At 38.6% G+C, this 115,343-nt stretch carries 114 protein-coding genes, 2 tRNA genes, 1 other RNA gene and 1 pseudogene (1 of these 118 only partly in view); 31 read left to right on the top strand and 87 right to left on the bottom strand.

Annotation, left to right across the window (positions count from 1 at the left end; all coding sequences use genetic code 11):
* A protein-coding gene (locus tag SanJ4206_RS01985; protein WP_003028416.1) for an S-ribosylhomocysteine lyase crosses the window boundary here: on the top strand, positions 1 to 234 show its end. Its footprint begins 249 nt before the window's first position; the window shows 234 of its 483 coding nt (coding positions 250-483); its start codon lies off the left edge, out of view; its stop codon occupies positions 232 to 234.
* A 48-nt stretch (positions 235 to 282) separates the two neighbouring features.
* Here the strand turns inward: SanJ4206_RS01985 and ahpF are convergent, their stop codons facing one another.
* The 7 genes from ahpF to SanJ4206_RS01950 all read right to left on the bottom strand — a co-directional run bounded on the left by ahpF (position 283) and on the right by SanJ4206_RS01950 (position 6,541).
* Positions 283 to 1,815 carry an alkyl hydroperoxide reductase subunit F gene (gene ahpF, locus SanJ4206_RS01980; protein WP_022525306.1) on the bottom strand — a complete coding sequence of 511 codons (1,533 nt, stop codon included), beginning with the start codon at positions 1,813 to 1,815 and terminating at the stop codon, positions 283 to 285.
* Between the two features lie 10 nt (positions 1,816 to 1,825).
* Entirely contained in the window at positions 1,826 to 2,392 is a 567-nt protein-coding gene (gene ahpC, locus SanJ4206_RS01975; RefSeq protein WP_003028418.1) for an alkyl hydroperoxide reductase subunit C, read from the bottom strand.
* 102 nt (positions 2,393 to 2,494) lie between these two features.
* On the bottom strand, positions 2,495 to 3,997 hold the full coding sequence (locus SanJ4206_RS01970; RefSeq protein WP_003028419.1) for a cell division site-positioning protein MapZ family protein: 1,503 nt from the start codon (positions 3,995 to 3,997) through the stop codon (positions 2,495 to 2,497).
* Between the two features lie 12 nt (positions 3,998 to 4,009).
* Positions 4,010 to 5,164: a THUMP domain-containing class I SAM-dependent RNA methyltransferase gene (locus SanJ4206_RS01965; RefSeq protein WP_022525307.1), complete on the bottom strand. Its 1,155-nt coding sequence runs from the start codon at positions 5,162 to 5,164 to the stop codon at positions 4,010 to 4,012.
* Between the two features lie 55 nt (positions 5,165 to 5,219).
* Positions 5,220 to 5,586: RNase P RNA component class B (gene rnpB / locus SanJ4206_RS01960), an RNA gene on the bottom strand.
* A 13-nt stretch (positions 5,587 to 5,599) separates the two neighbouring features.
* Positions 5,600 to 5,944 carry a cell division regulator GpsB gene (gene gpsB / locus SanJ4206_RS01955; protein ID WP_022525308.1) on the bottom strand — a complete coding sequence of 115 codons (345 nt, stop codon included), beginning with the start codon at positions 5,942 to 5,944 and terminating at the stop codon, positions 5,600 to 5,602.
* A gap of 69 nt (positions 5,945 to 6,013) precedes the next feature.
* On the bottom strand, positions 6,014 to 6,541 hold the full coding sequence (locus SanJ4206_RS01950; protein ID WP_003028423.1) for an SLOG family protein: 528 nt from the start codon (positions 6,539 to 6,541) through the stop codon (positions 6,014 to 6,016).
* Positions 6,542 to 6,610: 69 nt separating this feature from the next.
* On the opposite strand from SanJ4206_RS01950, the gene recU reads away from it, so the two are divergent.
* A complete protein-coding gene (gene recU / locus SanJ4206_RS01945) occupies positions 6,611 to 7,213 on the top strand; it encodes a Holliday junction resolvase RecU (RefSeq protein WP_003028424.1) in 603 nt (200 codons plus the stop codon).
* Positions 7,206 to 9,386, top strand: a complete 2,181-nt coding sequence (gene pbp1a, locus SanJ4206_RS01940; RefSeq protein WP_157622017.1) for a penicillin-binding protein PBP1A — start codon at positions 7,206 to 7,208, stop codon at positions 9,384 to 9,386. Before recU ends, pbp1a begins: the two co-directional genes overlap by 8 nt.
* A 196-nt stretch (positions 9,387 to 9,582) precedes the next feature.
* On the opposite strand, the gene pepC is transcribed toward pbp1a, so the two are convergent.
* The 9 genes from pepC to SanJ4206_RS01895 form a co-directional block, all read right to left on the bottom strand.
* Positions 9,583 to 10,920, bottom strand: a complete 1,338-nt coding sequence (gene pepC, locus SanJ4206_RS01935) for an aminopeptidase C (protein WP_003028426.1) — start codon at positions 10,918 to 10,920, stop codon at positions 9,583 to 9,585.
* A gap of 147 nt (positions 10,921 to 11,067) precedes the next feature.
* Entirely contained in the window at positions 11,068 to 11,892 is an 825-nt protein-coding gene (gene nadE / locus SanJ4206_RS01930; protein WP_003028427.1) for an ammonia-dependent NAD(+) synthetase, read from the bottom strand.
* Entirely contained in the window at positions 11,889 to 13,349 is a 1,461-nt protein-coding gene (locus SanJ4206_RS01925; RefSeq protein WP_003028428.1) for a nicotinate phosphoribosyltransferase, read from the bottom strand. Before SanJ4206_RS01925 ends, nadE begins: the two co-directional genes overlap by 4 nt.
* Positions 13,350 to 13,563: 214 nt before the next feature.
* Positions 13,564 to 14,940: an amino acid permease gene (locus SanJ4206_RS01920; protein ID WP_003028429.1), complete on the bottom strand. Its 1,377-nt coding sequence runs from the start codon at positions 14,938 to 14,940 to the stop codon at positions 13,564 to 13,566.
* A 408-nt stretch (positions 14,941 to 15,348) separates the two neighbouring features.
* Positions 15,349 to 16,260 (bottom strand): thioredoxin-disulfide reductase, encoded by a 912-nt coding sequence (gene trxB / locus SanJ4206_RS01915; protein ID WP_022525420.1) that lies wholly within the window; start codon positions 16,258 to 16,260, stop codon positions 15,349 to 15,351.
* A gap of 63 nt (positions 16,261 to 16,323) precedes the next feature.
* Positions 16,324 to 16,548 carry a DUF4059 family protein gene (locus SanJ4206_RS01910; RefSeq protein WP_003028431.1) on the bottom strand — a complete coding sequence of 75 codons (225 nt, stop codon included), beginning with the start codon at positions 16,546 to 16,548 and terminating at the stop codon, positions 16,324 to 16,326.
* 110 nt (positions 16,549 to 16,658) lie between these two features.
* Positions 16,659 to 17,402: an amino acid ABC transporter ATP-binding protein gene (locus SanJ4206_RS01905; RefSeq protein WP_003028433.1), complete on the bottom strand. Its 744-nt coding sequence runs from the start codon at positions 17,400 to 17,402 to the stop codon at positions 16,659 to 16,661.
* On the bottom strand, positions 17,402 to 18,211 hold the full coding sequence (locus tag SanJ4206_RS01900) for an amino acid ABC transporter permease (protein ID WP_003028435.1): 810 nt from the start codon (positions 18,209 to 18,211) through the stop codon (positions 17,402 to 17,404). The genes SanJ4206_RS01905 and SanJ4206_RS01900 overlap by 1 nt, the downstream gene beginning before the upstream one ends.
* 159 nt (positions 18,212 to 18,370) lie before the next feature.
* Entirely contained in the window at positions 18,371 to 19,714 is a 1,344-nt protein-coding gene (locus tag SanJ4206_RS01895; protein ID WP_003028436.1) for a DEAD/DEAH box helicase, read from the bottom strand.
* A gap of 157 nt (positions 19,715 to 19,871) precedes the next feature.
* Here SanJ4206_RS01895 and pbp3 point away from each other — a divergent pair, with 157 nt between their 5' ends.
* Positions 19,872 to 21,113, top strand: coding sequence for a D-alanyl-D-alanine carboxypeptidase PBP3 (pbp3, locus tag SanJ4206_RS01890; RefSeq protein ID WP_003028437.1), 1,242 nt, complete (start codon positions 19,872 to 19,874; stop codon positions 21,111 to 21,113).
* 441 nt (positions 21,114 to 21,554) lie between these two features.
* On the opposite strand, the gene sufU is transcribed toward pbp3, so the two are convergent.
* From sufU to SanJ4206_RS01850, 8 genes are all read right to left on the bottom strand, one after another.
* Positions 21,555 to 22,010 carry a Fe-S cluster assembly sulfur transfer protein SufU gene (gene sufU, locus SanJ4206_RS01885; protein ID WP_003028438.1) on the bottom strand — a complete coding sequence of 152 codons (456 nt, stop codon included), beginning with the start codon at positions 22,008 to 22,010 and terminating at the stop codon, positions 21,555 to 21,557.
* Complete coding sequence (locus SanJ4206_RS01880) at positions 21,997 to 23,229, bottom strand: cysteine desulfurase (protein WP_003028439.1); 1,233 nt, start codon at positions 23,227 to 23,229, stop codon at positions 21,997 to 21,999. Before SanJ4206_RS01880 ends, sufU begins: the two co-directional genes overlap by 14 nt.
* 15 nt (positions 23,230 to 23,244) lie before the next feature.
* Positions 23,245 to 24,507: a Fe-S cluster assembly protein SufD gene (gene sufD, locus SanJ4206_RS01875; RefSeq protein ID WP_003028440.1), complete on the bottom strand. Its 1,263-nt coding sequence runs from the start codon at positions 24,505 to 24,507 to the stop codon at positions 23,245 to 23,247.
* A 39-nt stretch (positions 24,508 to 24,546) separates the two neighbouring features.
* Positions 24,547 to 25,317 carry a Fe-S cluster assembly ATPase SufC gene (gene sufC, locus SanJ4206_RS01870; RefSeq protein WP_037582607.1) on the bottom strand — a complete coding sequence of 257 codons (771 nt, stop codon included), beginning with the start codon at positions 25,315 to 25,317 and terminating at the stop codon, positions 24,547 to 24,549.
* A gap of 91 nt (positions 25,318 to 25,408) precedes the next feature.
* Complete coding sequence (locus SanJ4206_RS01865) at positions 25,409 to 26,575, bottom strand: glycosyltransferase family 4 protein (protein WP_157622016.1); 1,167 nt, start codon at positions 26,573 to 26,575, stop codon at positions 25,409 to 25,411.
* A complete protein-coding gene (mecA, locus tag SanJ4206_RS01860; protein ID WP_003028444.1) occupies positions 26,566 to 27,321 on the bottom strand; it encodes an adaptor protein MecA in 756 nt (251 codons plus the stop codon). Before mecA ends, SanJ4206_RS01865 begins: the two co-directional genes overlap by 10 nt.
* A 123-nt stretch (positions 27,322 to 27,444) precedes the next feature.
* Positions 27,445 to 28,287 (bottom strand): undecaprenyl-diphosphate phosphatase, encoded by an 843-nt coding sequence (locus SanJ4206_RS01855; protein WP_003028445.1) that lies wholly within the window; start codon positions 28,285 to 28,287, stop codon positions 27,445 to 27,447.
* Positions 28,288 to 28,353: 66 nt separating this feature from the next.
* Complete coding sequence (locus SanJ4206_RS01850) at positions 28,354 to 30,243, bottom strand: DUF2207 domain-containing protein (protein ID WP_003028446.1); 1,890 nt, start codon at positions 30,241 to 30,243, stop codon at positions 28,354 to 28,356.
* 127 nt (positions 30,244 to 30,370) lie between these two features.
* On the opposite strand from SanJ4206_RS01850, the gene SanJ4206_RS01845 reads away from it, so the two are divergent.
* A complete protein-coding gene (locus tag SanJ4206_RS01845) occupies positions 30,371 to 31,936 on the top strand; it encodes an ABC transporter substrate-binding protein/permease (RefSeq protein WP_003028447.1) in 1,566 nt (521 codons plus the stop codon).
* Complete coding sequence (locus SanJ4206_RS01840; RefSeq protein WP_003028448.1) at positions 31,933 to 32,673, top strand: amino acid ABC transporter ATP-binding protein; 741 nt, start codon at positions 31,933 to 31,935, stop codon at positions 32,671 to 32,673. Before SanJ4206_RS01845 ends, SanJ4206_RS01840 begins: the two co-directional genes overlap by 4 nt.
* 382 nt (positions 32,674 to 33,055) lie before the next feature.
* Here the strand turns inward: SanJ4206_RS01840 and SanJ4206_RS01835 are convergent, their stop codons facing one another.
* The 13 genes and pseudogenes from SanJ4206_RS01835 to SanJ4206_RS01775 form a co-directional block, all read right to left on the bottom strand.
* On the bottom strand, positions 33,056 to 33,271 hold the full coding sequence (locus tag SanJ4206_RS01835; protein WP_003025899.1) for a capsule biosynthesis transcriptional regulator: 216 nt from the start codon (positions 33,269 to 33,271) through the stop codon (positions 33,056 to 33,058).
* Between the two features lie 109 nt (positions 33,272 to 33,380).
* Positions 33,381 to 34,268 (bottom strand): SPFH domain-containing protein, encoded by an 888-nt coding sequence (locus SanJ4206_RS01830; RefSeq protein ID WP_003028449.1) that lies wholly within the window; start codon positions 34,266 to 34,268, stop codon positions 33,381 to 33,383.
* A 125-nt stretch (positions 34,269 to 34,393) separates the two neighbouring features.
* Complete coding sequence (locus tag SanJ4206_RS01825) at positions 34,394 to 34,993, bottom strand: response regulator transcription factor (RefSeq protein ID WP_003028450.1); 600 nt, start codon at positions 34,991 to 34,993, stop codon at positions 34,394 to 34,396.
* Entirely contained in the window at positions 34,990 to 36,087 is a 1,098-nt protein-coding gene (locus SanJ4206_RS01820) for a sensor histidine kinase (protein WP_003028451.1), read from the bottom strand. Before SanJ4206_RS01820 ends, SanJ4206_RS01825 begins: the two co-directional genes overlap by 4 nt.
* A gap of 4 nt (positions 36,088 to 36,091) precedes the next feature.
* A complete protein-coding gene (locus SanJ4206_RS01815) occupies positions 36,092 to 36,826 on the bottom strand; it encodes an ABC transporter permease (protein ID WP_003028452.1) in 735 nt (244 codons plus the stop codon).
* A 13-nt stretch (positions 36,827 to 36,839) separates the two neighbouring features.
* Complete coding sequence (locus SanJ4206_RS01810; RefSeq protein WP_022525422.1) at positions 36,840 to 37,715, bottom strand: ABC transporter ATP-binding protein; 876 nt, start codon at positions 37,713 to 37,715, stop codon at positions 36,840 to 36,842.
* Between the two features lie 285 nt (positions 37,716 to 38,000).
* A complete protein-coding gene (locus SanJ4206_RS01805; RefSeq protein ID WP_022525423.1) occupies positions 38,001 to 39,668 on the bottom strand; it encodes a DAK2 domain-containing protein in 1,668 nt (555 codons plus the stop codon).
* A 2-nt stretch (positions 39,669 to 39,670) separates the two neighbouring features.
* On the bottom strand, positions 39,671 to 40,036 hold the full coding sequence (locus SanJ4206_RS01800; protein ID WP_003025907.1) for an Asp23/Gls24 family envelope stress response protein: 366 nt from the start codon (positions 40,034 to 40,036) through the stop codon (positions 39,671 to 39,673).
* A 175-nt stretch (positions 40,037 to 40,211) separates the two neighbouring features.
* Positions 40,212 to 40,400, bottom strand: a complete 189-nt coding sequence (gene rpmB / locus SanJ4206_RS01795; RefSeq protein WP_003025909.1) for a 50S ribosomal protein L28 — start codon at positions 40,398 to 40,400, stop codon at positions 40,212 to 40,214.
* 133 nt (positions 40,401 to 40,533) lie between these two features.
* Positions 40,534 to 41,196 (bottom strand): LiaF transmembrane domain-containing protein, encoded by a 663-nt coding sequence (locus tag SanJ4206_RS01790; protein WP_003028457.1) that lies wholly within the window; start codon positions 41,194 to 41,196, stop codon positions 40,534 to 40,536.
* 5 nt (positions 41,197 to 41,201) lie between these two features.
* Entirely contained in the window at positions 41,202 to 41,648 is a 447-nt protein-coding gene (locus SanJ4206_RS01785) for a LytTR family DNA-binding domain-containing protein (protein ID WP_003028459.1), read from the bottom strand.
* A gap of 476 nt (positions 41,649 to 42,124) precedes the next feature.
* Positions 42,125 to 42,382, bottom strand: a pseudogene (locus SanJ4206_RS01780) (type II toxin-antitoxin system Phd/YefM family antitoxin).
* Between the two features lie 734 nt (positions 42,383 to 43,116).
* Positions 43,117 to 43,449, bottom strand: coding sequence for a helix-turn-helix domain-containing protein (locus tag SanJ4206_RS01775; RefSeq protein WP_106382567.1), 333 nt, complete (start codon positions 43,447 to 43,449; stop codon positions 43,117 to 43,119).
* A gap of 149 nt (positions 43,450 to 43,598) precedes the next feature.
* On the opposite strand from SanJ4206_RS01775, the gene SanJ4206_RS01770 reads away from it, so the two are divergent.
* From SanJ4206_RS01770 to SanJ4206_RS01725, 11 genes are all read left to right on the top strand, one after another.
* Complete coding sequence (locus tag SanJ4206_RS01770; RefSeq protein ID WP_157622015.1) at positions 43,599 to 46,262, top strand: LPXTG cell wall anchor domain-containing protein; 2,664 nt, start codon at positions 43,599 to 43,601, stop codon at positions 46,260 to 46,262.
* 17 nt (positions 46,263 to 46,279) lie between these two features.
* Positions 46,280 to 46,666 carry a hypothetical protein gene (locus SanJ4206_RS01765; RefSeq protein WP_157622014.1) on the top strand — a complete coding sequence of 129 codons (387 nt, stop codon included), beginning with the start codon at positions 46,280 to 46,282 and terminating at the stop codon, positions 46,664 to 46,666.
* Positions 46,667 to 46,696: 30 nt separating this feature from the next.
* On the top strand, positions 46,697 to 46,858 hold the full coding sequence (locus SanJ4206_RS09835) for a hypothetical protein (protein ID WP_187152429.1): 162 nt from the start codon (positions 46,697 to 46,699) through the stop codon (positions 46,856 to 46,858).
* Between the two features lie 41 nt (positions 46,859 to 46,899).
* Positions 46,900 to 48,033 carry a hypothetical protein gene (locus SanJ4206_RS01760; protein WP_157622013.1) on the top strand — a complete coding sequence of 378 codons (1,134 nt, stop codon included), beginning with the start codon at positions 46,900 to 46,902 and terminating at the stop codon, positions 48,031 to 48,033.
* Positions 48,034 to 48,382: 349 nt separating this feature from the next.
* Entirely contained in the window at positions 48,383 to 48,604 is a 222-nt protein-coding gene (locus SanJ4206_RS01755) for a hypothetical protein (RefSeq protein WP_106382563.1), read from the top strand.
* 77 nt (positions 48,605 to 48,681) lie between these two features.
* Positions 48,682 to 48,999 (top strand): hypothetical protein, encoded by a 318-nt coding sequence (locus tag SanJ4206_RS01750; RefSeq protein WP_106382562.1) that lies wholly within the window; start codon positions 48,682 to 48,684, stop codon positions 48,997 to 48,999.
* Between the two features lies 1 nt (position 49,000).
* On the top strand, positions 49,001 to 50,071 hold the full coding sequence (locus tag SanJ4206_RS01745; RefSeq protein WP_157622012.1) for an AAA family ATPase: 1,071 nt from the start codon (positions 49,001 to 49,003) through the stop codon (positions 50,069 to 50,071).
* Between the two features lie 3 nt (positions 50,072 to 50,074).
* Positions 50,075 to 50,614: a hypothetical protein gene (locus SanJ4206_RS01740; protein WP_157622011.1), complete on the top strand. Its 540-nt coding sequence runs from the start codon at positions 50,075 to 50,077 to the stop codon at positions 50,612 to 50,614.
* A 164-nt stretch (positions 50,615 to 50,778) separates the two neighbouring features.
* Entirely contained in the window at positions 50,779 to 51,984 is a 1,206-nt protein-coding gene (locus SanJ4206_RS01735) for a P-loop NTPase family protein (RefSeq protein ID WP_157622010.1), read from the top strand.
* Positions 51,981 to 52,328, top strand: coding sequence for a DUF771 domain-containing protein (locus SanJ4206_RS01730; protein WP_106382556.1), 348 nt, complete (start codon positions 51,981 to 51,983; stop codon positions 52,326 to 52,328). Before SanJ4206_RS01735 ends, SanJ4206_RS01730 begins: the two co-directional genes overlap by 4 nt.
* 59 nt (positions 52,329 to 52,387) lie before the next feature.
* Entirely contained in the window at positions 52,388 to 53,533 is a 1,146-nt protein-coding gene (locus SanJ4206_RS01725; RefSeq protein WP_157622009.1) for a tyrosine-type recombinase/integrase, read from the top strand.
* An 81-nt stretch (positions 53,534 to 53,614) separates the two neighbouring features.
* Here SanJ4206_RS01725 and SanJ4206_RS01720 read toward each other — a convergent pair.
* The 10 genes from SanJ4206_RS01720 to rsmH all read right to left on the bottom strand — a co-directional run bounded on the left by SanJ4206_RS01720 (position 53,615) and on the right by rsmH (position 64,118).
* A tRNA-Thr gene (locus SanJ4206_RS01720) sits at positions 53,615 to 53,687 on the bottom strand.
* A 50-nt stretch (positions 53,688 to 53,737) separates the two neighbouring features.
* Entirely contained in the window at positions 53,738 to 54,199 is a 462-nt protein-coding gene (locus SanJ4206_RS01715; RefSeq protein WP_003028461.1) for a GNAT family N-acetyltransferase, read from the bottom strand.
* Between the two features lie 110 nt (positions 54,200 to 54,309).
* Entirely contained in the window at positions 54,310 to 55,191 is an 882-nt protein-coding gene (locus SanJ4206_RS01710; protein WP_003025917.1) for a class II fructose-bisphosphate aldolase, read from the bottom strand.
* Between the two features lie 203 nt (positions 55,192 to 55,394).
* Positions 55,395 to 55,480: transfer RNA gene (locus tag SanJ4206_RS01705), tRNA-Leu, on the bottom strand.
* Between the two features lie 200 nt (positions 55,481 to 55,680).
* On the bottom strand, positions 55,681 to 57,639 hold the full coding sequence (locus tag SanJ4206_RS01700) for a peptide ABC transporter substrate-binding protein (protein WP_157622008.1): 1,959 nt from the start codon (positions 57,637 to 57,639) through the stop codon (positions 55,681 to 55,683).
* Positions 57,640 to 58,054: 415 nt separating this feature from the next.
* Positions 58,055 to 59,394, bottom strand: a protein-coding gene (locus SanJ4206_RS01695; RefSeq protein WP_115233514.1) for an IS3 family transposase whose coding sequence is annotated in 2 segments (ribosomal slippage) — positions 58,055 to 58,962 and positions 58,962 to 59,394 — 1,341 coding nt in all. Because the reading frame shifts where the segments join, the coding sequence is not laid out codon by codon here.
* A 200-nt stretch (positions 59,395 to 59,594) separates the two neighbouring features.
* Positions 59,595 to 60,578 carry a phospho-N-acetylmuramoyl-pentapeptide-transferase gene (gene mraY / locus SanJ4206_RS01690; RefSeq protein ID WP_004224230.1) on the bottom strand — a complete coding sequence of 328 codons (984 nt, stop codon included), beginning with the start codon at positions 60,576 to 60,578 and terminating at the stop codon, positions 59,595 to 59,597.
* A gap of 1 nt (position 60,579) precedes the next feature.
* The gene (gene pbp2x, locus SanJ4206_RS01685) at positions 60,580 to 62,835 is read right to left on the bottom strand and encodes a penicillin-binding protein PBP2X (protein WP_004224232.1); all 2,256 of its coding nucleotides are present in this window, start codon (positions 62,833 to 62,835) and stop codon (positions 60,580 to 60,582) included.
* Positions 62,836 to 62,838: 3 nt separating this feature from the next.
* The gene (ftsL, locus tag SanJ4206_RS01680) at positions 62,839 to 63,159 is read right to left on the bottom strand and encodes a cell division protein FtsL (protein ID WP_003031041.1); all 321 of its coding nucleotides are present in this window, start codon (positions 63,157 to 63,159) and stop codon (positions 62,839 to 62,841) included.
* Positions 63,160 to 63,167: 8 nt separating this feature from the next.
* Complete coding sequence (gene rsmH, locus SanJ4206_RS01675) at positions 63,168 to 64,118, bottom strand: 16S rRNA (cytosine(1402)-N(4))-methyltransferase RsmH (protein WP_004224235.1); 951 nt, start codon at positions 64,116 to 64,118, stop codon at positions 63,168 to 63,170.
* 149 nt (positions 64,119 to 64,267) lie between these two features.
* Between rsmH and SanJ4206_RS01670 the strand changes: the two genes are divergently transcribed.
* The 4 genes from SanJ4206_RS01670 to SanJ4206_RS01660 all read left to right on the top strand — a co-directional run bounded on the left by SanJ4206_RS01670 (position 64,268) and on the right by SanJ4206_RS01660 (position 66,757).
* Positions 64,268 to 64,456 carry a helix-turn-helix transcriptional regulator gene (locus SanJ4206_RS01670; RefSeq protein WP_004224238.1) on the top strand — a complete coding sequence of 63 codons (189 nt, stop codon included), beginning with the start codon at positions 64,268 to 64,270 and terminating at the stop codon, positions 64,454 to 64,456.
* A gap of 22 nt (positions 64,457 to 64,478) precedes the next feature.
* On the top strand, positions 64,479 to 64,646 hold the full coding sequence (locus SanJ4206_RS09830) for a hypothetical protein (protein WP_003043314.1): 168 nt from the start codon (positions 64,479 to 64,481) through the stop codon (positions 64,644 to 64,646).
* 78 nt (positions 64,647 to 64,724) lie between these two features.
* A complete protein-coding gene (locus SanJ4206_RS01665; protein ID WP_022525351.1) occupies positions 64,725 to 66,080 on the top strand; it encodes a TrkH family potassium uptake protein in 1,356 nt (451 codons plus the stop codon).
* Positions 66,081 to 66,091: 11 nt separating this feature from the next.
* On the top strand, positions 66,092 to 66,757 hold the full coding sequence (locus SanJ4206_RS01660) for a potassium channel family protein (protein WP_003043350.1): 666 nt from the start codon (positions 66,092 to 66,094) through the stop codon (positions 66,755 to 66,757).
* A gap of 48 nt (positions 66,758 to 66,805) precedes the next feature.
* Here the strand turns inward: SanJ4206_RS01660 and SanJ4206_RS01655 are convergent, their stop codons facing one another.
* The 9 genes from SanJ4206_RS01655 to nagA all read right to left on the bottom strand — a co-directional run bounded on the left by SanJ4206_RS01655 (position 66,806) and on the right by nagA (position 76,477).
* Entirely contained in the window at positions 66,806 to 67,063 is a 258-nt protein-coding gene (locus SanJ4206_RS01655) for a DUF896 family protein (RefSeq protein WP_003025937.1), read from the bottom strand.
* A gap of 15 nt (positions 67,064 to 67,078) precedes the next feature.
* The gene (gene glyS / locus SanJ4206_RS01650) at positions 67,079 to 69,118 is read right to left on the bottom strand and encodes a glycine--tRNA ligase subunit beta (RefSeq protein ID WP_003043240.1); all 2,040 of its coding nucleotides are present in this window, start codon (positions 69,116 to 69,118) and stop codon (positions 67,079 to 67,081) included.
* 2 nt (positions 69,119 to 69,120) lie between these two features.
* Positions 69,121 to 70,035, bottom strand: a complete 915-nt coding sequence (glyQ, locus tag SanJ4206_RS01645) for a glycine--tRNA ligase subunit alpha (protein ID WP_003025941.1) — start codon at positions 70,033 to 70,035, stop codon at positions 69,121 to 69,123.
* A gap of 440 nt (positions 70,036 to 70,475) precedes the next feature.
* Complete coding sequence (locus tag SanJ4206_RS01640) at positions 70,476 to 71,231, bottom strand: hypothetical protein (RefSeq protein ID WP_004224253.1); 756 nt, start codon at positions 71,229 to 71,231, stop codon at positions 70,476 to 70,478.
* A 737-nt stretch (positions 71,232 to 71,968) separates the two neighbouring features.
* Entirely contained in the window at positions 71,969 to 72,280 is a 312-nt protein-coding gene (locus tag SanJ4206_RS09905; RefSeq protein ID WP_004224255.1) for a hypothetical protein, read from the bottom strand.
* Between the two features lie 9 nt (positions 72,281 to 72,289).
* Positions 72,290 to 72,682, bottom strand: coding sequence for a hypothetical protein (locus SanJ4206_RS09900; protein ID WP_004224261.1), 393 nt, complete (start codon positions 72,680 to 72,682; stop codon positions 72,290 to 72,292).
* A 180-nt stretch (positions 72,683 to 72,862) separates the two neighbouring features.
* Positions 72,863 to 73,615 carry a DUF6261 family protein gene (locus SanJ4206_RS01630; protein ID WP_003025945.1) on the bottom strand — a complete coding sequence of 251 codons (753 nt, stop codon included), beginning with the start codon at positions 73,613 to 73,615 and terminating at the stop codon, positions 72,863 to 72,865.
* Positions 73,616 to 74,162: 547 nt separating this feature from the next.
* Entirely contained in the window at positions 74,163 to 75,008 is an 846-nt protein-coding gene (locus SanJ4206_RS01625; protein ID WP_004224271.1) for an aldo/keto reductase, read from the bottom strand.
* A gap of 314 nt (positions 75,009 to 75,322) precedes the next feature.
* Positions 75,323 to 76,477, bottom strand: a complete 1,155-nt coding sequence (gene nagA, locus SanJ4206_RS01620; protein ID WP_004224277.1) for an N-acetylglucosamine-6-phosphate deacetylase — start codon at positions 76,475 to 76,477, stop codon at positions 75,323 to 75,325.
* A 679-nt stretch (positions 76,478 to 77,156) separates the two neighbouring features.
* Here nagA and SanJ4206_RS01615 point away from each other — a divergent pair.
* Positions 77,157 to 77,684 carry a hypothetical protein gene (locus SanJ4206_RS01615; RefSeq protein ID WP_004224278.1) on the top strand — a complete coding sequence of 176 codons (528 nt, stop codon included), beginning with the start codon at positions 77,157 to 77,159 and terminating at the stop codon, positions 77,682 to 77,684.
* A 636-nt stretch (positions 77,685 to 78,320) separates the two neighbouring features.
* Here SanJ4206_RS01615 and SanJ4206_RS01610 read toward each other — a convergent pair.
* The 12 genes from SanJ4206_RS01610 to SanJ4206_RS01555 all read right to left on the bottom strand — a co-directional run bounded on the left by SanJ4206_RS01610 (position 78,321) and on the right by SanJ4206_RS01555 (position 90,660).
* Positions 78,321 to 79,952: a Na/Pi cotransporter family protein gene (locus tag SanJ4206_RS01610; RefSeq protein WP_157622007.1), complete on the bottom strand. Its 1,632-nt coding sequence runs from the start codon at positions 79,950 to 79,952 to the stop codon at positions 78,321 to 78,323.
* 158 nt (positions 79,953 to 80,110) lie between these two features.
* The gene (gene rbfA, locus SanJ4206_RS01605) at positions 80,111 to 80,461 is read right to left on the bottom strand and encodes a 30S ribosome-binding factor RbfA (protein ID WP_022525353.1); all 351 of its coding nucleotides are present in this window, start codon (positions 80,459 to 80,461) and stop codon (positions 80,111 to 80,113) included.
* A 78-nt stretch (positions 80,462 to 80,539) separates the two neighbouring features.
* On the bottom strand, positions 80,540 to 83,377 hold the full coding sequence (infB, locus tag SanJ4206_RS01600) for a translation initiation factor IF-2 (protein ID WP_037582622.1): 2,838 nt from the start codon (positions 83,375 to 83,377) through the stop codon (positions 80,540 to 80,542).
* A gap of 16 nt (positions 83,378 to 83,393) precedes the next feature.
* Positions 83,394 to 83,693, bottom strand: coding sequence for a YlxQ-related RNA-binding protein (locus tag SanJ4206_RS01595; protein ID WP_003073828.1), 300 nt, complete (start codon positions 83,691 to 83,693; stop codon positions 83,394 to 83,396).
* On the bottom strand, positions 83,686 to 83,982 hold the full coding sequence (rnpM, locus tag SanJ4206_RS01590) for an RNase P modulator RnpM (protein WP_003033741.1): 297 nt from the start codon (positions 83,980 to 83,982) through the stop codon (positions 83,686 to 83,688). The genes SanJ4206_RS01595 and rnpM overlap by 8 nt, the downstream gene beginning before the upstream one ends.
* A gap of 10 nt (positions 83,983 to 83,992) precedes the next feature.
* Positions 83,993 to 85,186: a transcription termination factor NusA gene (nusA, locus tag SanJ4206_RS01585; protein ID WP_003078357.1), complete on the bottom strand. Its 1,194-nt coding sequence runs from the start codon at positions 85,184 to 85,186 to the stop codon at positions 83,993 to 83,995.
* 53 nt (positions 85,187 to 85,239) lie between these two features.
* Positions 85,240 to 85,728 carry a ribosome maturation factor RimP gene (rimP, locus tag SanJ4206_RS01580; protein ID WP_004224293.1) on the bottom strand — a complete coding sequence of 163 codons (489 nt, stop codon included), beginning with the start codon at positions 85,726 to 85,728 and terminating at the stop codon, positions 85,240 to 85,242.
* Positions 85,729 to 85,975: 247 nt separating this feature from the next.
* Positions 85,976 to 86,665, bottom strand: a complete 690-nt coding sequence (locus tag SanJ4206_RS01575) for a VIT1/CCC1 transporter family protein (RefSeq protein ID WP_037582627.1) — start codon at positions 86,663 to 86,665, stop codon at positions 85,976 to 85,978.
* Between the two features lie 740 nt (positions 86,666 to 87,405).
* Positions 87,406 to 88,041 (bottom strand): tRNA (guanosine(46)-N7)-methyltransferase TrmB, encoded by a 636-nt coding sequence (gene trmB / locus SanJ4206_RS01570; RefSeq protein WP_003033795.1) that lies wholly within the window; start codon positions 88,039 to 88,041, stop codon positions 87,406 to 87,408.
* On the bottom strand, positions 88,038 to 88,835 hold the full coding sequence (gene ccrZ / locus SanJ4206_RS01565; RefSeq protein ID WP_004224303.1) for a cell cycle regulator CcrZ: 798 nt from the start codon (positions 88,833 to 88,835) through the stop codon (positions 88,038 to 88,040). The genes trmB and ccrZ overlap by 4 nt, the downstream gene beginning before the upstream one ends.
* Positions 88,836 to 88,885: 50 nt before the next feature.
* On the bottom strand, positions 88,886 to 89,932 hold the full coding sequence (locus SanJ4206_RS01560) for an ABC transporter permease (protein WP_004224306.1): 1,047 nt from the start codon (positions 89,930 to 89,932) through the stop codon (positions 88,886 to 88,888).
* A complete protein-coding gene (locus SanJ4206_RS01555; RefSeq protein ID WP_004224310.1) occupies positions 89,929 to 90,660 on the bottom strand; it encodes an ABC transporter ATP-binding protein in 732 nt (243 codons plus the stop codon). The genes SanJ4206_RS01560 and SanJ4206_RS01555 overlap by 4 nt, the downstream gene beginning before the upstream one ends.
* 68 nt (positions 90,661 to 90,728) lie before the next feature.
* Between SanJ4206_RS01555 and SanJ4206_RS01550 the strand changes: the two genes are divergently transcribed.
* Both SanJ4206_RS01550 and SanJ4206_RS01545 read left to right on the top strand, forming a co-directional pair.
* Positions 90,729 to 91,139: an HIT family protein gene (locus SanJ4206_RS01550; protein ID WP_004224313.1), complete on the top strand. Its 411-nt coding sequence runs from the start codon at positions 90,729 to 90,731 to the stop codon at positions 91,137 to 91,139.
* Between the two features lie 9 nt (positions 91,140 to 91,148).
* Positions 91,149 to 91,436 carry a hypothetical protein gene (locus SanJ4206_RS01545; RefSeq protein WP_004224316.1) on the top strand — a complete coding sequence of 96 codons (288 nt, stop codon included), beginning with the start codon at positions 91,149 to 91,151 and terminating at the stop codon, positions 91,434 to 91,436.
* A gap of 46 nt (positions 91,437 to 91,482) precedes the next feature.
* On the opposite strand, the gene lytR is transcribed toward SanJ4206_RS01545, so the two are convergent.
* The 5 genes from lytR to SanJ4206_RS01520 form a co-directional block, all read right to left on the bottom strand.
* Positions 91,483 to 92,598, bottom strand: a complete 1,116-nt coding sequence (lytR, locus tag SanJ4206_RS01540; RefSeq protein ID WP_004224318.1) for a glycopolymer--peptidoglycan transferase LytR — start codon at positions 92,596 to 92,598, stop codon at positions 91,483 to 91,485.
* A gap of 6 nt (positions 92,599 to 92,604) precedes the next feature.
* Positions 92,605 to 93,126 carry a GNAT family N-acetyltransferase gene (locus SanJ4206_RS01535; RefSeq protein ID WP_004224322.1) on the bottom strand — a complete coding sequence of 174 codons (522 nt, stop codon included), beginning with the start codon at positions 93,124 to 93,126 and terminating at the stop codon, positions 92,605 to 92,607.
* Positions 93,119 to 93,559, bottom strand: coding sequence for a tRNA (adenosine(37)-N6)-threonylcarbamoyltransferase complex ATPase subunit type 1 TsaE (gene tsaE / locus SanJ4206_RS01530; RefSeq protein ID WP_003033807.1), 441 nt, complete (start codon positions 93,557 to 93,559; stop codon positions 93,119 to 93,121). Before tsaE ends, SanJ4206_RS01535 begins: the two co-directional genes overlap by 8 nt.
* Positions 93,560 to 93,801: 242 nt before the next feature.
* Entirely contained in the window at positions 93,802 to 95,241 is a 1,440-nt protein-coding gene (locus SanJ4206_RS01525; protein ID WP_004224328.1) for an NCS2 family permease, read from the bottom strand.
* 118 nt (positions 95,242 to 95,359) lie between these two features.
* The gene (locus SanJ4206_RS01520) at positions 95,360 to 95,959 is read right to left on the bottom strand and encodes a DUF1361 domain-containing protein (protein ID WP_004224332.1); all 600 of its coding nucleotides are present in this window, start codon (positions 95,957 to 95,959) and stop codon (positions 95,360 to 95,362) included.
* Positions 95,960 to 96,065: 106 nt separating this feature from the next.
* Between SanJ4206_RS01520 and SanJ4206_RS01515 the strand changes: the two genes are divergently transcribed.
* The 6 genes from SanJ4206_RS01515 (at position 96,066) to serS (ending at position 102,047) form a co-directional block, all read left to right on the top strand.
* Positions 96,066 to 96,878, top strand: a complete 813-nt coding sequence (locus tag SanJ4206_RS01515; protein ID WP_004224335.1) for a Cof-type HAD-IIB family hydrolase — start codon at positions 96,066 to 96,068, stop codon at positions 96,876 to 96,878.
* Between the two features lie 478 nt (positions 96,879 to 97,356).
* A complete protein-coding gene (locus tag SanJ4206_RS01510; protein WP_004224338.1) occupies positions 97,357 to 98,346 on the top strand; it encodes a PTS sugar transporter subunit IIB in 990 nt (329 codons plus the stop codon).
* Positions 98,347 to 98,363: 17 nt separating this feature from the next.
* A complete protein-coding gene (locus SanJ4206_RS01505; RefSeq protein WP_003033793.1) occupies positions 98,364 to 99,167 on the top strand; it encodes a PTS mannose/fructose/sorbose transporter subunit IIC in 804 nt (267 codons plus the stop codon).
* Positions 99,168 to 99,186: 19 nt separating this feature from the next.
* Positions 99,187 to 100,098 carry a PTS system mannose/fructose/sorbose family transporter subunit IID gene (locus SanJ4206_RS01500; RefSeq protein ID WP_003033774.1) on the top strand — a complete coding sequence of 304 codons (912 nt, stop codon included), beginning with the start codon at positions 99,187 to 99,189 and terminating at the stop codon, positions 100,096 to 100,098.
* Between the two features lie 86 nt (positions 100,099 to 100,184).
* Positions 100,185 to 100,556 carry a DUF956 family protein gene (locus SanJ4206_RS01495; RefSeq protein WP_004224344.1) on the top strand — a complete coding sequence of 124 codons (372 nt, stop codon included), beginning with the start codon at positions 100,185 to 100,187 and terminating at the stop codon, positions 100,554 to 100,556.
* Between the two features lie 213 nt (positions 100,557 to 100,769).
* A complete protein-coding gene (serS, locus tag SanJ4206_RS01490) occupies positions 100,770 to 102,047 on the top strand; it encodes a serine--tRNA ligase (protein ID WP_004224347.1) in 1,278 nt (425 codons plus the stop codon).
* Positions 102,048 to 102,087: 40 nt separating this feature from the next.
* On the opposite strand, the gene SanJ4206_RS01485 is transcribed toward serS, so the two are convergent.
* The 14 genes from SanJ4206_RS01485 to SanJ4206_RS01420 form a co-directional block, all read right to left on the bottom strand.
* The gene (locus SanJ4206_RS01485) at positions 102,088 to 102,747 is read right to left on the bottom strand and encodes a VTT domain-containing protein (RefSeq protein WP_003025995.1); all 660 of its coding nucleotides are present in this window, start codon (positions 102,745 to 102,747) and stop codon (positions 102,088 to 102,090) included.
* Between the two features lie 112 nt (positions 102,748 to 102,859).
* Entirely contained in the window at positions 102,860 to 103,630 is a 771-nt protein-coding gene (locus tag SanJ4206_RS01480; protein ID WP_003043405.1) for an acetyl-CoA carboxylase carboxyl transferase subunit alpha, read from the bottom strand.
* Positions 103,627 to 104,490, bottom strand: coding sequence for an acetyl-CoA carboxylase, carboxyltransferase subunit beta (gene accD / locus SanJ4206_RS01475; RefSeq protein WP_004224352.1), 864 nt, complete (start codon positions 104,488 to 104,490; stop codon positions 103,627 to 103,629). The genes SanJ4206_RS01480 and accD overlap by 4 nt, the downstream gene beginning before the upstream one ends.
* Positions 104,491 to 104,510: 20 nt before the next feature.
* Positions 104,511 to 105,878 carry an acetyl-CoA carboxylase biotin carboxylase subunit gene (accC, locus tag SanJ4206_RS01470; RefSeq protein ID WP_004224355.1) on the bottom strand — a complete coding sequence of 456 codons (1,368 nt, stop codon included), beginning with the start codon at positions 105,876 to 105,878 and terminating at the stop codon, positions 104,511 to 104,513.
* 16 nt (positions 105,879 to 105,894) lie between these two features.
* A complete protein-coding gene (gene fabZ, locus SanJ4206_RS01465) occupies positions 105,895 to 106,317 on the bottom strand; it encodes a 3-hydroxyacyl-ACP dehydratase FabZ (RefSeq protein ID WP_157622006.1) in 423 nt (140 codons plus the stop codon).
* The gene (accB, locus tag SanJ4206_RS01460) at positions 106,314 to 106,793 is read right to left on the bottom strand and encodes an acetyl-CoA carboxylase biotin carboxyl carrier protein (RefSeq protein ID WP_004224360.1); all 480 of its coding nucleotides are present in this window, start codon (positions 106,791 to 106,793) and stop codon (positions 106,314 to 106,316) included. The genes fabZ and accB overlap by 4 nt, the downstream gene beginning before the upstream one ends.
* Positions 106,794 to 108,026: a beta-ketoacyl-ACP synthase II gene (fabF, locus tag SanJ4206_RS01455; RefSeq protein WP_004224365.1), complete on the bottom strand. Its 1,233-nt coding sequence runs from the start codon at positions 108,024 to 108,026 to the stop codon at positions 106,794 to 106,796. It lies immediately after the preceding gene.
* Positions 108,027 to 108,088: 62 nt separating this feature from the next.
* Positions 108,089 to 108,823: a 3-oxoacyl-[acyl-carrier-protein] reductase gene (gene fabG, locus SanJ4206_RS01450; RefSeq protein ID WP_004224368.1), complete on the bottom strand. Its 735-nt coding sequence runs from the start codon at positions 108,821 to 108,823 to the stop codon at positions 108,089 to 108,091.
* A 2-nt stretch (positions 108,824 to 108,825) separates the two neighbouring features.
* A complete protein-coding gene (gene fabD, locus SanJ4206_RS01445) occupies positions 108,826 to 109,752 on the bottom strand; it encodes an ACP S-malonyltransferase (RefSeq protein ID WP_004224371.1) in 927 nt (308 codons plus the stop codon).
* Complete coding sequence (gene fabK / locus SanJ4206_RS01440; protein WP_004224373.1) at positions 109,745 to 110,719, bottom strand: enoyl-[acyl-carrier-protein] reductase FabK; 975 nt, start codon at positions 110,717 to 110,719, stop codon at positions 109,745 to 109,747. Before fabK ends, fabD begins: the two co-directional genes overlap by 8 nt.
* 212 nt (positions 110,720 to 110,931) lie before the next feature.
* On the bottom strand, positions 110,932 to 111,156 hold the full coding sequence (locus SanJ4206_RS01435) for an acyl carrier protein (RefSeq protein ID WP_003026017.1): 225 nt from the start codon (positions 111,154 to 111,156) through the stop codon (positions 110,932 to 110,934).
* Between the two features lie 53 nt (positions 111,157 to 111,209).
* Positions 111,210 to 112,184 (bottom strand): beta-ketoacyl-ACP synthase III, encoded by a 975-nt coding sequence (locus SanJ4206_RS01430; protein ID WP_157622005.1) that lies wholly within the window; start codon positions 112,182 to 112,184, stop codon positions 111,210 to 111,212.
* The gene (gene fabT, locus SanJ4206_RS01425) at positions 112,184 to 112,618 is read right to left on the bottom strand and encodes a fatty acid biosynthesis transcriptional regulator FabT (protein ID WP_003026022.1); all 435 of its coding nucleotides are present in this window, start codon (positions 112,616 to 112,618) and stop codon (positions 112,184 to 112,186) included. Before fabT ends, SanJ4206_RS01430 begins: the two co-directional genes overlap by 1 nt.
* A 92-nt stretch (positions 112,619 to 112,710) precedes the next feature.
* On the bottom strand, positions 112,711 to 113,502 hold the full coding sequence (locus SanJ4206_RS01420; protein ID WP_003043475.1) for an enoyl-CoA hydratase: 792 nt from the start codon (positions 113,500 to 113,502) through the stop codon (positions 112,711 to 112,713).
* Positions 113,503 to 113,669: 167 nt separating this feature from the next.
* Here SanJ4206_RS01420 and SanJ4206_RS01415 point away from each other — a divergent pair, with 167 nt between their 5' ends.
* A complete protein-coding gene (locus SanJ4206_RS01415) occupies positions 113,670 to 115,019 on the top strand; it encodes an aspartate kinase (protein ID WP_004224388.1) in 1,350 nt (449 codons plus the stop codon).
* Positions 115,020 to 115,343: the final 324 nt, after the last annotated feature.

Genomic DNA, 115,343 nt, shown 5'->3' with positions numbered 1-115,343 from the left:
ACTGGCTTTCACATGATTATGTGGGGACGACATAGTACAACCGAAATTGCCAAAGTCATCAAGGCAGCTTTAGAGGAAATTGCTGGAGAAACCACCTGGACTGATGTTCCCGGAACAAGCATTGAATCCTGTGGAAATTACAAAGACCACAGTCTCTTTTCTGCCAAAGAATGGTGCAAGTTAATTTTAGCTCAAGGGATCTCTGACGATCCTTTTGAGCGGCATCTTGTATAAAATAAAAAAACGGACAGGAAATGCAAATTCTCCTGCTCGTTTTCTTTTTTATTGACGAATTAAGTAATCAAACGCTCCCAAAGCTGCTGTCGCTCCTGACCCCATTGAAATAATGATTTGCTTATAAGCACTATCAGTACAATCACCTGCCGCAAAAATTCCTGGAACATTTGTTGCACCATGTTTGTCAACAATAATTTCACCACGTTCATTGAGAGCAACTGAACTATCTTTGAGCCAGTCTGTATTTGGTAAAAGACCAATTTGAACAAAGACACCGCTGAGTTCGATTTTATGTTCTTCATTGTTCGCACGATTGAGATAAGTAATGGCTTCCACTTGATCAGAACCTTGAATTTCTTTTGTTGCTACATTGGTTAGAACCGTCACGTTTTCAAGTTGGTGTACCCGATCTTGCAATACTTGATCGGCTTTCAAAGTTGGTAGAAATTCTAACACATAAACATGCTCTGCCAGACCAGCCAAGTCAATCGCTGCTTCAATACCAGAATTTCCTCCACCGATAACAGCTACTTTTTTACCTGTAAAAATAGGACCGTCACAATGTGGACAATTGGTTACACCTTTTGTTCGGAATTCTTCTTCACCAGGAACATTAACATTTCTCCAGCGAGCACCAACAGAAAGAACTGCCGTTTTCGCTTTCAGAACAGCTCCATTTTCAAGTTCCACTTCAATCAATTCCTTTTTCTCAATGTTCTTCACACGTTGATTCTTCATGATATCAATTGGATATTTCTTGGCATGTTCTTCTACTTGCGCCATCAGCTTAGGTCCTTCTGTATAGGGAGTTCCAATCATATTTTCAATACCAACGGTCTCCATCACCTGTCCACCGAAAGTTTCAACGACCATACCTGTACGAATTCCCTTACGAGCAGCATAAATAGCTGCGCTATTTCCTGCAGGTCCGCCCCCAACGACCAACACATCAAATGGTTCTTTTTTGTCAAATTCTTCACTTGAAGCAGGTCCAGAAATTTTGTCAAGCAGTTGCTCAATGGTCATACGACCATTCGCAAATTCTTCACCATTTAGAAAAACCGTTGGAACAGCCATAATCTTTTTGTCTTCAACTTCTTGTCTAAACATGCCTCCTTCGACCATTGTGTGGCTGATATTAGGATTCAAAATAGCCATCACATTGAGAGCTTGCACAACGTCTGGGCAATTATGACAGGTTAAGCTGACATAAGTTTCAAAATGAAGTGATTGCTTAATAGCTTGAATTCGGTTTACAACAGCATCTTCTACTTTTGGTGCGCGACCAGAGACTTGTAGCAAAGCAAGCACAAAAGATGTAAATTCATGCCCCAAGGGAAGACCTGCAAATTGAACACGACCTGCTTGACCAACTTGTGTCACGATAAAACTTGGTTTACGGTTAGTTTCTGTATTTTCTAGTGATAAACGTGGAGACATTGCTACAATTTCCTCTAGAAAAGCCCGCACCTGCTCAGAACGCTCATCTTGACCTAAAGACGCTTGAAATACAACATCAGATTCTAAAAGTTCCAAGTATTGCTTCAGTTGTGCTTTAATTGTTTCATCTAAAGCCATATAAGCCTCCTTAAATTTTACCAACTAAATCAAGACTTGGAGTCAGCGTTTCAATTCCTTCTTTCCACTTAGCTGGACACACTTCACCTGGATGGCTACGTACATATTGTGCAGCATGGATTTTGTCAATCAAGACAGAAGCATCACGCCCAACACCGTCTGCATTGATTTCAAGTGCTTGTACAACTCCATCTGGATCGATGATAAAGGTACCACGTTGAGACAGCCCGCTTTCATCTAACACGTCAAAACCAAGTGAAATAGTGTGAGATGGATCTCCAATCATAATGTACTCAAGTTTTCCAATGGCATCTGAATGATCATGCCAAGCTTTATGTGTAAAATGCGTATCTGTTGAAACAGAATAAACTTCCACACCTAGTTCTTTAAGAGCTGCATACTGCTCTTGCAAATCCTCCAACTCAGTCGGACAAACAAATGAAAAATCAGCAGGATAGAAGCAAACGACGCTCCAATGACCTTTTAAATCTTCACTAGAAACTGTGATAAATTTCCCGTTTCCAGCGTGATAAGCATCTGCTGTAAACTCGACAATTTCCTTACCAATAAGTGACATAAGATTACCTCCAAAATTAGTTTTATAATAAAATAAAAATCTTATAAGCCCATTATAGCCTATAAGATTTTTAGTGTCTAATATCTTGCTTGAAAACGTTTCCTAATAATCCAAAGCATCTGCGTAACCCGCGCCATTTCCTACAAAATAACCCGTTTTACAGTTAATACTAAAGAGGTAGGTGCCGTCCGTTCTAAATAAATTGTAATAACCATTTCCGTTGATAATATTCACACGTTCAAGAATATAATTATCTCCTGTGAAATAGCCACGTTCCCGTGAGGTTGCTAAGATTTTTTCTAACACACCAGGATTGAAATTCCAAGCTGGATTATTACTGTCGTTAATTTTAGTTTGGTCGTACGGCACTCGGCTCAACTGACGCTGTAAATTCGTGCCTGACGCTGGTGCTGCTGGAGCAGTTGTTTGCGCTGGTACAGAAGCTGGTTGTTCTGCTACAGGTGGTTGAGCGGAGCTTTGTGACGGTGCAGCGGCAGCCTCAGATTGAGGAGCTGGCGTTGCTACTTGCTGGCTCTTGCCTAAGCTAATCGCAGATTTCAACACCTTATCCAAGTCCGTATTTCCAGTTGTGACATCTGTAAATTTAGCATCAGCCTTAACCTTTGCTTTAGTATCCAAAACACCATCTGTAATAGCTGCTGAAGTGAATTGCGCATTCAAATTTTGAACAGCTTCAACTTGTTTGACCAAGCTATCGTATTTTGCTTTGGCAACATTGTACTCGTTGGTATTTTTTAATTTTTCCAATGCTGCTTTTAGTTTGTTTAAGTTTCCGAAACTGCTGTTTTTCAAAGCCAATTTATTGGCATCTGTAAAGAATGAATCATAAAGGCTATTGAAAGCTTTCAAATCCTTATTTTCAGAGCTAGAAGCGGTAGAAGATTTACTTGTTTGGCTCGTCGAAGTTGTGGTTGTTTTCGCTTGCTTTTTGTTCAAAGACAGATAAGCTGTTCCGCCGATTAAAGCCAGTAAAATAACACTTACTGCTGAATACACGACTTTTTTATTTTTATAAAATGGAACTTTCTCCGTTTCCATTTCTTCATCCAGCGCTGTAAAAGTCGGATAGTTTTCCGTTGACTCAGTTGAACTCACAGGAATATCATCCATTTCAGGCTGAATTGGTTCCATTATTTTTGTCTCAGCCTCTAGCTCCTCTGGAGTTTGTGTACTGTTTTCTTCCGAAGTTTCTTGCGGTTCTGCTTCGCTGGCTGCAAGTGCAGCTACTGTTTCATCAAAGGCAGACTCCTCAGACGCTACCTCTGCAGATTCTAGGTTTTTTTCCTCTTGAACCTCCTCGTGCATCTCTTGGATAAATTCTGCCAAGTCTAACTGGCTCAGTTGTTTTTGATCTTCTGCTTCAGGCATTTCTTCTGCAGATTGAGCCGAAAATTTTCCAGCTTCAATTTCTTGACGATGCTGTTTGATGTATTTATCCAGTACATTGTCCTCTTCCGTCACTCCTGCTTCAAGTTCTTCACTTTTTCGAGCAGCCTGACCAATCGTCATTTCTTTAGCTGTTTCAAAATCAAGAATTGATTCTTTTTCTTCTTGTTCTGGCAAATGTTTTTCGTCTTTACTCACGGCAAATCCTTTCTAATCTATTTGGCGTTTGACTCTCTGACCAAAATATTGGTACAAATCAACTTTTAAAGTCCCGTTATAGAGTTTGCGTTTTTTATCGGCTTGACTGCCAAATTTTGTTTCAAATGCATCATCACTCGTCAAGATAAATTTGCTCCACGTCTTTAGTGGCGCAAAAGTCTGTCCCATTTCTTGATAAAGCTTGGTCACAGCATCATCATCCAACAATCGCTCGCCATAAGGCGGATTGGAAACGATGACACCATTTATCTTGTCGGTGTGCAAATCTTGCAAACGCATTTGCTTGAAAACAATCTGCTCAGAAACACCTGCTTCTTCGGCATTTCGCTTGGCAATCTCCACCATACGTGCATCAATATCAGTCCCTAAAATATCAAGCTGAATGTCTTGCTTAATCTGTCCTAAAGCTCTAGCACGAACACGCCTAATCAAGTCTGAGTCAACCCAATTCCACTCTTCAAACGCAAAATGGCGATGAAGCCCCGGTGCTATATTCATGCCAATCATAGCTGCTTCAATACAGAAAGTTCCTGAACCACAGGTTGGATCAATCAAAGGCTTATCTGGATACCAATTGGACAAGAGCAAAATCGCAGCCGCCATATTTTCTTTAATCGGTGCACCACCTTTTTCAGTCCGATAACCACGTTTAAAGAGACTAGAACCTGTCGTATCGATTAAGACAGTTGCCACGTCTTTCAAAATAGAAACTTCAATTTTGAACTCTGCTCCATTTTCTATTAAGGGAACACCTTCGGGTCGAGCATAATGCTTTTGCAGCTTCTTGGCTACTGCTTTTTTAGAAATAGCCTGCACACTTGGTTCATTGTGAAGTTTTGATTTGACACATTTTACCTTGGCAATAGGAAATTTAGCTCCCAGCGGTAGATAATTCTCCCAATCCAGCGCAAAAACTCCCTGAAATAATTCCTCAAAGGTCTTAGCCGGAAAGTTGCCAACAACAATTTTAATACGGTCTGCCGCGCGCAACCAGAGATTCGTTTCAATAATGGTTTCAACAGTTCCGTCAAACCGCACGCGCCCATTCTCTACTAGACATTCTATGCCAAGATTTCTGATTTCACGACCAACCACAGCCTCTAAACCAGCCGCAGCAGTCGCAATCAACTTAAATTTTGTTTTCATTCGTCCTCTCAAAATAAAAGCTAGCATAATACGCTAGCTAAACCTATATGCAACTTTCTATAAGCCATGTTTTGTTCCAGAAATAACTAGGTATCATTTCCTTCGATAATCATCTGTCTACTGTTACCAGTCAGAATGCTGCGTTCGTTTCCACGCATTCCGTGCCCCGACCAAAGTTTGGGTTGCTAGCTTGAGGGGTTTACCGCGTTCCACTTCTTGCGTTTCCGCAAAAACTACGTCACTGTGGCACTTTCAGACCTATTTTGACTTATCAAAGACTTAGCCATTTCAGTCGCCGTAACGGATACTTCCGTCCCTAGGCTTATTGTTTCACCTAGCACAAACACTACGGGCATCACAGCCCGTGCTAGCATGGACTTTCCTCATGAAAAGACGAACTCTTCACGCGATTATCCAAAAATTGCACATTACTGATTAAATTTCGTTATTTAAGATTTGCTTGCCGAATACTTCTTTTTCCAAACGATTTAAGCGTTTTAAAATATCAAAATTTGTCAGCGTAGCAGATGCCGCTTGATGAGGGGTTTCCATGATAGATTGCGTCAAAGGTGAAGTCGCCGCCTCATTTGACTTTTTAGCGAGTTCTGCTTTCAAACGAGCATTTTCTTCACGCAGTTCCTTTACCAAAGCAGCATATGTCTCGTAATCTTTAATGACATCATCTAAAAATTCGTCCACTTCAACCTTGCTATAACCACGGACACCAACTTTAAAATCTTGATCAAAAATATCTTTCGGTGTGTAAATAATACTAGCCATTTCTCTCTCCATTCTCGTTCATTACTTTAATTATATAAAAAATGAACCGCAAAAATCAAGGTTAAACATCTAATTTTCGGAAAAATTTTCTGCGACCTCATTCAAGTCATCAAATGTTAATTGTTTGATAAAGTATTGTTCTTGTTTCTTCATCATTTGGTAAAGATATTTTAAATTTGTTTCATTTTCTTCATCGTAAAAAATATAAGCCCCGTCTGTATTACTGAGTAGAAAGTGATTGTAATCACGAAATTGGCTGGGATTTTCATAATGAGGATAGGCGTATTTAACAAAATCCACCTGTTTGAAACGGTTTAATTTTTCTTGATTGACTTCATTCCAGTTTTCACCTTGATTCTCAAAAGTAAAAATCGTTGCAATTTGAAAATCGTAATCTTGCTGCAATTCTTTTGCAACCTCTAGTGCCCAAACTTCAAAACCTAAGTTCCCAGTGAAAATCAGCCACTCCGCACTTTCTTCCAATAAACGCGTCAAATCTCGCTGAATGGCTTTTTTAATAATCTTGATTCGAGGGTCTTTGTCATTAAAAATTCCCAAATCAAAATTCCGATAACCTACTATTAACACGCTAACCACTTAAATTATCCCTTTATTTCCTTTTTTATGTTATAATAGAGTGATGTTATTGTACCAATAAGGAGATATATGGTCAACTATCCACATAAAGTTCCCTCTCGAAATTCATTAAGACTTCCCAAAAAGAAGTCCGTTGACTTTGCGAATCGGGGAATGTCGTTTGAAAAAATGATCAATGAAACGAATGATTATTATCTTAGTCACGATTTAGCGGTCATTCACAAGAAACCAACCCCTATTCAGATTGTAAAAGTGGATTATCCCAGACGTAGTCGAGCAAAAATTGTTGAAGCCTACTTTCGACAAGCCTCTACAACAGACTATTCTGGTGTCTATCAAGGACATTATATAGATTTTGAAGCAAAAGAAACACATCAAAAGGCTTCCATGCCGATGAAAAATTTTCATGCTCATCAAATCAAGCACATGGAACAAGTCGTCAAACAAGGAGGAATTTGTTTTGTTTTATTGCACTTTTCAGCCTTAAAATCGACATATCTACTTCCTGCTCCTTATTTAATTAACTTTTTCAAGATTGACAAGGGGAAAAAGTCCATGCCGCTTGACTACATTCAAAAGCATGGATATTCTATCTCACAGAATGGTCTTCCTAGCATTCCCTATCTTGAAATCATTCAACAAAATTTACTAGGTGGTAAAATAAATGAATAAGCAATCTTTACTGACAGCTGCAAAATATGTAGCTATCGGTCTCATTACATTATTTATGCTTGGAGTTGTAGCTGGTGGAGGAATTTTTCTCTATCAAGTTCACAAGGCACCTGCCTTGTCAGAAAAGAAACTAGTCGCCACAACTTCCAGTAAAATCTATGATAGTGAAAACAATCTTATTGCTGACTTAGGTTCTGAAAAAAGGGTCAATGCGGCAACAAGTGATATTCCAACTGACTTAGTACGAGCTATCGTTGCAATTGAAGACCACCGTTTCTTCAACCATCGCGGCGTGGACTCTGTTCGTATTTTGGGTGCTTTCTTGAATAATCTGCACAGAGGAAATCGACAAGGAGGGTCAACGTTGACGCAACAGTTGATTAAACTGACCTACTTCTCCACTTCAAGTGCCGACCAAACACTATCACGGAAAATTCAAGAAGCCTGGTTAGCTATTCAATTGGAGCGCAAAGCCACTAAGCAAGAAATTATTACATACTATGTAAATAAGGTCTATATGTCAAATGGTAACTACGGTATGCAAACAGCTGCTCAAAGTTATTACGGCAAAGATTTGAAAGATTTAAGCTTGGCTCAAACTGCTTTATTGGCGGGGATGCCTCAGGCACCAAACCAATACGACCCTTATACAAAACCAGAAGCAGCCAAAAATCGTCGCAATCTTGTATTGTCAGAAATGTATAAACTCAAATACATCTCTGCTGAGCAATATGAAAAAGCAGTCAATACACCCGTCACAGATGGTCTGCAAAGCTTAAAAAATTCAGCTTCTTATCCTGCTTACATGGATAATTACTTAAAGCAAGTTATTGAGCAAGTCCAAGAAGAAACGGGTTATAACTTGCTGACGACGGGAATGGAAGTGTATACAAACGTAAACAGAGCGGCTCAAGAACGCCTTTGGAACATTTATAATAGCAATGAATATGTTGCTTATCCAGATAATGAATTACAAGTAGCTTCTACCATTATAGATGCTACAACTGGTAAGGTAATTGCTCAACTAGGAGCCCGAAATCAAGCTTCAAATGTTTCTTTTGGTACTAACCAAGCAGTTGAAACCAATCGCGACTGGGGATCAACCATGAAACCAATCACGGATTACGCTCCAGCCATTGAAAATGGCATTTACACTTCTACAGCTGCTTATATTAGTGATGCTCCTTATAATTATCCTGGAACAACTACTCCAGTCTACAACTGGGATATGCGCTATTTTGGAAACATCACCATTCAGTATGCACTTCAAGAGTCTCGGAACGTTCCAGCTGTCAAGACGTTAGAAGCTGTCGGACTCAGCAAGTCTAAGAAATTCCTAAGCGGACTGGGCATTAATTATCCAGATATGGTATATGCAAATGCCATTTCAAGTAACACGACAAAATCCGATCGAAAATATGGTGCCAGCAGTGAAAAAATGGCTGCTGCCTATGCTGCTTTTGCAAATGGTGGAACTTATTACAAACCACAATATGTCAGCCGTGTTGTCTTTAGCGATGGAACCTCAAAAGATTTCTCTAATCAAGGTACAACCGCAATGAAAGAAACAACAGCTTACATGATGACAAATATGCTGAAAACAGTTCTTACATCTGGTACTGGGACCAATGCAGCTATATCTGGTGTCTATCAAGCTGGTAAAACAGGAACTTCCAACTATTCCGATGATGAATTGGCGAAACTAACGAAGCCTTATGGTGGCTCTAGTGTTGTGACTCCTGATGAACTCTTTGTTGGTTATACGCAGAAATATTCAATGGCGGTATGGACAGGTTACACTAATCGTCTTACTCCTGTTCTGGATGACGGTGTGAAAGTTGCAACAGATGTTTACCGTGCGATGATGTCTTACTTGTCTGAAAGTGGGACAGAAGACTGGGAAATGCCTAGCGGCCTTTATCGTAGCGGAAATTATGTCTTTTTAGCCAATGCAACTAATAGATATCAACAAAATTATTATAATTCTACTTCAAGTTCTATCTTAGAAGAATCGTCTACATCTTCAAATAGTCAAGAAAGCTCTACTCAAGAGTCATCAAGTAGTTCTTCATCAAGCAGTTCTTCATCAAGTACGGAACCCAGTGCTTCCACATCTACAAATTCTCCTAATAACAGTAGAAATTCGGAAACTCCTCCCGCACGAAATCGATAATGAAGAAGTTTCTGAAAGCCAAGCCGTTTAGAAGTTAACACCTTCAAATCAGAGTTTTGTAAAAATTAAAAAACACGAACAATCTTATAGCCAGTTATTTACTGGTCTTGATTGCTCGTGTTTTTAATATTTCATTCTCTTGCAGAGTCTTTTGAAGCAAGATTAAAAGTTTTATCTCGCTTCTTTTTAATTCTTATTATTTGCTAGCCAAAGCTCCCATTGGATCCCACGGAGCAAGTACTTTTGGTTCTGCTTCATAAGCAGCTAATTCTTCAGCCGTTAAAAATTCTTTGCGGACAACGATTTGATAAGTGTATTCGTCCATCCAGTCATCACTGGCAACAAAATAACCTTTGTCTCCAACTTTATCTCCCCAAGAATTTTCCACTTTCCATTTTGTTGATTTTCCATTTTCATCCAAATCAACACCCGTCAAGACCATAGCATGGGTCATGAGACTTTCGCTGTAATCCAAACGTCCCGCTTTATCTTGTGTCAATTCAATATCCATGCTTGATGTGAAATCGTACATATCGTTAACCATAACGCCTGCTTTGCGGTTGCTAGATTGACCGACATCAGAACCAAACCAAACAGTTTCTCCAGCCTGCATTTGAGCAATAGCCAGCTCTTTCAAACGCTCCATATTAACATTCAAATAACGGACATCGCGCGCTCCTACGACATTTCCTAACATCTCAACAGTGTAAGATTTACCGTACGGTTTGTCAGTTGTAGGAGCATTGATGATTGAAACGTAATCATCTAATTGAAGATCCACGTATTTTTTGTAAAATGCTTGTGGTGTTAAGCCATTTTCACTGTGGAAATTGTTGTCTTTATCACGATAAGCAAAATCAAAAGTACGAGGTGGAAGTCCAAGTGACATTGCTAAGAAATTAAAGATTTCTTGCAAAAGCTCTTCTTTCTTAGCTTGGACAGCTACTGTGTCTGCTCCACTAGTAACCAAGTCACGCAAGATTTGTGCATCTTGACGGAGTAATTTATTGAGATATTGGTTGAGCTCACGACTATTGCTAGATGAAATGGATTCTGGGTAAACTGATTTTGGAACAACTCCATATTTTTCAAAAAGTGCCACAACCATATCCCATTGTCCGCCGTCTTGTTGAGGCGTATCTAAGAGGAATTTCACTTTGCGGCTAGTTAAGTCTTGGTCAGCTGTTGCTAAGACTTGCTCTAAGAACCAGTTGGATTTTTCATATTTATCCCAAAAGAATGTATGTGCTTGCGACAATTCAAATTCTTCCAATTGAAAGCCTGCAATCATTTTATGACGGAAAGTATTGAGTGCTGCAAACATCCAGCAACGTCCAGATGCTTTTTGATTGCTGACTTTATCTTTGGTTAAGTCAATAGAAAACACAGGATTGTTTTCAATCGCACTGCTGCGCTTTTCAAGCGATGTTAATAAACCATTGTGGCTAACTGCATTTTCAATTGCAGCATACTTAGCAGTTGCTTCATAATTTGCATATAATTTATCTGTAAATTGTTGATCTATAGAATTCATAGATACCTCCTTCTAATTCTAAACACTATTATAGCTTATTTTCAAAATTCTTCAAACAAAAAGTTAGGCGCACCTAACTTTTTGTTATACAACTAATTTTAGTAGTCTTCGTATTCTAAAAAACGTGAGTCAGAACAATTCTCCTGCTTATTTCCAAAAATCATCGAAGATTGTAATCGGCAAATGGCGTTTATGCTCCCCTTTATGCCACCAAGATTCAATCCTTGCTTTCGTTTGGTCAGAAATGGTCTTACCTTCCAAATAGTCATCAATTTCGTTATAAGTGACACCGAGAGCGACTTCATCTGCAATGCCTGGCTTTTCTTCTTCCAGATCCGCAGTCGGTACTTTCTCATAGAGGGCAGGATCAGCGCCCAAGGCAGCCAACAGTTGCTTACCTTGCCGTTTATTGAGACGATAAAGGGGCAGAATGTCTGCACCACCATCACCAAATTTCGTAAAGAATCCCGTGACGTTTTCTGCGGCATGATCCGTTCCAACCACTGCTCCTTTATAAGAGCCTGCTAAAGCGTATTGCGCAATCATGCGACTACGAGCTTTAATATTGCCTTTATTGAAGTCTGAAACAGTTGCTCCTGTAGCCTCAACCGCTTTTGTCATAGCGTCTGCACTTTCTTTGATGTTAACCACAAGACTGACATCCGGCTGGATAAAAGCAAGAGCTCGCTGTGCATCGTCTTCGTCAGCCTGCACTCCATACGGCAAGCGCACTGCGATAAATTGATAGCTAGCATCGCCAGTCTCAGCTCGCATTTCCTCTATTGCTAATTGCGCCAAACGTCCTGCTAAAGTGGAATCTTGTCCGCCCGAAATTCCCAAAACATAGGTTTTCAAAAAGGAATGTTTTTTTAAATAATCCTTTAAAAAATCAATGGATTTACGGATTTCTTCTTGTGGATCAATGACAGGTTTCACACCTAATTGCTGGACAATCGTTTCCTGTAAGGTCATTTTGTTTCTCCCATTTGGCTTGCTTTTTTGCGCATTTGATCAATCAAATCCACCTTATCTTGCCATACATCACGTGCCAAATCCACAGGATAATCTTGTGGATTGAGAACCCGTTTGTATTCATCCCACAACTTATCAAACTCTTTGCGAGCATATGTTTGGATTTCTGTTAAGGTTGGCAATTGGTATACGAGTTGGCCTTGTTTAAAAACATCTACCAAAAGAGGCACTGCATCAAAATTTGTCACTGTTTTATTGATGTAGGTGTAAGTTGGGTGGAACATTTCTAACTCGGCAATAGCATTCACATCTACGCCATCATAAGTGATATAGTCTCCTTCTGACTTGCCTTTTGCACGGCTAGTAATCCGCCAAACTTGTTTTTTACCCGGCGTTGATACTTTCTCCACATTATTAGAGAGCTTGATCGTATTACGCAAATTGCCATGTTCATCTTCGATAGCCACAATCTTATAAACGGCTCCCAGTGCTGGTTGGTCATAAGCCGTGATGAGCTTAGTTCCAACGCCCCACACATCAATCTTGGCCTTTTGCATTTTTAAGTTGAGGATTGTGTTTTCATCCAAGTCGTTAGAAGCGTAGATTTTAGCATTTGGAAAACCAGCTTCATCCAACTGCTGGCGGACTTTTTTAGAAATATAAGCCAAATCCCCTGAGTCAATCCGCACTCCAAGGAAATTGATTTTATCCCCCATTTCACGCGCCACTTGAATCGCTGCAGGCACACCGAGACGAAATGTATCATAGGTATCCACCAAGAAAACACAGTCATGGTGCGTTTCAGCATATGCCTTAAAAGCTTCATAGTCATTTCTATAAACTTGAACGAGAGCATGCGCATGCGTTCCTAAGACTGGAATATCAAAGAGTTTTCCAGCCCGAACATTACTGGTTCCATTTGCTCCACCAATCACTGCCGCACGAGTTCCCCAGATAGCCGCATCCATTTCCTGTGCTCGACGTGTACCAAATTCCATTAAAGGCTCATCTTCGATAACTGAGCGAATCCGAGCTGCTTTTGTCGCTACCAAGGTTTGATAGTTGACAATGTTTAATAAGGCGGTTTCCACTAATTGACATTGAGCAAGGGGACCTTCTACTTGAACAATGGGTTCATTCGCAAAGACCAAATCTCCCTCTTGTGCAGACCGCACTGTTAATTCCAATTTTAAATTTGCTAAATAGTCTAAAAATTCTTCATCATAGTCAAGAGAACGAAGATAGGCAATATCACTATCTGAAAATGTCAAATGATTTAAATAATGAACCATCCGCTCCAAGCCAGCAAAAACTGCATAGCCACTATGAAAAGGCTCTTTCCGAAAATAAACTTCAAAAACAGCACGTTTATTATGAATATTTCTTCTAAAATAAACTTGCATCATGTTAATTTGATACAAATCCGTATGCAAGGTTAAACTATCATCTGGATACATAACGACTCCTTATAAGATGTATTTTCACTTATTATACCACAAATCAAACAAGCAAGAGGAAATCTTGTTCAACTTTAGGTGTTTAAATAACTATTCTCAAGTTTTCCGTTGTATTGCGGTGTTTAAATTTTCAGTTTTAAAACATCTTAAAAACCAAGGTGCATTGGGTACAACTTTAAAAAGTCGCAAATTTATCCTTGGTTTTATTATATTATTATTTATTCTTAAATTTCAATTGGCTATAAATACCAAATACAAGTATCCAAATAGCTGAACCGATTGCTCCTACAACGGTTGATTTTTGTAAAAAGAGGGTTATAAATACAAAGGCAAAGAAGAGCAAAGTAAGAGGATTGAGAAACTTATAGGCTGGCATTAGATAGCCATCTGCCATAAATTCTTTTGATTTTCTGTATTTCAGGTGAGCAATCATAGTGAGTGCATAGATAGCAATATAAACTCCTGATGAAGAAGCAGTAATCAAAGCAAAGGAGTCTGATACTCCTGGTAACACCTGAATAAAAGCAGCTAATGCAATCACTACCGCTGAGGTCAAAATAGCGTTTTGCGGAACATTTTGTCTGGATAATTTCCCAGCACCGATTCCATTCAAAAAGCGATTAGGTGAATCATGTGCAATTTGATACAAATGACGCCCAGTCGAATACAGAGTAGAATTCAAAGCTGAAGCAGCTGAAGTCAATACAACAAAGTTAATCAAAGCTGCAGCCCATTTGAGACCTGCCAACTTGAAAACAATCACAAAGGGGGAATCTGTGGTCGCCAAATCCCGCCAAGGGATAATCGCCATAATTGCAAGCAGAGAGCCTCCGTAGAAAAGAACGATCCGCAAGGGGATTTCTTTAATAGCCTTTGGCAATACCTGCCGAGGATTTGCCGTTTCAGACGTTGTGATTCCAATAAATTCAATAGCTTGATAAGCAAAGAAGACCATTTGAAAGCCCATGACAAAACTCATAAAACCATTAGGAAATAATTGGAAATTTTGACTGATATTGCTGATGCTGGCTACACCATTGGGCGCTTTAAAGCCTGTCAACACCATAAAAATCGCTGTCACAATCAAAGCAATAATCGCTACAATCTTAACCATAGCAAACCAAAATTCAACTTCACCAAAGACTCGGACTGCAATCAGATTGACCATACTCAAAACAGCAAGGAAGACGATTTGAATCAACCATGCCGGCCAAGTCGGAAACCAAAATTGGACATACTGTGCAACTGCCGTGATTTCTGCCATACCAATAAAAATGAGGGAAATCCAATAGGACCAACCGGAAAAATAGCCCCAGCCATTCCCAAGATACTTGGTAATGAAGTTGATAAATGTGTGCTGGTCTGGATCATAATACAACATCTCTCCAATCGCCCGCATCATCAAATACATAAAGACACCGGTCAACATGTAAATGAGGATAATAGATGGTCCTGTCAAGCTAATCGAACGTCCTGCTCCCAAAAAGAGACCCGTTCCAATTGTCCCAGCAATAGCAATGATTTGGACATGACGATTTTTTAAGCCACGTTCCATTTTATTCTTATTATTTTCAGAATTCTTTTCACTCATACGAAGCCTCCTTTTCACATGAACTTTTCTATTGTACCACAATTCTGACAATTTCACTAGTCATTTATGAGGGCACGAGAATTGAACAAATCAAAAGAACCCTTTCCTTTCCTAATCCTCCAATGCATCACTGTGTTTTTATTAAACGAAAAGAAGCTGGGACAAGTGCTCAGCTTCTTTTCGTTTATATCGTGTGTTTTGGAGAAACTCTGTTGCCTTTAGGCAATTAGAGTACAATTGAGGCTTTACGAAAGTCTAAAGGCGATTCGCTTTGCAAGTTCAAATAAGTACTTTTGTCAAACACTTCGTTTTTTATCCACAACCTAAACAGTCTGAGAGATTAGTGAAAATCCTTGCGTGGCTGAGACTATGAATTAAAAATTTTCAAGATGATTTTGGTCTTTCGCTCTAAAAATTCTCTGTGATATACTTGTAGACTTCTTGCCCTGCGACTGCTCCGTCACCGACAGCTGTCGTTACTTGGCGAAGGTCTTTTTCGCGAACATCTCCAATAGCATAGATGCCAGAAATAGCCGTTTCCATATGATTATCGGTTACAATCCAGCCTGCTTCATTGGTAATGCCCAAATATTTGGCAAACTCACTAACTGGGTCTAAACCAACATAAATAAAGACACCGCCAAATTTACGCTTCGACACTTCACCTGTTTTGACATTCTCTACCACAACGCTGCTAACGCGGTTGTCACCTTTGATTTCTTTTACCACTGAGTCCCAGATAAAATGAATCTTTTCATTGGCAAATGCACGTTCTTGCAGTAACTTTTGGGCTCGCAATTCATCCCGCCGATGAACAATGGTCACCGTTTTTGCAAAACGAGTCAAAAAGATCGCTTCTTCTACCGCAGAGTCGCCTCCACCCACGACAAGTAGGTCTTCATCTCGGAAAAAGGCGCCGTCACAGACTGCACAATAAGAAACCCCGCGGCTGTTTAATTCTTCTTCACCAGGCACTCCTAGATGACGGTGAAAGGCACCAGTCGCAATAATAAGTGTCTTCGTTTCAAAAACCTCATCTTCTGTAAAGACTTTTTTTATTGCTCCTTGGTCTTCGATTTTTTCAACAGAGCCAAACAAATGCTCCACTCCCAAATTTTCGAGCGGTTCAAACATTTTTTCGGCTAGCTCTGGACCACTGATATTAGCATAACCGGGATAATTTTCAATATCTGAGGTATTGTTCATTTGGCCACCGGGGATGCCTCTTTCTAAAAGACCAACTTTGAGATTACTTCTAGCAGCATAAAGCGCAGCTGTCATGCCTGCTGGTCCAGCTCCAATAATAATTGTGTCGTACATAAAATTTACTTCCTTTATTGTAATCACTGTTATTCTAACGTTATTAAGCTCTTTTTTCAAACATTATGCTCTGAGGATAAGCAGAATTCCCATCATTGCAAAGGATAAAATCGGAATCGTCATCACTGCAATCAATAGCATATCATACAGATGAGCTTGTCGCTCTTTGATTGTTTTATCAACACGTCGAACGGCACGAAGCCCAATCCATAATCCGAGAAAACTCCCCACCAATAGCGCCGTAATCAGTAAACTCTCTAGATAGAGTAAAAAAACTTGAGACAGCATAGCCACTCCCCTATTTCATAACTTTATGATTGAAGGCATTCAAAACGGATGCCGCAAACTTGAAAATAAACCCAGCTAGCAAGGCCAACTGGGCTTCTTTTCCTATTATATCAAATATATGTCCGTTTGTAACTGGCAAAAAATTCTTTTGTGCGTTCTTCTTTAGGGCGGTTCATTATTTCATCAGGGGTGCCTGTTTCGATAATGTGTCCCTTATCCAAAAACAGCACTTTATCTGCCACTTGCGAAACAAAAGACATATCATGACTGACTAAAATCATGGTCTGACCAGCCTTGGCTGCATCTGCAATGGATTTTTCAACTTCCCCTACCAATTCAGGATCAAGTGCTGATGTTGGCTCGTCTAAAAGCAGAACATCTGGCTTCATCGCAAGCGCACGCGCCAAAGCAACACGCTGTTTTTGTCCACCTGACAAATGACGCGGATAGTGATTTTCACGGTCTGACAGACCAACTTTTGCCAATTCTTCTTTGGCAAGACTCGTTGCTTCTTGGTCTGAGAATTTTTTTACAATCAATAAACCTTCTTTGACATTGTCCAAAGCCGTTCGGCGCTCAAAGAGATTAAACTGCTGAAACACCATAGCTAACTTTCGTCGCAAGTTTAGGATTTCTTCCTTGCTAATCTTAGAAAAATCGACAGTAAAATCATCAATGACAATCGTGCCGCTGTCTGGCTGTTCCAGATAATTCAAGCTGCGTAAGAAAGTAGATTTTCCCGCACCAGATGAGCCAATTAAAGCAACTACTTCTCCTTTTTGAATCTCTAAACTAAGATTGTTTAAAACCATTTGTCCAGAAAAGGATTTGCTGAGATTTGAAATACGAATCATTATCGAACATCTCCTTTCGCCTGTATTTGTGGATTGAGATTATCAGGCGCTTCAATCGCCATTCTCTTTTCGATAAACCGCCCAAGTGCTTCAATCACAATATTCACGCCCCAATAGACAAGAGCAACTGAGATAAAGCGCTCAAAGTAACGGTAATCTGCACCACCCAAAATCTGCGCTTGAGCAAAAATCTCAACAACTCCTGCACTAAAAGCCAGAGAAGTTCCCTTGGTCAAGCCAATCAAAGAGTTAATCAAGGTCGGTGTGGCAACCACAGCTGCATTGGGGATAATAACACGGCGGTAAACCTGTCCGTTTGTCATTCCCAAACTACGAGCTGCTTCAATTTCTCCAGCATCAACAGACAAAATCGCCGCTCGAATGGTTTCACTAGCGTAAGCCGCTTCATTAAAAGCAAAAGCTACAATGGCAAATAGATAGGCTGGAATAGCATTGATATTCAGGCCCGTTCCAAATCGCAAGTTGATGGCCTTCAGAAGCAAAGGAATCCCATAATAAGTCAGCATGAGCTGAACAAGCACTGGTGTCCCTCGCAAAAAACTAACGAAAAAAGCCTGCAAAGGATACAAAACTTTCACACGGTTGATTTTGACAATAGCAAAAATAAGAGCCAAAATCAAGCCAAAAAAAGCTCCTCCCAAAGTCAATAGCAAAGTTGTCGGTAATTTTTCAATAATTCTGGGTAGTCCGTCAAACACAGATCGCCAGCTAAAAAGCTGTCCGTCTGGAATCTTCTGAACCAATTCTTGATACCAATTAGAGGCTAAAATCACTGTTGTAACAATCATAGTAACTTCCCTTTCTCGATAATGTCTAATTCTATCACAATTTTTTTATTTTACCAATTATTTGCTACGATAAAAATAGACTAGCAAGACTAGTCTATCACATTCATTCTCTAAAGAATAATTGTTTTTATTTATGGGAGTGATAAAGAAATTTTAAGACTAAAACTGTTGACGTTTGGCTTTTCTTTCTGCACGACCGCGTGCTCGATTTTCAGCTCGCTTCGTTTTTCGACGTTTTTCATTGACAGCCCACTGGATTTTCTTCTTATAGCCCGGTTTGATTTTCTTCTTTTTCTTTTTAACCAGACCAATCATTTCCGTATCCAATTTTTCCTGCGTTTTTTCACGATTGGCACGACGATCGCGGTCATAGGTATCTTGAAATTCTCCGTTTTTAATCATCTTGGGAATGAAGTGAATGCCCAATTTTTCTAGCTCACGAATATCTGAATCATCGCTCGGTTGATAAAGTGTAATGGCTGTTCCCGGTAGACCATTTCTGCCAGTTCGTCCCACTCGGTGAACGAAGAAGGACAAATCTTGCGGAATCGCATCATTGATGACATGACTAACGCCTTCAATATCAATTCCCCGCGCAGCTAAATCTGTCGCAACAATGTATTCAAAATCTAGGTTCTTCACCTGATTCATAATCCGTTTTCGCTCCCGCGGTGCAATATCCCCATGAATCTTTGCCACTTTGAGACCTTGCGCTGTCAGATAGCTATGCAATTCATCCGCTCGTGTCTTAGTATTGACAAAAATCATAGCTAGATAAGGCTGTAGGAGTTGTGTGATTTTATAAATTTGCGCATTCTTATCACGTCCTTTTGTTGAAATCAGCCAATTTTCAATAGTATCTGAAATAACCGTTTTGATTTTGATTTGCTCAATGACCGGGTTGGATAGATATTTTTTTAAAAATGGCTGCAATTTTTGCGGAATGGTCGCAGAAAAGACTAGAAATTGCAAATCCTTCGGCAAACTGGATGCAATCTTATCCACCGTCATTAAAAATCCCATATCAAGTGTCATATCAGCTTCGTCAACGACAAAAGTATGCGCCTTATGAATGACTAAGTCACCAGATTCAACCAAATCATAAATACGTCCCGGCGTACCAATGACAATGTGCGGCTGACTGGAACTCAATTTCCCAATCTGACGATTTTTATCAGTTCCACCAACGTAATGAGCCACTCGGATTTCTTTATCAGAAAAAGCAGCAATTTGACGCGCAGCCTGATAAATCTGCCTAGCCAGCTCACGACTAGGGGCGGTAATGACAACCTGAACACTATCTGCATCTTCATTCAGCTTTTGAAAAATCGGCAGTAAGAAAGTGTGGGTTTTCCCTGAACCTGTTTTGGACTCTCCCACCAAGTCACGACCAGCAAGCACAACCGGAATGAGTTTTTCCTGGACTTCTGTCGCCTCAACAAAGTTCAAATCCTTGAGTGCCTCTTGGATATAATCTTTAAACTTAAATTCTGTAAATTTCATGTTTTCCTCTATTCGTCTCTTATCCTATCTATTATACCAGAACTTGCTTTAAAAATAAAAATGAATCATGTTTTTCTCTTCTTATTTCCTCCCTTTTCTATGAAGCTCTCCTTATTTTATGATACAATAATAATAAGTTTACAAAAAAGGGATGACCATGAAAAAATTTATTATTACTCTTGTAACGACTCTCTTGATCTTCCTAGCTCCTACAGTTTTAGCGGACAACTTTGAAGTAGGTGCTAAGCATGCTATCGCAGTTGACGTTGCAACCGGAAAAATTTTGTATGAAAAAGATGCTAATCAGCCAGTTGAAATTGCTTCTATTACTAAACTACTAACAGCCTATTTAGTCTATGAAGCGATTCATCAAGGAAAATTCACTTTACAAACTTCAGTAGATATTTCTGACTACCCTTATCAACTAACCGTTAATCCAGATGCCAGTAACGTTCCTTTGGAAGCTAGAAAATATACTGTCGAAGAACTGTTAGAAACTTCTTTAATAGCAAGTGCCAATAGCCCCGCGATTGCCTTAGCTGAAAAAGTCGCTGGCAGTGAGAAAAAATTTGTTGACTTGATGAAAGCTAAATTGCAGCAATGGGGAATCAAAGATGCTACTATCGTTAATGCTTCTGGGCTGAATAATTCTGTTTTAGGAGAAGAACATATTTATCCTGGTTCGGGAAAAGAAGACGAAAATAAAATGAGCGCCCACGATGTTGCAATTATTGCTCGGCGTTTAATCCTTGATTACCCAGAAGTTCTAGAAATCACCCAAAAAGCTACGTCTAACTTTGCAGGCATGACGCTTACATCGTCCAACCACATGCTCAAAAACATGCCCGCCTTTCGAGCTGGAGTAGATGGCTTCAAGACTGGAACTTCTGATAAAGGAGGCTCTTCCTTTGTCGGAACAATCCAGCAAAGAGGGATGCGTTTGATTACGGTTCTCCTCAATGTTAATCATGCAGATGAGGATGAGAATGCCCGCTTTACGGCTACCTCTAGATTTATGACCTATATTTATCAACAATTCACAGTCCAAACTATTGTGAAAAAAGGCGAAGCCTACAATAAAAGCTCTGCCCGCGTCATTAACGGGAAAAAAGATGAAGTCACTGCTGTTGCAAGTAAGAAACTCACTATTGTGCGGAGATACAATCATAAAAAACCTACTGTCCACTTTACAACCGATAAAAACGGTTATCCCACTCCTTTAAAAAAGGGTGTCGTTGTTGGGAAATTGACCTATACTGATAATGATTTGATTGGAAAAGGCTATCTTGACAAGAAACCACCAACTATTTCCATGCTTTCAGCAGAGAAAATTGGTCGTCCTTTCTTCCTCAAATCATGGTGGAATGAATTCGTCCAATATGTCAATGAAAAATTATAAACGAGCGAAATAAAAATCAGTATTCGTAGATGCTTGATTTCATCGTTCATCTCCGCATAGCTCGAAAGACTTGAGGAACTTTTATAGTTGGAAAGCAAATGTAACTTGATGGCAAAATGGGCTGTAAAAGTTGATATAGCAACATATTATAGCTCATTCAATAGTAATTGGGAATGTGACAAAACTCAAAATCAAAAATTTTTAGTTTGTAGTCTCATTCCCACAAGGTTGCTCAACAGCTTGAGAGACTGTCGAGGTGGCAGATAAAGAAAACAAAGTTTTCGTCAAAAGTGCTCCTCCAAGCTTGAAAAGCGAATCGCCTTGAGACTTCTATCCGTAACCTCAACGCTGTGCTTTGAGCAATTAGCTACTGCGTCTGTAATGCTAACGATATAAACAAAGAAAGCTGAGCACTTTTGTCTCAGCTTATTTATTTTAGCTTCATTTACTCAACTTTTCAGAATTTCCAGCTTCCTCAATCGCCTTTTTAAGAGCGTTCCAACCTAAGGTTGAGCATTTGATGCGTTGAGGGAACTTAGCAACACCAGCTAAAAAAGCTGCGTCTCCTAGCTCCTGTTGCTGCTTATCTTCCTTACCTTGAACCATTTGTGAGAAAATTTCTGCCAAAGCTAGCGCTTCTTCCTTCGTCCTCCCTAGGACTACATCCGTCATCATACTGGCTGAAGCTGTAGAAATACTGCAGCCAGAATTCACAAAGGCAATATCTTCAATCACGCCCTGCTCATCAAATTGAACCGACAAGCTGATGACATCACCGCACGTAGGATTGTTGAGACTAACTTGTTCTACGCCCTCCAATCGACCTTGATGATGAGGGTGAGCTGAATGGTCCGTCACAACTGCTTTATAAAGGCTATTTAGTTTAGAAAGTGCCATTGAAAAACTCCTTTGTTTTCTGCAAAGCTTCAAAAAGCTTATCACAATCGGCTTTGGTATTATACAGATAAAAGCTAGCCCGAACAGTTGCTGCTACTCCTAGGTAACTCAACAAAGGTTGAGCACAGTGATGTCCGGCCCGTACAGCCACGCCTTCATAATCCAGAGCTGTTGCTACATCATGAGGGTGAAGCCCAGCTAGATTAAAAGAAATAACACCTGACCGCTGAGCCAAATCCTCCGAACCATAAATGGTGAGACCCTCAACAGCTTGTAATTTGGGAAAGACATAAGCCAGCAATTCTTGCTCATATTGGTGAACAGTTTCCATTCCAATCTTGTCCAGATAGTCAATGGCGGCAGCTAGACCTATAGCACCAGCTATATTGGGTGTGCCTGCTTCAAACTTCCAAGGCAACTCTTTCCATGTCGCTTCTTGTTCATAGACAAAATCAATCATTTCCCCACCAAATTCGACAGCCGACATTCGCTCAAGTAGCTCTTCTTTGCCATAGAGAACACCGATACCAGTCGGACCTAGCATCTTGTGACCTGAAAATGCAAAGAAATCAACGTCCAAATCTTGTACATCAATCTTCATGTGAGGAACTGATTGAGCTCCGTCCACCACTAAAAGAGCATTTGCCTGGTGCACCAACTCTGCTATTTCTTTTATGGGATTCACCACACCTAGTACATTAGAAACATGCGCCAAAGCAACAAATCGCGTCTTTTCAGTCAATTTCGACCGAAAGTCAGCGAGATCTAACATACCGTCTTTCAGATAAGCATAAATCAATCTAGCACCTGTTTTCTTACAGGCTTCCTGCCAAGGAATGATATTGGAATGGTGCTCCATAACGGAAATCAGCACTTCGTCGCCTGGCTGCAAGACACTTTCGGCATAACGCGCCACCCAATTAAGCCCAGTCGTCGTTCCTCTCGTAAAGAGAACTTCTTTCGTTGAAGCGGCATGGATAAAGGAGCACACTCGTTCCCGCGCAGCTTCATAAGCTGCCGTTGCCCGTTCTGCTAGTGTGTGAACACCACGATGAACATTGGCATTGTCTTTCTCGTAATAAGCTGCAATCGCCTCTAATACCTGCGTAGGCTTTTGGGTTGTAGCCGCATTGTCCAAATAAACCAAGGGCTCATCATTGACGATTTGATCCAAAATTGGAAAATCCCTCTGAAGGATTTCTACATCAAGTTTAGACATTTCTTTTCCTATCTTTTATTTCTTAGCCAAAATTTCATCAATATTTTCAATCATCTCAGCACGGACTTCTTTAACTGGAATTTTAACGATAACAGAACCTAAGAATCCACGCACAACCAATCGTTCTGCAGTTGCCTTATCCAGTCCCCGACTCATGAGATAGTACATATCTTCTGGATCTACCTGACCGATAGAAGCCGCATGCCCTGCTGTCACATCATTTTCATCAATCAAAAGAATAGGATTGGCATCTGAACGTGCTTGGTCAGATAGCATCAGTACTCGACTTTCCTGTTGAGCATCTGCTCCCTTAGCTCCCTTAATAATGTGTCCAATACCATTGAAGGTCAAAGTTCCCTTTTCCAAAATAACTCCATGTTGGAGGATATTTCCGATTGAATTGCAACCGTAGTTGGTGACGCGACTGTCAATCCCTTGTATCTGTCTACCACGAGAGAGAGCCACCACTTTCATATCCGCATGACTGCCACGACCAAACAAATCACTGTCAAAATCAGCAATCACATTGCCTTCATTCATGACCCCGATTGCCCAGTCAATCATTGAATCATCGTCCAACTTACCCCGACGACTGATATAAGCTGTGACATTTTCACCCAATCGATCAATAGCTGAAAACTTAATCTGTGATCCTGCTTGGGCAATGACTTCCACCGTGATATTAGCAGTCACGGGAACAGTCCCAGAACCATAGGTCTCCAGACACTCTAAATAGGTAAACTTGGAGTGTTTCCCTGCAATAATTAGAATGTGCTTGTTAAATGGCACATCGCTCTCACTGTCTTGGTAAAAAATGCCTTCAATGGGCTGATTGATTTCAACATTATCCGGGATATATAGCACCGCTCCACCATTGAAATAAGCTGTATGATAAGCAGCAAGCTTATCTTCGTCATATTTGACAGAAGACATAAAATGTTTCTCAATAATTTCTGGAATTTCCTCAAGAGCAGAATAAAAGTCTGTGAAGATGACACCCTGCTCCGCCAAGTCAGCCGGCAATTGCTCTAAAACAGTCTGCGTTCCAATCTGAACTAATTTCAAATGATTATTCAGTGCTGTAAAATCAGGCACATTTGCAAGAGCCTCACTTTCTGACAGCGTGCCGTCTCCCAAGTTCCAACGATGAAATTTCACACGCTCAATAATCGGTAACTTCAACTCTTCTATTTTATCAAAAGCAGCTTGACGAAGATTCGCCAACCACTCAGGCTCCGCATGCATTTGTGAAAAATGTTTAATAGTTTCTTTTGTCATTTCATTCTCCTATCTTTTTCAAGCAAAAAGAAGGGGTAACTAAACTTCTTCTTGGTAATCAAAACCAAGTTCTTCAGCCAATTTGGCATAACCTTCCTGCTCCAAACGAACAGCTAATTCCGAACCACCAGAAGCAACTACACGCCCATCCATCATGATATGGACCACATCAGGCGTAATATAATTCAACAGACGTTGATAGTGCGTAATAATCATAGCACCAAAATGTTCACCACGCATAGCATTGACGCCCTTAGACACCACTTTCAGTGCATCAATATCTAGTCCAGAGTCAATTTCGTCCAGTAACGCAAAGGTTGGTTCCAACATCAACAACTGCAAGATTTCATTACGTTTCTTTTCACCACCAGAAAAACCTTCATTCAGATAACGTTCTGCCATTTCCTCTTTCATATTGAGCAATTCCATTTTTTCATCCAATTTCATGATAAAATCACGGATAGAGATTTTTTCATCATCTTCTTTACCTGCATTCATGGCTGCACGCAAAAATTCTGCATTGGTAATACCTGGAATTTCACTTGGGTACTGCATAGCAAGAAAAAGCCCCATGCGAGCTCGTTCGTCCACATCCAGTTCTAAAATATTGACACCGTCAAAGAGAACTTCTCCTTTGGTTACCTCGTAATTTGGATTCCCCATAATCGCTGCTGATAAGGTGGATTTCCCTGTCCCATTTGGACCCATAATGGCGGCAATTTCTCCTGTTTTAAGAGTCAGATTGACTCCCTTTAAGATTTTCTTTCCTTCAATTTCTACATGGAGGTCTTTGATTTCTAACACAGACATGGCAAACTTTCCTTTCTTTGTAACCATTCATTTACCTTATAAGTATAGCAAAAAAAAGCCAAAAAGGCTTTTATTTTGTTTAAGTGCGAGTCTACTTCTTTTTTCTATTTCTGAACTTTGTTCGGATTTCTTCCCGATAAGCAGAATTTCCGATAAAACGAAGGATATTGAGTAGCGGTGTTCGATTTGGCCCCAGAACACCAATTAGTTCTACCAAAAGTTCCACTCCAAAAAGTAGTCCAATAATTAACAGTATCCCACCGATACGGCTCGAAACATTTAGCAAAAGAGAAATCATGGCAAAAATCATAGAAATGCCATAAATAACCAAGACTGTCCCACGATGTGTTAAGCCCAAGGATAACAGCCGATGATGAAGATGTCGCTTATCTGGTGTGTAAAACTTTTGCCCAGATAAAGTTCTACGGACAATCGCTAAAAAGGTATCTGTAATCGGCACACCCAGAATAATCATCGGAGTAATCACAGCGACAGCTGTCGCATTCTTCAAACCTTGAAGTGATAAAACCGCAATCATAAAACCGATAAACAGTGCTCCTGTATCTCCTAGATAAATAATAGCTGGATGATAATTATAAGGGAAAAATCCTGCAATAGACATGACCAAGACGAAAATAGTTAAGGTTAGAAAAACATTGTGATCTGGCAAGAAAAAGTAGGAAACAATCCCCATTGTCACCAGCGAAATAATGGATACACCACTCACTAATCCGTCCAACCCGTCAATCAAATTAACAGCATTGGTAATCGAAATAATCCAGATAACGGTTAAGATGAAAGACAACCAAGGAGCAAAGTGCAGCAGCGGCCCACCAAAAGGAATTTTAAAATGATTCAAACGGAAATCCGTCAATAGCCAAATCAAACTGGCAGCTAACACAATTCCTGACATCTTGGCTAAGGGCTTCAACTCTTTTACATCGTCAATCAATCCTGTCAGAGCAATGATTCCGCCTCCTAAAACAACAGGCCAAATATAATCAAAATAACTTTTTCCATGAAAGGTCGCCTGTACAATCATCGGCATAAAAACAAGCGTAGCAACCGAAAAAGCAATGACAATAGCTAAACCGCCGCTGCTTGGCATCGGCTTTTTGTTGATTCTTCGTGCATTTGGATAATCAACCGCACCTATCTTAAATGCTAATAGACGCACCAAAGGTGTGAGAATCACACCAATGAAAAAGGTTCCAAGCAACACCAAAATGAATTTTAAAGGGAAGGGAATCATAAGCATTTAACCTTTTTAAGACTGGCAACTGCCTCGTTGACAAGCAATAAATAACCATGCTCTTGTAAAACAGCTCTTGTCACATCTGTGTCTTCTGCATGTTCACGCATAGAAGCCAGAAGCCAAGCTGGATAACGCTTAGGATGTCCTTCAATATCAACCAAGATTGTTAAATAATAGTAACCATCCATTTTGTACAACTCCGAAGTGTTAACAGCATAGTCTACTGTTTTAGAAAAGACAATCGCTTCTTTCAGGCTGGAAAATTTCAAAATGTAATAGATATATTTTTGCGTTAGCTCGTCACTATTTTCCTCTTGTTCTTCCATATCAGAAGTGCTTGTGTTATCGTCTGCTTCCGCCGTTTCCAAAGAACGAACAGCCTCCATATCGTCTTTACTTTTCTCAAAAATATTTTTTTCTAATGTCTTTAGAAATTCATCAGGAGACATTTGAGACAGCTCTTCTACATCTGGTAAATCTGCCAAATCATCAAAATTCAGATTCTTATCAATCTTAGACTTGGTGACAAACACATCCAGTCGGTCTGGTTTAGGAGTTACACGAAAACTGAGCATACCGCTATCCAAAAAACTCTCTGGCATTTCCAACTCATCTAAAATTGCATAGAAAAACTCTTCTGTCTTTTCTTGCGGAACAAGAAAATCTGCCATCTCCATTCCACGTTCTTCTAAATCTTCTAATTTTATTGTGATTTTAATCGTTGTATCACTAATTTGCTTCATTTCCATAGCATTACCTCATACTTCTAGTCTTTTTATTATACTAAAATTTCGGATTTTTTACAAAAAATAGACAACCTCATTTTCTTTTACCAATAAAAAACTCAACAAAAACTGTTGAGTTTTGAATACTTAAAAAATAGCTTTAAAGATTCCGTACACGATAAGCAAAACACCGAGCCCGATACGATATTTCCCAAAGATCGTAAAGTCGTGCTTTTTCACATAATCCGTCAAGAAACGAATCACATAGAGACTGACCCCAAATGCAACGCCCATTGCTACAAGCAGCAAGAAGAATTGCCCAAATCCAAGTGTGTTTCCTTTGATGATAAACTTCAAAATCTTCCAAGCACTTGCACCAAACATAACAGGAATCCCTAAGAAGAAGGTGAACTCTGTCACCACGGAACGACTAGTACCATTTAAAAGCCCCCCTACAATCGTTGCTCCAGAGCGACTAGTACCAGGAAAGAGTGACAATACTTGAAATAACCCAATGTAGAGAGCAGTTTTATAAGGCAATCGATCTAAGCTGGTAATTGTCGGTTCTACGTTTTTATTGCGTTTTTCTAACAAAATAAAGGCAACACCATAAATTATTAACATACAAGCAACAGAAATGAAGTTATAAAAATGAGCATCAAACCAATCATCCAAAGGTAAGCCAATAATGGCAGCAGGTGCAGCCGCAACCACTACTTTTGCCCACAATTGCCATGTTTTTTGCACTTCACGCGCCGTCTTTCCCGACTTAAATGGATTTAATTTATCAAAATAAATCACTACAACCGCCAAAATCGCTCCTAATTGGATAACGACATTGAACATTTCCATAAAGGCAGCATTCTGATTTTTATACTTGATAAACTCCTGTATCAAAATCAAGTGACCTGTGCTAGAAATAGGCAACCACTCTGTAATTCCTTCCACAATCCCAAAGATGATGGATTTTAAAATTTCAATGATAAACATTTTCTTCTCCTAAGGTTGATTTGTTTCATTATAGCATAATTTCAAGTGAGAGAATAGAGGCACTTTTTAAAAAGCACCTCCTCCTCCGCCTCCGCCACCACCAGAGAAGCCGCCACCGCTACTGCCACTTGATGAAACAGAGAAACTGCTAGCCGAATTAGCTGCTGCCCCATAGCCAACAAAAGCATGTGAGCTCGCATGGAAATCATACACCATATCCTGATAAACAAAAGCATTCATCGATGGATTATCAATTGTGATTTTGCGTAGTTTCATGGTCTTGGTCACCTTATCTGCACAATTAAACATAGCAGCATAAACCAATAATCTGTTCCACAAAATCACTCCCTCTACTTCTGTATCCTTTAAATGAGCAATCTCATGCAGCATATTAGCAAAACTCTTCCAGTAATAATAGTTTTCTGCCCCTTCTTCATTTAAAACGCCATCACGCTTCACCATTTTGCATTTTCTCAAAAGGTAATACAGCATTCCGCCAGCAATGAAGAAGCTAACTACAAATTGATAAAATACGAGTCCATACTCCAAGAAAATCCAAGCTAAGATGCCAAGAGAAGCAAACACAATAAGATTCATAAGGAGCATTGAAAGATATAAACACAAGAGCTCCTTTTTAGCAACAGGGCGATAATTATTTGGTAATTGCTCACGCTCAATAATTTCATGTATATTTTCTGTAATAAGTTTTAAATAGCATTTTAATAGTTGTCTCACTCTGTTGCCTGCGCTACGAACAGCTTTCTCGCCACTATTATATATCTTATCGTCAATTTTAAAATCTGAAAATAAATTTTTCACAAGCAACTGCTTGTTGTTTCCCATAGCCATTTTTAAAAATTCTTTTTCAAAATCAGCTAAACCCTTATCTGTCACTCTTTGTAATTTTGGCTGTTTCGTATCATCTGTAAAAACAAGATTACCTCGATCAATCAAATCTAATAAAGTAGCTTGGACAAGATTTTCAAATTTCAGAGATGTAGCTTGTCGCTCAGTCGGATCCAATTCTGTCAAATCTACTGAATAAACATTTGAAGCAATGACCATTGGTGGTAAATCTTGCGGTATTTCATACAAACGAGCATGCTTAGGAAACGTTACACGGGATTTTGTTCTAAGATGAAAAATAATGTAAAAAGCCAAACTAATTAGGCCAACCAATACCAAAGCAAGTGGTAAGTCCCAGTCTACTAATCTCTGGTATTTTTTTGTACTGGTGGCAACTTCCTTTTCAACTTGACGAAACTCTTGCAACCGATTGCGTTTTGTAACAGCTAAACTATTTTCAGGAACAGTTACTAGCGATCGATCCCAATATGCATGAAATTCTAAATTTCTATTTTTAGCAATACTAGCGACACGGATCAGATAGCTATCTCCCTCTCGTGTCACTTGAGCTGGCTTCATAAAATAACCCGTGTGAGCATACAATTCAGTCTGTTGTGAAGTAGCTGGAGGAGTAATCCGAAATTCTACATTATTTAATTTTTTATCCCAATCACTGATTGGAATCCAGTGTAATTCTACAATATCATTGTAGACAAACAACATATTCTTCAACTTCCAAGTAACCGTAATGGTTACACGGTCTCCTTTATTACCGGCATTATAAATTTTATATTTATAACCACCCGCAATGTATTCCTGAACAGCAGTAATATCCGTTTTTGGTTGTCCATTTCTTAAAGCTAGAATCGTCGGCTTTCCTTCCACATCAAAGCCCAGAGGAACTTTACCAGATGTCCCCAAAGTAATGATTTGTCCTCTGTAGCCGCTTGAGAAATGGTAATTGACTGTTTCAACAAATGTCGCTGTATTATCAGAATGAATCTGTAAATTGCCTTTATAGGATTCAATATCGTAACTCACTGCCAAAACTCGCTGGCTAATGAACAAACACGAGAAAAAAATCACCACACTCCAAAAGAACTTTTTCATCTGACAACCTCCTTTTACTGGTTAGATTTATTATACCATTTTTTCAAGTAAGGGTTTACCCAATATTGAAAAGCATTGCTTTTTTCGATATAATACAAGGAACCTATTTTAAAATTAGGAGAATAATATGAAGAAAATTTGCTTATCTCTATTTACATTTTTTCTGTTCAGTCTAGGATTTGTAAATACCGTTCATGCCGATGAATATTTACGTATCGGAATGGAGGCAGCTTACGCTCCGTTCAACTGGACGCAGGACGATGACAAAAACGGCGCAGTCAAAATCGAAGGTACCAATCAATATGCCAACGGTTATGATGTCCAAATTGCAAAACAAGTCGCAAAAGAATTAGGCAAAAAACCGTTAGTGGTCAAAACGTCTTGGAATGGTTTGATTCCTGCTTTAACATCAGGAAAATTGGACATGATTATAGCAGGTATGAGCCCAACTGCCGAGCGGAAAAAAGAAATTGCTTTTTCAAATAGCTACTATACTAGTGAGCCAGTGCTACTTGTCAAAAAAGATAGTGCCTACGCCAATGCAAAAACCTTAAATGACTTCAAAGGGGCAAAAATCACGTCCCAGCAAGGTGTCTATCTTTATAATCTAATTTCACAATTGACTGGTGCTAAGCAAGAAACTGCAATGGGAGACTTTGCTCAAATGCGCCAAGCACTTGAGTCAGGAGTGATAGACGGTTACATTTCTGAGCGCCCTGAAGCCCTCACTGCAGAAGCTGCGAACTCAAAATTTAAAATGATTCAGTTCAAAAAAGGTTTTGAAGTGAATCAAGAAGACGCTACCATTGCAATTGGAATGCGCAAAAACGACAATCGTATAGAGCAAGTTAATGCTGCTATCGCTAAAATCAGTGCCAAAGACCAAATCGCTTTAATGGATAAGATGATTCGAAATCAGCCTGTTGAGACAGACTCTAGCCAAGATAAGACAAGTTTCTTTGGACAAGTGACAAAGATTCTAAAAGATAACTGGCCCCAATTTCTGCGTGGAGCTGGTTTAACTCTTCTCATTTCCATTACTGGCACAATTGCAGGACTCATCATTGGACTCTTAATCGGTGTCTATCGCACAGCTCCTACTGCCAAAAATAAAGTTCTAGCGATGTTACAAACCTTATTCAGCTGGTTCTTGAATATCTATATTGAAATTTTCCGTGGAACACCTATGATTGTTCAATCGATGGTTATTTACTACGGTACAGCACAAGCTTTTGGGGTTTCTATTGATCGGACAATCGCTGCTATCTTTATTGTTTCAATCAACACCGGCGCTTATATGAGTGAAATTGTCCGCGGAGGAATTTTCGCCGTTGACAAAGGACAATTTGAAGCCGCAACCGCTCTAGGAATGACACATAATCAAACCATGCGCAAAGTTGTTCTTCCACAAGTCGTACGCAATATTCTACCTGCTACAGGGAATGAATTTGTCATCAACATTAAAGATACTTCTGTACTGAATGTTATCTCCGTTGTTGAACTTTATTTCTCAGGAAATACTATTGCCACCCAAACTTACCAATATTTCCAAACCTTTACGATTATTGCCGTTATCTACTTTGTCCTAACATTTACTGTCACTCGCATTCTCCGCTATGTAGAACGCCGTTTTGATACAGATGATTACACAACGGGCGCTAATCAAATGCAAACGAAAGGAGTAAAGGCATGAGCGATACCATTTTAGAAATCAATCATCTTAAAAAATCCTACGGACAAAATGAAGTCTTAAAAGACATTTCTCTCACTGTCCACTCCGGCGAAGTCATTTCTATCATCGGAAGCTCTGGTAGTGGAAAATCTACTTTCTTACGCTCTATCAATCTCCTTGAAGAGCCAAGTGGAGGAGAAATCCTTTATCGTGGTGAAAATGTACTAGAAGAAAACTATAACCTCACTCATTACCGTGAAAAACTCGGTATGGTGTTCCAAAGCTTTAACCTTTTTGAAAACCTTAATGTTCTTGAAAATACCATTGTCGCACAAACAACTGTTCTCAAGCGAGAACGAGCAGAGGCCGAAAAAATCGCCAAAGAAAATCTTGAAAAAGTTGGCATGGGGCAACCTTACTGGCAAGCAAAGCCAAAACAACTTTCTGGCGGACAAAAGCAACGGGTTGCTATTGCACGCGCCTTATCCATGAACCCAGATGCCATTTTATTTGACGAACCAACATCAGCCCTTGACCCTGAAATGGTCGGCGAAGTGCTGAAAATCATGAAAGACCTTGCTCAAGAAGGCTTAACCATGATTGTTGTCACGCACGAAATGGAGTTTGCGCGTGATGTCTCCAATCGTGTCATTTTCATGGACAAAGGCATCATTGCTGAAGAAGGCAAACCTGAAGACATTTTTACTCACCCTAAGAAAGAACGCACAAAAGAATTTTTACAACGTTACTTACGATAATCTACAACCGACGAGACTAGTACACACTTCTAGTCTCTTCTTTATTGTCTCAAACTCTATAATTTTCTCTCCAAAATCTTTAGGAACTCAATTGAAAAACTAATTTTTATTCAAACAAAACAGAATGTTTGAATACACATTCATTAGAACATTTTCTTGTGAAAAATAAAACTCTAATTTTTAAGAATATTTTTTAAAATAGATTGTATTGTAGAAAGCAATTTATCATTTTTTTGTAAAAATATTCATTCTAAAGAATCAGTCATCTATCAAATAAATAAACTTTATATTTTATAATTATTTGTTATTTCCATATAAAATCATACTATTTTACAATCGCAAACAAAAAAAACAGGCTGATAGCCTGCTAAAAATACAACGATTAGTTTTCAAACTTTTCGTGGTTTTTATCGTAAAAATCAATCAATCCTAGAGCGGTTTCAAATGAAATATTTTTCACTTTAGCACGTCCTTGAGCAAGGGCAATGATAGACATTTCACGAGCGTTCGTTTCTTTACTGATGCGATAACCCGTGATTTTCTTATCACGAACCCAGCTAACAACTGATTCTACTTTTTCAAAGTTAGATTTAGCCATTTCCTTCTCCTATTTTATTATTTCTAACTAAATATTGTAAAGGTTTTTGTTTGTTTTGTCAACGGAAAAGGATGCCTATTTTGATGAATAAAGCAATTCAGAATATTCTTTATTTAGCTTTAAGTGCTGATAATATTTGTGTTCGGATACTTTCCACTCCGTCAGGATTTGCTGGTAGGAAAATTGTATTATTTCCCTTATTGTCTGCAAAATTATTCAACGTGTCAAGGTATTGGTTGGTTAAAAGAATGGACATGATTTGTTCTTCCTTCAATTCAACATTCGCACCTTTCAGCTCTTTGATAGAATCTGCCAAACCATCCACAATCGCTTTCCGTTGCTCTGCAATCCCTACCCCATGAAGGCGGTCTTTTTCCGCTTCTGCTTCTGCGGCAGTTACAATTTTAATTTTATCAGCTTCAGCCAATTCTTGAGCAGCAACACGTTTCCGTTGAGCAGCGTTAATCTCGTTCATTGATTGCTTGACTTCTGCGTCTGGCTCAACCTTGGTAATTAAGGTTTTTACGATGATATAACCGTAAGTAGACATTTCTTCTGCTACCTGTTTTTGTACTTCAAGTGCAATTTCATCTTTTTTTTCAAACAATTCATCCAATGTCAATTTAGGAACAGATGAGCGCAAAGCATCTTCAATATAAGATTTGATTTGAGCTTCTGGACGAATCAATTTATAGTAAGCATCTGTTACGTTATTTTCATTAACACGGTATTGTGTAGCAACATTCATCATGACAAATACATTATCTTGTGTCTTCGTTTCAACCACAATCTCACTTTGCAAGAGGCGCAATTGCACACGCGCTGCGATATGATCAATACCAAATGGCAAACGCAAATGAATTCCACTATTACTTAACTTTTGATATTTCCCAAAACGTTCTATAATCGCTACAGACTGTTGACGAACGACATACAACGAGCTAAAAAGAATGAGAAACAGCACGACAATAATAATTGGCACTATTAAAAATAGCATAATATGAAACTCCTATCTTCTTTTTCAAAATTATAGCATACTTATAAGAGTTTATCAAACAAAAGCGATAAAAACTAGTTAAATCACTATGTTAAATTTCTCTTCAATATCTCACAATATCTAGTTTATATCCAACCATTTTCTTGCGCAATTCGAACCGCTTCCAATCGATTTTCCGCTGCTAATTTCGTTAGAATGCTTGACATATAATTACGAACGGTACCATTTGACAGATAAAGCTTTTGAGCGATTTCTTTGCTAGATAGACCTCTTGCTGCCGCTTGCAAAACCAAAATTTCTTGATTGGACAAGGGATTTTTACTTGTCATCATGACTTCCATCAACTCAGGAGAATATTCTTTTTTTCCGTCTAACACAGTATGAATCGTTTTCATAAGGTCGGCTATACTGCGTTCTTTTAAGACATAAGCATCTACATCTGCTTTAATCGCTCGCTCAAAGTAACCAGGACGTTTAAATGTGGTGACAATAACGACTTTGACAGTTGGCTGCTTCTCCTTGACCCATTCCAACACATCTAAACCTGTCTGCTTAGGCATTTCCACATCTAAAATAGCCACATCTATCTTTTGAGATTGCAGCAGATTCATTGCTTCCTGCCCATTAGAAGCCTGATGAACCGTTTCCACGTCTGATTGCAGTTCTAGCAATTGACACAAAGCATCCCGTAGCATGCTTTGATCTTCGGCTACTAACAATTTCATTTGTATCCCTCCATTGGTAAGTTTATTCGAATCTTAGTTGGCTGTTTACAGCTTAAAATCTCTACTTGTCCAGACAATGATTCTACACGCTCCCGAATAGAATGCAACTCTTTTCCTGTGGCAATTTTGAAACCTTTCCCATTATCCTCAACATCTGCTATTAACCTATTTTTTTCAGAATACAGATGAATTTGGCAACTGCTTGCTTGAGCATGCTTGATGATATTCGTTGCTAATTCTAGTAAAACCATACTTAAACTTGATTGAATATTCGGTGCGATGCTAGCAATATTGAGTTGATACTGTACTTGTACCCGAATCCCACTCATTTCCAGCATAGCCTGAATAGTCACTAACTCCTCATCCAAGGTTCGTGTTTTTAGATTATCAATAATCCGTCGCACATCTGCCATAGACTGCTTGCTAATCTCATGCACTTCCTGCAATTCTTTACCAGCTTTCTCATAGGCTTTCATTTGAAGAAACTGTTGTGCTAATTCTGTCTTAACACTGAGCATAGCAAATGTATGTCCTAGACTATCATGTAGGTCTCGTCCAATACGATTGCGCTCATTTTCAGCTAGAAACAGATTGAGTTGAGCATTCTGCTTTCTTTTTTCCTCCTGAAGCAATTCAGCCACCTGCATGCGATACAATCCGAATGTGAGTAAATCCACAAAGATAAAGGTCACAAGCAAAAATATCAGATAGGATAAATCACTCGGATTTTTCAGAAAAATAGAAAACAGAATGATTGGCTGTAAGGTAAAAAAGGTCCAAAAGCGCCAAGATTTAAATGGAATTTCATTAAAGTGATAGATTAGTAGATTTGATAGATAAAAGATGTACCAAACAAAACTTGGATTTAACCAAATAGAACTATAAAAAATGTAGGCAATCATTATCCACCAAGACAACCACTGGTGAAACGGATGATTATCGAGTAGAAGATTGTAATAAGCTCCGATAAAAAATGCTGTCCACAACAAGAGCAAAAGCGAGTAGTCCCCACCGATGACCCCCGCTATTGGAAAGACAATAAAAACTAAAGCAATATGAAACAGATAGTGAATATTTTTTAGTTTTTTCCACATGAATTTATTTTACCTCAATCCGTTTTTTGAGTTGAAGAACCACTAGGCTGACACCGACTGTGTAAACCAGAACAATCAGTGCTGCAATGGCATTAAACTCGCGATGTTCCAAATAAGAAGATACAATCTGCATGAGTTGATAACTAGGAGTCAACTTACCGATTGGTTGGAGCCATTTTGGAAACATGGTCAAAGGAAACCAAAGACCACCCAGGACTGCCAAAGCCATATAGGCAATATTCCCCACAACAGACATAAGCTGAGCGCTGGGAAGCAAACTCACTAGTACTCCCATAGCAATGAAAACCAAACTTCCAAATAAAATAATTAGGGCGATGATTAACCAATCCATTGCAGGAAGATTGACTCCACGAACGAAATGTCCAACAGAAAATACAACGACTATGGAAAGAAGGAAAGTCAGTAAAGCACTGAAAAGTTTGGATATATAATATTCTACCATAGAAACAGGTGAGTGTTGAAGCATTTTTTGCCAATTATTAGTTTTATCAGACTGCAAGGTGCTTGGAATACTAAAGAAAGCACTGGACATAATACTAAAAACTGTCATAGAAAAGAGATAGGTTTGGAGTACAAGTGTAGGGGTGGCACTCCCAGACATCATACCTGAGAAAATCAGATAAAAGACACTAGGCAATCCAATAGATAATAGATAATAAGCCGCTTGGCGCTTCATTAAAATCAATTCAACCTTCATTAAACTTCTCATATTTTTCATGATACATCTCCTTTTACTCTTGCGTTGTCTCAAAAATACTATCCAATAGTGTCCGGTTGCGCACTTCTACTTCCTCAATCGTACAACCATTCTCTACCAAGACTTGCCACACTTGACCAGCCTTTCTAGTTGCAAAGGAGAGAGCATTTTGCTTGATTTCAATTTCGGTCACTTCAGGTAACCTTTCCAAAATAGCTTGGTAAGAAAGCGGAATAGTAAAGTGTTTTTCTTGTTCTTCGCTGCGCATAGCGTAAGGCGTCGTATCACGAATCAATTCACCCTTATGCAAAACCAAAATCCGATCTGCTGTATGCTCTACTTCCTCAATATAGTGAGAAGAGTAAATAATGGTCACACCCTTTTGCTTCAATTCATCCACAATTTCCCAAAAATGCTGCCGAGTGGAAGTATCCATAGCAGAAGTCGGCTCATCTAAAAAGAGAATTTTAGGTCGGCCAATAAGAGCTAAAATAAAAGAAAACAACCGTTTTTGCCCACCAGATAATTTGCTGGCTAGCTGATCTTTTTGCTTATCCGTAAATGTCAAAAGGGCATCAACTTCTTGATTAGTTAAACTACGTGGGTAAATACTTTGAAAAAAGTTCAGTAGTTCTTTTACCTTCAAATCTGCCACAACTGTATTTTCTTGTGGTAAAATGGCAACAATCTGCTTTAATTGCTCATCTGTTGGCTTTAATCCTCGAACACTAGCCTGCCCACTTGTAAGAAATTTATCGCCTAGCAAACAATCCATGAGCGTGGTTTTCCCAGCTCCATTTGGACCAATCAACGCCACACATTCTCCCTCGTTAATAGTAAAAGAGATATCTTTCAAAATTTCTTTCCCACGAATCTTTTTAGATAAACGGTTCACCTCAATCAGCTTCATCTTTTTCTCCTCATTATTTTTATTGGTGGAAATGCAACACATACAGAAGTCCTAGCAATTGGCTCAGGAAGTTTCTGGTCAACGATTAGATTACCACAAAGTTACTTGCATCAAGAAGAATAAAACAGGTTGTAGACTCGGTTTCTAACTCTACATTTCCTCTTGTTACTTTCATTATATCTCAACTCTTTTATCGCCACTAGATGATTTTGTCATCACTCAACATGACAAATGTCATAAAAAAGACGACTCCATCGAGTCGCCCTTCGCAATAATTCTTCTGTTTTATTCAACACTAAAAAGGTATGGATAAACTGGCTGTCCGCCATTATGTATTTCTACTTCTACATCTTCAAATTTTTCAGTAATATCTTGCGCTAGTTCATTAGCCAAGTCTTCACTACCGTCTTCACCGATATAAATCGTTACAATCTCACTATCTACATCTAGCATTTTGCTAAAAGTTTCATTCAATGTCGTCAACATGTCTGGATTGGAAACAACAATTTTTCCATCCACCATACCAAGGTTATCGTTTTCATGAATTTCAAGACCATCAATCGTTGTATCACGAACAGCTGTCGTCACACTACCACTGACAACATCAGCAAGAACAGCAGTCATACGATCATGGTTGTCTTCAATGGATTTGCTTGGATCAAAAGCTAGCAAGCTAGTCAAACCTTGCGGAATCGTTCTTGTTTCAATCACTGCAGCAGGTTGTTCAATCACTTCCGCCGCTGATTGCGCCGCCATGAAAATATTTTTGTTGTTTGGCAGAATAATGATATGACGAGCATTCACATGTTCAACAGCCTTGATGAAATCTTCTGTTGAAGGATTCATCGTTTGCCCGCCAGAGATGATATAGTCCACACCTTGTGCCTTAAAGATATCTGACAATCCTTCTCCTGCAACAACTGCAATGATAGCATATTCTTTTTCTTCTGTTGGCTGGCTATTTTCACGTTCTTCTTTTTCAACCTGCGCTTCGTGCTGATTGCGCATATTATCTACTTTGACCTTGACAAGGCTTCCGTATTTCAATCCTTCTTGCATGACCAGACCAGGGTCTTCCGTGTGAACATGAACTTTTACGATTTCATCATCGTTTACGACAAGAAGTGAGTCGCCCAGTTCATTCAAATAGTTGCGGAATTCATCATAGTCAAATTCTTTTACATACGTTGGACCTTTTTTCAAAGCGACCATGATTTCCGTACAATAGCCATATTTGATGTCTTCTGTTGCCACATGACTAGCTACCGACTTATGGTGTTCTGCATTGATCATTTCTGTCATAGTTGCAGGCGTTGCTTGAAATTCTTCAGATGCAATGTATTCGCCTGTCAATGCTGACAAAAAGCCTTCATAAATGAAAACAAGACCTTGACCACCAGAGTCCACAACACCAACTTCTTTTAAGACCGGAAGCATGTCTGGTGTTTTAGCAAGAGCCACCTTAGCACTATCAAGGGCTGCTTTCATGACTTCAACAGCATCATTAGTCTCTTCTGCTTTTTTCTTGGCACCAATTGCAGCTCCGCGAGAAACAGTCAAAATCGTTCCTTCAACCGGTTTCATCACAGCTTTGTAGGCTACTTCTACTCCAGATTGAAAAGCAAGGGCTAAATCTTGTCCTGTTAATTCTTCCTTTTCTTTTACACTTTGAGAGAAACCGCGGAAAAGCTGAGACGTGATAACACCCGAATTCCCACGCGCACCCATTAAGAGACCTTTTGCAAAAATTCCAGCTACTTCACCAACAGTAGAAGCAGATTTGTCCGCAACTTCCTTTGCACCATTTTCAATGGTCATTCCCATATTGGTACCTGTGTCACCGTCTGGCACAGGAAAAACATTTAAAGAATTGACATATTCAGCCTGTTTATTCAAACGAGTAGATGCAGACTGCACCATTTCTTGAAATAAACTAGTAGTAATATTTGACACGATTATTCTCCTACAACTTTAATATTTTGGATATAGACATTTACTGTTTCAGCAGTAATTCCAAGCTGATTTTCAAGACTGAATTTCACACGCTCTTGAATATTTTTAGATACTTCGCTAATCTTGGTACCATAGCTCAAAACTGTATAAACATCAACAGCAATGCTACCTTCTTCCGTTGTTTTTACTACAACGCCTTTCGCATAATTTTCTTTGCCCAACAAAGCTTGGAAATTATCTTTAATGGCATTTTTGCTGGCCATTCCGACTACACCAAAAATTTCAGTTGCTGCCCCACCAACAATTGTCGCAATGACATCATCTGTCAGTTCGATTTGACCATCTTTTGTATTGATTTTTACAGTCATAGTTTCTACCTCAAAAGTATTTTATAGTTTATTTTACCATATTTTACGCAGACTGTAAAAGAGAGAGTACATAATTAGAAAGTATTCAGTCAATGTTGGGGGGTTCCTTGTCGTAAAAAAATCTATTTTCTTGTACAAAAAGAAAAAGGACCCCAGAGGTCCGATTCTTCATAAATTAAACACGTTCAACTTTGCCTGATTTAAGGGCACGTGCTGAAGCCCAAACTTTCTTAGGTTTACCATCAACTAAGATTGTCACCTTTTGAAGATTTGGTTTCACAGTACGTTTTGTTTGGTTCATTGCGTGAGAGCGGTTGTTTCCTGATACAGTTTTACGACCTGTAAAGTAACATACTTTTGCCATTTATACTTGTCCTCCTGATTAGTTTCACGGGCTTTATACCACATACCGTAAAATTTTATCACAATTTTTAAGATTTTGCAAGACTATTTTCCTTATATTTCAAAATTTAGCAAGGCAGTCCAATCCATCCGTCTTAAATATAGATAATTCCCAAACGACCGAAAGATACATCTCCCTTTACATAGAGGGTCTTGTCTTTCTCATTGATATTACGGGGATTGGTAACTGTGCCGAAAGCATTGTCTACGTCCAACTCCACACGCCAATTACTAGGCACATATAACGTTGCATTCCCAAAAGATACATCAACATCAAAGGTAGCGGAATCGCCTTTTATCGTGGCATTGTCAAAATAAACTGTGGCATTACCAAAGGTACAATCTAGCGTTTCATAGGTAAAATCTTCCGAATTGATGTAGCGCGTACCACTTCCAAAATTAATATCCCCATTTATAATGCGATGAGCATTTGAACCACGATAAACACCCCAAATTCGTTTTGGTTTGAAAATTAAGCCAATACCAATAGAAGCCAGAATCCCTGCTAAGAAAATCGTTCCAGATGAGATTGGCAAAAAGTGATAGCTACTATTTGCAACGATTAAGGAAATAATGGCTAAAATAATCCCGCCAGATAAATTTCCTCTCCAAAAATTTTCAATTGCAAAGTAAGCAAATCCAAGCACAACAAGCATTGGCCAAAAATTGAAATCAATAAGCGGAATACCAAAATTTCCTTGTAGCAGCACCCAGCCCGCCAATACCAAAAGCCCCACTCCAAACAATGTCTTTCTCATAATATTTACCTCATTTCACTTAATTTTTCTTTTAAAAATTGAAAATAATGCCGAGACACATGCACTTGTTTATGAGTATCATAAAAGCGAATGCTGCTGGTCCCTGAAAAAGACTTTTCCAATGAATAAATTGCTTTAATATTCGTAATCGTTGACTTAGAAATACGACAGAAATAGCGTGGCAAGCATTCTTCCAGCTCATACAATTTCAGCTTTACTTCATAAGCATTTTTTCGAGCATGTGCAAAAATCTTATTTCCCTCTGTCTCAAAAAAGAGAATATCTGCTAAATCAACATAATATTCGCTCGTATCTTTGTAAAAAAGAATAGACGGCTTAGCAACTTCTTCCAGAGAACGCTGAATGCGCTCTATCTGTTCATCAAAGCGAGGTGCCTTAATGACAATTTCTGCTTCTTCCAGATTAGAATCTAGCTCAACTCGAATTTTCATAAACGCTCCCCTCGTTTTTCTTTATTTTATTATAACAATTGGTTCGTGAAATTCAAGTGATTTTCAGTAAGTGGTTCCTTTCGAGACGCAAGTGGTTGTAAAATTTGGATATCCTACTTGTTTTTCATAAGCTGGTCAGATGCGATTAGCTTTTTTTACACAACAATGCTTAACAATAAACAAAAAGCCTTCAATCAATGAAGACCTTCAATGATGCCGATTATAGTCAATCTGACGTTAAATTAAATAAAAATAAAGTTTAAAAAAGGCTTTAAATCAAGGTTTTGTCACATGCTACATAGCATAAAATTTTAATTGGTTGACCAAAAGTTGACCAATTTTTTATTTAACAGTTTTGGACAAACTTTAAAATATCAGCATACGATAATTCAAGAGAAGCTACACCTAGCCTAAGCCTCCTGTAGTAGTTATCAACTGACTATGCAAGGCGACAATTTGGTTTACTGTTAATCGTTTCATTTAGCCAATTCCTTAAAAGCGTCTAGATGACGTGACAAAATAGAATTAGCAACTTCATCAATTGTTGACCGTTCTGCTACTGCTGTTTCTTCTTGCTCAACCTTTATCAAGTTATTATAATCTACTAATACATATTTAGGTTTATTATTCTTCAAGATGACCACTGTACCCTTCCTATCAAGTATACAAGCTACTTTAGAAAAATTTCAGTTGGCTTCTGTAATCGTAATCAAGTTTTCAAGATTAATTTGCATAGAGTTTTCCTCTTTTCTCATATACTAGCATTATTTATTAAAACAAGCAAGTTGACATGCTACGGTTGTTGCCTGCAAAATCCAACTGGATGAATACAATTTTAAAGCATCTTTAGTCATAATGTAAAAACTATTTCTGAATAGGGCAACTTTTTGATGATTAAAAAATTAGTTTTTATATAATTAAAAGACTTCGATTAAATTTTTAAAGCGAAGTCTTTTAAATTATTCTCAAATTAATCTAGCTGTTAAATGAATAAAATTCCCCTTAAGCCAAAGCGGAAGAAAATTCTTTTCTTCTATTTAGGGGTTAGTCTGTACAGACTAACCCCTTTCGCTTAGCTTTGCTAAGCGAACATTTAATTCTTAATACTAAATGTATACTTTTTTAAATTTAGTGGTTCTAGCTCTAAATTTCGCGGCTTCAGGCTGTACAGCCTGAAGCATATGAGCTTCGCTCAGACTCAAAGATTTTATTTTTGAAAAAATAGATTAAGTATTAAGAATTAAATTCTTAATCTATATTATATATACCTAATTCAAATTCACTTGTCAAATAATTTGCTTGTGAAGTTTGCACAAGGTGTTAGAAGGGAGCAAAAAAAAAAAACGAAAACTTAGTTAAATATGTACAAGCCGCTTGTATCTTCTATAATATAGGTGGCTTTTCATGAAAGAATGGGGAATTCGGCACAAGAATTCCCCATTCTTTATTGTATATAAAGCAATGAACTCTATTTCATCTGTTTCATCAAGAGGCTCATAGCCTGAATAACTGCTTCTTGCTGTTCTTTAGTTAACCTTTTAAGGTTTGTGATTAACTCAATAATATCAGGATTTTCATCACTCACGTTAAAGTCAAAAAAGGTCGCAAGATCAGTATCAAGTGCCTTGATAACCTTTTGAAGTGTGTTAACCTTGATATTAGTATTGAGATGCTCTAGTTTATAAGCATAGTTTGTTCCAAGGTCTGCTTTTTCTTCTAGTTCCTCTTGAGTCATCCCTTTTTTCAGCCGCAAATGGCGGATCCGCTTAGCAATAAACATTTGTAAGTCAAATTCTGTCATCTTTTTTCCTCTATATCATCATACAGATAAAATAGAGATTTTGTAACTTCTTTAAAGGTTTAAATATTTATAATCAACTTTACAAAGTTGTCAAAATATGCTACAATTCTTACGTTAAGAAAAAAGCAACCTTTAAAGGAGGGTATAAATTGAAAGCACTCACTAAACAACTCACAAGCGCTACTGCAATTACACTAGCTGCTGCATCTGGTATCGGTGTCGTCCACGCTGATGAAGCAACCGCTTCTACAACTCCGACAACAGAAGTTGCTAAAGAAGCAAAAGCCATTACGAACCAACAAATAGAAGCTGCTAAAGTTGAAAAAGAAACAACCGCTAAAGCTGCTGTTGAAGCAGAAGCTCCTGTTGCAGAAGCAAAACAAAATGTTGCCAAAGCTGAAACGGAAAAAGCAACGGCTAATAACACTGTTGCCAAAGAAGAAGCACATGTCAACGAAGTCGCAAAAGAAAGCGACGCAGAAGATGTGCAAAAAGCACTCGTTGCTGAACAAGAAGCCAAAGCTCAACAAGAAGCTGCTGAACAAGCACAAGCAAAGAAAGCGGCTGAATTAGAAGCTGCAAAAGCTACCGAAGCTGCTAAGAAAGCCGAAGTAGAAAAGAAAACGGCTGAATTGGAACAAACTGCTACTGATGCCAAAGCTCATCCAAAAACCATTACAAAAACTGTCGATCCAACTAAAGATTCAAAATTTGAAGATGCAAATGTTAACAGTTACCGTAAAGCTGACACTCCGAAATCAGAAGCGGAAGGTATTCGTGATATCCAACCAGCCGAAGGTTCAACAGACATCAATGTAAAATTGAATAAACAGCAAACAAAAGAATTAAAAGAATCTGGTGCTGTTAAATCTTACACACCAAACATTCAAAACATTCAACGTTTGATAACAGAATACATCAACAAAGCTCGTAATCTCAATGGAAACAATATTGAAGCTCAACAAAATGAAAACTTAAATGCTGCTGCTAATCTTCGTGCAAAAGAAAATGCAGATCGTGATTTACTAACTCATCAATCTAATCTCAAACCAATGGATTACTTTAACGGAGGAGTAAAAGCACCACAATGGCTCATTGATTGGTACAAAGCACATCAAAATGACCCAACAGCTGACCCTACTGACGCTCTTTATGATGAAGTAGAAACAGAATTCCGTGGCAAGAAAGTTAAGTACAAAAAGCTCAATAAAGAACGCCAAGAAGAGTTACAAAAACTCGGCGCTTTGTGGCAAGGAAACGAAATTGCTTACAACTTTGACATTACCACAGGTACTACAGGTGATTTGAAATTTGGTGAATTTTCAAATCATATGAACATATCTAGTGATGAAGAAATGGCTTATCATATTGTTCAAACCTTCTTAGCAGACGCAGGTGCCACTAACAAACCAATGGGTCACGCAAAAACATTACTTGGTGCTAATGACCTTGCAGGTATTGGTATTAGTTTAAAAGCTGAAAAGCTACCAAATGGACATACCATTTATCATGTTTACATGATTGGTCGTTTTACAGATTCTCATGCTAACCAAAAGAACTATGTATTTCCAAAAACTTTCACCAACATTGACGGCTTCAACGAATTGCACTTGCCAAATAATTTCTCTGATGCTTCTAAGGGTTATCGTCAAGAAAAGGCTAAGATGCTACCAAAAGCAAACATCACTTACTCTTATGACGAAGAAATCGTAGATAATACCGCCCAAGAAGCGCTAGACGCTTACAAAGCTTCTTCTGCTAAAGAATTGCAAACCCTTGCTGAATCTGTTGCAACAGCCCAAGTTGCTAAAGACCAAGCTGACCAAGAATTGGCTAAAGCGAACAATCGCCTAGCAATTACCAGTGCAAACCTTACTGCTGCAAAAGCAAAAGCTGGTGACGCAGCTAACCGCTTGAAACTAGCTCAAGACAAATTGGACTTGGCAAAAGTCGCTCAAAAACAAGCAAAACAAAAACTAGCTGCTGCAAAAGCAACCTTAAAAGAAAAGGAAGCTGATTTGGCTGCTGCTCGTGAAAAGGCTGTTAAAGCAGAGAAAGATTACTTGTCTCTTGTCAACGCCAAAGCAAAACAAGACTTACAAGATAAATACAATGATATTGTTGCTCGCGGCAATCTCCCTGTTCCAGTCTTAAAAGACGGTGTAGTAATTGATTATACAGAAGCAAAAGTTCCAAACGATGCTCCAATCAATGACAAGCCAGAATACAAGCCAAGCCAAGCAGACTTACTAGAAGCAAAGAAAATCGCTATTGAAGAACGCGGACACAAAGCTGTTCCTGTTTACAAAGACGGTGTACTGATTGATTACAACGAAGCCGCTATTCCAAACGATGCTCCAATCAACGACAAGCCAGAATACAAACCGGAACCAGAAAAACCAAAAGATGACAATAAGCCATCTAACCCAAACAAACCTTCTGACAAACCAAAAGACGAATCTAAGAAACCAGAAGAAAACAAACCTTCTGACAAACCAAAAGATGACAAGCCATCCAACCCAAGCAAACCTTCTGACAAAGCAAAAGATGAATCTAAGAAACCAGAAGAAAATAAACCTTCTGAACAACCAAAAGCAGAAAAGAATCAAGTACCTCAGCCAAAAGCAACTGAAACAAAAATTTCTGCACCTTCAGTAAAACAAGAACCTGTTCCTGTTGTTTATGCAAAAGATACAAAAGAAACTCTTCCTCAAACAGGAGAACACAGCTCCCTGTCTATGGCTGTACTTGGTGGAATGCTTGCCTTAACTGGTTTAGGAGTAGCAGGTACAAAGCGGAAAAGAGAAAAATAAATAGAAAAGAAAAAGTTATGAATAAAGAAGAAATACTACAATATCTTATTGATTTAAGACAAATTACAGCTCCTATGGCTAAAGCTAGACAGCGTTATGCAGCTGCTGAACAAAAACTAACAAAAGTAAAGAATAGTTTCGGAAAATCCATTATTATCTTTCCAATTTTATCAGTACTTTTCTTTATGATGGACTCAAGCGGAGTACGGACTGCATTAATATTTGCAGCTATTGCTATCGCTCTTATCGTTTTAAAATATGTTATTATGCTACCACCTGCTCAACAAGAATTTGATGAAGCAAATAATCAGTGTAACACCGAAGTATCGAATCCTGCTTACATTGAAGGAGCAAAAGGTTTCCCTGAGCGTTTTTATAACTACCATGACATCTATCGCTTATAAACATTAATTGATGAAGGGCGTGCAGATAATTTGAAAGAAGCCTATAACGTTTTAGAAAATCAACACTTTCAAGAAGACCAATTATCTGTTCAAGAAGAAATTCGTTCTTTACAGGAAGATGTTGCCCGTTCTGCCCGTCAAGCAGCGGCCAGCTCAACTATTTCAGCGATTAATTCTTTTCGTAGAAAATAAAGGTTTATTGATTTAGCAAAACTACTTAAAAAGGAGATTTTATGGATAAAGCAAAAGAACAACTTCGGGTTTTGATCAGCTTTATAAAAAAGCATACTATATCGGTGGTAATTGGTGCTACTACTATTCTTGCAATACTTGTCTTTTTAATTGTACAATTCAATAGCCCAGTTAGCGTTATAAACAAAGTTAAACCAAGCTTTGTCGGCTATTCGGATGATGGTGAAGTTAAGATGAATGATACAGCCTTAAAAAATGAAATCAGTAGAATTGTCTATCAAAAATCAGGTTTTGATAAGCAAACGATTGATAGTATTATGCAAGGAACAAATGTTAAAGCAATCGTTGAAACTTCACTCGAAAATGCGGAAAAATTTGTAAAAGCTCAAAAAATTTTGCTGAGTATCACAACTGGTTTTGATAAAACGGAAAATCTAAAAAATGGTGATACTGTTACTTATACCATTTCGTCTTCTCTCAAAGATTCACCTATAAAATCAGAGAAAAAAACCTTTAAAGTATCCGGTCTGAAAGAGTATGCAGATGCAACCTTAGAAAAAACGATGAAATACTATCCAATCACATTTGAAGGATTTGAAGGCAGTAGTAGAGTCAACTATAACCCAAATGTGCTTGCGATTCAAGAAGGCAGTGATACGCTAAATAAACTTAAAAATGGTGATAAGATTACTGTTACTTACTCACATGTAGCAAGAAGCCACGTTAAGAAGTACGGTCTTGCAATTCGCAACATGAATGAGAAAATAACTCTTAAGGTTAAAGGGCTAAAAAATATCTCTGATTTAAAAAATCTTGCAGAAATTGAAAAGCGCGCAACAGAGCTTATTCGGAAACGAAATAAGGATTATGACAGCTCGGTGGAGCGCATCACCAATCAAATTGAAAAGCTTTCTTCGTATGTAAAAAGTGATACTGACAATCTGATTTCTATAAAAGTCGTTTTTAAAGTGGTAACAACAACAAATAGCAAGATGGCAGATCGCATTAAGACCGATGTCGAATATAGGTTTGTATCCTTTGATAATCTTACACTATCAAATAATACAATTAATATTAGTGATTTAGAGCATCTTGGAGAGTTAGATTGGTGGATGCACTATAACAATCTTTCTTCAATAGAAAAAGAGTTAACTGGTTATTCAAAGATTGAATAACTACCTCTTTTGATGGATGACAAAAGAATAATCACACGTTACTATAAACAGAAGAATGTAGCTCTATATTTACAGCAAAACTATACCAGTCTGTTTTTTAAAATCAACTCCTTTAATTGGGAGTATAAAGCTGTTAGAACTATTTAGTTCTAGTGGCTTTTTTATATCTAAAATTTTATTTTCATTTGATTTCGTGTGCTGCTCGTTAACACTCGCAGTATATTATTTTGCGCTTTACGCTTACGGGCTCGCTCACGCGAGCCTGATTATGAGGCTACGCCTCACACTCCTGAGTTGTGTTTGTGAAAGAAACAAATCTACGTTTCGCTTATGAAAGGAGTTCCTAATTATGTTGAAAGAAATTTATTCTTCCATTGGTAACTCTCAACCTCTACAGTTTAAAAAACTATTTTATCATTTATCACAATTATCAGAAATAGAATTACAAATTCTAATCGGATATGAGACTGATGAAAAAAGTTTTTCAGAACTAGCAGGGATGTTAAATCTCAATTACAGAGAAGTTGAGAATACTTATAACAACATTATCAAATATCTAAAACAACTCTAAGCACGTCCAGCTCATGACGTTAAACCGAGCATATGACTTAACACAACGAAAATACAGAAAGGAATTAAAGAAATTATATGAAAACAAAATTCAGAAAAAAAGGTGGATATTCAAAACAACTCGCTAATGAGATATTTAGCCCTGATCTCCCATTCTTCAGCCTTAGTACAGAGACTGAAGAAAAATATGATTATGTAGATGGAAAACGTACAAACAAGGTTGTAGGTCATGCCGCTTGGTTCGTCCAAGAAGGGCTCCCTCCTTTTGAAGTAAAATTCCCAGAAGACATAGCCTTACCAGCTTTTCAAGCAATCGTCACCTTTGATGAATTAGTGGCTTGTGAAGTTAGAAACAATATCTATTTCCGTGCCAACGGGTACAACGAGGTAGAATAATATGGCTGTGCTTCAAGAATATCTCGAACGATGTTTAAACATGGCATTGGGAGCTTCTACCCAAGGAGAGACGACTTACGACAACAGCTTCAGTTGCGAGATTAGGGAAGAAGGTTTCATCTTTCTTCCCCGCTTTCCTGCGGGTTATGTAGTTGATGATGACTTATATCAAAAAATTTTTTCAATTGCTAGCGCTGCACTTTATCCTCAATATACTTTGTTAAAACAAAACTCCGCCTATTTTATCCCCCTAAACAATAAATCAATCAGCACCCAACGTGCTCTCTTCTTCCCTTGGAAAAAAGGAATATCCAAACGATTGGTCATTACTGACTTAGACAGTCATGCCGCTTCCCATAAAGAAAAGAAAATTCCTCTTATGGATAATCTATCACTCAATTATAATGCGGTCACATCTATCCTTATTGCAGGAAATAGCGGGTCAGGAAAAAGTTATATGTTGACTTATTTACTTAGACAACTAAAAGAACGGTCTGATTTAGTTATTGTAGATCCAAAGTTTGATACTCCTAGCCGTTGGGCAAGGGAACACGGACTTCCTGTTATTCACCCCGATCCCAATCACTCCAAGAGCGACTTTGTTTCTGAAATTAACTCATATTTGAGTAAATGTTTAGAAAAGATTCATCAACGTCAAGCTATTTTATACGATAAACCCAATACACTGTTTAAACATTTGACGATTGTGATTGATGAAGTTTTGGCTATTTCTGAAGGAACAAATAAGGCTATCAAAGATTCATTCTTTGCCCTCTTATCTCAAATTGCTTTACTAGGTCGAGCAACTAGGATTCATTTAGTCTTGGTCAGTCAACGATTTGATCATACTGCAATCCCTGTCTCTGTTCGAGAACAAGCAAATGTACTAATCCAGATTGGAAATATTAACCGAAACACAACTCAGTTTTTATTTCCTGACTTAGACCCTAAAGGTATTGTCATACCAATCGGTAAAGGTACGGGTATTATTCAAATTATTGACAATGAACATCCGTATCAAATCTTACCGCTTCTATGTCCAACATACTATACTACACGAAAGGAATTATAAAGAATGAAACTAAAAGATTTTATTCACTACACCATCTTAAATGGTGTTCTTTTATTAGTTACTGAAACAGTTATGCTCCTCATAGCAATACTAACAGCTCCATTCCATTTGCAATTTCCAACACTACAATTCTCTTTATTCGGAATAACATGTATTTCACTGCTGTTCGAATGTTATTTGGTGATACAAGGAAGTAAGAAATGTACATTCTCTTATTTCTTATTCTCAGTTGTTGATACAGTACGAATGTGGCTTTTTCTCATCCGAAAGGACGCAAGCCCACAAACATCTGCTCAAGGTTTAACATCCCCAAAACCAAGTTATTTACATAGCTATAATAAAGCTGCTAGAAAGGTAGTTTTAATCAATACAAAAGACAGAGTTACTTTGTATCTAGCTATCCCAAACGATGAACAAGCCTATAGCTTGTTGAAACAGGAACTTTCTACAATTAGATCTCGAGTAAGCAATAGCTACTCTGCTTTTAGCTTTTCAGATTTTGAAGAAAGAAAGCATTATTTCATTTTAAAAGGGACCCGTTAGTAAGTCGCCTTTTCTCATTTCTGTCTTTGTCTCAGAAGTGGGGAAAGGGTAATACTAACCTTTCCCCACAATATATATTTATACTGGCTAGTTATTGCTGGTGGCTTTCACTTCGTGAGCCACCGCATAACTAGCTTTTTTATTTTTAGGAAAGGAAACATTCCATGAAATCAACACTAAAATCAAGATCTTTTTGCGCTACTTTAAACAATGTAGATAAGCTATTTGATAAAGAATCAGATTTCTTTGACGATACTGAACGTTTTCAAGAGAAAACAAGAAAACTCATTCACGATTTCCGAGAAAAGTTAGATGAAAAAATAAACTACTCACCTGAAGAAATTGTACAACATCTTATACAGCTTTGGATGCAAGGAAAAGAAGAACTGCGAGCCTGCGCTATTAATTATGAAATTGGAGACAAAGGAGTTCATCATTGCCATATGATTTTAGAAGATAAGCAGCAAGTTCGTCTGTCATCCATTCAAAAGCTTTATCCAACTATCCATGTGGATATAACTAAAGGAACAAAAGAAGAAGTTAAATCTTATCTAAATAAAACAGGAAAACATGAAGAAAAAGCCCATACAATCATCGTTCCCATGAAAGAGGCGGGAAATATTCTTGCCAATGAACAGGGGAGACGAACAGACTTAGAACAAATTCAAGAGTTATTAGAGACAGGATTTAAACCAGAAGAGATTATGGAGACCAACCTATCTTTTCGGCGTTACTCTAAACTTATCAAAGAACATTTTTATCAGACGAGATTAAAAGCTGTTCCTACAGAAAAACAGATGACAGTCTATTGGCATTATGGAGAATCTGGTACGGGCAAAAGCTACGCACAAATTCAACTCCAACAAGAACATGGGCGTGATGAAGTATATGTTTTATCTGATTTTCAAAATGGTGGTTTTGACCACTACCAAGGGGAGCAGATTCTGTTCTTAGATGAATTTAAAGGAGAATTGAGTTTTAAGCAACTTTTGACAATACTTGATAAATACCCTCAACAAATCCATGCACGATATACCAACATCTATGCTTTGTGGACAGAAGTACATATCACCTCTATTTTCTCACCAGAAGAAGCATATAATAAAATGGTACGATTAGAAGACCGTCAGCGCGATCCAATTGAACAGCTTTATAGACGAATTTCAACCGTAGTCTATCATTTTGTAAATGCCTCTAATGATTATGCGACCTTAAGTTTTTCTACAGAGCAATTTAAGAAATGGGCACAAAATGACATTAAGAAACTAGCTGTACAAACAAGCGAGAACGTCCCTCATGAGAAAGCTCTGATTTTTTCAGAAAAGACTACAAGACTAACAAAAAATAAAGAACTGGAGACTAACCAATGACAGAAACAACTGAATTAATTGTAAACTTGGAACACATTCATATTTCTCTTCCAGAGACGATGATTGTCGTCAATAAAGAAAAATATCATGAACTAAAAGAACAGGCTGATTTAGGGCGTTATATGACCTTATCAGAGGTTTTGAACCTACTTTCAGTTAGTCGTCCTTGGCTACTTGAGAACGTCCTCTATAAGCCCGCTATCCGCAAAAAAATTGATATTGAACAAAATCCGAATGGTTTTGTCAAGTATCCAGAAAATCAAGGTGGACGTTATTTCTTCCTTGCCAGCAAAACAAAAGTATTTTTTGAAAAAAATTTTACAGAAATTTTTAAAGAAAAGTGATATAATGACCAAGACAAAATCTTGGTTATCGCTTTTTTATCATAGAAAGAGGTAATCAAATGGCAGTATCATATAGAAAAAGAGGAAAGAAAAATCTTTGGGACTATCGCGTCTTTGACAAACATAAGCAAGTTGTCGCTAGCAATTCAGGATTTCGTACCAAAAGGGAAGCGGAAATTGAAGCACTAGAAATTGAGTTGAGGCTGATGAGAGGAGTTACGATAGACAAGCTAACCCCCTTGTATGAACTTTGGAAAAAATGGTTTGAACTACGTGTAAAACCACTTAATAAAAGTGAATCAACTATGCTAAAACATGAACTAAGAGGAAAAGTAATCAAGCGTTATTTTGGAAATCAACCAGCCAGCTCAATTAAATCCAGTGATTATCAGGCTGCAATCAATGACTATGCTAAGCAGGTTACAAAAGATACCATTCGCCGTTTAAATGCGGAAGTGCGGAAGGTCATTCAGTTTGCAAGACAAGATAAAATTAAAATAGACGATTTTACAAAAGGGGTTATCATTACAGGAAAAGCCCCAGGTAAACTAGCTAACAAAAATTACTTATCTAGTCTAAGTGATTATCGTACTTTTTTAATTGCAGTTAAAAATAAATTTAATTCTAAAGGTGTAGTTCCCTATTTATTATATATTCAATCTAAAACGGGAATGCGCTTTGGTGAAGTTGTTGGATTAACTTGGGATTGTATCAAATGGGAAGAAAAAGTTATTTATACTTATAGGCGTTACGATAGTACCAAATATCAATGGCGCCCTCCTAAAACTGATACATCCGTTCGTGAAATTCCTGTAGATGATGAGACACTCCACATTCTTTGCGCAGTGAAGAATGAACAAGAACGGTATTTTAAGAGAATTAATTTTTCAAATGATGAGAACTTCATCTTCATCAATCCGCATTACGGAGTTCCGAGCAATACCGCAGTTAATAAGTACCTACGAGCACTATTACGAAAAATCCAAATTCAACCCTACGACTTGACTTCAACAGGCTTACGTCATACCTATGCAAGTGTTCTGTTAGGACAAGGAATTGATATTTGGGTCATAGCTAAGAATATGGGACACAAGGACATTAAGCAAATCACAGAGACTTACGGTCATCTTATTAAAGAGAAAGCAGATAGAGAAAATGACAAAGTTAGAGAGTTTCTAGCAGGAGAGGGCGTTTCAATAGCTTAAAAAGTGTGGATTACTGGTTGACCAAAAGTTGACCAAAAACAAAAGAAACCTTGATTTAACAAGGTTTCTAGCACACAAATATGCCGATTATAGGGCTTGAACCTACGACCTACGCGTTACGAGTGCGTTGCTCTACCAACTGAGCTAAATCGGCATTCAACACATTCTTATTCTAACACGTCAAATTTTTTTGTCAAGAAGTTTTTAGGAAATTTTCTTGATTAAAACCATGCAGGGATTATGTGAATCCCACAGCCGAGGGAAGATTTCTAATTTTTTAAAACCTTGAGCCTGATAGAAAGCATTCGTTCTATCGTAGGTTGGATAATGACCCGGTGCCACTGTTTTGACTTGTAAATAGTCAACCTGTTGTCTTGCTGCCATTTCCAAGATATTCACTAACTTTGATCCAATCCCTTGTCTATGATAGTCTTTCTTGATAGCTAGGCAGTCAATCTCTGCACAGTCTTCACTGGAATAGGACAAACTAATAAAACCAAGCGGATCATCACCTTCATAAGCTCCCCAGACACGAAGTTTCCCAGCCGCCTCAATATAGGCTTGAGTACTATCTGGAATACCAAACCACTCTGGTAAATCAGCCAAAATCTCAGCTGCAATCGCTAACTTCTGCTCCTCTTTCTTGATTTCTTTAATCTGAGCCATTCCTCTCTCCCATTCCTGCCAACAAATTTTTATCTTTTATGTTTATGTATTCAACAATCAACAAAAATCCCGCACAAGGCGAGATTTTCCTGTTTATTTGGTAAGCGCAATTAAGCTTTACCTTCTGAACCGAATACGTCGATACGTTCTTCAACAGCTTCTGTAATTGCTTCGAAACCTGGTTTCAAGAATTTACGTGGGTCAAAGAGTTTCTTCTTATCGTATTCTGCTTCGTTTGCTTCGTATTCAGCAACGAATTTACGAGTAGCTTTTGCAAAGGCAATTTGACATTCAGTGTTTACATTTACCTTAGCAACACCAAGTTTAATTGCTGCTTGGATTTGGTCGTCAGGAATACCTGAACCACCGTGAAGTACGATTGGGAATCCAGGAACAGCTTCTGTCAATTTTTGCAAGTGGTCAAGGTGAAGACCTTTCCAGTTAGCTGGATATGGTCCATGAATGTTACCAATACCTGCTGCAAGGAAGTCAATTCCAGTTTCAACCATTGCTTTTGCATCTTCAATTGGAGCCAATTCACCATCACCGATGATACCATCTTCTTCACCACCGATTGTACCAACTTCAGCTTCTACTGACACGCCATTTGCATGCGCAAATTCAACAACTTTGCGAGCTTTTTCAAGATTTTCTTCAACTGGAAGATGAGAACCATCAAACATAACTGAAGTGTAACCAACTTTGATACATTCAAGTGCATCTTCATAATGACCATGGTCAAGGTGAATAGCAACTGGTACAGTAATTCCCATTGATTCTACAAGGTTTTCGATGAGAAGTTTACATACTTTGTAACCACCCATATATTTAGCAGCACCCATAGAAGTTTGGATAAGAACTGGAGCTTTTTTAGCTTCTGCTGCACGCAAGATAGCTTGAGTCCACTCAAGGTTGTTTGTATTAAATCCACCAACTGCATAACCATTGTCACGAGCTGCTTGGACAAATTTTTCTGCTGAAACGATTGCCATTAGTATTAGGCCTCCTATTTATTTTTATGGGTTTTCCCATTTACATTGTTTATTTTATCACTTTTTAGGAAAAAATACCAGCATTTCCTAATCTTTTAAGCGTTTTCTCTTATAAAACTGTTTTTCCTGCTTCATATTTCAAAAATGACAAAACAAAATATAACTATAGTAACAAAAAAGCCGGCAAAAGCCAGCTTGTCTGATGCGGAGAGAGGGACTTGAACCCTCACGACCTAAAGCGGTCACAGGATCCTTAGTCCTGCGCGTCTGCCAATTCCGCCATCCCCGCGATTGGGTACCTTATTAGTATAACAGGATAGAAACTCCTTGTCAAGAAATTTTTTTGAAAAAATGTATCTGTCAGCACTTAAAATCACTCCCTAAAGCCAACTCTTATTTGAGACTTCTTCGATATAGGTTCTTTAGATAGGAACAACAAAAAGAAACTCCTACGAAGCTTATCGTTCATAGAAGTTTCTTACATTTGTTTTATTTCACATGATTTTCGTAGTCATCTTGCGCTTTTTTATTAGAGGTTTCTTTTTCTTTTAGCCATTTCTTTTTAGCACTTTCGTATTCTTTTGTTGTTACAATTTTGTCTTGCAGTTTGACATATTTGAAATAACTGCTTGAAGCACCTTTGATTCCAACTAATGAATAAGAACGGCTAAATGGAACTGTTTTCGTCACGGATGGTGTTCCCCCAAGAGACAGGTTTGGCATTGTCAAGCCACTATCAATTAACCACGCTTGTGCTTCGGCATATTTTTCATAGCGCTTCGTTTCATTGGTTTCGGCATTTGCTTCTGCTAACATCTCTGTATACGTGTCCAGTCCAACTGCCTTAATCTTATCATTTTCTTGACCTGGCTCCAGACCAAAGTTTTGTAAACTACCACCATTTTTTGTATTCAAAGTATCTAAATAAGTAGATGGGTCTTGATAGTCACCAGACCAGCCACCATTATACAGATCATAGTCCTTTTGAGCAGCTGTATTAGCAAAATAACTGATATTATTTAATTCATCTGAACTCATTTGTTGAATATCAATGACAACATTTTCTGTGCCCAAGACAGACTCAACAGATTGCTTCATGGAACTTTCCGATTGAACACCAATTTTGCTTGTCTGATCAGTCGGTACATCTAAGTGAATAGGGAACTGAACACCTTTTGCTTGCAATTCTGCTTTAGCTTGAGCAAACTTCGCCTTGGCTTTTTCTGGATTGTAATAAGCATCTTGTGCATCGGCCAAATTCATATTTGACCATTCTGAACCATAGTTTACCAATTTAGAAGACACAACATCACCAAACGTTTTATCACCGATAGAAACAAATGTTGGTGGCACGAGTGTGTTCCGCAATACCTTTGTCGCTCCGTCTTTCCCATTACTTTGTGCACCATAAGCAGTACGATTATAGGCAAAGTTGATAGCTTGGCGGAAAGCTTTATTTAGCACCGCTTCTTGTGTCGCAGCCTTTTGAGCATCTGTTTTCTTAGATGTATGGTTGTAAGACTGACGATTTAAATTAAAGTTATAATAGTAGCTGGTCGCATCTTGCAAACTATAGATGATATTGTTAGCATATTGTTTCTTAACAGAAGCAAAACTAGAGCTATTTGGATAAAGACGAGCTGCACTATAGGCACCATCTGTGAAGTTACGGATAAGAGCTTCTTGGTCAGAGCCGTCATAATATGTCAATTTAATGTTATCCAAATGAACATTCTTTTTATCATAGTAATGAGGATTTTTAGCAAATTCCATAGAAGACTTGGCTGTCAGAGACTTCAATAGATAAGGACCATTGTATAGAATGCTGGTTGGTTTTACAGAACCAAAATTTTTTCCTTGTGATTTCAAGAAATCTGCATTAACTGGGAAGAGGATATTATTGGTCGTTTTTGAATTCCAATAAGTCTCTGCACGGCTGGGTGTATACTGTACTGTATAGTCATCTAAAGCTTTTACTCCAACCGTTGAAAAATCTTTCGTTTCACCCTTGATGTAAGCATCTAAACCTTTGACAGAATCTTGAACGAGGTAAAGGGCTTCTGATTTATTATCTGCGGCGTATTTCAAGCCAGTTACAAAGTCTTGCGCTTTTACACTTGCGTACTCTTCACCTTCTGATGTGTACCATTTAGCATCTTTACGTAATTTATACGTATATGTCAAGCCATCTTTGGAGACTGTCCATGACTTAGCAAGCGCCGGAACTAAATTTCCGTACTGGTCATTTTCCAATAATCCATCAACTAAGTTAGTCACAACATCTGAAGTTGTCGCACGGTTCGCCATCAGATAATTTAGCGTATCTGGATCTTGTGTATACACGTATGAATAAGTTGATGTGCTAGAAGCTGACTTGCCACAGCCTGATAATAGGATTCCAGCACTTAGCACAACTCCTGTTGCAATAATCCATTTTGATGATTTCATAGATAAACCTCCTCTAATGTCACATCTTATTACATTGAATATTATACCGAAATATTCTCAAAAAGTAAAGAGCTGTTTTTGACAGAAAATATTATTTATTCAAAATACTAGTTATTCACTGCATAATATGATTAAAATAAGCCGCAAAATACATAAAGAAGCAAAAATAATAAATTTATCTTTTGACTCAAATTGAATAAACATTCTTTTAAAGTTAAAAAATAAGCCATTCTACTTTATGAAGATAGCAACTACTCCCCTCCTTCAACTAAATATTGAACCTATTATACACTTTTTTCGTATAAGTACAAGAAAAATCATGATTTTTTAATATATTTTTCGGATTTTCTGCTATTTAAAAACAAAAAAAGAGACATCCAGAGATGTACTGACCCCGAAAAGTTAGACAATTAATTTATCCAAAGGATTTAGTTCTGTATTGCACAGGGCTAAGTCCTTTTAGTTTTACCTTAATCCGTTTGTTGTTGTAATAATCAATATAGTCTACAATAGCTTGTTCCAATTGCTCAAGTGAGTGAAACGTCTTCTCATAACCATAAAACATCTCAGACTTAAGAATACCAAAGAAGGACTCCATCATACCGTTATCTGGACTGTTTCCTTTACGTGACATGGACGGTTGGATTCCTTTATCCTCTAAAAAACGATGATAATACTGATGTTGATACTGCCATCCTTGATCACTATGAAGAATGGTATTCTCGTAATGTTCCTCTGTGAAGGCTTGTTCTAGCATATCTTTCACTTGTATCAAATTCGGTGACGTAGAAAGATTATAGGCGATATTAAAGCCATCTAAGATTGGCGATAAGTAGAGCTTTTGACTGCTTGCTGGAATGGCAAACTCTGTCACATCTGTGTAGCACTTTTTCATTGGTTTGGATGCTTCAAACTGGCGTTGAATAAGGTTATCTGCTTTCTTGCCAACTTCTCCTTGATAGGAAGAATACTTACGTTTACGACGAATTCGAGCACTTAAACCAAGAGCCTTCATCAGACGTTGGACCTTTTTATGGTTCACTACAAAACCACGATTCCTTAATTCGAGTGTTATTCGGCGATAACCATAATTTCCTTTATGCTCAGTAAAAATAGCTTGAATTTCAGCTTTAATATCATGATTTTTATCGCTTTTATCTAGTTGCTTTAGCTGGTAATAATAGGTTGAACGAGCTAGCTTAATAATCTTTAGAAGAATCTCTAAGGCAAACTCTGTCACTAATCCTTGAACAATTTCTGCTTTTCTTCTTGATCCTTTTCGTCCCTCAATCGGAGTTCTCTCAACTTTTTTAGAATGGCATTCTCCGCTCTTAAATAGTCTAATTCTTCCTGAAGTCGCTCTAGCTCTGTCATCTCTTCGGGTTTCTTCTTTGGTTTACGTCCCATTTTAGGCGGTCTCCCTCTTGTTTTCTCAACAATAATATACCCGTTTTTCTTATATTGTGCTATCCAATTAGGCAACATTCCAACACTTGGAAGAGCATAATCTAGAGAGACCCTTATTTGTGAACGACCTTCAAGTAGAACTTCATCAATGATCTCTTGTTTTAGTTCAGGTGAATAGTAACAATTCTTTCCTTTTTTGACGATTTCCATTCCATAACGATCAATCAATTTAATCATGTACTGAAGATTGGTAATTTTTATCCCAAATATATTTGAAAGCTCTTTGAAGCTGCGCCCTTGTTTTCTAAGTTCATAGATCTGAACTTTATCTTTATAAGTTAATTTCATAATAAAAACACCCCAAAAGTTAGATTTTTTTCTGTCTAACTTTTGGGGTCCAGTTCAAGATAAAATTTGCATTTTTTAGTTTCTAACCTCATCTCTCAGAGGGGTGGTTATTCAGCAATCTAGAAGACTAGTGAGGTAGGGACGAAGTTTTCGTCATAAAAAAGCGAGGCAGAAATAATATTGTCCCCGCCTCGTTTCTCTTATAAATATAAAATTGCAAGTGTTAGTAAGCTAGCTACAAGACCAATTCCCCAGAAAAAGAAATCGACCTTCCATTCGCTCCAAGCTTTACCATGTCCTGACAAACCACCTAATTCAAAATGATGATGAACTGGTGTCATCCGGAAAATCCTTTTACCACCGGTCAATTTGAAATAAGAAACCTGCATCATAACCGAAGTTGTCTCAAAGACATAGACAATTCCAATGATGAGAAGCGTCCATTCTTGATGAAGCGCCATCGAAATGGCTGCCAACATACCACCGAGAGCTAAACTTCCTACATCACCCATAAAAATTTTAGCTGGTTTATGATTGAAAATGAAGAAGGCAAGCAGACCGCCAATCATACTCAAAATGACAATTAAAATATCAAAACGATGCTGAACAGTCGCAATAACTGCATAAGCTGCTAAGCTGATTGTAACAGAAATGCTAGCTAACCCATCAATACCATCTGTTAAATTGACTGCGTTGGAAAAACCGACCAGCCAAAAGAGTGCAAAAGCGATATAAAGATAACCTAAATGAACTGGGAAACCAAAAACATTGAGTAAGTCACCGCCACCATGAGTATCAAAGAAAAAGTAAAAAACAATACCACCAATAATTTGAAGAACTAATTTTTGTTTGGGATTTAAGCCTTCATTTATTTTGCGAAAAATCTTTAAAAAGTCATCCAAGAAACCAACAATACCGTACAAAACAAGAATAAACAATATCATCAAAGCAGCGCTTGAGAGTTCTCTTGATATAAGTGCAATCACAAAACTGGACAAAACGGAAGCTACCAAGAAAACAGTCCCACCCATGGTTGGAGTTCCCGCTTTTGCTTGGTGCTGCTTCACATCCTCGTGCATTTGTTGCCCAGAAATATGAGCTTTATGATAAAAACGAATAAAAGCAGGTATTCCAACCAGAGTTAGAATAAAGGTCACAACACCTGCAACGATAGCTTGTAACATGCTAATCTCCTAATGTAATTGTTATTTCTTTTATTTTCTTGAGTGATGCGTTGGTTTTGACACTTTGGGCAACGACCTTAGAGCCTTTACCCTTAACATGCACTTTTATGCCCAACCATTCACCGAATGTTTCAGCATTTTTCTTGGTCCAACTGTACATATCCGGCATTTCAGTAAAGTGATCTGTTAAGACAAGGATTTGCTGATTGGATTTCAGTGCTTCACCTGTTCTTACAGAAACTTTCTTAATATTTTTACCAGTACCTAGGATAATAGGTTGTACAAGATTGCGCCGTAACTCATCTGCTAAATCACCAGGGCTGGTATTTTTAGTAGATGGCATTTTATAAGTTATTTCTTTTGAAACTGACTTTAAAACAGGTGATTGCGTCGTCAAGTTCAACGTATCCTTCATCGCTGCAGCTTCTTCTAACACCGGATTGACTACCTCTTTCCAGAAGATTGGTTGGAAAGATTCTGAGGGCTGTTTCAGAGTTACATACATGATAAAATCAGGATTTTCTGCTGGTGTCATTGCCACAACAGAATAGATGTAATCATTTGCCCCTGTCAGATAACCACTGCCATTTTCTCCGGCAATTTGTGCTGTACCGGATTTAACTGCCACATTTTGATTAGGCACTTTGATAATCGGACCTTCTGCCTTGCTATATAATGTTCCGTAAATAGGATCTGTACCGACAGTCACCATATGGTCTCTCGTTGACTTAGCGGCATCTTTGGAAACGGGGTGCCCGACAATTTCTGTAGAAGCCTTACGCGCACTCCCGCTTTTGGAATCATAAATGGCACTGATGAATTTTGGTTCAACCATTACACCATCATTGGCGATAGAAGAAAAAGCACGTAACATCTGTATTTGAGTAACCGAAATTCCTTGACCAAAAGCACTCATTGCATACGTAACGATATTATCTGCTGGAAGACCGCCGTAATCTTCATAATTCATTCCAAAGCGTGTAGGTAATCCAAATTTAAACTTGCTAAGATAGTCTAGCCATTTTTCGTCACCCATCTTTTTCTCAAGAGAAGCCATTCCCACATTACTAGAAAGAGCAAAACCTTGAGCATAGGTTAATGTCTGTCCTTCAGAAAGTCCCATGTTGACATTCCAGTCTCGAATCGTTACATCCGCAATTTGTAAGCCACTATTATTATACGTTTCATTTTCTGGGAAAGTGTTATTGTCTATAGCTGCAGCTAGTGTCATGACCTTCATCGTTGAGCCAGGTTCATACTGATTTTGATAGAGAGCACTAGACCAAGCAAAGTCTTTTGTCAGATCTTGCTTTGTATCAGCATCAAAACTTGGACGCTGCGTCGTTGCAAGGATTTCTCCAGTTTGTGCACTGACTAATGTGGCACTGGCATAAGTTCCCTTAGCTTTTTCCACAAAAGCATTCATCCGCGTTTCAAGGAAAGACTGTAAGTCTGAGGATAATGTTGTATAAACATCTTTTCCATCTTGTGTTTGCCTTGAAACCTTGTCTGATCCCGGTACTATATTTCCGTTTTTATCTTTTTCATAGGTGATGACACCATTTGTTCCGGCTAACGTCTTGTTTAAAGCAGCTTCTAAACCTGTTGTTCCAGCAAGTGTTTTACTACCATCTTTATTTTCTTGTAACTGAGCCAATCCAATAAAAACAGAAGCAAAATTCCCATTTTTATAGCTTCTATTTGGACTAGTTGTGAAATCAACTCCCTTTACTTTTGCTTTTTTCAATTCCTCACGAATGGTATTCATATTGCTATAACTGATACCATTCCCTTGAGCACCAAACGAAACTTGTTGTAATTTTTTTCGAGATAGTTGTTTTTTGACGTAGTCCTTATCCATACCAAGATACTTGTTAAATACATCAGCTACCTTATCGTATTGAGATTCTTCTACATAGAGAATTTCTCCTGTTGCTGACTTATAACTTTTATCAATAACAGCATAAACATTATAGGAAGTTGCATCTTCAGCTATTGGCAAACCATTACGGTCATAAATAGTTCCACGTTTAGCTGGGACAATCTTTGTGATTTGATGCACTTGACTTGCCTGTTCAGCTAAATTCACGCCAAATTTCTTTCCCGTTCCAATGATAATTGCAAAATTGATTAGGAAAACAAAAAAGACAAAAACCGTCAAAACGCTTAGATTTTTCCCTACTCGTCTACGGTTGTAACTAGGATTCCTACGATTTTTCAAAGCATGGTTTAAAATTCGTCTTCTGAGTCCATTCATGCTCTACTCCGCCGTTCTGATATTTTCATTATTCTGAGTCATTTCTTGCGAACTCGCTAATTTTGACAAACGTTCACTACGGATCAATTCATTAACCTCTTGCTTGGCATCATCTAACTCTGTTCGCTTCGCCTCGATTTTTGAATTGACAGTTGTTAAATCACGCTGCACTTGCAATAATTTTGTCTGCATAAATACGACACTTGTCGCTAAGATAACTGCCGTCAAGACTATAGCGCCATAAAATGCCTTTTCAACACGAGAAAATCTTTGAATACGCGCCTGAAGTATCTGACTAGTCGTTCTTGGTCTATTATTTGCCATCTCAATCCTCACTTATGTACTTTTTGTGCCACACGCAGTTTGGCTGAATGCGCGCGATTATTGTTATCTAGTTCTTCTTTACTTGGTAAAATAGGTTTCCGAGTAACCAATTTCATTTTAGGTTGTAAATCCTCTGGAATAAATGGTAAACCTTTCGGGACCTCCACTGTTGAAGCTTCTTTAAAAAGCTGCTTGGTCAAGCGGTCTTCTAACGAATGAAAGGTAATCACAGAAATCCGCCCATCAACTGCTAACAAATCCATCGCCTGTTGAATGGACTCATCTGCTGCGCCCAATTCATCATTGACCTCAATACGAATAGCTTGAAAAATCTGTTTAGCTGGATGACCTTTTTTCTTTAATTCCTTGGCAGGCTTAGCAGATTTAATAATCTCCGCCAACTCCGTAGTGGTTTCAATCGGTTTCTTTTCACGCATTTGCTCAATTTTACGAGCAATTTGTTTTGAAAATTTATCTTCTCCATACTTAAAAAAAATCCGCACTAAATCATGATAGCTATATTGATTAACTACTTCATATGCTGTTAGCTTTGCCTCACGATTCATTCGCATATCAAGCGGAGCATCTTGTTTATAGGAAAAGCCACGCTCACGCTCATCAAGTTGCGGACTCGAAACTCCTAAATCATAACAAATACCATCAATTTCTTCAACACCCAGCTCATTCAAGCGAGCTTTTAAATGACGAAAATTATCATTGATAAAAGTCACCATTCCTTGTTCAACATACGACGCTAAGCGTTTTTGAGCATGCTCAATAGCAGTCTGATCTTGATCAAAAGCATATAGACGACCGTTTTCCCCTAATTTACTCAATAAATATTCACTATGTCCTGCCCCACCTAATGTTGCATCAACATAGACTCCATTTGGTTTTATATCAAGTTGATCAATGGTTTCGTGCAGAAGAACTGTCACATGATGAAATTCATTTGTCATATCTTTACTATTATACCACAAAGATTTAAAAAAAGAATTTTAGAATCATGTAAAGTTTTTTGTCAATTATACTTGACATATCAACCAAGGATTTTTATAATAAAATCACAAACGTCAGTTATATTTGACATCAAAATAAGGGGGAATGCATGAATCATGTGAGAGAATTCCGAAATAGTCTTGGGCTATCACAATTAGAACTTGCTAAAAAGACCGGCGTTTCGCGGCAGACAATTAACATGATTGAAAACAACAAATATAATCCCACACTAGAACTTTGCATTAACCTAGCACTAGCTTTGAAGACAGACCTAAACACACTTTTTTGGAACAAGTAAAAAATAGAAAGACTAAATTCAAATGAATCTTCAACAATACAAAAAAATTATCTTACCTCTTCTAGCTATTCTCCTTATCATTTCCTTCTACTTTTTCTTCACCTTGACAGATCCAATCTTGTTCTGGGTAGATGTGGCAGTGATTGCTGGTTGCATATTTTTCGGTCGAAAACTTTTAAAAAAGGACTAGACTTCTTACGCCTTCCTTCTCGTCTTTTAAGCTGCTTTGTGGTAAAATAAAGTCATTATTCTATGAAGGAAATTACAAATGTCACGTTTCTTATCCAGATTATCTCCTGCTAGGCGCATTTTATTGAGCTTTGCCCTTGTGATTGTGGTAGGCTCTCTTCTTTTAAATCTGCCTATTATGCAGACAGCGACCTCTAAAGCTAATTATTTTGACCACCTCTTTACATCAGTTTCAATGGTTTGTGTGACGGGGCTTTTTACGCAGTCTGTTGCAGATACTTACAATATTTGGGGGCAAATCATCTGCATGCTCCTCATTCAGATTGGCGGATTGGGGCTGATTAGCTTTATTGGGCTGATTTATGTACGTTCCAATCAAAAGCTCAGTTTTTCCAATCGTACTACTTTACAAGAAAGTCTTAGTCGAGATGAGACAAATTCTATTCGCGACTTTCTTCGCTCCATTTTTCTTATTACTTTCAGCATTGAAGCTCTTGGAGCATTTATCCTCAGTTTTCGCTTTGTCCCCCTTTTAGGATGGGGAAAAGGACTTCTAACCTCCATTTTCCTTGCTATCTCTGCATTTTGTAATGCTGGATTTGACAACTTAGGAAGCACTAGCTTATTGGCATATAAAACAGATGCCTTGGTCAATTTGACCATTGCTGCCTTGATTATCATGGGAGGCTTGGGTTTTTCAGTTTGGTTTGACTTAAAAACAAATATCCAGACAAAAGGACATAAGCGAAAATTGCGCTTTCACACAAAATTGGTCCTTGCTTTAACAGCTCTCATCTTAATCAGCGGAACCTGCTTGACATTTCTAACAGAATACCAAAATACAGCTACGATTGGTCGACTTCCCTTTGAAAAGAAACTTTTAGTCAGCTTCTTTCAAACCGTCACCATGCGGACGGCTGGATTTGCAACAATTGACTATACACAAGCTCGCCCAGTTACATTGCTCCTTTACATCATTCAGATGTTTCTAGGAGGTGCTCCCGGAGGAACGGCAGGGGGACTGAAAATCACTACTTTTTTGGTCGTATTAGCCTTCGCCCGAACGGAAATCCTTGGCTTGCCTCATACTAATTTTGGCCACCATACGTTTTCTCCCTCTACCATTCAAAAAGCCTTTAGTGTCTTGATTGTCTTTACAACAACCTTTATCATTGGCTTGACTTTTTTGACTATGGTCGCTGATAATGGACATCGTTTTATTTACTTAATGTTTGAAGCCATGTCTGCTCTTGGAACGGTGGGCGTAACGGCAAATCTAACACCTACTTTAAACCATGCCGCCTTAACGGTGATTATGTTTTTGATGTTTATCGGACGTATCGGACCATTGACCTTAATTGTCAGTCTTTCCAATCGAAAACCGAAGAAAAAAGACACAATTAAATTTGCCAATGCAAATATTATTATTGGATAGGAAGGAATTTTATGGATAAACGAACAATCGGTATACTGGGGCTGGGAGTTTTCGGTCGCAGTATCATTAACACACTTCGCAAATACAACTGCGATATTATAGCTGTCGATGACCATGAAGATGTCATCAATCATTTTGAACCTATTTTAGCGCGAGGTGTGGTCGGCGATATTACAGACCATGATTTGCTTCAGGCGGCAGGGATTGATACCTGTGATACGGTAGTGGTCGCTACTGGAGACAATCTAGAATCGAGTGTCCTTGCTGTTATGCACTGCAAATCGTTAGGCGTTGAAAAAGTAATTGCCAAGGTGAAAAGTAAAACAACCAGAGAAGTCTTGCTAAAGGTCGGAGCAGACCGCTGCATCTCCCCTGAGCGTGAAACAGGGATTTCACTTGCAAAAAATATCCTGCATCAAGCTACGACTGACGTCATTGAACTAGATAAAAATGTATCTATTATTGAATTTTATCCACCTCAGTCTTGGATTGGTAAAAATTTAGCCCAATTAAAACTTCGTCAAAACCACAACCTCAATATCATTGGTTTTCGAGAAACACCCGACGGTGTTCTCAACATTGATACATCACCTGACTATACCTTTAAAAAGGACGAACTGTTGATGGCGGTTATTGACAGTCAAACATTTGACCACTTTGAAGATATTACAAAATAGATGAAAACATCGCTGAGAATTTTTCTCAGCGATGTTTTGTTACCTTTATTACGAATTTGGATCATCCAAACTTCGACCGTGCAAGCCTTTTTCACGTTGGACTTGACGGAGCTTTTCCGGTGTGATGTCATTACCCTCTTCATCCACAATTTTAATCCCTTCAATGTGGTGGCGAACGCTACGACGATAGCCTTCAATGTATTCTTCACGCAATTTAGCTTGCTCTACTTTTTCTTCTGGCGTTAGGCCAACTGTTTTTTTCTTTTTGGCAAGTTCGTTGATACGTTCGATTTTCTTTGGTTCCATTTTTCCCTCCTTGGATTATTTTGTATTGATTTGGTTAAATTGTGCCACTTTTTTGGCTTTCGTCATTAAGGCAGCTAAGAGTGCCAAACGATTTGCTCGGATTGCTTCATCTTCAGCCATAACCATAGTATTGTCAAAGAAAGCGTCAATCACTGGACTTAAAGCGAAGAGTTGCTCAATATTATCTGCTAAGTCATCAGATAACGTTAAGTTTTCTACTGCTGCATGAAGAGCTTTTTCTTCGGCATTTTCAAAGAGGCTCTCGTCCACAACACCAGCCGTTTCTGCTTTTTCTGCCAAGTTAAAGACACGTGCTAAACTTTCGACCGACGATTTGAAAGAATCTTCTTGTGCTTTTTCTGCCAAAAGACTTGCTGCTTCAACCAAGTCCCGCACAACAAACGTTGAACTATTTAAAACAGAAGACACGATATCTTTTGGAACATCGCTGTCCATCATTTTTTCAATACGTGCACGGAAGAAATCAAGCACTTGTTCTTTATTGCTATATGTGAGACTGTCAAATTGCAGCGCATAAATCTCTTCTATCAATTCATCTAAAGCAATGTGCCAACCAAATTTATCCAAAATGCGCACGACACCTTGCGTTGCTCTACGAAGAGCATAAGGGTCATTTGAACCGCTTGGAATGAGTCCGACTGAGAAAAAAGAAAGAATCGTATCCATCTTGTCTGCAATGGCTAAAATGGCACCAATTTTCGTGTCTGGCAATTCACCATCACTGGCAGTTGGCAAATAATGCTCCCGAATGGCTTTAGCTACTGCTGTGTTTTCTCCTGCAAGCAGGGCATATTTTTCCCCCATGATACCTTGCAGCTCATCAAACTCACCAACCATACCAGTCAACAAATCAAACTTGTAAATAGCTGCAGCTCGCGCTACGTCTTTCATTTCTTGCTTAGATAACTGAGCTTTTTCTGCTAAAAGGGCTGCAATTTTTGCTGTTCGCTCCATGTGCTCTGCTAGAGAGCCGATTTTTTCATGGAAGGTCACATTTTTCAACTTTTCAACCAAATCAGAAATAACCAATCGTTGGTCTTCGCGCCAGAAAAATTCTGCATCTTCCAAACGAGCTACCAACACTTTCTGATTCCCTTTGACCACATTTTCGAGATGTTCTGCATTTCCGTTACGTACCGATACAAAATATGGAAGTAGCTTGCCATTTTCGTTACGAACAACAAAGTAGCGTTGATTGACTTTCATGGAAGTCACAAGGACTTCCTCAGGTACATCTAGGTAACGCTCGTCAAAACGTCCGATAAAAGCGGTTGGGTATTCAATCAAATTCAGCACTTCATCCAGCAAATCTTCGTCAATCTCCACATGAACATTGTGCATTTTCTCGATTTCTTTGATTTGATCCAAAATCATGTTTTCGCGTTCCATTGGGCTGGCAATGACAAAAACTTTGCGCAAGTCCTCTTCATAAGAATCTGCTGACTGAATCTTCACTTCATGACCGAGAAAACGATGACCCCGACTTGTCCGTCCGCTTTCAATATCGAACAAATTCATCAAAAAGGACTCATCGTCCAACAACACAGTTAGGGTATGAACGGGACGGATATATTCAAATGTATTGCTCCCCCAGTGCATATTGACCGGAAAGCTTAGTGAAGTCAGCACATCAACAACTCCGTCAATCAATTCTTCAACAGGTTTTCCGATTTCTTGCTTGGTCACATAGACATATTCTTCGCCTTTGATGTCACGAAATGTGATATCTTCAACCGTCAAGCCTTTTCCACGAACAAAACCTTGCGCGGCTTTGGTGAAATTTCCCTCTGCATCCAAAGCAATCTTCTTGCTTGGACCTTTAAAATCTTCTGTTAAGTCCGTTTGCTTCTCACTTAAATTGGACACGCGCACAGCCAAGCGACGAGGAGTTGAAAACATTTCAATCTTATCAAAAGTTAAACGATTGTCTGTTAAAAAGGCTGCCATTTTATCACGTAATTGCTTCATACTTGGTGTTACGACATAGGCCGGCATTTCTTCCAGCCCTAACTCAACCAATAAATTCTTTGTCATTTTTATTCCTCCTCAGCCAATAATTTCTCACGTGTTGCTTCATCTAATAATGGATAGCCTAGTCGTCTGCGCTCTGCCACAAAAGTTTTAGCAACAATACGTGCCAAATTGCGAATCCGAGCAATGTAACCTGCCCGCTCCGTCACCGAAACAGCTCCACGAGCATCCAATAAATTAAAAGTATGAGAACATTTCAATACATAATCATAAGCAGGATGAACGAGATTGTATTCTAAACAGCGCTTCGCCTCTGCTTCAAAATGATCAAAATTTGCTAAAAGCAAAGCTTGGTCGCTCACTTCAAAACTGTATTTTGAATGTTCAAATTCTGGTTGGCGGAAGATTTCTCCGTATTTTACGCCATCAGCCCATTCAATATCATAAACAGAATCCACCTCTTGGATATAAGATGCCAAGCGCTCCAAACCATAGGTAACTTCAGATGTCACTGGGTTGGTAGGCAAACCACCGACCTGTTGGAAATAAGTAAACTGCGTGATTTCCATACCGTCAAGCCATACTTCCCATCCTAGACCTGCAGAACCTGTTGAAGGATTTTCCCAATTGTCCTCTACAAAGCGAATATCATGTTCCAACGGATTAATTCCCAATAACTCCAAAGACTGCAAATACAGCTCTTGAATATTACTTGGACTTGGTTTCATCACAACTTGAAACTGGTGGTGTTGGTAAAGGCGATTCGGATTTTCACCGTAACGTCCATCTGCTGGACGACGTGAAGGCTCTACATAAGCTGCATTCCACGGCTCAGGACCAATGGCACGCAAGAAAGTATAAGGACTCATGGTACCAGCACCTTTTTCATTATCGTAAGCCTGCATAAGCATACAGCCCTGATCATTCCAGAATTGCTGCAACGTTAAAATAATTTCTTGAAAAGTCAACTTCTTTGACATAAGATACTCCATTCTTTTTATGATAATATTCTTACTAACCTGAGTTTATAGTAGAAATAACACTAGCGTCAACAAGTGAATCAATTTGACTGACAAAACAAAAAGCAGAACTGCACTTGACACGATACCTATACAGATTTGTATAGGGGCGTCAAAACGCGGTTCCACCCTAGTTTATTACTTCATTGTTAATATAGCCTTAAGATAACATCAAGGACTAAAATTTACCGAAAGCTCCATCTTCATTTAGCTCTTATCTGGCTTCCACCATCCCAGACTCGCTAGCAAGTAATTGCATGAGACTTCTTTCATACAAAACATTATAGCAAGAAATAGGAAATTTGTAAAAGGAAAATATTTTATTTTACATTGGGTATCAAAAAAAGTCAACAAAAGTGTCTAATTTTTCTTTCTTGCACTCTTCACTAAAGTTTTCAAATCTATTTTTTACCTTGTTCATTCATTTCTTGCTTTCTCACAATTTCAAATTGAATTTTTGAATTTCCCGTTGTTTGTTTTAATATCTTTTCAGCCATTTTTTCTGGGGTTACTAATCTAAATGTACTATCCCTAATATATTTAGTTAAGTAGGTTTTAAATTCATCACATTTTTCAATTAATCTCGTTTTCTCCGAGAATTCATCGGCAATTTTTGTATATTCATCAAAGTTATTTACCTTAGAAATTTTTTCAAAAAAATTACTAAATAGGACAACTTCCTCATTAACTGCTGTTTTTAACTGAGAAAGTTTGACATCATCTTGAATGACGATACTTAATAACAAATCATCTCTTAAATCTATATAGTGATAATATTTATTAATTAAGTGTTTATAATAATATTTAACGAACTCAGTTTTGAAATCCAATTTCTTTGCAACATTTTCGACAAACCATATCCCCTCATCACGAAACATTGTCTCAGCCTTTTTCAACTCATTCAAAATTTGATAAGATCTTTCAGCTCGTTCAATCGTAAATTGTAAGAAGATGCGTTCTCGTTCGTTTTCCTCTTGTTTATCAAAATATTCTCGTTGTAGCTTATGTTCTTCTTGTAATTGCTTTGTTTGTTGTTTATTCTGGATATGTGCGACATACACAGCTATCCCACCACCAACCAATGCTCCAAGCGTTGAACTGATAAACTGTGAATTTAAAAAATTACCCAAGTTTTGACAAATATCTACCTTATCCATAATAATTTCTATCACCTATACTCCAAATTTCATTTAATTATCAATTGATATACCCTTTTCATCTAATAGTTTATTAAATTTTGAAGAATATTCATCGTTTAAAATATTCAATATATCCTGAGATTTATGTTGTATATCAGGACAAATAAAGCCTTAAATTATTTTCATCCGAATCTTTTTTAGAAAATAATACATACAAAATAGTAAAATTGTACCAATAAATCCTCTAATAGTCAATAAATTCATCTCTTCTCCCTAACTTTTCAATTATCTTCTAGCATTCTTTCGTTTAGCACACATAAAGAAAAGACGTTTTTCGTACCATCACAATATCAAAACCATTCCCAAAATCCAAATAGTATCAACCACAATAATTCTCCTTTATCTATATTTTATTAATTCCTCAACAACTTCATTAATTTTATCTATCTCTTCATCAACTATTTTCATGAAATTGTCAAAATTAATATCTACATAATACTCAATAAAATCCCTAAAATAATTGTCCGGAGTTGAAAACTGGGAATAAGGAATTTCTTTAATAGAATAATGAAAAATATTATTTCTAAATTGACTATCTCTAAGAAAATATTACCTTTTACGTAAATAGTAGTTTGTATTTTTTCTGCTAAACCAGAATTAATACTTTTGGAATATTTACTTAAAATTTTTGCTAAAGAATTGACGCTAACTAGATAAGATTGGATTTTTGAACGATAGAATATATTACCTTTATTTTAGAATACTTTCGGGAATAAGCTATTTAGAAAATTGTTCTGACATAGAATATTGAATAACTGTAATTGAACTTCAAGTGGCAGATTCCCTAGTAAAATATCTTGCCTTCTGTTATCCATTAAAAACTTATCAATATGTCTTAATTTACAACTTGAAATATCCAGTTTCATTGCTGGATCTAAATTAAAATCTTTTTCAAAATTTGAAGTGACCGAATTGATAAAAGCAGACAGATCACGAGAATAATCAATAAAAATTGGTTCTATTTCTTGTTCCCACTTTTCTATAGTTGTAAATTTATTTAACCTCAAAATATATACTCATTTGACTAATGTTTCCATAAGGAATATCATCAATAGTAAAACTCCCAAATCGTGCTGCACAAAGCAATAAACAAAAAATTTTTGATAAAAATTATAGTTCGACTCTAATAGGCGCTTTCTTTCAACCGCACTATTACTTAACTTATTACAAGCTTTTGCAAATTTATTATCAGAATAGAGCTTCACGCCAATTCTAATTTTTTTCATCATGGTTACAAGGTTTACATCTCTGATGTTTGGTAATTCTAAAATGATTCCTTGTTCTTGAAACTTCTCAATCCAGCCTAAACAAATTGATGATAAAAACGGGAAAAGTGGTATGAATATCTCAGAATTATCAAAATTGTCGGTAAAATTAGTTATTATATATAAAATTTGCTTTGCTTCCATCGTTTCTTGTAATAGAAAGTATAAATGATATATTTCCCAATAATTTTTCTTCGTTCATAATAATTCGCTTCCCATTTTTCACTCACCTGCAGTTTCATCAAGTTTGTGTAGGTTTCTTTTGATAGAATTATACCACGAAACCACCAAAAATCCCCTAGAAATCATTCTAAGGGATTGACTTTACCCTGCCATCTCTGCCACTTGTTCCGTTTTTGCTTTCTTGCTTGGACTGGATAGGCGGCGCTTGCTGTCGCGGATGGTGTTGAGGTCTTTGAGGAGTTTAGCAAAGTGGAGTTTTTCGGGATAGGCTTCTGCGGAGGCTGCGGTATAGCGCATAAAGAGGTCATAGATACGGGAGAGCTCGGTACGCAACTGCTTGGTTTTGCCGACTTCTTTGCTGGACTTGGCTGCACGCGCCAGAGTTTCTGCCCGGTCATAGTCTTCCTGAGCTGTTGCCACGGCGGTAAGCATCGGCAGAAGACCCAAGGTAGTCACTGCTGCATCATAAGGTTCCTCCTTGAGGGTTTTGAGGAGACTCTTGATTTCAGCAGTTGCGACATCGTTGGTATGCTTGGTGATGTCCTTATACTTCGCAAGGACTGGCGTTAGGGTTTCGTGGGCAGCTTTGAGATTGGGCTCCTTGATTTTGGCAAAGCCCCTATGCAAGGTAAACAGTCCGACTAGGGCACTGTCCCGCTCCTTATCCACTTCTGCTAGACTCAAGGTTTGTTTATTTTCTACGCTGGCCAACTGGGCTTGGAATTGCTCCAGCTTACTGTCAAAGACTTCAAGATGATCATCATACATAGCCTCATCCTTGTAGGACTTGGCAAAGCTAGTAAGAACCTGATGAGAGTCCGTCATCAAGCTCTCAAACTCACGGTTAGTAAAGTTGCTGTAAGGCAGGGGGCGAATGGTGTAGGTTTTTGTCATAATAATCCTTTCCACAAATATGATAAAACAAGTATAGCATGTGGTGATAAATCTTTGGCAAGGCTACTCTGAAATGTTGTTTTTAAGCTCCGAAAAGGCATTTTTCTCTTTTTCAAAGAAAAAAGGCAGCAAAAATCCCCATCTGATTGCTAGTAAACCTTCCGACGGGGACTATTTGTCTATAAAAAACGAATCATCCGATCATTCAAGACTTAGAATACCTAGAAACTTTAGTGATTAGTGTCATCCTAGACATAGAATGCCAATCAATTTTAGTAAATCCTGTCATTCGAGGGATAGATTATTTGGAAATTTTCATAAATAGGACTATCTGAAAGCTAGATTCCCTCCAAATTTTAGTAAGGAAGACGATTCGACTCCTAGATTGGAGTAGGACGTTGATAAATGATATTGACTGAAGCCTTGACTGCTTCTTTTCTTCCTTATCTTCCCACTCCCAGTAGCTCAATAACCTCCTCAATCAGCCCTTTGATTTCTTTATCGCACAGAAGAGAAAGTTTTGATTACAGTTTCAGTCAATCATCATCTAAAAATCCATCTTATCTGGATCTGGAGCGCCGCCTTCAAGACCTTGAATGTTTTTCAACACTTCTAGGTCTGCTGGACTGAGGGTAATGTCAAAGCAGTCCAGATTGCTCTTGATTCGCTCAGGCGTAACCGACTTGGGCAGGGGCAGGAAGCCCTCTTGCAGGCTCCAAGCCAGAGCGATTTGGGCGACAGATTTGCCGTATTTATCGGCCACAGCCTTGACTTCTTCATTGCGGAAAAGTTCCCCTTGACCGAAGGGACCCCAAGCCTCTAGGAGAATATCATGCTTACGACAATAGTCCACTGTTTCAGCTTGATAGACACCAGGCGCCAGACGAATTTGATTGACCGCAGGCAAAATACGCGCTGTCTCAAGCAGAGGCTCTAGGTGGTGAGGCAGGAAATTGCTGACACCGATAGCTCGGATTTTCCCCTCCCGATAGAGGTCTTCCATAGCCCGCCAAACCTCCCGATTGCGCTCCTTCCAAGCTTCCTGCTCTCGCAGAGGTTTTGGATTGGGCCAGTGGATAAGATAGAGGTCCAGATAGTCCAGCCCCAAACGCTCTAAGGAGCGGGCAAAAGCTCCTTGAGTCTCCTCATAAGTATGATTACCATTCCAGAGCTTGGTCGTAATAAAGAGCTCTTCTCGCGGTATACCACTGTCTTTGATTGCACTACCCACACTTCCCTCATTCTTATAAACAGCCGCAGTATCAATGTGTCGGTAGCCTGCTTCAAGTGCTGTTAGCACCGCCTGATAGGCCTCTTCACCATCTTGAGCCTTCCAAGTTCCAAAGCCCAAAACCGGAATCTCTACACCATTGTTTAATTGATAACGTTCCATCTCCGTCTCCTTTATTAAGCAAGCAGGCAGCCCAGTCAACTACCCCTTCCAACAAAAAATCTATTTCTTAGCTTTCTTTTTCAAGGATTTGGGTTTAAAGACATTCTCCTTGGTTGGTGCCATTCCCCTGCCGAGAAAACTATAAGTAATAAAAGTTATGCCAACTACAATCATGAGCATACGACTCAGATAACCTCATTATATCACGCCCCTTATTGCAATTCAAATCCTTAAAAACCTTTTCTTAACTACATGTATTTTAAAAAGTAAAATGAAAAGAGTCGGTTTCCCAACTCTTTCAAGATAAAAAGATTCTATTTAGCTTCGTATCTCTTTTCGCCATCCAAGTAGGTCGCAACCAGTTCCAAATCCTTGTCCAACACAATGAAGTCTGCATCATGTCCTTCCTTGATTTGACCACAAACATCCTCAATATGAACGGATTTAGCCGGATTGAGGGTTGCCATCATAACTGCTTCGTGTGGGTTAGCAATCCCCCATTTGACAACGTTCTTTAACCCGTCTTTCAATTTCAAGATAGAACCGGCTAGGTTACCTGTTGATTTGAGTCGAGCAGTTCCATTTGCGACTACTACTGGAAATTCTCCCAACATATAGTCACCGTCTTCCAAGCCTCCTGCAGTCATACAGTCTGTGATGAGCGCAACATTTTCATGCCCTTTTTGCTTCATCAAGATGTCACAAGCCTTTGGATCCACATGGTGTCCATCACAGATTAATTCAGCATAAGTGTGTGGCAATTCATACATAGCGCCAACCATCCCCAACTCACGGTGGGTTAAGCCGCGCATACCATTATAAGCATGCACCCAGACACTGGCACCTGCATCTACCGCAGCCTTTGCTTCTTCAAACGTTGCATTTGAGTGCCCAAGTGCAACCGTAACCCCTTCATCAGTAATAGTTCGAACAAAATCTTCCACACCTTCTCGTTCTGGAGCTAGAGCGATTTTATTGAGCAAACCATTCGATGCTTTTTTCCAAGCACGAAATTCATCCATTCGAGGATTTTTCATGTAAATTGGATTTTGGGCTCCTTTATATTTTTCTGTGAAATACGGACCTTCAAAATATAAGCCACGAATCTTAGCACCTGTCGCTTCCTGATAATGAGCACCGATATTTTCTGTCACAGCCAAGAGTTGTTCATAGCTTGAAGTCAAAGTCGTTGGCAGAAAACTAGTCACCCCCGTCGTCAAGAGACCTTCACTCATCGTATGAAGGGTGCCCTCAATATTGTTATCCATGACATCGACACCGCCAAAACCATGAATATGGGTATCCACCAGTCCCGGTGCGATAGAATAACCTGTATAATCTATCACATCCGCACCTGCCGGAATAGCTTTCGTCCATTTGCCAAATTTACCATCTGTGATTTCCAAGTAGCCACCTTGACGGATACCATGGGGATAGAAAAATCGATCTGCTTGAATATATTTAGGCATAATAAAACCTCCTTCTTTCAGTGAGAGTTTATATAAGCTGTCACTTTAGACAACTGTAAATGGTATTTTAAATCACTCTCGCATTGTTCATTATGTCTCTTTCATTATATCGCTTTCTTTTCTTTTTGTAAATGGTATAGACCTATCTTGCTAGATTTTAAGTGATTGTATAAACACTACTGTTTATACTATTTTCTATACTGTCCATTTAACAAACTTGTAGTACACTTCGTTTAAAAGAGTGATCTAAATTCCATATTGGCAGGAGCTGACTTTGATGCTGCTTATTTTAGGACAAATACTAGTACTCATTCCATTTGCAAGTCTTGTTTGCTAGATATTTTTCGATATTAAATTCAGACCAACCTTATAGTCGTCTTGTTTTTTCTTGTTGTTTTCATATTTTTAGTACTAAATAGATAATTTCTGTCAAATGAATCAATTAAGGCACTCAACCTAAACCATCAAGTTTATATTCGACTTTCCGGTTACTACCTTATTTAAGTCTTTATGTTCTATCTTTTATTTGAATAATTGTCTGTATTGTGTTATAATAAATATGGAAAAAGTATTTTGTGTTGATTTTTGTCGCAAGGAGCTGATTCCCAATTTAAAAGAGACAAATCGGCTTTAAACGACTTTAGTCTGCGCCTAGCACACTTATCTTTGGAGGTGTATCATGAAAAAGAAAGTCTTTACAGTCGCTGTCTCCTTACTTACCATTCTGCTTTTAGTTGCTTGCGGTAATAATAAGAAATCAACAGACACATCATCTTCTGAAATACCCAAGACCAGTTCTAGTCAAAAAGCAGAACAAAGCTCAAAAACCATTGAATTTTCTACCACAGCTATTGACACAGTTATTTACGAAGGCAAAGGTGTCACACTTACCTATAAAGGGCTAGAAAAAGATGATTACGAATATACCCTTAAGTTAGCATATAAAAATACTTCCAATAAAGAATATGAAGTGCAAACTCGTAATGGTAAAGTCAATAATATTTCCAATAATGATGACCACAAAATTATCATTTGCTCTGATACCTTAAAAGCTTCTGCTACTTCTGAAGGTAGTATTAAATTACCAATAAATGCTTTAGAAGCAGCTAGTATTACCAAACCAAAAGTTTTAGAATGCAATTTAGAAGTCATTTATGATATTACAGAAACTGTTGCCAAAATACCAATTAAGGTAACTTTTGAATAATGCAGTAGGGCTAATTTATAGGTTTTCTTACATTATTTATGTATACCATTCAGCACACAGTGGTTAAACTAACTTTTGATATATTGTTCTAATAACAAACTAAACAACTAGCCAGTCCTCGCTTAATGAGGACTGGTTTTTATATGACTAGTTTCAGAGCAGATTTCGTTACCACTAGTTATGACAAGCCCTCATCACAGTGATGTTTTCATCAAAAACATAAGTTTATCTTACAAAACATACCAAAAACTTTTCTAAACCAATATCCACAATCCACTGATAACTAGCAATAAGAGGTTCGAATAGTTTAACAAATGCAACTTTACAAGAAAGATTTAATCAAAAGTAAAAAGTATATTTCGAAATTTATATTTTTCTCCTTGATGAACTGGTTTAGAGTTTGTAAGTTTTGATAAAGATAAACTGTGACATCTTTCAAGTTCTACTCTACCTCTATTTGCTCTATCACATTGGATTGATAACAGAGTCAAGCCAGTATTACAGCACAGATGTTCCACTTTTTCTTGTGTACCCAACTTGATCTCACAGAGTCATTATTAATAAACTTTCTACTTGATCATAAAAGATAAGTAGGGTACAAAAAAACAAACCACCTCAGCAGTTTGTCTCTCAATCTTAAATTTGTTCCGCTTGGACCTTTTCCGCTAAGTTCATGGCGTGATCCGCTACTCTCGTATAGTGAGAGATGATATCAATAAAGTTCACCCCAGCTTGCGTAGAGCATTCACCTCTGTTCAGACGATGAATGTGCGTTTTCCGTAGCTTTCGTTCCATTTTATCAATCGCTTCATGCTTAGCCACCAAACTATTGGCCAATTCAATATCATTATCTTCTACAGACTTCAATGATTCTTTTATGAAGCTGAGCGTCATATTGTAAATCAATTCCAACTCTTGCAAAGCTGCTGGAGAAAATTCCACCTTTTTCCGACGGATATAATCAGTCAAGTTAATCAGCGCTTCACCATGGTCCCCGATTCTTTCTAAATCTCGAGATGAATCCAAAATATTTGTCAGCACTTCACTTTCTTTTTGGCTAAGAGGCTCACTAGATAAATCAATGAGGTAACGTGTGAGATCTTCATCAATCTTATTGATTGCTTCTTCTACCTTGTGTCCCTTGTCTGCTGACTTTTCAGTATTGTTCACAATATAATCATAAGCCAACTCAAATGAACGCATCGCATAACGTCCTAAATGCAGCAATTCTTTTTTGGCATTTCCAAGCGCCAAAGACGGAGCTTGTTTGATTAAAATCGGATCTAAATAAAGCGGTTCATATTTCACAACTTCATCTTCACCTGGAATCAGTTTTGTTACCAAGGTAGCTAACAAGCCAATAAATGGAAATTGAATAATGGTATTAGTAACATTAAAAGTTCCGTGAGCAAAGGCAATAGTCATTTCTGGGCTTAAATGGAGAGCTGTTTGAAACCACTGAATCAAGCTTGTAAATGGTCCTAACACAATCAAACACAAAATGGTACCAACCACGTTAAACATTACATGAGCACTTGCCACACGTTTTGCTGCAATATTGGCACCTAAAGATGCAATAATCGCTGTAATCGTTGTCCCGATATTATCCCCAAAAAGAACTGGCAAAGCTCCTTTTAGCTCAATCAAGCCGCTCGCATATAGATTCTGCAAAATCCCAATGGTAGCAGACGAAGCTTGAATGAGCAATGTAATCCCTGTTCCTACAAACACACCAAGGACTGGATTTCCACTTAACTTTATCATATATTCACGGAAAGCGTCTAAATCTTTCAATGGCTCCATAGCGCCACTCATCAGATTTAAAGCAAAGAAAATCCCACCGACCCCAAATAAGACACGACCAATATTATTGATAGAGCGCTTTTTGGTAAAGAAGAGACAGACTGCTCCTAAAAAGAGAATGGGTAAGGCATAATCACCTAGCTTAAAACCAATAATAAAGGAGGTCACTGTCGTTCCGATATTGGCTCCCATAACAATCCCAATCGCTTGCTTCAAAGTCAATAGTCCAGCGCTTACCAGTCCAACCGTAATAACTGTCACACCTGAACTTGACTGAATCAAGGCTGTTAGACCAATTCCAACTAGAACACCAAAAAATGGATTGCTGGTATATTTGTCAATGAAATAACGAAGCCGATCACCCGCAGCTTGCTGCAAGCCATCTCCCATCATTCGAATACTATATAGAAAAAGTCCTAAACCGCCTAAAAAGCTAAATATAATTTGCTGCCAATTGATGGACATCTTTTCTCCTCCGAAAAATCTGTAGCGGATTATCTCCTTTTCTATTTTAAAGGATAAGTGTAAAAGTAACAAGCCTTTTTTAGCATTTTTATCAAAAAAAGAAAGAAAAATAGAATTTCCTTTCTTTTTAAATATATTGATATAGCTAAAATCACGTCTTATTTTTGATCTAAATCACGGAGCATTTGATCAATTTTGTTCCCATATTCAATCGATTCATCTTTGATAAATGTCAAATCAGGAATTTTATACATCTTCAAGTTGTGACCCAATTCACGTTTGATCGTTCCTTTGGCTTTTTCTAAACCAATTTGAGCTTTTTCTTGCTCAGAAGCAAGGTTGCTCATCAGCGTGTAGTATACTTTTGCCATTGACAAGTCGCCCAACATTTGCACATCTGTAATGGTAATTCCTTGAACACGTGGATCACGAACTTTTTTTTGCAAAATTTCATTGACTTCGCGTTTGATTTCCATCCCCACACGATCCACACGAAATTGATTTGCCATGATGTCTCCTTTCACTTATTTTAGAAAAAGGTTGAGGCAGACTTCAATATATCACAGTCTGTCTCCCTTTCATTTATATTATTTTGCGATTTCTTCCATAATGTAAGCTTCAATCATGTCATCCACTTTGATGTCATTGTAATTCTCAACCATGAGACCGCCTTCTTGTCCATTTCCGACTTCTTTCACATCATCTTTATAATGTTTAAGGCTGGCAAGGGCACCATCAAAGATGACAACACCATCACGAATGACACGAACCTTAGAATCACGAGTTACTTTACCGCTAACCACCATAAATCCGCCGATGGTACCGACTTTAGAAACCTTAAAGGTTTCACGGATAACAGCTTCACCGATAATTTTTTCTTCGTATTCTGGATCCAACATCCCTTTCATGGCATCTTCTACTTCTTCAATCACTTTATAAATGATACTGTGAAGACGCATTTCGACGTCATCCGCTTCAGCTTGTTGACGAGCTTGTGGAGTAGGACGAACATTGAAACCAATGATAAAGGCATTGGAAGCTTCCGCAAGAGTAACATCTGATTCGTTAATCGCACCAACTGCTGAGTGAACAATCGTGACTTTAACACCTTCCACTTCAATCTTTTGAAGGGAAGCTGTCAAGGCTTCGGCAGAACCTTGCACATCTGCTTTGATAATAACATTGACAGACTTGACTTCGCCTGCTTTAAGGGTATCAAAGAGATTTTCAAGACTAACACGGTGAGTTGCTTGACGTTGCTTCATGAGAGCACGTTTTGCACGTTCTTCACCAGCTGCACGCGCTGCTTTTTCATCTTCATATACTGCAAAATGATCACCAGCCATCGGTGTTTCATTTAGACCTGTGATAGATACTGGTGTAGACGGTCCAGCAACTTTCACTCGGCGTCCACGGTCATTGGTCATGGCACGTACACGTCCAAAGGTATTTCCGACAACGATTGGATCCTGCACATTCAAAGTACCTTGTTGAACGAGCAAGGTTGCAACTGCACCTTTTCCTTTATCCAAGCGCGCTTCGATTACTGTACCAATTGCGCGAACATTTGGATCGGCTTTTAATTCTTGAATTTCGGCTACAAGGAGAACTGTTTCGAGCAACTCCTCAATATTTTGGTTGAACTTAGCTGAGATTTCAACAAATTCAGAATCACCGCCCCATGCTGTAGACATAACTCCATATTCAGCTAATTCACCGATGACACGTTCAGGATTAGCACCTGGCTTATCAATCTTGTTAATCGCTACAATAATTGGCACATTGGCTGCTTTTGAATGGTTAATCGCTTCAATTGTTTGAGGCATGACTCCATCATCTGCTGCTACGACAAGAATCGTAATATCTGTGACAGAAGCACCGCGCGCCCGCATAGAGGTGAAAGCGGCATGCCCTGGTGTATCAAGGAAGGTAATTTTCTTACCATTTTCTTCAATCTGGTAAGCACCAATATGTTGTGTAATCCCACCTGCTTCACCTGTAGCAACACGAGAATTACGCAAGGTATCCAAAAGTGTTGTTTTCCCATGGTCAACGTGTCCCATGATGGTCACAACTGGCGGACGTTCTACTAAAGCATCTGGATCAAGATAATCTTCATCCACAAAGAAGCGTTCGATATCTGCATTATCGACTTCAACTTTAGCATGTGCTTCAATGCCATAATCTACCATCAGAAGTTCAATAGTATCGCCGTCCAACGATTGATTCTGCGTTGCCATAACCCCCATCATAAAGAGTTTCTTGACAATTTCGGCTGGTTCACGTTTAATCCGTTTTGCAATTTCTGCAACGGTCATACCTTCTGTGTATTCAAATTCTTTAGGCAATTCATGGAACTTGCGTTCTGTAACTGGTTTTGGAGTTGGAGTGTTATTCCGATTGTTCTTGCCTTTTTTATTTTTTTTGTTATGATTCCAATTACTATTCTTTTGATTTCTCACTTGATTTTGACTGCTTCGATTCTTTTGTTGTTTTCTTGGACCATCTTCTTCGCGATCAAAGTCATCACGTTTCTTGTCTGGTCGAGCTTGTTTTTTCCGACGAGTATCAACTGCAGGAGTTGGAACCGCCTCAGGGGCAACTTGAGACTGTGGAGCCGGCTTCGTAGCCTCCACGATAGGCGCTGCTGCTTTGAATAATTCTTCTACCGGTTCTTTCCGTTTCTTCTGCTCACGTTGAGCTGCCTTTGCGGCTTGAGCTTGCTTGAAACGCTCCTCACTTCCACGAGCATATTCGGCATTCTGTTCTGCTTTCAGAGCCGCTGCACGCGCCTTGAAATCAATGCGTGGTCCTTGATTTGTTTGAGGGCGATTCTGATTTGCAATATTTGAACGATTTTGTTCTTGACGACGATTGTCTTGGTTTCGATGATTGCGGTTGTCGCGTTGTTCGTTGCGATTTCCTCGGTCATTGCGATTTTGATTGCTTCGATTATTACGCTGATTACGCTCATCTCGATTTCGTTTATCGCCATTTTGTTGTTTTTGCGGACGATTGTCTTGCTGTTTATTCCGTCGTTCTGCTTGCTCTTTTGCTCTTGCCTCTCGTTCAGCCTTAAAATTACGACTTTTTGGTTTTGCAGGCGCCGACTTCATTTCCACTTCCGACTTTTGCTTCGGAGCTACTGCCTTCGGCTCTGCTTTCTTCTCAGCCTCGGTCGTTTCTTTTACTGCCGTTAAAGCTGACGGTTGCTCTTTAGGCAACGATTGAGTCGGCTTTTGAGTCGTTTCTTTTTTAGGAACTGCTGCTTGAGAAAAGCTAGCTGTGATACGTGTTGCTATTTCACTTTCCACGCTGCTGGCATGACTTTTCACCTCAATACCAAGCTCTTTTGCACGCGCCACAATTTCCTTGCTTTCTTTTCCCAGTTCTTTCGCGATTTCGTACAATCTTACTTTAGACAAATCTTGTCCTCCTCTTCTATTCCATAAGAGACCTCATTTTCTTTGTAAATCCAGCATCAGTGATGGCAAGCACTTTTCTTGCCTTGCCTACTGCGGTGCTTAATTCCAGTGTTGAAAACACGGTTGATACTTCTACTTTGTAATAATGACTTTTATCAGTAATTTTCTTGGTCAAATTTGGAGCAGCATCATTGGCTAAAAAGACTAACTTTGCTTTCTTATCTTGTATTGCCTTAACAACCAATTCTTCACCCGATATGATGCGACCTGCTCGTTGTGCTAAGCCAAGTAAATTTGCTAGTTTTTGCTTATTCAAGACCTAACTCTCTTCTTTTGACCTTGTGATCCACATAAGCAATCAGCTCATCGTAAAAATCGTCTTCCACTTCCATATTGAAACTGCGATTAAAGACTCGTTTTTGCTTAGCTTGAAGCGCTTCTTCATTATCAAGCTTGATATAAGCTCCTCGTCCATTGGCCTTTCCTGTCGGGTCAATAAAAATTTGGCCTTCTTTATTTTTGACAATCCGAAGCAAATCACGCTTGTCAATAACTTCATTAGAAACTACTGATTTTCGTAAAGGGATTTTTCTTGTTTTTGCCATTTCCCCCTCCTTAGTCTTCTGCTTCAACTTCACTTTCTAAAAATTCTGTTTCCACAGGACTTTCAATTGTTGCAAATTCATCTGCTTCTTCAGCAAATCCACCAAGCTCACCTGCTTCTTCCATAGCTTCAAATTCACTTGCAGATTTGATATCAATTCTATAACCTGTCAAATGAGCTGCTAAGCGCACATTTTGCCCTCGACGCCCAATAGCAAGTGATAGCTTATTATCTGGTACAACAACAAGAGCATGCTTGCTATCCTCACTATCAAAGATAACTTGATCGACTTCTGCAGGAGCAATCGCATTGTAGATAAATTCTGCAGGATCTGCCACCCACTCAATGACATCAATATTTTCCTCTACAGGAATCATACGGCCAGATTTGGCATCATATTTAGCCGGATGAAATTTGCTGGTAATTTTCTTAATATTTGCACCACCACGACCAACAATTGTACCGATTGCATCTACATTGGGATTGTGACTGCGTACAGCAACCTTAGTCCGATCACCTGCTTCACGAGAAACACTCATGATTTCAACTGTTCCGTCATAAACTTCTGGAATTTCCTGCTCCATTAAGCGTTTAATCATTTCTGGATGGCTGCGGCTGACAAAAACATTGACACCGCGAGGATTGTCTTCTACCTTATAGACAAAGACTTCGATGCGGTCATGAGAAGCAAATACTTCACCAGGAATCTGGTCTTGCTTCGACAACTGTGCTTCAATGCTACCTAGATTGACATAGATAAAACGATTGTCAAAGCGCTCGACTGTTCCTGACATGATTTCATTTTCATGTTCTTTATACTTATTGTAAGTGATTGCGCGTGTCTGCTTGCGCATTTTTTCCATAATCGTTTGCTTAGCAGACTGAGCTGCTACCCGTCCAAATTCAGTTGGTGCCTCTTCAAATTTTATTTTATCACCAAGTTCATAAGCCGAGCTAATAGCAAGAGCATCTTTTAAACTGATTTCTAAACGGCTATCAAAAACTTCGTCTACCACTTCACGAACGGTATAAACACGAAAATCTCCTGTTTTTTCGTTGAATTCAATGGCTGCACTATCTGCTTGACCATAGCGACGACGATAAGCCGAACGAAGTGACTCCGTCACCGCTTCGATAATATCTTCTTTTTTGATCCCTTTGTCTTCTTCCAAAATACGGAAGGCCTCTAGCATTTCTTTACTCATGTTTTTTCAGCTTTTGTGGAAACAAAAGCAATCCTTTCTTTATTATATTCTTGCTAAAATTTGACTGCTAATCTTGCTTTGGATACTAGCTGGTAAGGAATTTGAACAACTTTCTTACGAGTCTTATCCATATATTCCATTGTTAAATGATCTTCCTCGAAAGAAAGCAGTGTCCCTTCAAAGACTTTACTTTTATCAAGTGCTTGATACAGACTAACATGGATATATTCCCCAACTGCAGCTGCTAGTTGTTCTTTCGTTTTCAGCGGACGTTCCAACCCTGGGCTCGTCACCTCAAGGAAATACTGCTCAGGAAAAGGATCCGGCTTAATCGTGTCCAAAAGCGGACTGATGATGTCCGTCAAATCTGCCGTATCATTTACGGTAATCCCTCCCGGCTTATCTACAAAAATACTGAGAACATGGTCGCTCCCCATCTTACCATACTCAATATTCACTAATTCATACGGCTCTTGGATGACTGGCTCGACAACCTCTTTTACCAATTCTACAATCGTTGCGATAAGACTACACCTCCTCACAGATAAGAGGCGAAGATACTTCCTCGCCTCTCTTTCATATTCATTACTTGTATTATAGCATAAGAAAAAATAAAATGCAAGAAAATATATTCCTGTATTTTATTTGATGCTATACTTATCAATCGTAAGAAAATTGATTGATTTCAGCATTGTGGTTGACAAATAATTCTAAAAAGAATTGACTATAAAGTCAAATAGAATAACCTACAATCAAAATCACTCCTCATAAAGGTTTTTTATTTCGAAATTAAATCGCAAATAATTGACCTACAAGATAAGTTACTGTCATAGTCAAAAGTCCAATGACTAAGTTTCGAATCATGGCATTTTTTATCGGTGCTTTTCCTAACTTGGCGCTGGTGTATCCCGTTCCCAATAGCGATAAAGCAACGATGACTACTGTCGCCGGAATTCTATAACTAGCAGAAAAGAAGACAATGCTCAGCATGGGAAAGATAGCTCCTGTTACAAAAGCGATAAAGCTGGAGATTGCTGCATGCCAAGGATTAGTAAATTCTTCCACTTCAATACCATACTTTTCCGCTACCAAAGCTTTGAGAGGATACTTTAAAAAAGCTCGATTGGTTAAAAGCTGGGCAGAAGTCTCACACTCGCCATTCTGGATATAAGCTGCATAGAGCGACTGCCTAGCAATATCTGGATTTTTCATTAAAAGATCTCGCTCTCTGACAACTGCGGCCTCCTCCGTATCCTTTTGAGTGGAGACAGATACATATTCACCACCTGCCATGGAAAAAGCTCCCGCAAAGACTGCTGCTAACCCAGAAAGAAAGATAATCCAAATACTTTCTGTTGCACTTGCTACCCCTATTACCACACCCGCGATAGAAATAATACCATCATTGGCCCCCAATACTCCAGCTCGCAAAATATTAAGCCGACCGCTAAAATTCTTATCAATCTCTTGTTCTCTCATCATCGTCAACCTTCTCTTTCCTCTTTATTTAGAATTATTATAAATAAAAGCTTAATCAAGCACAAGAGAAAAGAACAAAATGAGAAAAGTTCTACTATTTTAATAAAATTTCTTGAACATCTACTTGGACAGCAACGTTTTACTTTTTAGTAAACTCAAAACAAGACCATTCTACCAAATCGCACACATATATATTTATGATAAAAGATCATCCGATTGATACCACAATCTTCTACAATGTCCTGAATCGTAAATTTTGTTAATAGCTTTTATAACAAAATGTTTAAATGAAACTTCTAAAGTTCATTTTGTCGCTTGAGACATTCTTTTGCTCCTCTTGTTTTTTAGCAATCTTTTCTCCTGAAAATCAGAAAAGGGAGTGGAGGCTGGGACAAAAGTCCGACCTCAAATATAAAAAGCGAACAAAACTAGTTTTCTGGTAATCAGAATTCTGCTTTATTCGCTTTTCGCATTTAATTATAGATTAGAAGGGCTTAATAATTAAGATTTTTAAAAATTGAAATCTTTTTGTCCCAAACTCACCCCCGCAAGGGTGCTTAAACAGTTATCAAGCTGTTTAAGGTTGCAGATGAAGAAAACGAAGTTTTCGTCAAAGGTGCTCTTCCGAGCTTAAACAGCGAATAAAGAGCCCAATCACCTACTGCGTTATTCGTTTATTACTAAATCTGATAGAAGCTGGGACACTTTTTGCCCAGCCTCTTTCAATTATCTATTTCACCTTAAAACTCCGCCTCGACCCGATAGATGACTTGACCTTTGTTGACAAATTTTTTCTCGTACTCTGTCAGCACATTATCTTCAAAGTCGCTCGCGTGTAAATCTAACCAAACACCATTTAGTTTCATCCCGTATTGAGAAAAGCTCACTAAGCTATATTCAAAAAGACCACGATTATCTGTTTTGAAATGAATCTCACCATGTTCTGGTAAAATTTGCTTAAAGGTATCGAGAAAAGATTTGTAGGTCAAGCGCCGTTTTTCATGGCGTTTCTTGGGCCAAGGATCAGAAAAATTCAGATACAAACGATCAATCTCTCCATTTTCAAAGTAGTTGGTCAAATCAGAACCATCTACCCAAAGGAGCTTGATATTGGGAACATCAGTTGCTAAAACCTTATCCAAAGCGTAACTCAAAACGGATTTTTGAATATCAATTCCGATATAGTTAATTTCTGGATGAGCTTTTGCCATTTCTGAAACAAACGCACCCTTTCCACTTCCCACTTCAATATGAATGGGGTGCTTATTCCCAAAAATCTCATGCCACTTGCCCTTTGCTTCAGCAGGATTTAAAATTACATATTGTGGGTTTGCTTCTAGTAATTCCGTCGCCCCTTTACGATTTCTAACTCTCATGACACCTTTTTCCCGTATTTTGAACGGAAGTTACGTAGTGCATAAATCTCCCGATTCACATTTTCCAAGTCTGCATTTTCATAATACTTAGCAATCTGACATAGGTAAGCATACTGACCATACCAGTACAATTTTTTCAATACCGTTTCATTATACCGATAGCCATAGTAGGTCAACCATTCTTTCCAACGCACCTCTGGAATATAATGGCTTAATATATGAGCCACATCAAACATACGATCTGTCAATCGAACAGAATCCCAATCTACTAAATACACCAATCCACTATCTGTCTCAATCCAGTTACTATGACGCACATCGCCATGCACAATTGTTGCATGATCCTCGCGAAATTGTGGTAAATGACTACGCATATCATTTAAAACCGACCGCAAGTAATGATTATTTCCAATTGCCAATGGTGCATGTTCTAACCAAGATTCCAATAAATCTGCTGGCGTCTCCAAAGCATAACCCAGCCGGCGCAGTTGTGTCATCAAGGGACGTGAGCGATGCAAACGCGTCAAAATATTTACAATTTGCTTTTTGTCCATTTCAGCTGGTGTCAAAATCTTTCCTGACAGCCACTCTTGCGCACTCATAACGTTGCCATCTGCCATGCGACGACTCCACAATAGTTGCGGTGCGATTTGTTCTCTAGCTAAACCTACTAAGATTGGGGTTGTATTCATCTTGACGAAAACGCGCGCCCCATCTGGATAGGTGCCCATGTAGGCTTTTCCACTCTTGCCTGCAATTGGTGTCAGAGTTAGCTCATTATCAACCAAGTCCATTGTTCCCCTCCGTAAAAAGTTTCCTATCTATTTTACTAATTTTACTTCCTTTAGTCAACCAAACTTCTTAATTTGAATGGTAAATAAATGACATAGAGTAGCAATGTGATTCCTATCATAAAAAGCAAAGCTACTCTATCTTGGAAAAACAGCAAAGCCATCATTGTTTCCACAAAAAGCACGCTGTAGCCAATAAGAACAATCACTTGTTTCACTCCTTTTAACTTTGAGTTGATTTCTAAAGGGAATAAGAACGTCAAATATTGGTAATCAAAGGCATGGTACAAGGCTGTCAACTGAAATAGCAGGAGATAATTTAACAATGCCACAAATATGGCAGCAATCCACGATTGACTGATAAAACCAATTCCCAAAAGAGACAGAAACAGCAACCGTATAGTCAAGGCAAGAAAATCACCATTGCGCAAATAAGAACGCAAATACATATTTTGCCAAGTAGTTGACTGTCTTTTTGGTAGAATATTCGTCAAACCATCAAGATATGCTCGGCGTTTTACGCTATTGGAAATTCCCTTAACATTGGTAAAGAGAGCAAAGAAACGCAGGATTGTCTGTTTTCGTCTTTCTTCGTAAGCAATGAGATAGCTCCAATTCACCCCTGCACCTTGGTAAAATTTTTGACTTTTCTGCAAAAATACGAACCATTTTGCTAGCAACATAAGAAATACAAGAATAAGCCATCCCAAAAATGGCAGACCTAAAGCAAGAAAAAGTGGCGCAGCTAGCAATAGAATAGCCGTTTGAAGCAAGGCCCATAATCGATAAGATGAACGCATTTGTTCTTGTAAGTAGCTGTTTAGTTCCTCTTCTTTGACCAATAAAAATAGACTATCTGGTTTTTCCATATATGTCGCGATTCGTCCCAGAGGCAACAATAAAATCAAAAGAACTGCTAAAGCAAGAATGATTGGCAGGTGATTTGAAGGTAAATTTCGCAACAACTGACTGTATTGAACCGCTAAAAAGCCAGTAAAAACTAATAAAAAGAGGACAAAATGGTCGTTAAAAACATAGCGCGAATACTTCAAACATTGATTGCGAAATACTTGTTTGCGCTTTTGAAACAGTTCTCTCATAGGCTCGCCTCTTCTGTCAAAGCTAGATAAATGTCATTGAGACTAGCTTCTGGCATGGCAAATTCTGCTCGTAATTCTGCTAAATTGCCTTTAGCTCGGATTTCTCCCTTATGCAATATCACGAATGAATCACACATCTTTTCTGCCGAATCCAGCACGTGCGTGCTCATGAGAATTGACTTGCCTTTTGCCTTTTCATCCTCCAAAAGCTCTATCAAGTCAGCAATGGCAACTGGATCAAGTCCCAAAAATGGTTCATCAACGATAAAAAGGCTGGGGTCAACCACAAATGCACAGATAATCATGACTTTTTGCTTCATTCCTTTAGAAAAATGCACCGGAAACCAATCTAATTTTTCTTTCAAGCGAAACATGGTCAATAATTTCTCCACGCGCGCAAAAGCCACCTTTTGCTCCACATCATAGGCCATAGCAACCGTTTCAATATGTTCTCTTAAAGTCAATTCTTCGTACAAACTAGGTGTTTCCGGAATAAAACCAATTTTCTCACGATAGGCCGTAGGACTATCTTGCAGTTTGGCACCGTCAATTAAAATTTTACCCTTATAAGGAGTTAAAAGTCCGATAATTTCATTGATTGTAGTGGATTTACCCGCACCATTCAAGCCAATCAACCCCACCAGTTCCCCATTTCCTACTGTGAAACTGATGTCTTTTAAAACAGGGATATTCACATAGCCCCCTGTAAGCCCTTTTATTTCTAACATATTTTCTCCAAATTCTGGTATAATGTTCTTATATTATAACAAAATCTAGCAAAGTAGAGGTAAATTTGATGGCAGATTGCATTTTTTGTAAGATTATTGCAGGAGAAATTCCAGCTTCTAAAGTATATGAAGACGATGAAATTCTAGCATTTTTAGACATCTCACAAGTAACGCTCGGACATACCTTGGTTGTCCCTAAAAAACATTTCCGCAACATGCTTGAAATGGACGGTGAAGCTGCCAGTCAACTTTTTGCACGCATTCCAGATATTGCTCGTAAAGTGATGAAGGCGACTGGTGCAAAGGGAATGAATATCATCAATAACAACGAAGAAATTGCCGGTCAATCTGTCTTCCATACACATGTCCATTTAGCACCACGCTATACAGAAAATGATGATTTAAAACTGACTTTCGTGGCGCACGAACCAAACTTCCCTGCTCTTGCAGAATTAGCCGAAAAAATTTCAAAAGCATAAGGAGAAACCATGAAACTTAGTAATCTATTGTTATTCACCGGTGCAGCTGCAGCCAGCTTTTGCCTTGTTAAAAATAGAGAAAAACTCATGAACGAGGCTGTTGAAAGTTATGAGCTAATGGACAGAATTCAAGACAATCTACAAAATATTCAACGAAATCTCCAAGTTGTTCAAGAGCAAAAAGACAATCTACAAACAATTTCACAGGATTTGACTTACCAATTCAAACTTTTTGAGCAAGATACTACTGCTCGACTTCAGCAAATTCAAGACATCTGGAACACTCGCATCAACTAAGAAATAAAAAAGAATTTAGACACACGCTAAATTCTTTTTTATCATGTCATTGTCCGTATTGACCGTAATACTGTCCATTTTGATCTGTTCCATAAGAATTGCTTGAATACGCAGAAGAATCAGCAGCACCAGTTGTTGTGCCATTTCCTGACTGACTGGAACTAGGAGCAGCACTGCCATACAATTCTTCATATAAAACCACATTGGTTTCCAATTCAGTCACTTCGTCCAAGCCAAGCGATTTTCTCAGAACATTTTGCATTTCCAACATATGCTCCGAAGTGACGATTTGGTAAGAACCCCCATCTGCTAAGGTGGCATCTTCACCTTTTAATTGCTTGCTTTCAATCTTTTTGAAAGCATCTTGGTAACCTAATAATTGCGGAATACTGCCAGAAGACAACTCTACATTGGTCTGCATATTGTTGCTAACAGCTTTTAAAATAGCCTGATAATGGCTGACACTATTTAAACTCAGCACTTTTTGGACTACTTTTTGAATGACTTCTCGTTGACGCTTTTGACGGCCATAATCCCCTTCTGGATCTTGATAACGCATGCGAGAATAAACCAACGCCTGATCTCCGTTGATGTGTTGCTTACCTGATTCAACAACTGCTTTGTATTCTGGTTCATTTTCTTCAATCGAAATAGGGAAACCAAGTGTGTTATTGACCGTGATACCGCCAACAGCATCAACCAATTGTACCAGACCTTTCATATTGATAAGCACATAGCGGTCAATGTGAATATTCATCATCTTTTGCACTGTGGAAATAGCTAGCTCAGCTCCACCATTTGCATAAGCCGCATTGAGCTTTGCTTGCGTTGTCCCATCAGCGGTTTTAATTTTGGTGAGAATATCCCGCTCCAAACTCATCATCGTAGTCTTTTTCGTCTTAGGATTGACCGTCATGAGAATCATGGAGTCACTATTTCCAGCCCACCGATCTGAGCGTGAACCACTACCCGTATCCACCCCCATTAAGAGCAAGGTAAGCGGTTTGGTAGCTGCAATAACATCTGTATCTTTCCCAAAGCTCTTGTAAGTCTTAGACAATACATCCGTTGATTGGTTATAAATCGTAAATCCATAAACGCCTAGTCCTGCAACCGTTACAAGACACAAGCTTAAAAACATTAAGATAATTTTTTTTAACATATTATTCTAATCTATCAGTTTTCCCATTAGGTAAACATCAAGAAATTTCCCTTCTGCAAGATAGGCCCCTCTTTTTTGAACGCCCTCAATCTCAAATCCAAATGCCTGATACAAATGAACAGCACGTTCATTTCTTGCTTGTACAGTCAATTCTAATCGCCGAATCACTCCAGAATTCTCTACCCAATTTATCGCCTCTTCTAAAAGAAACTTTCCTAAGCCTTGATTCCAAAATGCTCTTTTAACCACGATAAAGACCTGCCCGATATGACGAATTCGCTCATGAAAATCAGCTGTAATGCTCACAAGCCCAGCAATTTCATTTTCTAATAGTGCAATTAGATAAATCTGATTATCTGACGCAGCTTGATGTTGAATGAAAGAGCTCATCTGCTCTTCTGTCATCAAAATCCCTGCGTCATCTAATGTCATGTAATCTGACTCTTGCCCAACCTGATTAAGAAAATCAATTAAAGATTTGGCATCTTGAGGTTCTGCTTCTCTTATAACTAGCTCTAACTCAGCCATTGACAAATTCCTCAAGCAGTTTCTCAGCTCGATGTCCTTTTGCGTCAAAGACCAATTCTCGACCATCACTTTTTCTTAAAATTGTCAATTTGAGATAGTCACTTGGCAAACTATCTCCCAACAATTCGCCCCATTCAATAACCGTCACTCCATCTCCAAAGAGAAAATCGTCTAAATCAATAGAATCTGGATCTTCCCCAATGCGATAAACGTCCAAATGATAAAGCGGCAGGCGTCCGTCATATTCTCGTACAATAGTGTAGGTCGGACTTTTAATCATTTGTTTGATACCCAGTCCACGCGCTAAACCTTTGGTGAAGGTTGTTTTCCCAGCACCCAAGTCACCCGTTAAAATCAAAACATCTTGTTTTCGGAGTAAAGCGCCTAATTTCTCGCCCCACGCCATCAACTCATCTTCATTATGGCTAAACATTCTTTTATTATACCAGAAGTTTTCATTTTCTGCTGAAATTTAACAAAAGAAAAGAGGCTGGGGCAAAAGTCCTTAACCTCGTCAGATTTTTATGAGTTTCTTGCAAGTCGCAGTGGTTGAGTGGGTTCTATTCGGTTGATAAATAAACCTTTACATCCCTACTCAACTGTGCGGGGGTGGGACGACAAAATCAAATTTCTTCGAAATTACCGATTTTTGTCCCACTCCCGATTTTTCAATCATTAAGCCAAAGCTAGACTGATAAAATTTAGGATAAACAAAGCATCCAACACCCAGATAATTGGATGAACTTCCTTGGCTTCACCTTTGATGATTTTCACAAAAGCATACATGATGAATCCTGCGGCAATACCATGAGTAATACTATAAGTAAAGCCCATGAAAACGGATGTAAAGAATGCTGGTACTGCTTCTGATAAATCGTCCCATTCAATATCTTTCATGCTAGAGAGCATCATAATTCCCACAATGATAAGAATAGGTGCTACCGCTACTGTTGGTACAATAGCAAGAAGTGGACTAAAGAAACTTGACACAGCAAACAAAGCTGCAACGACAAGCGCTGTCAAGCCAGTACGACCGCCCGCTTCAATTCCAGCTGCACTTTCTACATAAGTCGTAACATTTGAAGTCCCTGCAATCGCGCCAATCGTTGTCCCAACCATGTCTGAAAACAGCGCCTTGTCCATTTTAGTCTGAAGCCCAGACGAATCTTTAGCAGCTTCTTCATCTGCAATATTAAAGATACCTGCTTTACGCCCTGTACTAATCAAAGTTCCAATATTATCAAAAATATCTGTTAATGAAAAGGCCAAAATGGCAAGAAGTACTTCTGGAATGCGAGCTGGTTTTGCAAACAAAGCCAACAAGCCATCTTTACCTAGTGCCGCACCAAAAATCTTTCCTAAATCCTGAACAGCAGCACCGATATTATTGGAAGCAAAATTGATTTTTGAAAGATCTACAACTCCCACCAAAATGGCTACGATTGTGGTTGCCGCAATAGATAACACAATACCTCCGCGCACACGTTTCAAGACAAAGAAAATGGTGATGAAAATTCCAAACAAAGCGACAAGAACAGCTGGATTGTTAAAATCTACCAAGCCCGGTGTTGCCATTCCATTAGCCGTAATAGCTGCTTGTGCCTTATCAGCACCTTTTCCTGCAACAGTATAGGTTCCTGGATCAATTGAGAATTTTAAAAGTCCAGCTTTTTTAACTCCAATATAAGCTAGAAAAATCCCAATTCCACCAGAAATCGCATATTTTAAACTCTCTGGAATTGCGTGAATAATAATTGTACGAACCCTAGTCAGCGTGACAATAATACTAATAATCCCACAAAGAAAAACCATCGCCAGTGCTTCTTGCCAAGTATAACCAAGCGCAAAAACAACGGTATAAGTAAAGAAAGCATTCAGTCCCATACCAGGCGCCTGAGCGTAAGGAATGTTGGCATATAAAGCCATCATCAGCGTCCCTGCAACAGTCCCAATGATAGTCGCTAAGAAAACACCTTGTGCTGGCATGCCTGTTTGACTGAGCATTTCAGGGTTGACAAAGAGGATATAACTCATTGCAAAGAAAGTGGTTAAACCAGCAAGAACTTCTGTACGAACAGTCGTACCGTTTTCTTTTAGTTTAAAAAACTTGTCCATTTTTAAAATCTCCTTAAAATTTACGAACGATAATAGATATAATACCACAAAATATTCATGATTTCAACAGAAGTTTTAAAAACAAACAAATTAATTCAATGTTTTATACATAAAATCTTTATTTAGACTGACTTTTACTCAAAAAGACCAAGGACATGATTTGAATAAAGGTAAACCCTAAAATGAATAACAGGCGCTCCCTCTGCAAAGCAGCTGCCAACCGCTCAAAGACTAACGTAGGATGGCTGACTAGATCCCAAGAATTGAGCCGATCATAGCGACCAATGTAAATTGCGAGACTCGATAAAAATGAGACGGTTCCAATAGCCAAATATTCCAGCCACCATTTGAGCTTCAAATAGCCCGAAATCAAATTCCAGCTCTCTATTCCGCATAGAACCCCAAAGAAAATACTTGGAACAAAGGCCATAAAAAGATGCAGACTTTCTCGGTTCCACAAGGTGTCACTCACCCAGTGCATGTGTACCAAGTCCGTAATCATATAGAACGTATTGGGATAAAACACTAGCCAAAGAATTGCTACAGGTAAGAAAAACCATTTTTTCTTAAATTGAATGGCTATAAAAGCTACATCATAGGCAACCAAAGCTAGAAACATATTCCAAATCAAATCTGGACCTTTTGTCAAAATTCCTTCAGCATAAACGATTGCAGAAATAATCGCAAAGAAAATATGAATGATAATTGTTTTACGCATACTCGATTTCCTCCTTCGTTATATAAGAAAACATTATATCACAAATTCTGCACTTTCATCTTAAAATCTGCTATAATAGAAAACAGCACAAATGAAAGAGTAGACTATGACAAAAAAAGTAATTGCAGTAGATTTAGACGGAACCTTGCTCAATTCTGACAGCAAACTATCTGAATTTACAAAAGAAACCATTAAAAAAATTTCTAAAAAAGGACATCATGTTGTCATCACAACCGGACGCCCTTATCGAATGGCTCGGGAATTTTATAAAGAATTGGAACTGCACACTCCAATGATCAACTTTAATGGCTCTTTGACCCATATCCCGGAGAAAAAGTGGCAACAGGAAAGATGTATCACCTTAGATAAAGAATATCTATTAGACATTGTCAAAAGGAAGGAAGAGATTGAAGCAGACTTCATTGCTGGAGAATATCGGAAGAAATTTTATATCACAGCCCCCAATGAAACGATTGCCGACCCGAAATTATTTGGTGTAGAATCTTTTCAACCTGAAAATCAATTTAATCCAGAATTAGTTACCAAAAATCCCAACTGTATCCTTTTGCAAACGCATGCCAATGATAAATATGCTTTGGCAGATGAATTGAATCAATTTTATCAACAACAATTATCTATCAATACTTGGGGCGGCCCGCTCAATATCCTCGAATGCACTCCAAAAGGCGTCAATAAAGCTTTTGCTTTGAAATATTTATTAGAGGTTCTGAACGTGGATCGGAAAGATTTGATTGCTTTTGGTGACGAGCACAATGATACAGAGATGTTAGCTTTTGCCGGTACTGGCTATGCCATGAAAAACGCTAGCCCAACACTTCTTCCTTACGCAGATGAACAACTGCCACTGACCAATGATCAAGACGGAGTCGCTCATCAATTATTGAAACTATTTTTATAATAAGACTTAGAGTTGGATAGGTTTTCTGTCCGACTTTTTAATATTTACACGTCATCTTCCCAGATTTCATTTTTCTGCAACTGATTGTGCACTAGCAATCATGGGGGCAGTCTCATCAGCTATTGATTTTCAATTATTTTCTATCAGTTTATTTATGCTATAAATTGAATATTATAAATTTTGTTTTTTTAAATTTAAAATGTTCCTAGATTTTTTATTGATTTTCCTCTTTCTTATTTAATAATTCGTGTAGATAGAATTATTTTTTCAAAATTTTCATTATTTTTCCAAGTGCTTTTCAAGGTTAATATATTGTTTAAATGGCTAGTTTTGTCCGTTTACAATCTGTCAAAAATATGAAAGATTTTGATTTTTTTAGCTCAAACTATTGCATTTTTCATGAAAACGTTTTATACTTAAGTAGTCTTAAATTTTTCTTAAACTTAAGTCAAACATTTTATAAGGAGGAAAGACAATAATGAGTATCGGAATCATTATTGCAAGCCATGGTGAATTTGCTGCTGGTATTCATCAATCAGGTTCTATGATTTTTGGTGAGCAAGAAAAAGTTCAAGTTGTAACTTTTATGCCAAACGAAGGTCCTGATGATTTGTATGCTAAGTTCAATGATGCTGTGGCTGCTTTTGACGCGAACGATGAAGTTCTAGTTTTGGCTGACCTGTGGAGTGGTTCTCCATTTAACCAAGCTAGCCGCGTAATGGGTGAAAATCCTGACCGTAAGTTCGCGATCATTACAGGTTTGAATCTGCCAATGTTGATTCAAGCTTATACTGAACGAATGATGGATGCCAATGCTGGCGTTGACGCTGTTGTCGCAAACATCATCAAAGAAGCAAAGGATGGAGTGAAAGCTCTTCCTGAAGAACTAAATCCTGTAGCTGAGGTAACAAGTGCACCAGCTGCACCAACTGCTCAAGCTGCTATTCCAGAAGGAACCGTTATCGGCGATGGCAAGTTGAAAATCAATCTTGCTCGTATTGATACACGTCTTCTCCACGGTCAAGTTGCAACTGCTTGGACACCAGATTCTAAAGCAGACCGTATCATCGTTGCTTCTGACTCCGTATCAGCTGATAAACTTCGTAAAGAGTTGATCAAACAAGCTGCTCCTGGTAATGTCAAAGCAAATGTTGTCCCAATTGACAAATTGATTGCGGTAGCAAAAGACCCTCGTTTTGGTAACACACATGCACTGATTCTTTTTGAAACTCCTCAAGATGCACTCCGTGCTGTTGAAGGCGGTGTTGAAATCAAAACACTTAATGTTGGCTCAATGGCTCACTCAACTGGTAAAACAATGGTCAATAACGTTTTGTCAATGGACAAAGATGATGTTGCAACCTTTGAAAAATTGCGTGACCTCGGAGTGGAATTTGACGTACGTAAAGTGCCAAATGACTCCAAAAAAGATTTGTTTGACTTAATTAAAAAAGCCAACGTTCAATAATGGAAAGGATTTAGAATATGTCAATTATTTCTATGATTTTAGTGGTCTTCGTTGCCTTTCTTGCTGGACTCGAAGGAATCTTGGACCAATTTCAATTCCACCAACCACTTGTTGCTTGTACCCTTATCGGTCTAGTAACAGGACACTTGGAAGCAGGTGTCATCCTTGGTGGTACACTTCAAATGATTGCTCTTGGTTGGGCAAACATTGGTGCTGCCGTTGCTCCTGATGCTGCACTTGCTTCTGTAGCATCTGCAATCATCATGGTACAAGGTGGCGACTTCACTGATAAAGGTATCAGTTTCGCTTATACAACTGCTATCCCTCTTGCAGTTGCAGGTCTCTTCCTTACAATGATTGTTCGTACAATTTCAGTAGGTCTTGTTCACGGTGCTGATGCTGCTGCTAAAGAAGGTAACATCGGTGCTGTAGAACGTACTCACTTAGTTGCACTTCTTCTTCAAGGTCTTCGTATTGCTATTCCTGCTGCTCTTCTTCTTGCAGTTCCAACATCAGTCGTTCAAGGTGTCTTGAATGCTATGCCTGCTTGGTTGTCAGGTGGTATGGCTGTCGGTGGTGGTATGGTCGTTGCCGTTGGTTACGCGATGGTTATCAACATGATGGCAACTCGCGAAGTATGGCCATTCTTTGCTATCGGTTTTGCACTTGCAGCTTTATCAAACCTTACTCTTATTGCTATGGGTACTATTGGTGTCGCAATTGCCTTGATTTACATCAACCTTTCTAAAAAAGGCGGAAATGGTGGCGGCGGTTCTGCTACATCAAATGACCCAATTGGTGATATTTTAGAAGACTACTAAGAAAGGAGCTACTAATACCATGACAGAAAAAATTCAATTATCAAAATCAGATCGTCAAAAAGTTTGGTGGCGTTCAACTTTCTTGCAAGGTTCTTGGAACTATGAACGGATGCAAAACTTAGGTTGGGCGTACGCACTTATCCCAGCTATCAAAAAACTTTACACTTCTAAAGAAGACCGTGCTGCGGCTCTTGAACGTCACTTGGAATTCTTTAATACTCACCCATACGTAGCTGCTCCTATCATTGGTGTGACACTCGCCCTTGAAGAAGAAAAGGCTAACGGGGCTGAAATTGACAACACTGCTATCCAAGGGGTTAAAATCGGTATGATGGGACCTCTTGCTGGTATCGGTGACCCAGTCTTCTGGTTTACCGTTCGTCCTATCCTCGGTGCTCTTGGTGCCTCACTTGCTATGGCAGGTAACGTGATGGGGCCAATCCTCTTCTTCGTACTTTGGAATCTTATCCGTATGGCCTTCTTATGGTACACTCAAGAACTTGGCTACAAAGCTGGTTCTGAAATTACAAAAGACATGTCAGGTGGTATCCTTCAAGACATCACCAAAGGAGCTTCAATCCTTGGTATGTTCATCATCGCCGTTCTTGTTGAACGTTGGGTAAATATTGCCTTTACGGTAGGACTTCCTTCTAAGACTTTGTCTAAAGGTGCTTACATTGAATTCCCTAAAGGAAATGTTACTGGTCAACAATTACATGATATCCTTGGTCAAGTAAATAGTGGTCTTGGACTTGATAAAATACAAGCTCAAACACTTCAAGGACAGTTAGATGCTTTAATTCCTGGCTTGATGGGGCTTCTTCTTACATTCCTATGTATGTGGTTGCTTAAGAAGAAAGTTTCTCCAATCACAATTATCATCGGTCTCTTCATCGTTGGTATTGTGGCACGCTTCTTCGGAATCATGTAAATAACAAAAAGAAGGTTTCGGCCTTCTTTTTTATTGACAATAAATGTGCTATAATAGGGAGGATAATAGATAAACGAGGATTGAACATGGCACAGTCACAAAATACAAAAATTGATTTTCAAACAACAGGAACTTCTTATCTGGGAATTGGAGGGAAAGTTGGAAAATTCTTAGTTGGAGATAAAGCGCTCGAATTTTATGCAGATGCCAATGTCGAAGACTATATTCAAATCCCTTGGGATACTATCCATCAAATCGGTGCCAATGTGTCTGGCAAACGAATTAGTCGTCATTTTGAAGTCTTTACCAATAAAGGAAAATTCCTTTTCGCTTCAAAAGATGCTGGAACTATTTTGAAACATGCTCGAAATCATATCGGCAATGAAAAGGTTATTAAATTACCGACACTGATTCAAACAATTGGTCAATTTTTTAAAAATCTATTTGCAAAAAAATAAGAATTTTTGTATAATCGTAAGAAACGGATAAGTAAATCTAGTATCTCTTTCAGAAAGTCTGCGGCAGCTGTGAGCAGATAGAGAGCTAGCTTGAAATTCTACCGTAATACTAATTTCATAAATAATCAAGTGCACTTATGTGAAGTTGGATGGAACCGTGGCCCTGCCACTCCAACAGTTTCACAGGTGCACTTTTATTCTCTAGGAGGTCTTATGTTAGATATTAAACGCATTCGCACAGATTTTGATACTATTGCACAAAAACTAGCAACTCGTGGCGTTGATGCTGTAACACTTGATAAAATGAAAGAGTTTGATAGCAAACGCCGTGAACTCTTGGTTAAAGTCGAAAATTTAAAAGCAGAACGAAATACGGTGTCAGCAGAAATTGCCCAAGCAAAACGTAATAAAGAAAATGCTGATGATAAAATTGCTGCCATGCAAACATTATCTGCTGAAGTTAAAGCATTAGACGCAGAGTTAGCAGAAATTGACGCTACATTAACCGAGTTTACAACGACTTTGCCAAATATTCCTCACGATAGTGTGCCGGTAGGTGCTGACGAAGACGATAATGTAGAAGTTCGCCGTTGGGGGACGCCACGTGTGTTTGACTTTGATGTAAAAGCTCACTGGGATCTTGGGGAAAATCTTGATATTCTCGACTGGGAACGCGGGGCAAAAGTAACTGGCGCTCGCTTCCTCTTTTACAAAGGATTAGGAGCTCGTCTAGAACGCGCTATTTATAATTTCATGTTAGACGAGCATCAAAAAGAGGGCTACACAGAAGTCATTCCTCCTTACATGGTTAATCACGATTCTATGTTTGGGACTGGTCAATATCCAAAATTCAAAGAAGATACGTTTGAATTGAGCGATACAAATTACGTTCTCATTCCAACTGCTGAAGTTCCTTTGACAAACTACTACCGTGGGGAAATTTTAGACGGAAAAGACTTGCCAATCTACTTCACAGCCATGAGTCCGTCTTTCCGTTCTGAAGCTGGTTCTGCCGGTCGTGACACCCGTGGTTTGATTCGTTTGCATCAATTCCACAAAGTGGAAATGGTCAAATTTGCCAAACCAGAGCATTCTTATGAAGAATTAGAAAAAATGACCGCTAACGCCGAAAATATCCTTCAGAAATTAAATCTTCCTTACCGCGTTGTTGCACTTTCTACAGGGGATATGGGCTTCTCTGCAGCGAAGACCTACGACTTGGAAGTCTGGATTCCAGCACAGAATACCTACCGTGAAATTTCTAGCTGTTCCAATACCGAAGATTTCCAAGCTCGTCGTGCCCAAATCCGTTACCGTGACGAAGCAGATGGCAAGGTCAAACTCCTACACACTTTGAATGGATCCGGTCTTGCAGTTGGTCGTACCGTTGCAGCTATTCTTGAAAATTATCAAAATGAAGACGGCTCCGTCACTATTCCAGAAGTACTTCGTCCATACATGGGCGGTGTGAAAATGATTGCTCCAAAATAACATAAAAACTCTGAGATTTTCAAATCATCTCAGAGTTTTCTTATCTCTTCATTTGATTGTTTCGCTTTTTAATCATTGCACTTCGAACCACACTTATCACAGTTGGGAGTAAGGTGACAATGACAATTCCCAAAATAATCGCTGAAAAATGAGTTTTCACAAAGGGGATATTCCCAAAAAGATAGCCTGCCCCTGTCGCAATCAAAGACCAAGACAAAGCTGCGATAAAAGCTCGTTTCAGAAAAGACTGAACTGGGAATTGGCTAATGCCTGCTACAAATGGTACAAAGGTACGAATAATGGGAATATAGCGTCCTAAAATAATAGAAGTAGAGCCATGTTTTTCAAAATACACTTCTGCTTCTTTGATATTTTCTTCTTTTATCAATTTACTGAAAAATTTATAATGTACAAAACGATAACCCAAGGTTCTGCCAATGAAGAAATTACAGGTATCGCCAACAAAAGCTCCCACAAAAAATAGAAGCATAAAAAGTAGAACATTAAAATGCATTGCTGGATTAGCTGATAGAGCGCCTGCAGCAAAAAGTAAGCTGTCTCCCGGCAGGAATGGAAATACTACCGCAGCTGTCTCAATAAAAATTACCAAAAACAAAATCAAATATGTCCAGCCACCTACAGCATGAGCAATATTATAAATGTGTGCATCAATATGCAAGATAAAATCAATAATAAACATCTCTTCTCCTTTTGTCCATTCTCTATTATAGCAGAAAATATTACAGAAAAGCGTATTTTAAAAATAAAAAAACAGAAGTGAACGGTACAAGCCAATCCACTTCTGATTTTTATTAGTATTTTCGAAATCGTTGGTAACGTGCTTCTAAAAGTTGTTCAAGTGGTAGCTGAGACAAATTTGCTAATTCAGCAACTATTTCTTGCTTCACAGCATACAATAAATCCTGATTGCTAAGCCTTGCTTCTGGAATCACCTTGTCCACTACTCCCATATCAAGAAGCTCATGAGAAGTGATTTTCATGAGTTCTGCAGCTTCCATAGCACGACTGCCGTCTTTCCACAAGATAGAAGCAAAACCTTCGGGACTAAGCACCGCGTAAATTGAATTTTCTAGCATCCAGACCTTGTCTGCAACAGCTAAAGCTAGCGCTCCTCCAGATCCGCCTTCACCGATAATAATAGCGATAATCGGCACCTTTAAATCGCTCATCTCGAGCAAATTACGCGCAATAGCTTCTCCTTGACCGCGCTCTTCAGCCCCAACTCCCGGATAAGCACCGGCTGTATTGATAAACGTAACGATAGGACGACCAAATTTCTCTGCCTGCTTCATCAAGCGAAGTGCTTTTCGATAACCTTCTGGATGAGGTTGTCCAAAATTCCGTTGCAAATTATCCTGTAGATTGCGTCCTTTTTGAATCCCAACAACGGTGATGGGCTGACCATCTAAAGTTCCGATTCCACCGATAACCGCTCCGTCATCTCGAAAAGAACGATCGCCATGTAATTCAATAAAATTCTCGCAAATTCCTTGCGCAAAATCCAAAGCTGTCAATCGTGCCTGATCTCGTGCTTCTTTAATAATTCGGGTAATCTTTGTCATTGTTCACCTCCATGGAAAGCCAATAACATTGCAATGGTAGAGCGCAATTCCAAGCGTTTGATAATGGCATCAACAAAACCATGTTCAAGCAAAAATTCTGCCTTTTGGAAGTCATCTGGCAATTTTTCACGAACGGTTGTTTCAATTACTCGGCGACCTGCAAAGCCAACAAGCGCTTGCGTTTCAGCCAAAATGATGTCTCCTTCCATGGCAAATGAAGCCGTCACCCCACCCGTGGTCGGGTCTGTTAAGATCGTCAAATAAAACAAGCCAGCATTAGAATGACGTTTCACCGCTGCGGATACTTTAGCCATTTGCATCAAACTCATAATTCCTTCTTGCATGCGAGCGCCACCAGAAGCTGTAAACAAAGTGATTGGCAACTGATGTTCTGTAGCATATTCAAAAAGACGAGTAATTTTTTCTCCAACGACCGTTCCCATAGAAGCCATGATAAAGTTGGAATCCATGATCCCCAGTGCAGTTTTTTGACCACCGATTGTCGCAATTCCTGTCAATACCGCTTCATCCAAACCTGTTTTTTCACGGACAGTCCTTAATTTTTCACGATATTTAGGAAACTTCAAGGGGTCTGATGTTTCAATTCCTGTAAATAATTCCTCAAAACTATTGGCATCTACCGTTAAATTGAGGCGTTCAAAAGCTGAAATACGAAACGTATAGCCACATTGCGGGCAAATCCGTTCACTTCCCAAATCTTTTTGGTAAATGATATGCTTACATCCTGGACATTTTGAAAACAATTCATCCGGAAACTCTGGTTTCACTTGAGGTTTCTCACGACTGGAACGGTTTGGATTGATCCGAATATACTTATCCTTTTTGGAAAACAAAGCCATGACTTATATCCTTTACTCCTCTACTTTTTCTTTTGATAAGCTGGTAAAAATTTCTCCATAAGAAAAGCTGTATCATAATCGCCAGCAATGACATGTGGGTCTGAAATCAAATCTAACTGAAAACCGCTATTTGTCACAACGCCGTCGATTTCTAACTCATAGAGCGCACGCTGCATTTTCATTAATGCATCAAAGCGATTTTCACCATGAACAATAATCTTGGCAATCATGCTGTCATAATACGGCGGAATCGTGTAGCCAGGATAAACTGCAGAATCCACACGCAACCCCACCCCACCACTCGGTAGATAGAGATTGGAAATCTTTCCCGGACTTGGTGCAAAGTTAAATGCAGGATTTTCCGCATTGATTCGACACTCAATCGCGTGACCTGTTATATGAATATCTTCTTGGTTAAAAGGCAGCTCTTGCCCCGCAGCAATTTTGATTTGCTCCTTAACAATGTCCACCCCCGTTACAAATTCCGTTATCGGATGCTCCACTTGTACACGAGTATTCATTTCCATGAAATAAAATTCTCTTTTGCCTTCATTAAATAAGAATTCAATCGTTCCAGCGTTTTCATATCCGACAGATTGGGCAGCTCGTACAGCAGCTTCCCCAATTTTACGACGAAGGGTCTTGCCAATCGCAACCGACGGACTTTCTTCCAGCACTTTTTGATTATTTCTTTGAAGTGAACAATCGCGCTCGCCTAAGTGGACGACATGCCCGTGTTGGTCAGCCAAAATTTGGACTTCAATATGCCGGGCTGGATAAATGACCCGCTCCATATACATGGCACCATTTCCGAAAGCCGCCTTGGCTTCACTAGAAGCTGACTCAAAAGCAGCTACTAAATCCTCTGCTTTTTCAACCTTCCGAATACCTTTGCCACCACCGCCAGCAGAAGCTTTCAGCATGACTGGATAACCAATTTTTTCTGCAATCGCAAGTGCTTCGTCTGAAGTATGAACTTCGCCATCAGAACCTGGGATTACAGGCACATTAGCCTTAATCATCTGAGCACGCGCATTGATTTTATCACCCATTAAATCCATTACCGCTCCCGAAGGACCGATAAATTTAATACCAACTTCCTCGCACATCGTCGCAAACTTAGAATTCTCACTCAAAAAACCAAAGCCTGGATGAATCGCCTCTGCTCCAGTCAAAACTGCGGTAGAAAGAACCGCATTCATATTGAGGTAGGATTCTGTCGACTTTGCCGGACCTATACAAACCGCTTCATCTGCCAGTAAAGTATGGAGAGCTTCTTTGTCAGCAGTAGAATAGACTGCGACTGTCGCAATCCCTAATTCTCTAGCTGCACGAATAATTCTGACCGCAATTTCCCCACGGTTGGCAATTAAAATCTTACGAAACATGGTGAAATCTCCTTTTTTATTGTCCGAGGGCAAAAGTTAAAGTACCACTCGCTGCCAACTTCCCGTCAACTTCTGCTTTCGCTTCCACAACCGCAATGGTGCTACGACGCTTCACAAACTTCGCTGTCATGATGAGCTGATCACCAGGAACAACTTGTTTTTTAAATTTCACCTTGTCCATTCCGGCATAAAAGACCAATTTCCCTTTATTTTCTTCTTTGGATAATTCCAAAACACCGGCTGTTTGAGCCAAAGCCTCCATAATGAGAACTCCCGGCATAACAGGATATTCAGGGAAATGTCCGTTGAAAAAAGGCTCATTGATTGTAACATTTTTAAGCGCTACAATCTCATCTTCTTTCACTTCCAACACACGATCAACCAACAGCATAGGGTAACGATGTGGAAGAGCTTCTTTTATCGCATTGATATCAATCATTTAATCCGCACCAAACCTTTCCCAAATTCGACCATTTCTTCATTTTGGACAAGGATTTCCGTCACAATACCGTCCTTAGGTGACGGAACTTCATTCATCACTTTCATGGCCTCAATAATCATCAAGGTTTGCCCTTTCTTTACTTGGTCGCCAACGGAAACAAAAGAAGGTTTATCAGGCCCAGAAGCAAGATAAGCAACTCCAACCAAGGGACTTTCTACTACATCGCCTTCAGCTGTAGGTGTTTCTGGACTCATCGTTTCCTCCACAATTGGAGGAACAGTTGGCTGGGGAACTTCTACTTGTGAAACAAGATTGGTGTTCACTGTTGAATCCTCTGCAGAAGGAGCAATTGATTCAACTGTTCTTTCATTTTTACTGAACGTTAATTCATCACTTTGATTTTTATAAGAAAATTCACGCAGACTTGATTGGTCAAATTGAGCCATCAAATCTTTGATTTCATTGATATTCATTTAAGCCTCCCAGCGCTTGAATGCAAGTACAGCATTGTGCCCACCAAAGCCAAAGGTATTTGAAATCGCATACGGAATATCATGTTCTTGCCCTTGACCATAGATGACATTCGCCTCGATATCATCTGAAAGTTCTTGCGTTCCTGCAGTCATCGGTACAAAGTTATGACGCATTGCCTCAATCGTTGCAATAGCTTCTACTGCACCAGCTGCACCAAGAAGGTGACCTGTGAAAGATTTCGTAGAAGAAACTGGTACTTCTTTTCCAAGAACACTAACAATCGCTTGACTTTCACCTTTTTCATTGGCTTGTGTAGAAGTTCCATGAGCATTCACATAGGCAATGTCTGAAGGTTGTAACCCTGCTTCTTCAATGGCTAGTTTCATAGCTTTAGCAGCCCCTGTACCAGCTGGTGATGGTGTTGTCATGTGATATGCGTCACAAGTATTTCCATACCCCACAATTTCTGCTAAAATCGTTGCCCCACGTTTTTCAGCATGTTCTAGACTTTCAATTACTAAAACACCTGCCCCTTCTCCCATTACAAATCCATTTCGATCTTTATCAAATGGAATAGACGAACGTTTTGGATCTTCATTTGTGGAAAGAGCTGTAAGAGCTGCAAAACCGCCGATGCCAATTTCGTTGATAGAGCATTCAGAACCACCTGCTAAAATAACATCTTGAAAACCAAATTTAATTTCACGGAATGCCTCTCCAATAGCATCATTAGAAGACGCACAAGCAGTTGTAATAGATTTACACACCCCATGAGCTCCCACACGAATAGCGATATTTCCGGCTCCCATATTTGAAAGTGCTTTAGGAATGAAGAGCGGTTGGATACGATTGGCTCCTCTTTCATGCATTCGGATAATTTGATCTTGCAATTCTTTTAAGCCACCAATCCCACTAGATACAATGACACCAAATCGATCATGGTCAACTGTCTCGGTATCTAGATGAGCATTTTCTAACGCTTCTAAAGCTGCATGAATGGCATAAATGGAATACATATCCATACGATTTTTGTCTTTTTTAACAAAATGTTTTTCTAGCGGGAAATCTTTAATTTCTGCTGCATTATGTACACCAATCACACTAGGATCAAAATTCGTAATTGGACCAATACCAATCTTCCCTTCTTTTAGACTATCCCAAAACTCTTCGGGTGTGTTTCCAATAGGTGAAGTTACTCCATATCCTGTTACAACAACTCGATTTAGTTTCATTTCGAACTCCTTTATTAAGAAAATATATCACATGCTTAAAACTCATAAGTTTTAGTCATCTTCTACCTCATGGTTAACCCGCCATCAATAGCAATGACTTGCCCAGTTAAATACTCTTGACGAGCTAGAAAGACTGCCACTTCTGCTACTTCGCTGGTATTTCCAAAACGTTTCATCGGAATTTGTGCTAACGTAGCTTCTTTCACTTTATCAGACAAAATATCGGTCATATCTGACTCAATCATACCTGGTGCAATAGCATTCACTCGTACATTGCGGGCTGCTACTTCACGCGCTACAGACTTAGTAAATCCGATCAGTCCAGCCTTAGAAGCCGCATAGTTTGCTTGACCGACATTGCCAATCAAACCAACCACACTTGATACATTGATAACAGCACCTTGACGAGCTTTCGACATTGGCTTCAAAACCGCTTGAGTCATATTAAAAGCACCAACAAGATTTACTTTCAAGACCTGCTCAAAATCTTCCTCTGTCAATTTTAGCATGAGTTTATCTTTTGTAATTCCTGCATTATTAACCAGAATATCCACGCTTCCAAGTTTTTCGATAGTTTCTTCTACCATCCGCTTGGCATCCGTGCTGTCTGACACATCACCAGAGATAGAAACCACTTGTACACCATAATCTGAAAATTCAGAAACGAGCTCCTCATCAATCTCACGGCGACCGTTTAAAACAATGTTGGCACCTAGACTCGCAAACTTATGTGCCATTGCAAGACCAATTCCACGTGTTGAACCAGTTATAAAAACATTTTTACCTTTAAGTTCCATACCTATTCCTTATTTTCTAGAAGAGTAGATAAACTTCTAACATCTTCAACGTGAGCAACCTTTGCTGATTTATCAATTTTTTTAACAAAACCAGAAAGAACCTTACCTGGACCAATTTCAATAAAATTAGTTACACCAACTTTTTGCATCGTTGCAATACTATCATAAAAACGAACTGGTTCCATAACTTGACGAGTCAAGAGTTCCTTAATTCGTCCTTGTTCCATGACAGTTGCTTCTGTATTTCCTACCAAAGGAAGTTTGAAATCAGCAAATTCAACTGTTTCCAAAACTTTTGCCAATTTATCACTTGCAGGTTTTAGCAAAGCTGTATGAAATGGACCGGAAACATTCAAAGGGATGAGACGCTTAACGCCAGCTTCTTTTAACAATTCCACTGCTTTGTCAACCGCTTCAACTTCACCGCCAATAACAATCTGGCTAGGTGTATTGTAGTTTGCTGGTGATACAATTCCCAGCTGGCTTGCCTTTTGACAAGCTACTTCAATTGTAGCTAAATCGGCATTTAAAACCGCAACCATTTTACCAGAGCCAGCAGGAGCTGCTTCTTCCATAAAAGCACCACGCTTTGCCACCAAATCAACCGCCGTTGTAAACTTCAAAGCACCTGCTGCTACCATGGCAGAGTATTCCCCAAGAGAAAGGCCTGCTACCATATCAGCTTGCATTCCTTTTTCTTGCAATAATCGGTAAATAGCAACCGAAGTGGTTAAAATTACTGGCTGAGTATAGCGTGTCTGATTGAGCTTTTCTTCCTCATTATCTATCAGATATCGTAGATCATAGCCCAATACTTGACTTGCTTCATCATAGGTTGCCCTCACTACATCAAACTGATCGTAAAGGTCACGAGCCATTCCCAGATACTGAGCACCCTGACCTGCAAATAGAAAGGCTGTTTTAGTCATTTCTAGTTACTCCTGCCCAACGGCTAGCTTCTTTTTGGATTACCTCTGCTGCACCGTAGTAAATATCTTTTAAAATTTCTTCAACTGTTTCTTCTTTGCTGACAAGCCCCGCAATTTGTCCTGACATGACAGAACCATGTTCAACATCACCGCGAACAACTGCATTTGCAAGAGCGCCAGCTCCTAAATTCTCAAAAACAGTTAAATCAGGATTTTCTTGCTTAAAAGCATCCTTTTCTGCTTGGTCAAATTCTCTAGTTAGTTTATTTTTCAAAGCTCGTACCGCATGACCAAAATGTTGAGCAGAAATAGTGGTATCAATATCCCGAGCCTTTAAAATCATATTTTTATAATTTTGGTGCGCATTTGACTCTTTTGCAACGACGAAACGTGTTCCCACTTGAACAGCCTCTGCACCAAGCATAAAGCCTGCAGCTGCACCGCGACCATCTGCTATTCCACCCGCTGCAATCACAGGAATATCAACTGCTTCAACTACCTGACGAACCAAAGTCATGGTGGTTAATTTTCCAATATGCCCACCTGCTTCCATTCCTTCAGCAATGACTGCATCTGCACCAATTTTTTTCATTCGCTTAGCCAATGCTACACTTGGTACCACTGGAATGACTGTAATCCCAGCGTCATGAAATCGTTGCATATATTTACTTGGATTTCCTGCACCAGTTGTCACAACCTTGACACCTTCTTCAATCACTAAGTCAACAATATCTTCCACAAACGGTGACAACAGCATGATATTCACGCCAAAAGGTTTGTCTGTCAATGACTTAATTTTATCAATATTAGCTTTGACAACTTCTTTCGGTGCATTACCACCACCGATAATGCCAAGACCTCCCGCTTTAGAAACTGCACCAGCCAAGTCACCATCAGCAACCCAGGCCATTCCTCCCTGGAAAATAGGATATTTAATATTTAACAATTCTGTAACACGTGTTTGCATAATACCTTCCTTTATATTGCTTAAGTAATAGCTCAATCATTTCAATTATACCCTTTGTATAATTTGAAAATCAAACTATTACCTAAACAAGAGGGAGTGGAACCTATCATCTTTAAATTGATTTTATCGTTCCACCCCAGCAAAATTGACTGTCTACCTCAATACCTTTTTTAAAAGAGGGCGAGAATCCTCTCTCAGCCCCGTTTCATTTTTTATTTTGTTTTTTCTTCCACATAAGCGACCAAGTCACCAACTGTGTTCAATCCTTCTTCAGTTTCAATTTGAATATCGAATGCATCTTCGATTTCTGAAATAACTTGGAACAAATCCAATGAATCTGCATCAAGATCATCAAAAGTTGACTCAAGAGTAACTTCTGAAGGTTCCTTACCAAGTTCTTCCACAATAATTTCTTGTACTTTTTCAAATACTGCCATGATAGACTCCTTTAAAAATAAATATTTATATTCATGTGTTTACCACATAATAACTAAATTGTAACAATAAGTGTGCCCCATGTCAAACCTCCACCAAATCCTGACAGCAAAACTGTTTGACTGCCATCAAGGTGAATGAGTCCTTTTTCAACACACTCAGATAAAAGAATTGGAATGCTCGCTGCACTCGTATTCCCATATTCCATCATATTTGCAGGAAGTTTTTCCCTCGCTGCACCAATCTTTTTCGCCATTTTATCTAAAATACGAATATTGGCCTGATGTAATAATAAATAGTCAATATCCTCTACTTGAATATCACTGGATTCAATCGTATTTTTTATAGATTTTGCCACATCTCGAATAGCAAAATCAAAAATTTTTCGACCATCCATTGTCAAGTAAGGCGCTACTTCTCCCTTTTCAGAATAAGGTGAAGATAAACCAACTTTACCACAAGTCAAGCTTTCCCCACGCGAACCGTCTGTATATTGACTTTCAGCTAAAAAATGCTGCTGCTCTGAGCTCTCTAGCAAAACACCACCAGCACCATCACCGAAAAGAACCGCAGTTGAACGATCAGACCAGTCAAGAACTTTTGATAAGGTTTCACTTCCTATAACAAAGCCCTTCTGGTAATGACCTGAAGAAATTAACTTTTCAGCTGTCGACAGAGCGAAGATAAAGCCACTGCAAGCCGCTGTCAAATCAAAGGCAAAAGCATGATTTGCACCAATATTTGCTTGAACTCGTGCAGCCGTTGAAGGCATCATAGAGTCTGGGGTGATAGTTGCCACAATGATAAAGTCTAGCTCATCTGCATGGATATTCGCCTTTTTCAACAATTGACTTGCCACCTTTGTAGCCAAATCACTCGTTGATTCTGTTTGTGACAGATGACGGCGTTCTATTCCTGTCCGACTTGAAATCCATTCATCGCTCGTATTCATTATTTTTGCCAAATCATCATTTGTAACCACCTGACTTGGAGCATAATGAGCGACTTGACTAATTTTCGCATAGTTCATTATTTCAAATCCTCTAGAAAACGATACAGATTAGTCAGACCTTTTCCCATGACCTTCATCTCTTCAGCATCCATTCCTTCAATGATTCTTTCAACCATTCTCTTGTGAAATCTTCTATGCAAGCGATAAATTAGGCGACCATTTTTTGTCAAATTCAGATGAACAACACGACGATCAACTTCTGAACGTGTCCGTTCAATATAGCCTTTTCTTTCAAGGTTATTTAAACTAGTTGTTACGGTTCCTAATGTCACCATCAATTCCTTTGCTACGCTACTAGGAGTCGCATTGGGATTTTTTCCAACAACATCAATCGTGTGCATTTCTTTGATAGAGATATCTTTGAAGCGACTGCCTCTCAAACTAGATTCTTCAATAACCAATACATTATTGAAAATAGATGTTAAATAATCATTGACCAATTGGTAATCCAAAAATCTATCCTCCTCTAACAAAAAAACTTTCAACATCAAAACATTTGACTAGAAAAGTATATCAAATATCAAATTAAATTGCAACTACTTTTTTACTTCCCAGAAAATTTTGGTCGACGCTTCTCAGCATAAGCTCGCACCCCTTCTTTGAAATCTTCTGTGAAAGCCAATGTCTTCTGCAACTGTAGTTCGAGTTTTGCATACTCATCCCAACCAGTAAACAAACTCTTCCATACCAATTCTTTAATAGCACGATAAGAATTAAGTGAATGACGTTTCAACTTCTTAATCACTTGATTCGTTGTAGTTTCTAACTTTTCAACTTCACAAACTTTATACAAAAGACCGTAATTTAAAGCTTTTTCTGCGTTTAACGGTTCACCTGTCATTGCTAATTGAGTTGCTCTCGTCACACCAATCGCTCTAGCAAGTAAATACAGACCACCCGCATCAGGAGCAAGACCTACCCCCACAAAAGCTTGAATAAAACGAGAACGCTCCGTTGCAATACAGAAATCTGCAGCTACCACCATATTAGCTGCCGCACCAGCAACTGGTCCATCTACACTCATAATGATCGGCTTAGATAGTTGTTTCATTGAGTAAGAAATTTCATTGACTAATTCAGCAATTTTCACCAAAGACTGAATATCATCTGCCTCCACTGCTCGTTGCATTTCTGCCAAATCACCACCAACAGAAAATACTTTTCCATTTGCATTGATGAGCAATATTTGGACAGCTTTATCCTCAGCAGCCAATTCAATGGCTTTTAAAATTTCCTCACACATGGGAACATTAAACCCATTGGAAACCTCCGGGCGATTCAATGTTAAAGTCGCAACACCGTCATTGACACTATATAAAATATTTTCAAATTGCATTAAATTGCCTCCAACAATTCTTTTCTTTGCCAATTAAATTATTTGAATATCAAATAATATGGTTACATTCTAACATAAAATATTTGCTTTAGCAAGTAAGTACAAGCAGATTTGAAAAGATTTCAGAATTTTGCTATAATTTAAACAATCAGCCTATAGGAGAATTTATGAAAGTTGTTAAATTTGGAGGAAGTTCACTTGCCTCCGCTGGTCAATTAGAAAAAGTATTACAGATTATAAAAGCTGATCCTGAACGTCGCTTCGTGATTGTCTCTGCGCCTGGGAAGCGAAGCACTCAGGATACAAAGGTAACAGATGCCCTCATTAAATACTATAGAGACTATGTTGCTGGTAATGACGTAACAAAACACCAACAATGGATTATTCAGCGTTATCGAGATATGGCGTTAGAACTGCAGCTCAAACCAAATATTCTAGAGAGAATTTCAAAAAGTTTCCAAAAGCTCGCAAGCCTTCCTATCGAAAATAATAAGTTCTTGTACGATACTTTTCTTGCTGCAGGTGAAAATAACAATGCGAAACTCATTGCGGCTTATTTTGCCCAAAATGGCGTAGATGCTCGTTATGTTCACCCTAGAGAAGCAGGACTCATTGTATCCAGCGAACCAGGAAATGCTCGACTTCTCCCTTCCAGTTATGATAAAATCGAAGAACTAAATGAAGCTGACGAAGTATTGATTATCCCAGGATTCTTTGGAGTAACAAAAGACGATCAAATTTGCACCTTTTCTCGTGGTGGATCCGATATTACTGGATCCATCATTGCGGCAGGTGTAAAAGCTGATCTTTACGAAAATTTCACAGATGTTGACGGTATTTTTGCAGCACACCCTGGCATTATCCACATGCCACACTCCATTCCAGAATTAACTTATCGCGAAATGCGCGAATTAGCTTATGCAGGTTTTACTGTATTACATGACGAAGCACTCATTCCAGCTTACCGTGGAAAAATTCCACTCGTTATTAAAAATACAAATAACCCCACTCATCCTGGTACAAAAATTGTTTTAAAGCACAGCAACAGGGACTTCCCTGTAGTAGGTATTGCTGCAGATGCCCATTTCACCAGTATCAACATGTCTAAATACCTCATGAACCGTGAAATCGGTTTTGGTAGAAAAGTTCTGCAAATATTGGAAGATCTAAATATCCGCTGGGAGCACATGCCTACCGGTATCGATGACTTATCTATTATTCTTCGGGATCGTGAATTAACCCCCATTAAAGAGGAAGAAATCCTTCGTCAATTAAGACAAAAGTTAGAAGTCGACCACGCAGAAATCGAACATGATCTCTCAATCATTATGATTGTCGGTGAAAAAATGAAAAGTCATATTGGTTTGACCGCTACTGCAACAAAAGCATTATCAGATAATCATATTAATATCCAAATGATTTCGCAAGGATCTAGTGAAGTTTCAATCATGATTGTTATCAATTCCGAACAAGAAAAAGCAGCTATAAAAGCACTGTACAAAGCTTTTTTTGAATAAAAATTGAGAGTCTGGATAAAAATTCATAAAATAGTCAAAAAGCTTAAAAGCAACGTTTTATTAACTTGATTTTAAGCTTTTTTGCTATGGGAGATTATTACACTTTGACCATGAATGAGTTTTTGCTCAGCCACTTGCATTATATTAACCCCAAAATCTTGATGTAGTAGCTGATGATGAAGGCAATAGCGTAAGGGTAGGAATACGAACTAAAAATTTTCAAATTTTGATTGATTGCTACGCGCAATCTCCCCAGAATGCATTATTTATAGGTGAACTCGTCAGCAAACATAGGCATCTCACCTATCTCACCCTGAAATCTAT

It is taken from the genome of Streptococcus anginosus (genome assembly GCF_001697145.1).
Taxonomy (GTDB): domain Bacteria; phylum Bacillota; class Bacilli; order Lactobacillales; family Streptococcaceae; genus Streptococcus; species Streptococcus hominis.
This window is presented reverse-complemented; position numbering and strand designations above follow the sequence as displayed.

Coding starts and splice junctions, on each gene's coding strand:
- ahpF (WP_022525306.1), bottom strand. CDS start 1,815: ATGGCTTTAGATGAAACAATTAAAGCACAACTGAAGCAATACTTGGAA.
- ahpC (WP_003028418.1), bottom strand. CDS start 2,392: ATGTCACTTATTGGTAAGGAAATTGTCGAGTTTACAGCAGATGCTTAT.
- SanJ4206_RS01965 (WP_022525307.1), bottom strand. CDS start 5,164: ATGAAAACAAAATTTAAGTTGATTGCGACTGCTGCGGCTGGTTTAGAG.
- gpsB (WP_022525308.1), bottom strand. CDS start 5,944: ATGGCTAGTATTATTTACACACCGAAAGATATTTTTGATCAAGATTTT.
- recU (WP_003028424.1), top strand. CDS start 6,611: ATGGTCAACTATCCACATAAAGTTCCCTCTCGAAATTCATTAAGACTT.
- pbp1a (WP_157622017.1), top strand. CDS start 7,206: ATGAATAAGCAATCTTTACTGACAGCTGCAAAATATGTAGCTATCGGT.
- pepC (WP_003028426.1), bottom strand. CDS start 10,920: ATGAATTCTATAGATCAACAATTTACAGATAAATTATATGCAAATTAT.
- nadE (WP_003028427.1), bottom strand. CDS start 11,892: ATGACCTTACAGGAAACGATTGTCCAGCAATTAGGTGTGAAACCTGTC.
- SanJ4206_RS01925 (WP_003028428.1), bottom strand. CDS start 13,349: ATGTATCCAGATGATAGTTTAACCTTGCATACGGATTTGTATCAAATT.
- SanJ4206_RS01920 (WP_003028429.1), bottom strand. CDS start 14,940: ATGAGTGAAAAGAATTCTGAAAATAATAAGAATAAAATGGAACGTGGC.
- trxB (WP_022525420.1), bottom strand. CDS start 16,260: ATGTACGACACAATTATTATTGGAGCTGGACCAGCAGGCATGACAGCT.
- SanJ4206_RS01910 (WP_003028431.1), bottom strand. CDS start 16,548: ATGCTGTCTCAAGTTTTTTTACTCTATCTAGAGAGTTTACTGATTACG.
- SanJ4206_RS01905 (WP_003028433.1), bottom strand. CDS start 17,402: ATGATTCGTATTTCAAATCTCAGCAAATCCTTTTCTGGACAAATGGTT.
- SanJ4206_RS01900 (WP_003028435.1), bottom strand. CDS start 18,211: ATGATTGTTACAACAGTGATTTTAGCCTCTAATTGGTATCAAGAATTG.
- SanJ4206_RS01895 (WP_003028436.1), bottom strand. CDS start 19,714: ATGAAATTTACAGAATTTAAGTTTAAAGATTATATCCAAGAGGCACTC.
- pbp3 (WP_003028437.1), top strand. CDS start 19,872: ATGAAAAAATTTATTATTACTCTTGTAACGACTCTCTTGATCTTCCTA.
- sufU (WP_003028438.1), bottom strand. CDS start 22,010: ATGGCACTTTCTAAACTAAATAGCCTTTATAAAGCAGTTGTGACGGAC.
- SanJ4206_RS01880 (WP_003028439.1), bottom strand. CDS start 23,229: ATGTCTAAACTTGATGTAGAAATCCTTCAGAGGGATTTTCCAATTTTG.
- sufD (WP_003028440.1), bottom strand. CDS start 24,507: ATGACAAAAGAAACTATTAAACATTTTTCACAAATGCATGCGGAGCCT.
- sufC (WP_037582607.1), bottom strand. CDS start 25,317: ATGTCTGTGTTAGAAATCAAAGACCTCCATGTAGAAATTGAAGGAAAG.
- SanJ4206_RS01865 (WP_157622016.1), bottom strand. CDS start 26,575: ATGCTTATGATTCCCTTCCCTTTAAAATTCATTTTGGTGTTGCTTGGA.
- mecA (WP_003028444.1), bottom strand. CDS start 27,321: ATGGAAATGAAGCAAATTAGTGATACAACGATTAAAATCACAATAAAA.
- SanJ4206_RS01855 (WP_003028445.1), bottom strand. CDS start 28,287: ATGTTTATCATTGAAATTTTAAAATCCATCATCTTTGGGATTGTGGAA.
- SanJ4206_RS01850 (WP_003028446.1), bottom strand. CDS start 30,243: ATGAAAAAGTTCTTTTGGAGTGTGGTGATTTTTTTCTCGTGTTTGTTC.
- SanJ4206_RS01845 (WP_003028447.1), top strand. CDS start 30,371: ATGAAGAAAATTTGCTTATCTCTATTTACATTTTTTCTGTTCAGTCTA.
- SanJ4206_RS01840 (WP_003028448.1), top strand. CDS start 31,933: ATGAGCGATACCATTTTAGAAATCAATCATCTTAAAAAATCCTACGGA.
- SanJ4206_RS01835 (WP_003025899.1), bottom strand. CDS start 33,271: ATGGCTAAATCTAACTTTGAAAAAGTAGAATCAGTTGTTAGCTGGGTT.
- SanJ4206_RS01830 (WP_003028449.1), bottom strand. CDS start 34,268: ATGCTATTTTTAATAGTGCCAATTATTATTGTCGTGCTGTTTCTCATT.
- SanJ4206_RS01825 (WP_003028450.1), bottom strand. CDS start 34,993: ATGAAATTGTTAGTAGCCGAAGATCAAAGCATGCTACGGGATGCTTTG.
- SanJ4206_RS01820 (WP_003028451.1), bottom strand. CDS start 36,087: ATGTGGAAAAAACTAAAAAATATTCACTATCTGTTTCATATTGCTTTA.
- SanJ4206_RS01815 (WP_003028452.1), bottom strand. CDS start 36,826: ATGAAAAATATGAGAAGTTTAATGAAGGTTGAATTGATTTTAATGAAG.
- SanJ4206_RS01810 (WP_022525422.1), bottom strand. CDS start 37,715: ATGAAGCTGATTGAGGTGAACCGTTTATCTAAAAAGATTCGTGGGAAA.
- SanJ4206_RS01800 (WP_003025907.1), bottom strand. CDS start 40,036: ATGACTGTAAAAATCAATACAAAAGATGGTCAAATCGAACTGACAGAT.
- rpmB (WP_003025909.1), bottom strand. CDS start 40,400: ATGGCAAAAGTATGTTACTTTACAGGTCGTAAAACTGTATCAGGAAAC.
- SanJ4206_RS01790 (WP_003028457.1), bottom strand. CDS start 41,196: ATGAGAAAGACATTGTTTGGAGTGGGGCTTTTGGTATTGGCGGGCTGG.
- SanJ4206_RS01785 (WP_003028459.1), bottom strand. CDS start 41,648: ATGAAAATTCGAGTTGAGCTAGATTCTAATCTGGAAGAAGCAGAAATT.
- SanJ4206_RS01775 (WP_106382567.1), bottom strand. CDS start 43,449: ATGACAGAATTTGACTTACAAATGTTTATTGCTAAGCGGATCCGCCAT.
- SanJ4206_RS01765 (WP_157622014.1), top strand. CDS start 46,280: ATGAATAAAGAAGAAATACTACAATATCTTATTGATTTAAGACAAATT.
- SanJ4206_RS01760 (WP_157622013.1), top strand. CDS start 46,900: ATGGATAAAGCAAAAGAACAACTTCGGGTTTTGATCAGCTTTATAAAA.
- SanJ4206_RS01755 (WP_106382563.1), top strand. CDS start 48,383: ATGTTGAAAGAAATTTATTCTTCCATTGGTAACTCTCAACCTCTACAG.
- SanJ4206_RS01750 (WP_106382562.1), top strand. CDS start 48,682: ATGAAAACAAAATTCAGAAAAAAAGGTGGATATTCAAAACAACTCGCT.
- SanJ4206_RS01745 (WP_157622012.1), top strand. CDS start 49,001: ATGGCTGTGCTTCAAGAATATCTCGAACGATGTTTAAACATGGCATTG.
- SanJ4206_RS01740 (WP_157622011.1), top strand. CDS start 50,075: ATGAAACTAAAAGATTTTATTCACTACACCATCTTAAATGGTGTTCTT.
- SanJ4206_RS01735 (WP_157622010.1), top strand. CDS start 50,779: ATGAAATCAACACTAAAATCAAGATCTTTTTGCGCTACTTTAAACAAT.
- SanJ4206_RS01730 (WP_106382556.1), top strand. CDS start 51,981: ATGACAGAAACAACTGAATTAATTGTAAACTTGGAACACATTCATATT.
- SanJ4206_RS01725 (WP_157622009.1), top strand. CDS start 52,388: ATGGCAGTATCATATAGAAAAAGAGGAAAGAAAAATCTTTGGGACTAT.
- SanJ4206_RS01715 (WP_003028461.1), bottom strand. CDS start 54,199: ATGGCTCAGATTAAAGAAATCAAGAAAGAGGAGCAGAAGTTAGCGATT.
- SanJ4206_RS01710 (WP_003025917.1), bottom strand. CDS start 55,191: ATGGCAATCGTTTCAGCAGAAAAATTTGTCCAAGCAGCTCGTGACAAT.
- SanJ4206_RS01700 (WP_157622008.1), bottom strand. CDS start 57,639: ATGAAATCATCAAAATGGATTATTGCAACAGGAGTTGTGCTAAGTGCT.
- mraY (WP_004224230.1), bottom strand. CDS start 60,578: ATGTTACAAGCTATCGTTGCAGGTGTTGTGACCTTTATTCTAACTCTG.
- pbp2x (WP_004224232.1), bottom strand. CDS start 62,835: ATGAATGGACTCAGAAGACGAATTTTAAACCATGCTTTGAAAAATCGT.
- ftsL (WP_003031041.1), bottom strand. CDS start 63,159: ATGGCAAATAATAGACCAAGAACGACTAGTCAGATACTTCAGGCGCGT.
- rsmH (WP_004224235.1), bottom strand. CDS start 64,118: ATGACAAATGAATTTCATCATGTGACAGTTCTTCTGCACGAAACCATT.
- SanJ4206_RS01670 (WP_004224238.1), top strand. CDS start 64,268: ATGAATCATGTGAGAGAATTCCGAAATAGTCTTGGGCTATCACAATTA.
- SanJ4206_RS09830 (WP_003043314.1), top strand. CDS start 64,479: ATGAATCTTCAACAATACAAAAAAATTATCTTACCTCTTCTAGCTATT.
- SanJ4206_RS01665 (WP_022525351.1), top strand. CDS start 64,725: ATGTCACGTTTCTTATCCAGATTATCTCCTGCTAGGCGCATTTTATTG.
- SanJ4206_RS01660 (WP_003043350.1), top strand. CDS start 66,092: ATGGATAAACGAACAATCGGTATACTGGGGCTGGGAGTTTTCGGTCGC.
- SanJ4206_RS01655 (WP_003025937.1), bottom strand. CDS start 67,063: ATGGAACCAAAGAAAATCGAACGTATCAACGAACTTGCCAAAAAGAAA.
- glyS (WP_003043240.1), bottom strand. CDS start 69,118: ATGACAAAGAATTTATTGGTTGAGTTAGGGCTGGAAGAAATGCCGGCC.
- glyQ (WP_003025941.1), bottom strand. CDS start 70,035: ATGTCAAAGAAGTTGACTTTTCAAGAAATTATTTTAACGTTGCAGCAA.
- SanJ4206_RS01640 (WP_004224253.1), bottom strand. CDS start 71,231: ATGGATAAGGTAGATATTTGTCAAAACTTGGGTAATTTTTTAAATTCA.
- SanJ4206_RS09900 (WP_004224261.1), bottom strand. CDS start 72,682: ATGGAAGCAAAGCAAATTTTATATATAATAACTAATTTTACCGACAAT.
- SanJ4206_RS01630 (WP_003025945.1), bottom strand. CDS start 73,615: ATGACAAAAACCTACACCATTCGCCCCCTGCCTTACAGCAACTTTACT.
- SanJ4206_RS01625 (WP_004224271.1), bottom strand. CDS start 75,008: ATGGAACGTTATCAATTAAACAATGGTGTAGAGATTCCGGTTTTGGGC.
- nagA (WP_004224277.1), bottom strand. CDS start 76,477: ATGCCTAAATATATTCAAGCAGATCGATTTTTCTATCCCCATGGTATC.
- SanJ4206_RS01615 (WP_004224278.1), top strand. CDS start 77,157: ATGAAAAAGAAAGTCTTTACAGTCGCTGTCTCCTTACTTACCATTCTG.
- SanJ4206_RS01610 (WP_157622007.1), bottom strand. CDS start 79,952: ATGTCCATCAATTGGCAGCAAATTATATTTAGCTTTTTAGGCGGTTTA.
- rbfA (WP_022525353.1), bottom strand. CDS start 80,461: ATGGCAAATCAATTTCGTGTGGATCGTGTGGGGATGGAAATCAAACGC.
- rnpM (WP_003033741.1), bottom strand. CDS start 83,982: ATGGCAAAAACAAGAAAAATCCCTTTACGAAAATCAGTAGTTTCTAAT.
- nusA (WP_003078357.1), bottom strand. CDS start 85,186: ATGAGTAAAGAAATGCTAGAGGCCTTCCGTATTTTGGAAGAAGACAAA.
- SanJ4206_RS01575 (WP_037582627.1), bottom strand. CDS start 86,665: ATGAGAGAACAAGAGATTGATAAGAATTTTAGCGGTCGGCTTAATATT.
- trmB (WP_003033795.1), bottom strand. CDS start 88,041: ATGAGAGTTAGAAATCGTAAAGGGGCGACGGAATTACTAGAAGCAAAC.
- ccrZ (WP_004224303.1), bottom strand. CDS start 88,835: ATGGACTTGGTTGATAATGAGCTAACTCTGACACCAATTGCAGGCAAG.
- SanJ4206_RS01560 (WP_004224306.1), bottom strand. CDS start 89,932: ATGAGAGAACTGTTTCAAAAGCGCAAACAAGTATTTCGCAATCAATGT.
- SanJ4206_RS01555 (WP_004224310.1), bottom strand. CDS start 90,660: ATGTTAGAAATAAAAGGGCTTACAGGGGGCTATGTGAATATCCCTGTT.
- SanJ4206_RS01550 (WP_004224313.1), top strand. CDS start 90,729: ATGGCAGATTGCATTTTTTGTAAGATTATTGCAGGAGAAATTCCAGCT.
- SanJ4206_RS01545 (WP_004224316.1), top strand. CDS start 91,149: ATGAAACTTAGTAATCTATTGTTATTCACCGGTGCAGCTGCAGCCAGC.
- lytR (WP_004224318.1), bottom strand. CDS start 92,598: ATGTTAAAAAAAATTATCTTAATGTTTTTAAGCTTGTGTCTTGTAACG.
- SanJ4206_RS01535 (WP_004224322.1), bottom strand. CDS start 93,126: ATGGCTGAGTTAGAGCTAGTTATAAGAGAAGCAGAACCTCAAGATGCC.
- tsaE (WP_003033807.1), bottom strand. CDS start 93,559: ATGTTTAGCCATAATGAAGATGAGTTGATGGCGTGGGGCGAGAAATTA.
- SanJ4206_RS01525 (WP_004224328.1), bottom strand. CDS start 95,241: ATGGACAAGTTTTTTAAACTAAAAGAAAACGGTACGACTGTTCGTACA.
- SanJ4206_RS01520 (WP_004224332.1), bottom strand. CDS start 95,959: ATGCGTAAAACAATTATCATTCATATTTTCTTTGCGATTATTTCTGCA.
- SanJ4206_RS01515 (WP_004224335.1), top strand. CDS start 96,066: ATGACAAAAAAAGTAATTGCAGTAGATTTAGACGGAACCTTGCTCAAT.
- SanJ4206_RS01510 (WP_004224338.1), top strand. CDS start 97,357: ATGAGTATCGGAATCATTATTGCAAGCCATGGTGAATTTGCTGCTGGT.
- SanJ4206_RS01505 (WP_003033793.1), top strand. CDS start 98,364: ATGTCAATTATTTCTATGATTTTAGTGGTCTTCGTTGCCTTTCTTGCT.
- SanJ4206_RS01500 (WP_003033774.1), top strand. CDS start 99,187: ATGACAGAAAAAATTCAATTATCAAAATCAGATCGTCAAAAAGTTTGG.
- SanJ4206_RS01495 (WP_004224344.1), top strand. CDS start 100,185: ATGGCACAGTCACAAAATACAAAAATTGATTTTCAAACAACAGGAACT.
- serS (WP_004224347.1), top strand. CDS start 100,770: ATGTTAGATATTAAACGCATTCGCACAGATTTTGATACTATTGCACAA.
- SanJ4206_RS01485 (WP_003025995.1), bottom strand. CDS start 102,747: ATGTTTATTATTGATTTTATCTTGCATATTGATGCACACATTTATAAT.
- SanJ4206_RS01480 (WP_003043405.1), bottom strand. CDS start 103,630: ATGACAAAGATTACCCGAATTATTAAAGAAGCACGAGATCAGGCACGA.
- accD (WP_004224352.1), bottom strand. CDS start 104,490: ATGGCTTTGTTTTCCAAAAAGGATAAGTATATTCGGATCAATCCAAAC.
- accC (WP_004224355.1), bottom strand. CDS start 105,878: ATGTTTCGTAAGATTTTAATTGCCAACCGTGGGGAAATTGCGGTCAGA.
- fabZ (WP_157622006.1), bottom strand. CDS start 106,317: ATGATTGATATCAATGCGATAAAAGAAGCTCTTCCACATCGTTACCCT.
- accB (WP_004224360.1), bottom strand. CDS start 106,793: ATGAATATCAATGAAATCAAAGATTTGATGGCTCAATTTGACCAATCA.
- fabF (WP_004224365.1), bottom strand. CDS start 108,026: ATGAAACTAAATCGAGTTGTTGTAACAGGATATGGAGTAACTTCACCT.
- fabG (WP_004224368.1), bottom strand. CDS start 108,823: ATGGAACTTAAAGGTAAAAATGTTTTTATAACTGGTTCAACACGTGGA.
- fabD (WP_004224371.1), bottom strand. CDS start 109,752: ATGACTAAAACAGCCTTTCTATTTGCAGGTCAGGGTGCTCAGTATCTG.
- fabK (WP_004224373.1), bottom strand. CDS start 110,719: ATGCAAACACGTGTTACAGAATTGTTAAATATTAAATATCCTATTTTC.
- SanJ4206_RS01435 (WP_003026017.1), bottom strand. CDS start 111,156: ATGGCAGTATTTGAAAAAGTACAAGAAATTATTGTGGAAGAACTTGGT.
- SanJ4206_RS01430 (WP_157622005.1), bottom strand. CDS start 112,184: ATGAACTATGCGAAAATTAGTCAAGTCGCTCATTATGCTCCAAGTCAG.
- SanJ4206_RS01420 (WP_003043475.1), bottom strand. CDS start 113,502: ATGCAATTTGAAAATATTTTATATAGTGTCAATGACGGTGTTGCGACT.
- SanJ4206_RS01415 (WP_004224388.1), top strand. CDS start 113,670: ATGAAAGTTGTTAAATTTGGAGGAAGTTCACTTGCCTCCGCTGGTCAA.